The 112,477-nt window shown below is 72.6% G+C and carries 110 protein-coding genes, 4 tRNA genes and 3 pseudogenes (1 of these 117 cut by a window edge); 67 read left to right on the forward strand and 50 right to left on the reverse strand.

What is annotated here, in order from left to right; all coding sequences use genetic code 11:
• Positions 1-295: 295 nt before the first annotated feature.
• Positions 296-502, reverse strand: coding sequence for a hypothetical protein (locus C8054_RS17750; protein ID WP_233219695.1), 207 nt, complete (start codon positions 500-502; stop codon positions 296-298).
• A gap of 485 nt (positions 503-987) precedes the next feature.
• On the opposite strand from C8054_RS17750, the gene C8054_RS17755 reads away from it, so the two are divergent.
• Together C8054_RS17755 and C8054_RS17760 are read left to right on the forward strand one after the other, a co-directional pair.
• Positions 988-1,737 (forward strand): ZIP family metal transporter, encoded by a 750-nt coding sequence (locus tag C8054_RS17755; protein ID WP_107157922.1) that lies wholly within the window; start codon positions 988-990, stop codon positions 1,735-1,737.
• Positions 1,738-1,809: 72 nt separating this feature from the next.
• The gene (locus C8054_RS17760) at positions 1,810-2,988 is read left to right on the forward strand and encodes a hypothetical protein (RefSeq protein WP_233219696.1); all 1,179 of its coding nucleotides are present in this window, start codon (positions 1,810-1,812) and stop codon (positions 2,986-2,988) included.
• Between the two features lie 58 nt (positions 2,989-3,046).
• On the opposite strand, the gene C8054_RS17765 is transcribed toward C8054_RS17760, so the two are convergent.
• From C8054_RS17765 to C8054_RS17795, 7 genes are all read right to left on the reverse strand, one after another.
• The gene (locus tag C8054_RS17765) at positions 3,047-4,129 is read right to left on the reverse strand and encodes an NAD-dependent epimerase/dehydratase family protein (RefSeq protein ID WP_107157923.1); all 1,083 of its coding nucleotides are present in this window, start codon (positions 4,127-4,129) and stop codon (positions 3,047-3,049) included.
• An 89-nt stretch (positions 4,130-4,218) separates the two neighbouring features.
• Positions 4,219-6,252: a hypothetical protein gene (locus C8054_RS17770; RefSeq protein WP_107157924.1), complete on the reverse strand. Its 2,034-nt coding sequence runs from the start codon at positions 6,250-6,252 to the stop codon at positions 4,219-4,221.
• Positions 6,253-6,270: 18 nt separating this feature from the next.
• Positions 6,271-7,341: a glycosidase gene (locus tag C8054_RS17775; protein ID WP_107157925.1), complete on the reverse strand. Its 1,071-nt coding sequence runs from the start codon at positions 7,339-7,341 to the stop codon at positions 6,271-6,273.
• A 1-nt stretch (position 7,342) separates the two neighbouring features.
• Positions 7,343-8,188, reverse strand: a complete 846-nt coding sequence (locus tag C8054_RS17780) for a carbohydrate ABC transporter permease (RefSeq protein WP_199199815.1) — start codon at positions 8,186-8,188, stop codon at positions 7,343-7,345.
• Between the two features lies 1 nt (position 8,189).
• A complete protein-coding gene (locus tag C8054_RS17785; RefSeq protein WP_199199817.1) occupies positions 8,190-9,065 on the reverse strand; it encodes a carbohydrate ABC transporter permease in 876 nt (291 codons plus the stop codon).
• Positions 9,066-9,142: 77 nt separating this feature from the next.
• A complete protein-coding gene (locus tag C8054_RS17790; RefSeq protein ID WP_107157927.1) occupies positions 9,143-10,432 on the reverse strand; it encodes a sugar ABC transporter substrate-binding protein in 1,290 nt (429 codons plus the stop codon).
• Positions 10,429-11,502 (reverse strand): LacI family DNA-binding transcriptional regulator, encoded by a 1,074-nt coding sequence (locus tag C8054_RS17795; protein WP_107158011.1) that lies wholly within the window; start codon positions 11,500-11,502, stop codon positions 10,429-10,431. Before C8054_RS17795 ends, C8054_RS17790 begins: the two co-directional genes overlap by 4 nt.
• Positions 11,503-11,677: 175 nt before the next feature.
• Between C8054_RS17795 and C8054_RS17800 the strand changes: the two genes are divergently transcribed.
• From C8054_RS17800 to C8054_RS17810, 3 genes are all read left to right on the forward strand, one after another.
• A complete protein-coding gene (locus tag C8054_RS17800) occupies positions 11,678-11,956 on the forward strand; it encodes a type II toxin-antitoxin system Phd/YefM family antitoxin (RefSeq protein WP_107157928.1) in 279 nt (92 codons plus the stop codon).
• A complete protein-coding gene (locus tag C8054_RS17805) occupies positions 11,953-12,363 on the forward strand; it encodes a type II toxin-antitoxin system VapC family toxin (RefSeq protein ID WP_107157929.1) in 411 nt (136 codons plus the stop codon). Before C8054_RS17800 ends, C8054_RS17805 begins: the two co-directional genes overlap by 4 nt.
• Before the next feature lie 129 nt (positions 12,364-12,492).
• A tRNA-Lys gene (locus C8054_RS17810) sits at positions 12,493-12,565 on the forward strand.
• Positions 12,566-12,626: 61 nt separating this feature from the next.
• Here C8054_RS17810 and C8054_RS33120 read toward each other — a convergent pair.
• From C8054_RS33120 to C8054_RS17820, 3 genes and pseudogenes are all read right to left on the reverse strand, one after another.
• A complete protein-coding gene (locus tag C8054_RS33120) occupies positions 12,627-12,728 on the reverse strand; it encodes a type II toxin-antitoxin system YoeB family toxin (RefSeq protein WP_255563040.1) in 102 nt (33 codons plus the stop codon).
• A gap of 53 nt (positions 12,729-12,781) precedes the next feature.
• Positions 12,782-12,898: pseudogene (locus C8054_RS33265) on the reverse strand (type II toxin-antitoxin system YoeB family toxin); the annotation flags it as partial.
• Positions 12,895-13,182 carry a type II toxin-antitoxin system Phd/YefM family antitoxin gene (locus C8054_RS17820; protein WP_107157930.1) on the reverse strand — a complete coding sequence of 96 codons (288 nt, stop codon included), beginning with the start codon at positions 13,180-13,182 and terminating at the stop codon, positions 12,895-12,897. The gene C8054_RS17820 and the pseudogene C8054_RS33265, both read right to left, overlap by 4 nt.
• Before the next feature lie 164 nt (positions 13,183-13,346).
• Here C8054_RS17820 and C8054_RS17825 point away from each other — a divergent pair.
• The 4 genes and pseudogenes from C8054_RS17825 to C8054_RS17840 form a co-directional block, all read left to right on the forward strand.
• Positions 13,347-14,024, forward strand: a pseudogene (locus C8054_RS17825) (uridylate kinase); the annotation flags it as partial.
• Positions 14,025-14,040: 16 nt separating this feature from the next.
• A complete protein-coding gene (locus C8054_RS17830) occupies positions 14,041-16,254 on the forward strand; it encodes an ATP-dependent RecD-like DNA helicase (RefSeq protein ID WP_107157931.1) in 2,214 nt (737 codons plus the stop codon).
• A gap of 38 nt (positions 16,255-16,292) precedes the next feature.
• Entirely contained in the window at positions 16,293-16,547 is a 255-nt protein-coding gene (locus C8054_RS17835; protein WP_107157932.1) for a hypothetical protein, read from the forward strand.
• Complete coding sequence (locus tag C8054_RS17840) at positions 16,544-16,993, forward strand: type II toxin-antitoxin system VapC family toxin (RefSeq protein WP_107157933.1); 450 nt, start codon at positions 16,544-16,546, stop codon at positions 16,991-16,993. The genes C8054_RS17835 and C8054_RS17840 overlap by 4 nt, the downstream gene beginning before the upstream one ends.
• A 384-nt stretch (positions 16,994-17,377) precedes the next feature.
• Here the strand turns inward: C8054_RS17840 and C8054_RS17850 are convergent, their stop codons facing one another.
• Positions 17,378-17,779, reverse strand: a complete 402-nt coding sequence (locus C8054_RS17850; protein WP_107157934.1) for a winged helix-turn-helix domain-containing protein — start codon at positions 17,777-17,779, stop codon at positions 17,378-17,380.
• 103 nt (positions 17,780-17,882) lie between these two features.
• Here C8054_RS17850 and C8054_RS32305 point away from each other — a divergent pair, with 103 nt between their 5' ends.
• The 12 genes from C8054_RS32305 to C8054_RS17905 all read left to right on the forward strand — a co-directional run bounded on the left by C8054_RS32305 (position 17,883) and on the right by C8054_RS17905 (position 30,547).
• Positions 17,883-18,047 (forward strand): hypothetical protein, encoded by a 165-nt coding sequence (locus tag C8054_RS32305; RefSeq protein WP_199199819.1) that lies wholly within the window; start codon positions 17,883-17,885, stop codon positions 18,045-18,047.
• Positions 18,037-19,221: a helix-turn-helix domain-containing protein gene (locus C8054_RS17855; RefSeq protein WP_199199821.1), complete on the forward strand. Its 1,185-nt coding sequence runs from the start codon at positions 18,037-18,039 to the stop codon at positions 19,219-19,221. Before C8054_RS32305 ends, C8054_RS17855 begins: the two co-directional genes overlap by 11 nt.
• A 303-nt stretch (positions 19,222-19,524) precedes the next feature.
• Positions 19,525-20,670: an ROK family transcriptional regulator gene (locus tag C8054_RS17860; protein WP_199199823.1), complete on the forward strand. Its 1,146-nt coding sequence runs from the start codon at positions 19,525-19,527 to the stop codon at positions 20,668-20,670.
• Between the two features lie 46 nt (positions 20,671-20,716).
• A complete protein-coding gene (locus C8054_RS17865) occupies positions 20,717-22,243 on the forward strand; it encodes an ABC transporter substrate-binding protein (protein ID WP_107157936.1) in 1,527 nt (508 codons plus the stop codon).
• Between the two features lie 80 nt (positions 22,244-22,323).
• Positions 22,324-23,265, forward strand: a complete 942-nt coding sequence (locus C8054_RS17870; RefSeq protein WP_107157937.1) for an ABC transporter permease — start codon at positions 22,324-22,326, stop codon at positions 23,263-23,265.
• Positions 23,262-25,079, forward strand: coding sequence for a dipeptide/oligopeptide/nickel ABC transporter permease/ATP-binding protein (locus tag C8054_RS17875; RefSeq protein ID WP_107157938.1), 1,818 nt, complete (start codon positions 23,262-23,264; stop codon positions 25,077-25,079). Before C8054_RS17870 ends, C8054_RS17875 begins: the two co-directional genes overlap by 4 nt.
• Positions 25,076-25,912 (forward strand): ATP-binding cassette domain-containing protein, encoded by an 837-nt coding sequence (locus C8054_RS17880; protein ID WP_233219697.1) that lies wholly within the window; start codon positions 25,076-25,078, stop codon positions 25,910-25,912. Before C8054_RS17875 ends, C8054_RS17880 begins: the two co-directional genes overlap by 4 nt.
• A 14-nt stretch (positions 25,913-25,926) precedes the next feature.
• Positions 25,927-26,808 (forward strand): sugar phosphate isomerase/epimerase, encoded by an 882-nt coding sequence (locus C8054_RS17885; protein WP_107157939.1) that lies wholly within the window; start codon positions 25,927-25,929, stop codon positions 26,806-26,808.
• Positions 26,805-27,926 carry a Gfo/Idh/MocA family protein gene (locus C8054_RS17890; protein WP_199199825.1) on the forward strand — a complete coding sequence of 374 codons (1,122 nt, stop codon included), beginning with the start codon at positions 26,805-26,807 and terminating at the stop codon, positions 27,924-27,926. Before C8054_RS17885 ends, C8054_RS17890 begins: the two co-directional genes overlap by 4 nt.
• Before the next feature lies 1 nt (position 27,927).
• A complete protein-coding gene (locus C8054_RS17895; protein ID WP_107157940.1) occupies positions 27,928-29,004 on the forward strand; it encodes a Gfo/Idh/MocA family protein in 1,077 nt (358 codons plus the stop codon).
• Positions 29,005-29,050: 46 nt separating this feature from the next.
• Positions 29,051-30,091, forward strand: coding sequence for an NAD(P)-dependent alcohol dehydrogenase (locus C8054_RS17900; RefSeq protein WP_233219698.1), 1,041 nt, complete (start codon positions 29,051-29,053; stop codon positions 30,089-30,091).
• Between the two features lie 18 nt (positions 30,092-30,109).
• Positions 30,110-30,547 carry a MerR family transcriptional regulator gene (locus C8054_RS17905; protein ID WP_233219699.1) on the forward strand — a complete coding sequence of 146 codons (438 nt, stop codon included), beginning with the start codon at positions 30,110-30,112 and terminating at the stop codon, positions 30,545-30,547.
• 15 nt (positions 30,548-30,562) lie between these two features.
• Here C8054_RS17905 and C8054_RS17910 read toward each other — a convergent pair whose 3' ends face one another.
• The 8 genes from C8054_RS17910 to C8054_RS17945 form a co-directional block, all read right to left on the reverse strand.
• Complete coding sequence (locus C8054_RS17910; protein WP_107157942.1) at positions 30,563-32,035, reverse strand: endo-1,4-beta-xylanase; 1,473 nt, start codon at positions 32,033-32,035, stop codon at positions 30,563-30,565.
• A 307-nt stretch (positions 32,036-32,342) separates the two neighbouring features.
• Positions 32,343-34,235 carry an EAL domain-containing protein gene (locus C8054_RS17915; protein ID WP_107157943.1) on the reverse strand — a complete coding sequence of 631 codons (1,893 nt, stop codon included), beginning with the start codon at positions 34,233-34,235 and terminating at the stop codon, positions 32,343-32,345.
• Positions 34,222-34,842 (reverse strand): RNA polymerase sigma factor, encoded by a 621-nt coding sequence (locus C8054_RS17920; protein ID WP_107157944.1) that lies wholly within the window; start codon positions 34,840-34,842, stop codon positions 34,222-34,224. The genes C8054_RS17915 and C8054_RS17920 overlap by 14 nt, the downstream gene beginning before the upstream one ends.
• On the reverse strand, positions 34,842-35,135 hold the full coding sequence (locus C8054_RS17925; protein ID WP_107157945.1) for a hypothetical protein: 294 nt from the start codon (positions 35,133-35,135) through the stop codon (positions 34,842-34,844). The genes C8054_RS17920 and C8054_RS17925 overlap by 1 nt, the downstream gene beginning before the upstream one ends.
• Positions 35,136-35,347: 212 nt before the next feature.
• Positions 35,348-38,518, reverse strand: a complete 3,171-nt coding sequence (locus tag C8054_RS17930) for a DUF87 domain-containing protein (RefSeq protein WP_107157946.1) — start codon at positions 38,516-38,518, stop codon at positions 35,348-35,350.
• The gene (locus tag C8054_RS17935; RefSeq protein WP_107157947.1) at positions 38,518-39,159 is read right to left on the reverse strand and encodes a hypothetical protein; all 642 of its coding nucleotides are present in this window, start codon (positions 39,157-39,159) and stop codon (positions 38,518-38,520) included. The genes C8054_RS17930 and C8054_RS17935 overlap by 1 nt, the downstream gene beginning before the upstream one ends.
• Positions 39,146-40,057 carry an endonuclease domain-containing protein gene (locus C8054_RS17940; protein WP_107157948.1) on the reverse strand — a complete coding sequence of 304 codons (912 nt, stop codon included), beginning with the start codon at positions 40,055-40,057 and terminating at the stop codon, positions 39,146-39,148. The genes C8054_RS17935 and C8054_RS17940 overlap by 14 nt, the downstream gene beginning before the upstream one ends.
• Before the next feature lie 209 nt (positions 40,058-40,266).
• Positions 40,267-40,461 carry an AlpA family transcriptional regulator gene (locus C8054_RS17945; RefSeq protein ID WP_233219700.1) on the reverse strand — a complete coding sequence of 65 codons (195 nt, stop codon included), beginning with the start codon at positions 40,459-40,461 and terminating at the stop codon, positions 40,267-40,269.
• A gap of 99 nt (positions 40,462-40,560) precedes the next feature.
• Between C8054_RS17945 and C8054_RS17950 the strand changes: the two genes are divergently transcribed.
• Entirely contained in the window at positions 40,561-40,869 is a 309-nt protein-coding gene (locus C8054_RS17950) for a hypothetical protein (RefSeq protein WP_107158016.1), read from the forward strand.
• A 47-nt stretch (positions 40,870-40,916) separates the two neighbouring features.
• Here the strand turns inward: C8054_RS17950 and C8054_RS17955 are convergent, their stop codons facing one another.
• A complete protein-coding gene (locus tag C8054_RS17955; RefSeq protein WP_107158017.1) occupies positions 40,917-41,402 on the reverse strand; it encodes a carboxymuconolactone decarboxylase family protein in 486 nt (161 codons plus the stop codon).
• 167 nt (positions 41,403-41,569) lie between these two features.
• Here C8054_RS17955 and C8054_RS17960 point away from each other — a divergent pair, with 167 nt between their 5' ends.
• Entirely contained in the window at positions 41,570-42,469 is a 900-nt protein-coding gene (locus C8054_RS17960; protein ID WP_107157950.1) for an RNA polymerase sigma-70 factor, read from the forward strand.
• Positions 42,466-42,789: a hypothetical protein gene (locus C8054_RS17965; protein WP_233219701.1), complete on the forward strand. Its 324-nt coding sequence runs from the start codon at positions 42,466-42,468 to the stop codon at positions 42,787-42,789. Before C8054_RS17960 ends, C8054_RS17965 begins: the two co-directional genes overlap by 4 nt.
• Before the next feature lie 3 nt (positions 42,790-42,792).
• On the opposite strand, the gene C8054_RS17970 is transcribed toward C8054_RS17965, so the two are convergent.
• On the reverse strand, positions 42,793-43,977 hold the full coding sequence (locus tag C8054_RS17970; RefSeq protein WP_233219702.1) for an MFS transporter: 1,185 nt from the start codon (positions 43,975-43,977) through the stop codon (positions 42,793-42,795).
• A gap of 177 nt (positions 43,978-44,154) precedes the next feature.
• Positions 44,155-44,931, reverse strand: coding sequence for an SAM-dependent methyltransferase (locus tag C8054_RS17975; RefSeq protein ID WP_107157951.1), 777 nt, complete (start codon positions 44,929-44,931; stop codon positions 44,155-44,157).
• Positions 44,932-44,991: 60 nt separating this feature from the next.
• Between C8054_RS17975 and C8054_RS17980 the strand changes: the two genes are divergently transcribed.
• Positions 44,992-45,480 carry a hypothetical protein gene (locus C8054_RS17980; protein ID WP_107157952.1) on the forward strand — a complete coding sequence of 163 codons (489 nt, stop codon included), beginning with the start codon at positions 44,992-44,994 and terminating at the stop codon, positions 45,478-45,480.
• Positions 45,481-45,560: 80 nt separating this feature from the next.
• Here C8054_RS17980 and C8054_RS17985 read toward each other — a convergent pair whose 3' ends face one another.
• On the reverse strand, positions 45,561-46,343 hold the full coding sequence (locus C8054_RS17985) for a prepilin peptidase (protein WP_107157953.1): 783 nt from the start codon (positions 46,341-46,343) through the stop codon (positions 45,561-45,563).
• Between the two features lie 579 nt (positions 46,344-46,922).
• Here C8054_RS17985 and C8054_RS17990 point away from each other — a divergent pair.
• The 12 genes from C8054_RS17990 to C8054_RS18045 all read left to right on the forward strand — a co-directional run bounded on the left by C8054_RS17990 (position 46,923) and on the right by C8054_RS18045 (position 55,900).
• Positions 46,923-47,489, forward strand: coding sequence for a hypothetical protein (locus C8054_RS17990; RefSeq protein WP_107158020.1), 567 nt, complete (start codon positions 46,923-46,925; stop codon positions 47,487-47,489).
• A gap of 65 nt (positions 47,490-47,554) precedes the next feature.
• On the forward strand, positions 47,555-48,430 hold the full coding sequence (locus C8054_RS17995) for a hypothetical protein (protein WP_233219709.1): 876 nt from the start codon (positions 47,555-47,557) through the stop codon (positions 48,428-48,430).
• Positions 48,427-49,092: an SAF domain-containing protein gene (locus C8054_RS18000; RefSeq protein ID WP_107157955.1), complete on the forward strand. Its 666-nt coding sequence runs from the start codon at positions 48,427-48,429 to the stop codon at positions 49,090-49,092. The genes C8054_RS17995 and C8054_RS18000 overlap by 4 nt, the downstream gene beginning before the upstream one ends.
• On the forward strand, positions 49,092-49,925 hold the full coding sequence (locus tag C8054_RS18005) for a ParA family protein (protein ID WP_107157956.1): 834 nt from the start codon (positions 49,092-49,094) through the stop codon (positions 49,923-49,925). The genes C8054_RS18000 and C8054_RS18005 overlap by 1 nt, the downstream gene beginning before the upstream one ends.
• Positions 49,915-51,459 (forward strand): CpaF family protein, encoded by a 1,545-nt coding sequence (locus tag C8054_RS18010; RefSeq protein ID WP_107157957.1) that lies wholly within the window; start codon positions 49,915-49,917, stop codon positions 51,457-51,459. Before C8054_RS18005 ends, C8054_RS18010 begins: the two co-directional genes overlap by 11 nt.
• On the forward strand, positions 51,456-52,358 hold the full coding sequence (locus C8054_RS18015) for a type II secretion system F family protein (RefSeq protein ID WP_107157958.1): 903 nt from the start codon (positions 51,456-51,458) through the stop codon (positions 52,356-52,358). Before C8054_RS18010 ends, C8054_RS18015 begins: the two co-directional genes overlap by 4 nt.
• Positions 52,358-53,221 (forward strand): type II secretion system F family protein, encoded by an 864-nt coding sequence (locus tag C8054_RS18020; protein WP_107157959.1) that lies wholly within the window; start codon positions 52,358-52,360, stop codon positions 53,219-53,221. The genes C8054_RS18015 and C8054_RS18020 overlap by 1 nt, the downstream gene beginning before the upstream one ends.
• A gap of 27 nt (positions 53,222-53,248) precedes the next feature.
• Positions 53,249-53,464 (forward strand): hypothetical protein, encoded by a 216-nt coding sequence (locus tag C8054_RS18025; protein ID WP_107157960.1) that lies wholly within the window; start codon positions 53,249-53,251, stop codon positions 53,462-53,464.
• A gap of 74 nt (positions 53,465-53,538) precedes the next feature.
• On the forward strand, positions 53,539-53,949 hold the full coding sequence (locus C8054_RS18030; RefSeq protein ID WP_233219710.1) for a TadE/TadG family type IV pilus assembly protein: 411 nt from the start codon (positions 53,539-53,541) through the stop codon (positions 53,947-53,949).
• Positions 53,946-54,416 (forward strand): TadE/TadG family type IV pilus assembly protein, encoded by a 471-nt coding sequence (locus C8054_RS18035; RefSeq protein WP_107157962.1) that lies wholly within the window; start codon positions 53,946-53,948, stop codon positions 54,414-54,416. The genes C8054_RS18030 and C8054_RS18035 overlap by 4 nt, the downstream gene beginning before the upstream one ends.
• Complete coding sequence (locus C8054_RS18040; protein ID WP_107157963.1) at positions 54,413-54,841, forward strand: hypothetical protein; 429 nt, start codon at positions 54,413-54,415, stop codon at positions 54,839-54,841. Before C8054_RS18035 ends, C8054_RS18040 begins: the two co-directional genes overlap by 4 nt.
• Positions 54,842-54,856: 15 nt before the next feature.
• On the forward strand, positions 54,857-55,900 hold the full coding sequence (locus C8054_RS18045) for a LysM peptidoglycan-binding domain-containing protein (protein ID WP_107157964.1): 1,044 nt from the start codon (positions 54,857-54,859) through the stop codon (positions 55,898-55,900).
• Positions 55,901-56,020: 120 nt separating this feature from the next.
• Here C8054_RS18045 and C8054_RS18050 read toward each other — a convergent pair whose 3' ends face one another.
• Positions 56,021-56,872 carry a Rieske (2Fe-2S) protein gene (locus tag C8054_RS18050; RefSeq protein WP_107157965.1) on the reverse strand — a complete coding sequence of 284 codons (852 nt, stop codon included), beginning with the start codon at positions 56,870-56,872 and terminating at the stop codon, positions 56,021-56,023.
• Between the two features lie 168 nt (positions 56,873-57,040).
• Between C8054_RS18050 and C8054_RS18055 the strand changes: the two genes are divergently transcribed.
• Entirely contained in the window at positions 57,041-57,805 is a 765-nt protein-coding gene (locus C8054_RS18055; RefSeq protein ID WP_107158021.1) for a crotonase/enoyl-CoA hydratase family protein, read from the forward strand.
• 4 nt (positions 57,806-57,809) lie between these two features.
• On the opposite strand, the gene C8054_RS18060 is transcribed toward C8054_RS18055, so the two are convergent.
• Complete coding sequence (locus C8054_RS18060) at positions 57,810-59,294, reverse strand: NAD(P)/FAD-dependent oxidoreductase (protein ID WP_107157966.1); 1,485 nt, start codon at positions 59,292-59,294, stop codon at positions 57,810-57,812.
• A 245-nt stretch (positions 59,295-59,539) separates the two neighbouring features.
• Between C8054_RS18060 and C8054_RS18065 the strand changes: the two genes are divergently transcribed.
• Positions 59,540-59,728, forward strand: a complete 189-nt coding sequence (locus C8054_RS18065; protein ID WP_233219703.1) for a hypothetical protein — start codon at positions 59,540-59,542, stop codon at positions 59,726-59,728.
• 275 nt (positions 59,729-60,003) lie between these two features.
• Here the strand turns inward: C8054_RS18065 and C8054_RS18070 are convergent, their stop codons facing one another.
• Both C8054_RS18070 and C8054_RS18075 read right to left on the reverse strand, forming a co-directional pair.
• Entirely contained in the window at positions 60,004-61,326 is a 1,323-nt protein-coding gene (locus C8054_RS18070; RefSeq protein ID WP_107157967.1) for a deoxyribodipyrimidine photo-lyase, read from the reverse strand.
• On the reverse strand, positions 61,323-62,249 hold the full coding sequence (locus C8054_RS18075) for a phytoene/squalene synthase family protein (RefSeq protein WP_107157968.1): 927 nt from the start codon (positions 62,247-62,249) through the stop codon (positions 61,323-61,325). The genes C8054_RS18070 and C8054_RS18075 overlap by 4 nt, the downstream gene beginning before the upstream one ends.
• Before the next feature lie 64 nt (positions 62,250-62,313).
• Between C8054_RS18075 and C8054_RS18080 the strand changes: the two genes are divergently transcribed.
• The 8 genes from C8054_RS18080 (at position 62,314) to C8054_RS18115 (ending at position 67,891) form a co-directional block, all read left to right on the forward strand.
• Positions 62,314-63,468: a polyprenyl synthetase family protein gene (locus tag C8054_RS18080; RefSeq protein WP_107157969.1), complete on the forward strand. Its 1,155-nt coding sequence runs from the start codon at positions 62,314-62,316 to the stop codon at positions 63,466-63,468.
• Between the two features lie 35 nt (positions 63,469-63,503).
• Positions 63,504-64,985 carry a phytoene desaturase family protein gene (crtI, locus tag C8054_RS18085; protein ID WP_107157970.1) on the forward strand — a complete coding sequence of 494 codons (1,482 nt, stop codon included), beginning with the start codon at positions 63,504-63,506 and terminating at the stop codon, positions 64,983-64,985.
• Complete coding sequence (gene idi / locus C8054_RS18090; RefSeq protein ID WP_107157971.1) at positions 64,982-65,602, forward strand: isopentenyl-diphosphate Delta-isomerase; 621 nt, start codon at positions 64,982-64,984, stop codon at positions 65,600-65,602. The genes crtI and idi overlap by 4 nt, the downstream gene beginning before the upstream one ends.
• Positions 65,592-66,539 carry a MerR family transcriptional regulator gene (locus tag C8054_RS18095; protein WP_107157972.1) on the forward strand — a complete coding sequence of 316 codons (948 nt, stop codon included), beginning with the start codon at positions 65,592-65,594 and terminating at the stop codon, positions 66,537-66,539. The genes idi and C8054_RS18095 overlap by 11 nt, the downstream gene beginning before the upstream one ends.
• Positions 66,540-66,616: 77 nt before the next feature.
• The gene (locus C8054_RS18100) at positions 66,617-67,408 is read left to right on the forward strand and encodes a polysaccharide deacetylase family protein (protein WP_107157973.1); all 792 of its coding nucleotides are present in this window, start codon (positions 66,617-66,619) and stop codon (positions 67,406-67,408) included.
• Positions 67,409-67,563: 155 nt separating this feature from the next.
• Positions 67,564-67,636: transfer RNA gene (locus tag C8054_RS18105), tRNA-Glu, on the forward strand.
• Positions 67,637-67,669: 33 nt separating this feature from the next.
• A tRNA-Asp gene (locus C8054_RS18110) sits at positions 67,670-67,743 on the forward strand.
• A gap of 74 nt (positions 67,744-67,817) precedes the next feature.
• A tRNA-Phe gene (locus C8054_RS18115) sits at positions 67,818-67,891 on the forward strand.
• Between the two features lie 209 nt (positions 67,892-68,100).
• Here the strand turns inward: C8054_RS18115 and C8054_RS32820 are convergent.
• Positions 68,101-69,132: a hypothetical protein gene (locus C8054_RS32820; protein WP_233219704.1), complete on the reverse strand. Its 1,032-nt coding sequence runs from the start codon at positions 69,130-69,132 to the stop codon at positions 68,101-68,103.
• 161 nt (positions 69,133-69,293) lie between these two features.
• On the opposite strand from C8054_RS32820, the gene C8054_RS18125 reads away from it, so the two are divergent.
• Positions 69,294-69,809, forward strand: coding sequence for an SRPBCC family protein (locus C8054_RS18125; protein ID WP_199199827.1), 516 nt, complete (start codon positions 69,294-69,296; stop codon positions 69,807-69,809).
• Between the two features lie 25 nt (positions 69,810-69,834).
• On the opposite strand, the gene C8054_RS18130 is transcribed toward C8054_RS18125, so the two are convergent.
• On the reverse strand, positions 69,835-70,545 hold the full coding sequence (locus tag C8054_RS18130; RefSeq protein WP_107157974.1) for a DUF2786 domain-containing protein: 711 nt from the start codon (positions 70,543-70,545) through the stop codon (positions 69,835-69,837).
• 33 nt (positions 70,546-70,578) lie between these two features.
• The gene (locus C8054_RS18135) at positions 70,579-70,968 is read right to left on the reverse strand and encodes a hypothetical protein (RefSeq protein WP_107157975.1); all 390 of its coding nucleotides are present in this window, start codon (positions 70,966-70,968) and stop codon (positions 70,579-70,581) included.
• A 167-nt stretch (positions 70,969-71,135) separates the two neighbouring features.
• On the opposite strand from C8054_RS18135, the gene C8054_RS18140 reads away from it, so the two are divergent.
• The gene (locus tag C8054_RS18140) at positions 71,136-72,473 is read left to right on the forward strand and encodes an ABC transporter substrate-binding protein (RefSeq protein WP_107157976.1); all 1,338 of its coding nucleotides are present in this window, start codon (positions 71,136-71,138) and stop codon (positions 72,471-72,473) included.
• A 61-nt stretch (positions 72,474-72,534) separates the two neighbouring features.
• Here the strand turns inward: C8054_RS18140 and C8054_RS18145 are convergent, their stop codons facing one another.
• Both C8054_RS18145 and C8054_RS18150 read right to left on the reverse strand, forming a co-directional pair.
• Positions 72,535-73,278 (reverse strand): enoyl-CoA hydratase/isomerase family protein, encoded by a 744-nt coding sequence (locus tag C8054_RS18145; protein ID WP_107157977.1) that lies wholly within the window; start codon positions 73,276-73,278, stop codon positions 72,535-72,537.
• The gene (locus C8054_RS18150) at positions 73,275-74,132 is read right to left on the reverse strand and encodes a 3-hydroxyacyl-CoA dehydrogenase family protein (RefSeq protein WP_107157978.1); all 858 of its coding nucleotides are present in this window, start codon (positions 74,130-74,132) and stop codon (positions 73,275-73,277) included. Before C8054_RS18150 ends, C8054_RS18145 begins: the two co-directional genes overlap by 4 nt.
• A 163-nt stretch (positions 74,133-74,295) precedes the next feature.
• Here C8054_RS18150 and C8054_RS18155 point away from each other — a divergent pair, with 163 nt between their 5' ends.
• The gene (locus C8054_RS18155; protein WP_107157979.1) at positions 74,296-74,583 is read left to right on the forward strand and encodes a hypothetical protein; all 288 of its coding nucleotides are present in this window, start codon (positions 74,296-74,298) and stop codon (positions 74,581-74,583) included.
• Between the two features lie 52 nt (positions 74,584-74,635).
• Here the strand turns inward: C8054_RS18155 and C8054_RS18160 are convergent, their stop codons facing one another.
• The gene (locus C8054_RS18160) at positions 74,636-75,415 is read right to left on the reverse strand and encodes a bifunctional 2-polyprenyl-6-hydroxyphenol methylase/3-demethylubiquinol 3-O-methyltransferase UbiG (RefSeq protein ID WP_107157980.1); all 780 of its coding nucleotides are present in this window, start codon (positions 75,413-75,415) and stop codon (positions 74,636-74,638) included.
• A gap of 53 nt (positions 75,416-75,468) precedes the next feature.
• Between C8054_RS18160 and C8054_RS18165 the strand changes: the two genes are divergently transcribed.
• Positions 75,469-75,867, forward strand: a complete 399-nt coding sequence (locus C8054_RS18165; protein WP_107157981.1) for a PPOX class F420-dependent oxidoreductase — start codon at positions 75,469-75,471, stop codon at positions 75,865-75,867.
• 56 nt (positions 75,868-75,923) lie between these two features.
• Here the strand turns inward: C8054_RS18165 and C8054_RS18170 are convergent, their stop codons facing one another.
• Together C8054_RS18170 and C8054_RS18175 are read right to left on the reverse strand one after the other, a co-directional pair.
• Positions 75,924-76,133, reverse strand: a complete 210-nt coding sequence (locus C8054_RS18170) for a BldC family transcriptional regulator (protein WP_007073996.1) — start codon at positions 76,131-76,133, stop codon at positions 75,924-75,926.
• Positions 76,134-76,389: 256 nt separating this feature from the next.
• Positions 76,390-77,229, reverse strand: coding sequence for a hypothetical protein (locus C8054_RS18175; RefSeq protein WP_107157982.1), 840 nt, complete (start codon positions 77,227-77,229; stop codon positions 76,390-76,392).
• Between the two features lie 176 nt (positions 77,230-77,405).
• Between C8054_RS18175 and C8054_RS18180 the strand changes: the two genes are divergently transcribed.
• Together C8054_RS18180 and C8054_RS18185 are read left to right on the forward strand one after the other, a co-directional pair.
• Positions 77,406-78,488, forward strand: a complete 1,083-nt coding sequence (locus C8054_RS18180; protein WP_107157983.1) for a Glu/Leu/Phe/Val dehydrogenase — start codon at positions 77,406-77,408, stop codon at positions 78,486-78,488.
• 301 nt (positions 78,489-78,789) lie between these two features.
• Positions 78,790-79,005 carry a DUF3073 domain-containing protein gene (locus tag C8054_RS18185; protein ID WP_107157984.1) on the forward strand — a complete coding sequence of 72 codons (216 nt, stop codon included), beginning with the start codon at positions 78,790-78,792 and terminating at the stop codon, positions 79,003-79,005.
• Between the two features lie 147 nt (positions 79,006-79,152).
• Here C8054_RS18185 and amcA read toward each other — a convergent pair whose 3' ends face one another.
• The 5 genes from amcA to C8054_RS18210 form a co-directional block, all read right to left on the reverse strand.
• Positions 79,153-79,365 carry a multiple cyclophane-containing RiPP AmcA gene (gene amcA / locus C8054_RS18190; protein ID WP_107157985.1) on the reverse strand — a complete coding sequence of 71 codons (213 nt, stop codon included), beginning with the start codon at positions 79,363-79,365 and terminating at the stop codon, positions 79,153-79,155.
• Positions 79,346-80,437, reverse strand: coding sequence for a cyclophane-forming radical SAM peptide maturase AmcB (gene amcB, locus C8054_RS18195; RefSeq protein ID WP_199199836.1), 1,092 nt, complete (start codon positions 80,435-80,437; stop codon positions 79,346-79,348). The genes amcA and amcB overlap by 20 nt, the downstream gene beginning before the upstream one ends.
• A 135-nt stretch (positions 80,438-80,572) precedes the next feature.
• Positions 80,573-81,727, reverse strand: coding sequence for a phosphoribosylformylglycinamidine cyclo-ligase (gene purM, locus C8054_RS18200; protein WP_107157987.1), 1,155 nt, complete (start codon positions 81,725-81,727; stop codon positions 80,573-80,575).
• A 55-nt stretch (positions 81,728-81,782) separates the two neighbouring features.
• On the reverse strand, positions 81,783-83,300 hold the full coding sequence (gene purF / locus C8054_RS18205) for an amidophosphoribosyltransferase (protein ID WP_107157988.1): 1,518 nt from the start codon (positions 83,298-83,300) through the stop codon (positions 81,783-81,785).
• A gap of 168 nt (positions 83,301-83,468) precedes the next feature.
• On the reverse strand, positions 83,469-83,792 hold the full coding sequence (locus C8054_RS18210; RefSeq protein WP_107157989.1) for a sterol carrier family protein: 324 nt from the start codon (positions 83,790-83,792) through the stop codon (positions 83,469-83,471).
• 190 nt (positions 83,793-83,982) lie between these two features.
• Between C8054_RS18210 and C8054_RS18215 the strand changes: the two genes are divergently transcribed.
• Positions 83,983-86,226 carry a carboxypeptidase-like regulatory domain-containing protein gene (locus C8054_RS18215; RefSeq protein WP_107158023.1) on the forward strand — a complete coding sequence of 748 codons (2,244 nt, stop codon included), beginning with the start codon at positions 83,983-83,985 and terminating at the stop codon, positions 86,224-86,226.
• Positions 86,227-86,388: 162 nt separating this feature from the next.
• Here the strand turns inward: C8054_RS18215 and C8054_RS18220 are convergent, their stop codons facing one another.
• The 4 genes and pseudogenes from C8054_RS18220 to purS form a co-directional block, all read right to left on the reverse strand.
• Entirely contained in the window at positions 86,389-87,138 is a 750-nt protein-coding gene (locus C8054_RS18220; protein WP_107158024.1) for a 2-phosphosulfolactate phosphatase, read from the reverse strand.
• A gap of 532 nt (positions 87,139-87,670) precedes the next feature.
• Positions 87,671-90,052: pseudogene (purL, locus tag C8054_RS18225) on the reverse strand (phosphoribosylformylglycinamidine synthase subunit PurL); the annotation flags it as partial.
• 52 nt (positions 90,053-90,104) lie between these two features.
• A complete protein-coding gene (purQ, locus tag C8054_RS18230) occupies positions 90,105-90,788 on the reverse strand; it encodes a phosphoribosylformylglycinamidine synthase subunit PurQ (protein WP_107157990.1) in 684 nt (227 codons plus the stop codon).
• Positions 90,785-91,048 (reverse strand): phosphoribosylformylglycinamidine synthase subunit PurS, encoded by a 264-nt coding sequence (gene purS / locus C8054_RS18235; RefSeq protein ID WP_107157991.1) that lies wholly within the window; start codon positions 91,046-91,048, stop codon positions 90,785-90,787. The genes purQ and purS overlap by 4 nt, the downstream gene beginning before the upstream one ends.
• A 459-nt stretch (positions 91,049-91,507) precedes the next feature.
• Between purS and C8054_RS18240 the strand changes: the two genes are divergently transcribed.
• Positions 91,508-92,191 (forward strand): DUF1986 domain-containing protein, encoded by a 684-nt coding sequence (locus C8054_RS18240; RefSeq protein ID WP_107157992.1) that lies wholly within the window; start codon positions 91,508-91,510, stop codon positions 92,189-92,191.
• A gap of 23 nt (positions 92,192-92,214) precedes the next feature.
• A complete protein-coding gene (locus tag C8054_RS18245) occupies positions 92,215-92,778 on the forward strand; it encodes a YbjQ family protein (RefSeq protein ID WP_107157993.1) in 564 nt (187 codons plus the stop codon).
• 121 nt (positions 92,779-92,899) lie between these two features.
• Here C8054_RS18245 and purB read toward each other — a convergent pair whose 3' ends face one another.
• Positions 92,900-94,324 carry an adenylosuccinate lyase gene (purB, locus tag C8054_RS18250; protein WP_107158025.1) on the reverse strand — a complete coding sequence of 475 codons (1,425 nt, stop codon included), beginning with the start codon at positions 94,322-94,324 and terminating at the stop codon, positions 92,900-92,902.
• 204 nt (positions 94,325-94,528) lie between these two features.
• Between purB and C8054_RS18255 the strand changes: the two genes are divergently transcribed.
• Complete coding sequence (locus C8054_RS18255) at positions 94,529-94,813, forward strand: hypothetical protein (protein ID WP_107157994.1); 285 nt, start codon at positions 94,529-94,531, stop codon at positions 94,811-94,813.
• A gap of 5 nt (positions 94,814-94,818) precedes the next feature.
• A complete protein-coding gene (locus tag C8054_RS18260) occupies positions 94,819-99,696 on the forward strand; it encodes a caspase family protein (protein ID WP_107157995.1) in 4,878 nt (1,625 codons plus the stop codon).
• On the opposite strand, the gene C8054_RS18265 is transcribed toward C8054_RS18260, so the two are convergent.
• Complete coding sequence (locus C8054_RS18265; RefSeq protein WP_107157996.1) at positions 99,674-99,922, reverse strand: hypothetical protein; 249 nt, start codon at positions 99,920-99,922, stop codon at positions 99,674-99,676. The two genes, C8054_RS18260 and C8054_RS18265, sit on opposite strands and share 23 nt — an antisense overlap.
• Positions 99,923-99,966: 44 nt before the next feature.
• Positions 99,967-100,728 (reverse strand): TNT domain-containing protein, encoded by a 762-nt coding sequence (locus tag C8054_RS18270; protein WP_146179933.1) that lies wholly within the window; start codon positions 100,726-100,728, stop codon positions 99,967-99,969.
• Positions 100,729-100,942: 214 nt separating this feature from the next.
• Here C8054_RS18270 and C8054_RS18275 point away from each other — a divergent pair, with 214 nt between their 5' ends.
• Complete coding sequence (locus C8054_RS18275) at positions 100,943-103,243, forward strand: PKD domain-containing protein (RefSeq protein WP_158273868.1); 2,301 nt, start codon at positions 100,943-100,945, stop codon at positions 103,241-103,243.
• Between the two features lie 54 nt (positions 103,244-103,297).
• Here C8054_RS18275 and C8054_RS18280 read toward each other — a convergent pair whose 3' ends face one another.
• On the reverse strand, positions 103,298-104,590 hold the full coding sequence (locus tag C8054_RS18280; RefSeq protein WP_107157999.1) for an acetyl-CoA C-acetyltransferase: 1,293 nt from the start codon (positions 104,588-104,590) through the stop codon (positions 103,298-103,300).
• A gap of 54 nt (positions 104,591-104,644) precedes the next feature.
• Between C8054_RS18280 and C8054_RS18285 the strand changes: the two genes are divergently transcribed.
• The 7 genes from C8054_RS18285 (at position 104,645) to C8054_RS18315 (ending at position 111,513) form a co-directional block, all read left to right on the forward strand.
• A complete protein-coding gene (locus C8054_RS18285) occupies positions 104,645-106,000 on the forward strand; it encodes a 3-oxoacyl-ACP reductase (protein ID WP_107158000.1) in 1,356 nt (451 codons plus the stop codon).
• Entirely contained in the window at positions 106,000-107,043 is a 1,044-nt protein-coding gene (locus C8054_RS18290; RefSeq protein ID WP_233219711.1) for a MaoC/PaaZ C-terminal domain-containing protein, read from the forward strand. The genes C8054_RS18285 and C8054_RS18290 overlap by 1 nt, the downstream gene beginning before the upstream one ends.
• 83 nt (positions 107,044-107,126) lie before the next feature.
• Positions 107,127-107,879 (forward strand): NUDIX domain-containing protein, encoded by a 753-nt coding sequence (locus tag C8054_RS18295; protein WP_107158027.1) that lies wholly within the window; start codon positions 107,127-107,129, stop codon positions 107,877-107,879.
• A 101-nt stretch (positions 107,880-107,980) separates the two neighbouring features.
• Positions 107,981-108,631: a serine/threonine protein kinase gene (locus C8054_RS18300; protein WP_233219705.1), complete on the forward strand. Its 651-nt coding sequence runs from the start codon at positions 107,981-107,983 to the stop codon at positions 108,629-108,631.
• Positions 108,632-108,641: 10 nt separating this feature from the next.
• Complete coding sequence (locus C8054_RS18305; RefSeq protein WP_107158001.1) at positions 108,642-109,601, forward strand: hypothetical protein; 960 nt, start codon at positions 108,642-108,644, stop codon at positions 109,599-109,601.
• Positions 109,598-110,860, forward strand: coding sequence for an adenylosuccinate synthetase (locus C8054_RS18310; protein ID WP_107158002.1), 1,263 nt, complete (start codon positions 109,598-109,600; stop codon positions 110,858-110,860). The genes C8054_RS18305 and C8054_RS18310 overlap by 4 nt, the downstream gene beginning before the upstream one ends.
• Before the next feature lie 23 nt (positions 110,861-110,883).
• The gene (locus tag C8054_RS18315; protein WP_107158003.1) at positions 110,884-111,513 is read left to right on the forward strand and encodes a DedA family protein; all 630 of its coding nucleotides are present in this window, start codon (positions 110,884-110,886) and stop codon (positions 111,511-111,513) included.
• A 45-nt stretch (positions 111,514-111,558) separates the two neighbouring features.
• On the opposite strand, the gene C8054_RS18320 is transcribed toward C8054_RS18315, so the two are convergent.
• Entirely contained in the window at positions 111,559-112,197 is a 639-nt protein-coding gene (locus tag C8054_RS18320) for a TetR/AcrR family transcriptional regulator (RefSeq protein WP_199199831.1), read from the reverse strand.
• 66 nt (positions 112,198-112,263) lie between these two features.
• On the opposite strand from C8054_RS18320, the gene C8054_RS18325 reads away from it, so the two are divergent.
• Positions 112,264-112,477 carry the start of an SCP2 sterol-binding domain-containing protein gene (locus C8054_RS18325; protein WP_107158005.1) on the forward strand. Its footprint extends 239 nt past the window's final position, so the window shows 214 of its 453 coding nt (coding positions 1-214); its start codon is at positions 112,264-112,266; its stop codon lies beyond the right edge, outside the window.

Below are 112,477 nucleotides of genomic sequence, written 5' to 3' on the forward strand. Positions count from 1 at the left end.
ACCAGCGCCAATCCCGGCCTCCCCGAGTCCCGACGCCCCGCGGAGACGTCGGGCTCAGAGTGCCGAAACGGACCACTGTCGCAGATCACCTGGCGGACGCGTGTCGCACATCAGCCGACGGAGGACAATGGCCGAATGGCTCCATTGCCGATTTCCTCTGTTCTGGATCAAGGCACCGCGCTCCGCGCGCCGCGGGGCGGCAAGCCCGGCCGGCGGCAAGCCGCCCCGGCCGCCTACGGCGCCGGGGCGGTGAGCCACCGACAGCCGCCGGGACACCGCCCCCACGGTCGGGATCTCAGCTCAGCGCAAGTTCGTCCGGGAAGCGCTCGTGAAGCGCGGCAACCGCATGCTTCAGGCAGTAGTCGAGGCTGTGGCCGTCGACCCTGATCGCCGCACCATCGAGCCGCTGACCCGAGATCACCACGGTCCAGGGCTTGCGCTCCCGCTCCCCATCAATCTTGACCAGACCCATCTCCCCCAGGTGCTCCAGCAGCTCCGGCACGCACTCATCCCACCGCATCCACGAATGGGATCACCGAGGCCGCTACGGAAGCCAGCGGGTCGGCCTGATCGTGCGTCAGGGCTTCCGACTGCCGCGCCAGTCCAACCCCGGGACTGGCTTGCCACCGGATCACCGGGTCGCGGCACCAGCTCCACCGCCAGGACGTGCCCGACCTTCCCCCACAGCGGCCGGCCCCGCTCCGGAACCATCAAGCGCCGACCCCTCAGACGGCCGACAGCGGCACAGCGAGCCCGGCCCGAGATAGAGGTCAACTGAGCCGGCACTCAGGGCGTCTCCAGGGCGTCAGGGCGTTGTCAGGGCGTCAAACGCCGCCCAATGTTGACCATGAACGACCATCGACGCCCGGACATAGAACCAGCTCAGAGCCTTGATCGGGTCTCTGAGCTGGTGGGCGACGGACGAGTCGACCTGTACGCCGACTTCTGATCGGGTTGCCGGCATCGACGGGGGGTAGTTTCCTCCGGGTGCCGGAATGGTTGGAAGCGGGATTCTGGGGTCTGCTGGCCGGGTCCGCCCTGTTGATCGGGGCGGCCGTCGGGTTCTTCGCGCGGGTGCCGCGCCGGGCCACCGCGTCGGTGATGGCGTTCGGGGCGGGCGTGCTGCTCTCCGCCGTCTCGTTCGAGCTGATCGAGGAGGCGCACGAGCAGGGCGGCCTGCTGCCGGTGGCGATCGGCGCGGCGGTCGGCGCGCTCACCTACACCGGGGCGAACGTGCTGCTGGCCCGGCACGGGGCGCGGCACCGCAAGCGCTCTGACGACGAGCAGCCCTCCGAGCAGGAGCAGCCCGGTTCGGGTAACGCGATCGCGGTCGGCGCGCTGCTCGACGGCGTACCGGAATCGGTGGTGATCGGCGCGAGCCTGCTGGCCGGCGGCCCGGTCAGCTTCGTCACCGTGATCGCGGTCTTCCTCAGCAACGTGCCGGAGGGGTTGTCCAGCGCTGCCGGCATGCGGCAGGCCGGGCGGTCCCGGCGTTACGTGTTCGGGCTCTGGGCGGCCATCGCGCTGATCTCCGGCGCCGCGTCGCTGGCCGGGTACACGCTGCTCGGCGGCGCCCCGCCGGAGGTGCTGGCCACCATCACCGCGCTCGCCGCCGGCGCGATCCTGGCCATGATCACCGACACCATGGTCCCGGAGGCGTTCGAGGACGCCCACCTGCTGGTCGGCCTGATCACGGTGCTCGGCTTCCTGGTCGCGTTCGCCCTCTCGCACACCTGACCGGGCTTAGCCGCGGGTTAAGGATCGCCGACGGAGTCGTGCCGGGGCGGTCGGTCCACCTAGCATCGGCGGGTGCGCGTGAAGTCCGCTGTCTCCCTCCTCGTCCTCGCCCTGGCCACCGCCACGCTGCCCGGGTGCGGCGGCGAGCCGTCCGACCGGACCGCCCCGGCCGCCACCACCCCGGCCGGCACACCGTCCGGTGCCACCGATGCCACCGCCCCGGCCGCCCCGGCCGCCCCGCCGAGCGCCCGCGCCGGCCTCGGCACCGCCAAGCCGGGCCCCGGCCCGGCCGCTGTGGCGTTCCGTGCCGGCAACCCGGACGGGCGGGCCACCGTGCCGGCCGAGGCGCGGGCCGTGGACACCTCGCGTCCGACCCGTACCGTCGGCAGCGGCACGCCGGCGAGCTGCACCTCGGCGGCGGTGGTGAAGGCGGTGGCGGCCGGCGGCATCATCACGTTCGACTGCGGCCCGGCGCCGGTGACCATCACCATGAAGGCCACCGCCAAGGTGGTGAACGCGCACGGCCCGCGCATCGTGCTGGACGGCGGCGGCAAGGTCACGCTGAGCGGCGGCGGCAGCCGACGGATCCTCTACCTGAACACCTGCGACCCGGCGCAGGGCTTCACCACCTCGCACTGCCAGAACCAGGACCACCCGCAGCTCACCGTGCAGAACCTGACGTTCGCGAACGGCAACTCGACGGGCGAGCGGACCGAGGGCGGCGGGGGCGGCGCGATCTTCGTCCGTGGCGGCCGGGTCAAGGTGGTCAACTCCCGGTTCGTCGACAACCGCTGCGACCGTACCGGCCCGGATCTGGGTGGCGCCGCGCTGCGGGTGCTCAGCCAGTTCGAGAACAAGCCGGTGTACGTGGTGGGCAGCACGTTCACCGGCGGCGTGTGCGCCAACGGCGCGGCGTTGAGCAGCATCGGCGTCTCCTGGACGGTGCTGAACAGCGTCTTCCGCGACAACCAGGCGGTCGGCACCGGCGCGAACCCGGCCCGGGGCGGCACGCCGGGCGGCGGCAGCGGCGGCGCGATCTACTGCGACGGTAACGAGTTCGCGGTGAAGCTCGCCGGCACGGTCGTCGAGGACAACAGCGCCAACGAGGGCGGCGGCGCCATCTTCTTCGTCAGCAACAACCGCACCGGCACCCTGTCGATCACCAGCTCGACCCTGCGCCGCAACCCCAGCCGAGGCTTCGAGACGAAGCCCGGCATCTTCTTCCTCGGCGCCCGCCTCACCCAGGGCTGAAGGCCGGGCCCCCGCTTAACGCCTCCGGTAGAGAAGGGGCACCTTCTCACCCCGCTCATCAGTACGGGTTGGGGTGGCCGGGGAGGTGGCCCCTCGGCACGGCAGCCGCGCGGCCGGGGAGGGTGGGGTCCGTCGACAGGGGTGGGGAGTTCGTTCCCGACCTCGTCGACATGCCGGCGATCAGGTCCTTCAGGGCGGTCACCGTGTCGACCCGGGGCACCCAGCCGAGGTCCGTCTCGGCCCGCTGCGCGGACATCAGCGGGACGTTCAACGCCAGGTCGACCCAGCCGGTGTCGACCGGTTGCAGCCGGGCCCGCCAGGTCACCGCCGCCGCGGCGCGCAGCACCGGCACCGCCACCGGCACGGTCCAGCCGTGGAAGTGCCGCGCCACCAGCGCCGGCGTCAGCACCGGGTCGGTCGCCACGTTGAACGCGCCGCGCGCGTCGCCGAGGACCGCCCGGGCGTACGCGTCGGCCACGTCGTCGGCGTGCACCGCCTGCATCCGGAGCCGTTTGTGCGAGGGCACCAGCGGGATCCGGCCGTAGCGCAGCAGCCGCACCGGCACCAGCGGGCCGAGGAAGTAGCGGCTGATCTCGGTGCCGGCGTCACGCTGGAAGATCAGACCCGGCCGCAGCCGGACCACCCGCAGCTCGGGGTGCTCCCGTTGCACGTCGTCCAGCAGCGCCTCCACCTCGGCCTTGTCCCGGCTGTACGACGACGTCCGCACCCCGGTCGCCGGCCAGTTCTCGCTGACCGGATGGTCCTTCGGGCCGGGCGCGTAGGTGCCGACGGACGAGGCGTACACCAGGGCGGGAACGCCGGCCCGGACGGTGGCCTCGACGACCGCGCGGCTGCCGCCGACGTTGGTCCGGTAGAGCGTGCGCCGGTCGTGGCTGGGCTGGATCTGCCAGGCCAGGTGCACGACCGCCCGGGCCCCGGCGAAGATCCGGACCAGTTCGTCGGCCGCGCGGGGCGCGCCGATGTCGCAGGAGTGCCACTCGACGTCGTCGTACGGCTCACCGGCGTCCGGCCCGGGCAGCCGGCGGGCCACCCCGACCAGTTCCGCCCCCGACTCCTGCCGCAGCCGGCGCAGGACCGCCGTGCCCACGTTTCCGGTCGCCCCCACGATCACGATGCGCATGCCCGGTCCGGTACCCGCTGAACCGGACAGCAACCGCGCGGGAGCGTGACTTCCGGCCCGGGCGGGGTAGACCGCCCGGGCCGCGCCCGTCAGCGCCGGACGAGCGTGAAGCCGCCGGGCAGCACCTCCGCCGGCACCGTGCCACCCCGCACCCGGGTCCGGGAGCGCCGCACCCCCTGCGCGTCGTACGTCTCGACGCACGCCGTCCCCCCGCCCGGCACGGTGACCGGGACGGTCCGGGGCGTGCGGGCGGCACTGCGCAGCAGCGCCGTCGTCGATCCGGTGCCGGCGATCACGTACCGGGAGACGAGCGGTTCGAGCAGGACCGCGTCGACCACGGCGTCCCCGCCGGCCGCGACCGCGACCAGGTCGACGGCGTCGGCCGGCGCCTCCGCCGGGCCGCTCGGCGTCACCGGCAGCAGCGCGCCGGGGGCCGGCGAGGTCCCCTGCGCGCCGACCCGCCCGTGCCGGACGGTGCCCACGGTCCGCGCCCGGCCGTCGGGTGAGGCGGCGGACCACCGGGTGACGGCCCGGCTGCCCGGTCGCAACTCGACCACCGGCAGCACCAGCCGGGGCTGGTCGGCGGCCGGCAACCGCCAGCGGGCGGTCGCGCCGGCCGGCAGCAGGGCGTACGCGCCGCTGAACGCGGACTCGCCGGTCCACGTCGAGTCGGGGGTGACCACGTCCGCGCCGTCGGTCAGCGTGGCCTGTTCGGCCTCCACCACGGTCCCGCCTACCCGCGCCACGATCCGGCCCTGCCGGGCCAGCGCCGCCACCTCGGGGTGGGCGTCAAGCGCCAGCATGCTGAGCAGGCCGTGGATGGTCGACTCGGCGCCGGCGTTGCGGTTGACCGTCCCGTCGCCGGCGATGCCGTCGACGGTGCGCCCGGTAGCCGGGTCGTACCCGGGCACGCCGGCCGCGTTCGCGCCGAAGTACCAGGCGGCCGTCAGGCCGGCGAGCTGCCGGAACCCGTCGCGCCCGGTGGCGTCGGCGACGGCGAGCAGCGACTGCACGCGGGAGTCCACGCCGTAGGCGATCTGCGACCGGTCCGTCGGGGTGGGCTGCCGCCCGTTGTCCGGGCCGCCGGAGGTGAGCAGCCACGGCGTGAAGACGGCCGCGTCGGCCACCGCCGCCGGCAGCAGCCGCCGGTCACCGAGCACCCGCGCGGCGACGGCCAGCGCCGCCGGCATCTGCGAACCCCAGGCGTGCCACACCGAACGGGACAGCGCCCAGGGGCGGACCGCGCCGAACGGCCACTCCCGGACGTCCCCGTCGGCCAGTGCGGCGATGCCCTCGGCGAACCGGCTCAGCGCCCGCCGCGCCCCGGCACCGCCACCGGCCCGCACGTACGCGGCCAGCCCCAGCACGGCCTCCGCGGTGGCGTCCGCGCCGTCCGCGATCAGCCAGCCGGGCGTCCGCTCGCCGTCGACGACCTGCCACGTGCCGTACCGGACGAGCACCTGGCGGTCCAACGCGCCGACCGCGAGGTCGAGCCGCTCGCGCAGGAACGACGCGAACCCGGGGTCGGCGGTACGCCAGGCGGCGTACCCCTCGCCCAGCGCCCAGACGGTACGGGCCAGCCAGTACGACGGACCGCTGTCGGACGGGTCGGGCAGCTCGACCGGTTCGGCGCTCGGGTTCAGCGTGCCGTCGGGCTGCATCCAGAGCACCACGTTCCCGGCGTCCGGCCCGGTGGCGGTCTGGAGATAGGTCAGGCCCCGCAGCAGGGCGTACGAGGCGTCCCGGCTGGTGGTGGCGCCGGTGGACCGCCAGTGTCGCAGGTAGACAACGGCGGCGCGGGCGATGTCGTCGGCGTTGTAGGCGCCCTGCCCCCAGGTGTCCGTCGCCGGGTCGTACGCCCCGCCGCCGACGCGCCGGAACGTGCCGTCCGGGTTCGGTTCGGCGTACGTCCACAGCACCCCGACCGTCGGCGTGTCGGCGAGCCGGTACGTGGTGTGCCCGGCCTGCGCGGGCGGGGTGACCCGGTCGAGCAGGAAATCCAGGTGGGACAGGTTCGTCAACGGGTCGGCGGGAGCGGGGGCGGCCCCGGCGGGGGTGGGCTGCGCCAGCAGCGGTCCGGCCAGCGCGAGGCTGCCGCCCAGCAGGAGGGATCGGCGTTTCATGGGGGTCTCCTCGGGGCGTCAGGGGGTGTGGTCGAGCCGGGCGACGCCGATCTTCGTGTCCGCCATTCCGTAGAACACGAACCGCACGCCGTCGACCTCCTCGATCGCGGTGGGGAAGACGACGTTGGGCACGGTGCCGGCCTTCTCGTCCTCGGTGTCCGGCACGAGGATGGGCTCGGCGGTGCGGGCCAGCACCCGGGCCGGGTCGGCCGGGTCCAGCAGCATCGCCCCGGCGGCGTACTCGACGCGTTGGGTGGTCGGGTCCCAGCCGCTGGGGACGTGGCCGGTCACCCCGTGGTGGAGCAGCAGCCAGCCCTCCGGCACCCGCAGCGGCGGCGGGCCGGCCCCGATCTTCAGCGCCTCGTAGGGGAACTCGGACATGGCCACGCACCGGTGGTGCCGGGGCCGGGCCAGCGCGGTGATGTCGGCGTGCACCTCGTCCGCCGGCACGTACGAGATCCAGATGCCGGGGCGCTCGTCGGTGGTGCCGGCCGGCAGGTGCACGCCCTCGCCGGGGCGGAACCAGCCGAGGTCCCACATCGGCCGGTGCAGCATGGCGTAGCAGGGCCGGCCGTCCGGGCCGGGCACCGGTTCGGGGAAGAACACCGCGTCCTTGTTGGGGAACAGGTTGAGGTCGGTGTCCAGGTCGGGCTGGTAGGCGAACTGCACCGGCCCGAGCCGCCGCCAGGTGCGCAGGTCGGTGGAGACGGCCAACGCGAGGCGGGGGCCGAGCGGCCCGTACGCCACGTACGTCATCAGGTGCTGGCCGAGGTCCGGCACCCAGGTGGTGCGCGGGTCCTCCACCCCGGCGTTGTGCAGGCCGCGTTCCCAGCCCTCGTCCGGGGCCAGCACGACGCCGTGCCGGCGCACGCCGACCGGTACGCCGTCGCGCAGTTCCACCTCGGCGAGCCCGACGCGGGACACGTTGCCGTCGGCGACCAGCCGGGGCAGCAGGTGCAGCCGGCCGTCCGGGGTTCGGCCGCTCGCCGGGTTGAGCACGCCGGCGGCCTCGAACGGTTCGGCCGGGTCGGGCGCCATCAGCACGCCCAGCCGGGTCAGCGTGTACGGGACAGTGGTCGAGACAGGCATGTCAACCTTTCACACCGGAACCGATGTCGGTGGAGATGAAGTGTCGTTGGAAGGCCACGAAGAGGCCGACGGCCGGCGCGGCGAGCACACAGGCGCCGGCCAGCACCGCGCCGTACGGGTTGGCGGCGCGGGCCGCCACGTTGCTGATGTAGTTGGCCAGCGAGACCGCCAGCGGCTGCATGTCCGCCTGCTTGGTGATCAGGAACGGCCAGAGGAACTCGTTCCACGGCCCGATGAAGGTGAGCAGCACCGCGGTCAGCAGCGCGGGGCGGACCAGCGGCAACGCCACCGACCAGAGCACCCGCAGCTCGCCGGCGCCGTCGATGCGGGCGGCGGCGAACAGCTCGTCCGGCAGTTGCAGGAAGAACTGCCGGAAGACGAAGACCGCGGTGGTGTTGATCGCGAACGGCAGGATCATCCCGAGGTAGGAGTCGGCCAGCCCGTACCCGCGCACGATCAGCACGTAGAGCGGGATCAGCAGGAGCTGGAACGGGATCACCTGGACCAGCAGCACCAGCGCGAACAGCGTGCCCCGGCCGCGGAACCGCAGCCGGGCCAGCGCGTAGCCGGCGAGCACCCCGAAGACCACGGTGCCGAGGATGACGCCGCCGGTGAAGACGCCCGAGTTGATCAGCGAGCCGAGCAGGTCGACCCGGGAGTTGATGTCCCGGTAGTTGTCCAGGGTGAGCCCGGAGGTGGGGAACGCCCCGGCGACCGAGGTGTCCGGTTCGGCCTGGAGGCTGCCGATCAGCATGTAGTAGAAGGGGAAGAGGAACAGCAGGGCCCCGGCGAACAGCACCACGTGGCGCAGCAGCCCCGGCCACCGGGCGGTGGAGGTCGGTGTCACGTCAGTCCCTCTCGATCAGCCGGCGGTTGACCAACGAGATGAGCAGCACCCCGATCACCAGCAGCACACCGATGGCGGCGGCCACGTCCGGCTGGCCCTGCTGGATGCCGCGCTGGTACATCACCAGCACCGGCGAGGCGGACGCGCCGTTCGGGCCGCCCCCGCCGGTGAGCAGGTAGGGCTCGGTGAACAGGTTGGCGCCGGTGATGGTGGCCAGGATGACCACCAGGGCGGTCGCCGGGCGGACCGCCGGCACGGTCACCGACCGGAACCGCCGCCACCAGCCCGCGCCGTCGACCGACGCCGACTCGTACAGCTCCTTCGGCACGTTCTGGAGCGCGGCGAGGTAGAGCAGGATGAAGAAGCCGAGCTGCTTCCAGACCACGAACACCGCGATGACCGGCATCGCCAGACCGGCGTTCACCAGCCAGGACGGGTCGGGCGCCAGCGGGCCGAGCACGGAGTTGACCAGGCCGCCGGCGTTGAACAGGAACAACCACACCCCGACCACCGCCACACTGGCGGTCACGTACGGCACGTAGAACGCGACCCGTAGGAACGTCCGGGCGTGCACCACCCGGTTCAGCGCGATCGCCAGCAGCAGCGCCAGCACCGTGGTCAGCGGCACGTTGATGACCAGGAAGATCCCGATGTTGCCGAACGACTGGCGCACCGCGGGGTCGGCGAGCACCGCGCGGTAGTTGTCCAGCCCGACGAAGGGCCGGTCCACCACCGCACCGGGCGCGGCGAAGAAGTAGTCGTGGAAGCTCATCCAGATCGCGAACCCGAGCGGGTAGGCGAACACCACGGCGATGAAGACCGCGTACGGCGCGGCCAGCACCATGCCCACCGGGTGGCGGCCCAGCACGGCCGCCATCCGGCCCCGGCCGGCCGGTCTCGGGCTTCGCGCGGCGGCCCCGGGGGCGGGGGCCGCCGCGGTGTGGGCGGTGGACATCAGGAGCCGGCGGCGAGCTGGTCGACCTTGTCCGCGGCGGCGCCGAGAGCATCGGGCACCGGCTTCTTACCGAAGATCACCGACTCGGAGTACGCGTCGCGGAACGCCTGCCAGACGGCCACCGAGTTCGGCACGTTCGGCACCTCGACCGTTCGGGCCGCCTGGTCGGCGAACGCCTGGTAGGCCGGGTTCTTGGCGAAGTGGTCCGGGTAGGCGGCGGCCAGGTCGGTGCGCAGCGGCATCTGACCGGTCCTGGCCAGCAGCGCGCCGTCCTGCTCCTTGCTGGTGGCGAAGCGCATCACGTCCCAGGCGGTGGCGCGGTTCTTGCAGGCGGAGTACATGGCGACGTTCTTCGCGTCGCTGAACGTGCGGATCTGGTCGGCCGGCTTGCCGGTGGACGTCGGCACCGGCACCGCGCCCCACTTCACCTTGTCGCCGTACACCGAGATCGCCCACGGGCCGACGATGGCCATGGCGGCCTTGCCGTCGGCGAACGAGTCGCCGTTGTACTTCTCCTTCGGCGCGAGGCCCTCGGCGTAGAGCGTCTTCCAGAACTCCGCGACCCGCTGGCCCTCCGGCGAGTCGAACTGGGCCTTGCCCTGGTCGACGAGCTGCTTGCCACCGGTCTCGGCCGCGAACAGCGGGTAGAAGTCGAACCAGGACTGGAAGAACTCACTGGTCGGCGCCGGGTAGATGGCGGCCTGGGCGGCACCCGACGACTTGATCTTCCGGGCGGCGGCGAGGAACTCGTCGTACGTCGCCAGCGAGGGCTTCTCCGGGTCCAGGCCGGCCTTGGCGAAGACCGTCCTGTTGTAGAAGATCATCACCGGGTTGGACTTCCACGGCAGCTGGTAGAACTTGCCGTCCGGCGACTTGTACTGGTCCGCCGTCTGGCCGGTCCGCTCGGCGATGTAGGCGGCGCCACCGTCGAACGAGTCCAGGGCGACCAGGCCGCCCTGCTTCTGGAACTGCGGCACGGCCGCCGGCGCGGTGTTGAAGATCAGGCAGGGCGCGTTGCCGGCGGTGATGGCGGCCCCGATCACCTCCTCCGAGCTGGTGCCCGCCGGGATCTCCTGGGCGGTGATCTTCTGGTCGGCGTGCTCCGCGTTCCACGCCTCGACCATCGCCTTGCCCCAGGCCAGTTCCTCCTGGTTGTTGGAGAGCCAGATGTCGATCGGTCCACGGGCGGCGTTGGCCTCGGCGGCGTCGCCGCCACCGCCGCTGCCGTCGCAGCCCGCGGTGACGGCGAGCGCGGCGGTCAGCAGCAGGGCCGGAAGGGTACGTTTCATGTCTGCTCCGATCGGGACGGTGCGGGGGAACGACGCCGCTTGGCGGGCGGCGCCGGTGGTGGTGCGGTGGAGGCACGGAGAACGAGCTGCGCGGGCGGCGTGGGCACGTCGGCCACCGGCTCGCCGTCGATGAGTTCGAGCAGGACGTGCGCGGCGGCCCGCCCCCACTCGAACGGGTCGGTCCGCACGGTGGTCAGCGGCGGGCTGACGTAGCCGGCCAGCTCCGCGTCGTCGAACCCGGTCACGGAGAGCTGCCCGGGCACGTCGACACCGAGTTCCCGGGCCACCGCGAGCCCGGCGATGGCCATCAGGTCGTTGGCGTACACGATCGCGGTGGGCCGCTCGGCCCGGTCGAGCAGCACGCGGGTGGCCTGTGCGCCGCCGGCCGCCGAGAAGTCCGACGCGACGCAGAGGTCGGCGGGCAGGCCGGCGTCCGCCAGCGCCCGCTCCCAGGCCAGCCGGCGGACCCGGCCGTGCAGGAAGTGGTCCGGCCCGGCGACGTGCCCGATCCGGCGGTGCCCCAGCTCGACCAGGTGGGCGACCGCCGCGGCGATGCCCGGCCGGTCGTCGATCAGCAGCGCCGGCCAGCGGGTCGGCGCCATCGGGCGGGCGATCGTCACCGCCGGCAGGCCGAGCTGTTCCAACAGTGCGAGCCGTGGGTCGTCCACCCGCAGGTCGAGCAGGAAGACGCCGTCCACCCGGCCGTCGGCGGCCAGCTTCCGGTAGCCGGCCTCCTCGGCCGACTCCGGCACCACCTGGAGGACGAGCGCCTGACCCCGGTCGGACAGGGTCCGCTCCACCCCGGCGATGAAGGCGGGGAAGAACGGGTCCGCGCCGAGCAGCTCGGGCGGACGGGCGATCACCAGGCCGACCGCGAACGCCCGCGAGGCGGACAGCGCGCGGGCCCGGTGGCTCGGCTCCCAGCCGAGGGCGCGGGCGGCGGTGAGGATCCGCTCCCGTGTCTCGTCGGCCACGCCGGGGCGGCCGTTGAGCGCGAAGGACACCAGACCCTTCGATACGCCGGCCGCGCGGGCGACGTCGCGGATCGTCGGTCGACCTGGCCGGGTCACCGGCACCTCCTCGCGCTACTAAACCGGTTTAAGCAACGGAGGTTAGACCGGTTCCCGCGACTGCACAACAGGAGGCGGCAGATCGATGCGTGGGGCTCGACGGCAGGTCAGCGCGCTGATCGGCGGGCGGCAACAAAAGCTGGAGCCGTAGAACATCTGGTTCTACACTCGGTCCATGGAACGCATCGGTGTCCGGGAGCTGAACCAGAACACGAGCCAGGTGCTGGCTCGGGTGCGCGGCGGCGAGACCGTCGAGATCACCGACCGCGGGCACCCGATCGCCCGACTGGTTCCAGTAGGCGACGACAGGTCGGTGCTGGCCAAGTTGGTAGCCGCGGGGCGAGCCGTCGCCCCCACCGGCGGTGGCTCGGTGCCACTTCCACCGAAGCTCGGTGACGAGAACGTGGACGTGGCCGCCTCGCTCGCGGCGATGCGCGACGAGGAGCGCTGGTGATCTATCTCGACTCGGCTGCCGTCGTCAAGCTGGTTCGACATGAGGCGTGCAGCGCCGACCTCGTCTCCTGGCTCCACGAGCACGACGACGTGCCGCTGGTCTCCTCCGCCCTGGTCGAGGTGGAAGTGCCGAGAGCGCTGCGCCGATCGGCTCCCCAAGCCTTGATCGGAGTGCCGGCTGCCGTCGGACGGCTGTTCCGACTGGAGATCGACAGCACGATCCGTGCGACCGCAGCCGCGTTCGCCGAACCGACGCTCCGCAGCCTCGACGCCATCCACCTGGCCACCGCCCAAGTGCTGACCAACGAGTCCGGCACGACACTTACCGCCTTCGTCACCTACGATCGGCGGCTGCTCGACTGCGCCAAGGAAGCAGGACTACCGGTAGCAAGCCCCGGCCAAAGCTGACCCCCACATCCACCACCTGGCACCCAGGGTGGGCTTGACGTGGAGATGCTCCGCCTCCGACGCAGCCGTCCTCGCGGCCAAGGAGGACCTCAACCCCAGGGCCGGTGATCCGGTAGCCTGTGGCCCGACGGGCCGTTAGCTCAATTGGCAGAGCTGAGGACTTTTAATCCTTAGGTTCTGGGTTCGAGTCCCAGGCGGCCCACCTTGAGGTTGCATGCGAACCGTCGGGCCCTGACGAGGGGTGGCGGCTCAGTGGGCCGCTTCTACTTGTCGAGGTAGTGGCCGTGGCAGGCGGCGATCTCCAGGTCGCCGCCCCGAACGCGGTAGATGAGCCGATGTTCGTCGTTGATGCGGGGGACGACCATCCAGAGAGCGGGCCTTTCAGCAGTTCGGGCTTGCCGAGACCGGTCCCGTGTGGATCCCGTTGAACGTCGAGGATCAGTTTGCTGACGCGGCGGGCCATCTTCACGTCCCGGCGTAACCAGCCGTCGTAGTCCTCCCATGCGTTGGGGGTGAACACGATGCGCAGGCTCATGCGGCTTCCTTGCCGGGTTTCGGAGAGTGGGACCTCGAGTCGAGCGGATGCTCCTCGAGAAGGCCGGCGTCGGCCTGGGCGATGCTCTCCAGCAGTCGGCGGGCGTTCGAGGCGGAGCCAAGAACATGCAGCGTCTCGTTCATAGCGTTCCACTCGTCGAGCGAAACCATCACTACGGCCTTGCCGCCGCCGCGGGGGATGACACACTCCTCGGCATCATCGATCACCGCATCGACCACGGCGGCGAGGTTCTTGCGAACGTCACTGATCGTCAGCACCTTCATCTTGCCCCCAAGAGCAGAACGTACGACCAAACGTACGTCTCATGGTACGTCAAGGGTGCGACGGCCGAGAGGTCGACCAGGCGCCGGGCGTTGGCTCGGAGCCGCAGAGGCGTACGACGGGATGGTTGATCGTGATGTTCGCAATCTCAGGACGGCGGCAGCACATGGACCACGGCACGCGCGACGAGTTGCTCGACCACCTGGCCGAGGCCGTCGGGTCCGTCACCGGTACCCACCCGACGCGCGTCGCCGTCGACGGGCCGCCGGCCGCCGGCAAGACCACCCTCGCCGACGAGCTGGCCGTCGTCCTGCGCGAGCGGGGCCGCGACGTCATCCGCGCGACCGTCGACGACTTCCTGTTCCCCCGGGCGCTGCGCTATCCGCGCGGTGAGTTCTCGGCCGAGGGCTGCTACGTCGACGCCCACGATCGGGACTCACTGACCCGGGTGCTGCTGGATCCGCTCGGCCCGGGCGGCGACCGGCGCTTCCGCCCCGCCGTCTACGACTCCGCCACGGACACGGTGCTGTCTCCGCCGGTCACGACCGCCCCCGCCGACGCCGTGCTGGTCTTCGACGGCGTCTTCCTGCTGCGCCCGGAACTGCTCGACCGGTGGGACCTGCGCATCTTCGTGTCGACCGCACTCGACCGGACCGTGGAGCGGGCCGTGGTCCGGGCCGTGGTCCGGGATCACCAGGTGTCGTCCCGGGCGGAGGTCGAACGGCGCTGGCGCGAGCGGTATCTCCCCGCCCAGCAGCTCTACTTCGCCACGGCCCGTCCGACCGAGCACGCGGACATCGTCGTGCACAACGACGAACCACGGCAGCCGGTCTGGGAGAGCCGCGTCGGTCAGAGGCAAGATGGTGGCCGTGACCGCCGCACCCCGTCCCCCGCTGGCCACGCTGGAAGCGGTCCTGGAGCGCCTGACCTACGTCAACGAGGAGACCGGCTACACGGTGGCCCGGGTGGCCACCGCGCGGGGCAGTGACCTGCTGACCGTGGTCGGCGCGCTGTTGGGGGCGCAGCCCGGCGAGAGCCTGCGTCTGCACGGACGCTGGTCGTCGCATCCGCGCTACGGCCGGCAGTTCGAGGTCGACTCGTACACCACCGTGCTGCCCGCCACGATCCAGGGCATCCAGCGCTACCTCGGTTCGGGTCTGGTGAAGGGAATCGGGCCGGTGTTCGCCGAGCGGATCGTCGCGCACTTCGGCCTGGACACGTTGCGGGTCATCGAGGACGAGCCGGCCCGACTGGTCGAGGTGCCGGGGCTGGGCCCGAAGCGTACGGCGAAGATCACCGCCGCGTGGGAGGAGCAGAAGGCCATCAAGGAGGTGATGGTCTTCCTCCAGGGCGTCGGCGTGTCGACCTCGCTGGCGGTGCGGATCTACAAGCAGTACGGCGACGCCTCCGTCGACGTGGTCACCAAGGAGCCGTACCGGCTGGCCGCCGACGTGTGGGGCATCGGCTTCAAGACCGCCGACACGATCGCCCGGTCCGTGGGCATCCCGCACGACAGCCCGCAACGCGTGATGGCCGGCCTCCAGTACACGCTCTCCGAGGCCACCGACGACGGGCACTGCTACCTGCCCGAGCCGGTGCTGGTCGCGGACGCGACGAAGATCCTCGACGTGCCCGCCGACCTGGTGGCCCGCTGCCTCGACGACCTGGCGGCCGACGAGGGGGTCGTCCGCGAGGCGCTGCCCGGCGGGGACGGGGAACCGGTGCCGGCGGTCTACCTGGTGCCGTTCCACCGCGCCGAGCAGTCGCTCGCCACCTCGTTGACCCGGCTGCTGCGCGACCGGGCCGACCGGCTGCCCCACTTCCACGACGTCGACTGGGACAAGGCGCAGCGGTGGTTGCGGGCCCGCACCGGCAACGACCTCGCCGAGGAGCAGGAACAGGCCGTCCGGCTCGCGCTGACCTCGAAGGTCGCGGTGCTCACCGGCGGGCCGGGCTGCGGAAAGAGCTTCACCGTACGCTCGATCGTCGAGCTGGCCGCCGCGAAGAAGGCGAAGGTCACGCTCGTCGCGCCGACCGGCCGGGCCGCGAAGCGTCTCGCCGAGCTGACCGGCCATCCGGCCGCCACCGTGCACCGGCTGTTGCAGCTACGCCCCGGCGGTGACGCGTCCTACGACCGTGACAACCCGATCGACGTCGACCTGCTGGTGGTCGACGAGGCCAGCATGCTCGACCTCATTCTCGCCAACAAGCTCGTCAAGGCCGTCCCGCCCGGCGCGCACCTGCTGCTGGTCGGTGACGTCGACCAGCTTCCGTCGGTCGGTGCCGGTGAGGTGCTCCGCGACCTGCTCGCCGCCCCGTCGATTCCCCGGGTGCGGCTGACGCAGGTCTTCCGCCAGGCCGCCGAGTCCGGCGTCGTCACCAACGCGCACCGCATCAACGCCGGCCGCCCGCCCCTCCTCCAGGGGCTGCCGGACTTCTTCCTCTTCGCCTGCGACGACACCGAGGCCGCCGCCGCCCTGACCGTCGACGTCGCCTGCACCCGCGTCCCGGCCAGGTTCGGCCTGGACGCCCGCCGCGACATCCAGGTGCTCGCCCCCATGCACCGCGGCCCGGCCGGCGCCGGCGCGCTGAACACGCTGTTGCAGCAGAAACTCACCCCGTCCCGCGAGGGGCAGCCGGAACGGCGGATGGGTGGGCGGGTGTTCCGGATCGGCGACAAGGTCACTCAGATCCGCAACAACTACGACAAGGGTCAGGCGGGCGTCTTCAACGGCACGCTCGGCATCGTCACCGCTCTCTCCCCGGAGGACCAGACGCTCACCGTCCGCACCGACGAGGACGAGGACATCGCGTACGACTACGACGAGCTTGACGAACTCAGCCACGCGTACGCCATGACCATCCACCGTTCCCAGGGCTCGGAGTATCCGGCCGTGGTGATCCCGTTGACCACCAGCGCCTGGATGATGCTGCAACGCAATCTGCTCTACACCGCCGTCACCCGCGCCAAGCAACTGGTCGTCCTGGTCGGTTCCCGCCGCGCGCTCGCCGCCGCCGTCCGCACCGTCGGCGCCGGACGACGCCACACCGCCCTCAACCACCGCCTCGCATGACAGCCCGAACCGACGCCAACTGCATGCATAATGAATGCATGGTTGCTCTCCAGATTCGGGATGTGCCGGAAGAGGTGCGGGACGCCCTGGCAGCCCAGGCCAAGGCACGCGGGCAGTCACTCCAGGCGTACCTGCTGGAGCTGGTGGAGACGCAGGCCCTACGTCTCCGCAACACGGCGGCCCTTGATCGCTTCGCCGGCCGGTCGGACGGCACCCACTCCCTGCCGGGGGAGAGCGCCGACGAGTTGCACGAACAGCGGGAGCAGCGCGGTCGACGGGGAAGCACCGCGTGATAGTCGTGGATGCGTCGGTCCTGGCCGACGCGCTGGTCGATGACGGGCCGGTGGGTGACGCGGCGCGGGCCGAGCTGACCGGTGATCCGCACTGGGCCGCACCCGGTCACCTACTGGTCGAAGTCGTCTCCGTGATCAGAGGCAAGGTGCTCGGCGGAAAGCTCGGTCTCGCTCGGGCCCAGGAGGCGATCAACACGCTGCCGTCGTTGGTCGTCGACGAGGTGGGCGTCGGGATGCTGCTCGACCGGATGTGGCAGTTGAGGGTCAACGTGACGGCCTACGACGCGGCGTATGTCGCGGCGGCGGAGTTACTGGCCTGCCCCCTGGTCACCGGAGACGGTCGGCTCGCCAAGGCCAGCGGCGTCCGCTGCGAGATCCGGCTGCTCGCGGCGCCCCGACCGGCGTCGTCGGCCGGTGCCCGCTCAGGCCGGCACGTCGGCGAGTGAGTCCCGGCACGGACGTGTCGGGCGTCGTCGGGGCCGTCGCCGAGGACGCGACCGGTTTCGCCGCCGGCGACGAAGTCTTCGGGATGCTCCGCTTTCCCGGCTTCGACGGCAGCGCGTACGCCGGGGGTGTGATCGCGCCTGCGACGGACCTCGCCCGCAGGCCGGTCGATGTCGACCACGTGGCAGTACCTGATCGAGGTCGGACACGACCATCCGTCGCCGTTCCAGCCGTACCGGCATCGTCCGGTCCCCCGCACCCCCACCCCACTACTTCGATCTTGCACTTACTACCCGGTCGAACGGTGCATAAGCCGCGTTCTACAGGCCGAAAGTGCAAGATCGGAGTCCCCTCGGCGGGTGCTCACCCGTTGCCGGGCGTCACCTTTACCTTCCTAGGCGAATGCGATCGGCACCGAACATCTCGCGGGAGCCGTCGGCACGGAAGATCACGATGACCGGGATGCCCTCACCCATCTCCAGCTCGCGCCGCTCGGCAGGGGTCGGCATTCGGGCAGTGGCGGTGTCGCCCTTGCGCAGGGTCACCGTCTCGGTCGGCTCGACGGCGCGGACGAACGTGCCGCGCGGCGGTTCCACGATCACGAGCCCTTCCGACCGGAGCAGCGCTACTGCCTGCCGGACGCTCGTGCGGCTCAACCCATATTCCTGAGCCAACCGAAGTTCACTGGGCAGCGAAGCCCCCGGCGCGAGATCGCCAGACGTGATCCGGTCTCGCAGCAGGTCTGCGAGCTGCCGGAACACGGCACGATCCGCGCTAGGGTCGATCACGAACGTGACGCTACGTGTCCGACAGCTCTACATCTTATTGTATCTACAGTCCTACGTCGTTACAGTGACATGGGTTGCGGCTCGACTATCACCGGAGGTGGGAATGGGCAAGAAGAGCGCCGGCAAGCCCAGCAGGGGCGAGCAGATCGAGGCCGCCGAACGGGAGGCGGCGATACGCCGGCTGGTCGCCCAGGCCGAGGCGGACCGGATACCGGTCGAGGAGACGACCCGGGCCCGACCGGACCGACAGCCGCGTCATGGGCGGTGAGTCGCTGCCGATCGGTCGGCGGGTGGCCTACTGGCGGAGCCGGCGGCGGATGTCGCAGCAGGTGTTCGCCGACCGGCTCGGCAAGTCGAAGAGCTGGGTCGACAAGGTCGAGCGTGGCGCCCGTTCGCTCGACAAGGTGTCCACCATCGCGGACGTCGCCGCCGTCCTGCGGATCGACCGGGCAGTCCTGCTCGGGGCTGGCACCCGTGTCTCCGACGCGCCGACGCGGGCCGATGGCGTGGAGCGGATCCGGGCGGCGCTGTCGACGTACGAGATGGACGCCGGACGACGGGAGGCGCGGCCGGCGGGTCGACTCGCACGCGACGTCGGGTACGCCTGGACGACCTACCAGCACGCGCGCTACGCGAAGGTGGCGGACGCGCTGCCGGACCTGCTGGTCGGGGCGCAGCGCGGTCATGCCCGGGTGCCGGAGGCGGGGCGGGAGCCCCTGGTGGAGGCGTATCGGGTGACCGCGTCGTTGCTGCTGAAGCTGTGCGTGGGCGACCTGGCGTGGCTGGCCGCCGATCGGGCGATGACCGTCGCGGCCGGGGATCCGGTGCTGGTGGCAGCGGCGGCCGTGCAACTGGGGCAGGTGTTGCAGGCCACCGGCCGGGCCGGCTCGGCGGTGCCGGTGATGCGCGCCGCGGCGTACCGGATCGGCCTTGACGGCGACCCATCGGCGCACCTGGCGCTGTGCGGCACGCTGCTCGTGCAGGCCGCGCTGGCGGCGGCCCGCGCCGGTGACGAGCGTGCCGTGGCGGCCCGCTTCGCTGAGGCGGCCGAACTGGCGGAGCGAGTGGGCGACGAGCCTGATCAGTATCGGACGGCATTCGGTGCGGCAGCTGTCGTGTCGGCACGCATGCTGGCGGCGGTGGAGCTGGGCGACGTTGGCGCGGCGGCGGCCTGGCATCGGCGGGCCGTGGACTCCGACGGCTGGCGGTGGCTGCCCGTCGAGCATCGCGCGGCCCACCTGGTGGACGCGGCGCGCGGCCGTCTCCTGGCGGACGATCCGGCCGGGGCCGGCCGGCTGCTGGTGGCGGCCGACCGCATCGCTCCGGGCGAGGTGCGGTGCCGGCCGGTGGCCCGAGATCTGCTCGCCCGGGTGGCCCGGAGCCCGGACGCCCCGGCGACGGTCCTCCCACTGGCCGCCGTGCTCAGCACCCCGGAGGCATGACCGCAGCGCTTGCGTGACCGAGAGTAGACAGACCCCAACGGACCGTACCGGAGGTCTGCTCGCGACACTGCCCCCATCTAGGGTCGCTTTCACCCCTCCTGCTCCCGCGCGCGCGAGCGACAACGGCACTACCAGGTCTTTTGTCGACCTTTTTCGATCTTGACGACGCGACTGAGTCAAGATAACGACTTGGCATCAAGGCGAGCCGCGTTCTTGTCCCGGAGTTTGTTAGCCCCCTGTACTAACCGGGTGACGTGCATTGATACCTCCGGAGCAACGCCGCCCGAGCAGTCGGGACAGGCGGTGGGCACCCTTCGGCGAGACCAGGTGCCGGCCCGGGTCCGGAGCGGCGAGAAGGTGCGCCCGGAGCAGGCACGCGTGCACAACCGGGAACTGCTGCTGCGGATGCTGTACCGGGAAGGACCGCACAGCCGCGCGGATCTGGCGCGGCGTACCGGATTGACGCGGGTCTCCGTCTCGGACGTGGTGAGCGATCTCCTCGCCGACGACCTCGTGGTCGAGGTCGGCACGCGGGCCGGGACCCGGCCGGGCAAGCCGGCCATGATGCTCGAGTTCAACGAGCGCGCCTACCAGACCGTCGCCCTGGACCTGAGCCACTCGACGCTCTACCGGGGAGCCGTGCTCGACCTCGGCGGCACCGTGGTGGCCCGCCAGCAGGTCGAGATCGAGGGCAGCACCGGCGCCGACGCCCTGGCGAAGGTGACCAGTCTGGTCGAGGCGCTGCACCGGCAGGTGACCGCGCCGCTCCTCGGCATCGGCATCGGCACGCCGGGCATCGTGGACCTCGGCGGCGTCGTCCTCAGCGCACCCAACCTGGGCTGGCAGGACATCCACCTCCAGGCGCTGCTCAGTGAGCGTTTGGCCTGCCCGGTGGTGGTGTCCAACGACGCCAACGCCACCGCGCTCGCCGAACGCAGCTACGGCGAGAGCGCCGCGGACACGCTCCTCGTCCGGGTCGGCGTCGGCGTGGGGGCGGGTCTGCTGCTCGGCGGCACCCCGATCCTCGGCAGCCGGTTCGCGGCCGGCGAGATCGGTCACGTGGTCGTGGACGCCGGCAGCGAGCGGCCCTGCGTGTGCGGCAAGACCGGCTGCCTGGAGACCTGGCTGTCGACCCGGCGCATCCAGGAGGACCTGTCCGGGGCCCGCACCGACGCGGAGCGCGCCCGGGTGCTGACCGTCGCGGGCGAGGCGCTCGGCTCCGTGCTGGCGCCGATCGTGGCCGCGCTCAACATCTCCGAGATCGTCCTCAGCGGACCGCACCGGGTGCTGGAGGGGCCGCTGGCCACGGCCGCGATGGAGACCATCCGCCGACGCGCCCTGACCGAGGTCCACGGCGACATCGTCCTCCGGCTCTCCGAGCTGGGCGACGACATAGTTCTGCGCGGCGCGACCGCCATGGTCATGAGCCAACAGCTCGGAATCGCTTGACCCGACGCCGACCGGCGCTGGCTTTGCAGCAACAGAAGGGAACATAGTGCAACTACCCCGCACGCTGACGGCAGCGCTTGCCGCGGTCGCCCTCGCCCTCGCCCTCGCCGGTTGTAGCGGTGGCGGGCAGGCCAACGAGGCCGGCTCCGCCCAACTCGTCCTCGGCAACAACGGCGACGTCCTGACCTGGGACCCGGCGGAGATGAAGGAGGGCGCGGTCATCCACTACGCGGAGGCCGTCTACGACCCGCTGCTCCGCAAGACCGCCGACTCGAAGATCGAAGGCAACCTCGCCTCCGAGTACGCGTACAACGACGACCTCACCGAACTCACGCTGAAGCTGCGCGACGGCGTCACGTTCAGCGACGACACCGCGCTCGACGGCGAGGCGGTGAAGGTCAACATCGAGGCGCGGAAGAAGGGTGCCGGCAGCGCCTCCGAGGCGGCCCGGGCGATCGAACGCGTCGAGGTCGTGGACCCGAAGACCGTCCGCCTGCACCTCAGCGAGCCCAGTCCCGGCCTGCTCGCCGGCCTGGCGACGTACCTCGGTTACATGGTGAGCCCCAAGGCGCTCGCCGCGGGAAGCATCGCCACCACCCCGGTCGGCTCCGGCCCCTACCTGCTCGACGCCGGCGCGTCCGAGAAGGGCGTCAGCTACAAGTTCACGGCGCGTGAGGGCTACTGGAACCGCGAGGCGTTCCCGTTCGAGACCGTGGTGATCCGTCCGTACGAGGAGTTCACCGCCCGCTACAACGCGCTCACGACCGGCCAGATCCAGTTCATGTACGGGACCTCCGACATGGTGCCGAAGGCGAAGACCGACGGGCTCACCGTCAAGACGGTGCCCGGCGAGTGGCAGGGCATCATCCTCCAGGACCGGGCCGGCAAGGCGTCGGCGGCGCTCGGCGACGTGCGGGTGCGGCAGGCGATCAACCACGCGCTCGACCGCAAGGCCATCCTGGAGACCCACTACGGCGGGTTCGGCCAGGTCTCCACGCAGACGTTCAACCCGGCCAGCGAGGCGTGGGTGCCGGAGCTGAACGAGCGCTACCCGTACGACCCGGCGAAGGCGAAGGAACTGCTGGCGGCGGCGGGCTACGGCAACGGCTTCAAGATCAAGATTTCGTTCAGTGAGGGCTTCATGTCCCCGCTGGTGCCGATCGTCGCGCAGTACCTGTCCGACGTGGGCATCACGGTGGAGCAGGTGCCGGTCAACGGCTTCGCCAACGGCGGCCTGGAGACCCTGAAGGGCCAGCCGGCGTTCATGCTCTCCTTCTCCACCAACATCCCGGCCTGGACGGACGTGCTGAACAAGCTCACCCCGACGTCGCTGTGGAACAACTTCAAGTACACCGACGACACCGTCACCCGGCTGCTCAAGGAGATCCCCGCGGCGCAGGGCGACAAGCAGGCGGCGCTCTACAAGGAGCTGAACACCCACCTGGTGGAGCAGGCCTGGTTCGCCCCGATCGTCACGCAGGAGAACGTCTACCTGTTCAAGCCGGACATCGACGTGACCATGCAGCAGGCCCAGCTCATGCCGAGCCTGCGCTTCTTCGCCCCGGCCAGGTAACCGCCCGTCGATCCCCGGGTGGGCCGGTCACCACCGGCCCACCCGGTGGACCACCCCAGGTCAGCTAGGAGGTAGCAGGCATGTTGGGCTTCATCGGCCGGCGACTGGCCACGGGTCTGCTGTTGGCGTTCACGGTGGTGACGGGGATGTTCTTCTTCCTCATGCTCACCGGCTCCGACCCCGCCCGGGGCGCGCTCGGCCTCTACGCCACGGAGGAACAGGTCGCGGTCAAGCGGGCGCAACTCGGCCTCGACCGGCCGGTCGTCCAGCAGTACCTGGACTGGCTGGGCCACGTCGCGCGCGGCGACCTGGGTGTCTCGTCCGCGCAGAACGCCGACGTCATGGACCTCATCGTCTCGCGCCTGCCGGTCACCGTGTCCCTCGCGCTCGGCGCCGTCCTGGTGGCCGCCGTCCTGGGCGTCGTCCTCGGGCTGCTCGCGGCGACCCGGCCCGGGACGTTCGACCGCGCGCTCCAGGTGGTCATGGTGCTCGGCTTCAGCCTGCCGAACTTCTGGGTGGCGATCATCCTGGCGCTGGTCTTCGCCGTGCGGCTGGGCTGGTTCCCGGCCACCGGCTACGTCCACCTGGGCGACTCCCCCAGCGGCTGGCTCTGGTCCATCACGCTGCCGATCATCGCGCTGTCGATCGGGTCGATCGCCGCCATCGCCCAGCAACTGCGCAACTCCGTGATCACCGTCAACGGCCAGGCGTACGTCCGGACGCTCCGCAGCCGGGGCCTGTCGCAACGCCACATCCTGCTGGTGCACGTGCTGCGCAACGCGTCGCCGCCGGCGTTGACCATGCTCTCGTTGCAGTTCATCGCCGCGATGAGCGGCGCCGCCATCATCGAGCGGGTGTTCGGCCTCCAGGGCATCGGCGCGGTCGCCATCAACGCCTCGGGCAACAGCGACATCCCCGTCATCATGGGCGTCCTGCTCTTCACCGTGCTCGTCGTCGTGCTCGTCAACCTGACGGTCGACATCCTCTACGCCGCTTTGAATCCGAAGGTACGCAACGCATGAGCGCCGACACGACGGTCCGTGCGGGCCGTACCTCCAGAAGACTCCGCGCCTTCCTCGGCAACCCGATGGGCGTGGTGGCCGGCGCCGTGCTGCTCGCCATCGTCGCCGCGAGCGTCCTCGCCCCGCTCCTCGCCCCGCAGGATCCCAACCTGGTGGTGCTCTCCGAGGCGCTCCGGCCGCCGAGCGGTGACCACCCGCTGGGCACCGACGGGAACGGCCGGGACATCCTCAGCCGGCTGCTGTGGGGCGGTCGGGTGAGCCTCCAGGCCGGCGCGATCATGGTGACCGTCGCGCTGCTGTGCGGGATTCCCGCCGGCCTGCTCGCCGGCTACCGCGCGAAGTGGTTCGACGGGGTGTCGAGCTGGATCTTCAACATGCTGATGTCCCTGCCCGAGATCCTGATCATCATCGTGGTGATCGCCTCGCTCGGCAGCGGCCTCGCCCCCACGATGATCACGCTCGGGGTGCTCGCCTCACCGGACATCTTCCGGCTGACCCGCAGCGCCGTGATCGGCGTACGCGAGGAGCTGTACTTCGACGCCGCCCGCGTCGCCGGGCTGTCCGACGTCCGGATCATCTTCCGGCACGTGCTCTCCGTCGTGCTGGGTCCGGTGCTCGTGCGGTCCTCGTTCATCTTCGGCATGGCGATCATCGTGCAGTCCGGGCTGGAGTTCCTCGGCTTCGGCGACCCGCAGCGCCCGAGCTGGGGCGGCGAGCTGAGCAACGGCTTCCAGAGCTTCCAGCGCGCGCCCGAGCTGGTCATCGCGCCTGGCGTGGCGATCGGCGTCACGGTCATGGCACTGGTGCTTTTCGGCACCGCGCTCGCCGACTCGCTCGGCATCAGCCTGCGGCGCCGGACCAAGCGCCCGGCGCGCCCCGCCCGCACCGACGACACCCCCGTCGTGGACCGGGCCGAGACCGGCGACGCGCCGGCCGACCGGGCCGCGGTCGGCGACGCGCCGGTGCCCGCCGCACCGCCCGCCGGCGCCCTCCTGCGCGTCGAGGACCTGGCGGTCCGGTACGTGGCGGAGGACGGCACCACCAAGGAGGTGGTACGCGGCGTGTCGCTGCACGTCGCGCGCGGCGAGGTCCTCGGCCTGGTCGGGGAGTCCGGCTCGGGGAAGTCCCAGACGTCGTTCGCGATCCTCGGGCTCCTGCCGCCCGACGCCACCGTCTCCGCCCGGCAGCTCGCGCTGGACGGGCAGTCGCTCGTCGGGTTGCGCGAGAGCGAGCTGCGCAAGCTGCGTGGCACCCGGATGGCGTACGTGCCGCAGGAGCCGATGTCGAACCTCGACCCGTCCTTCACGATCGGCGCCCAGCTCACGAAACCGATGCGGCACCGGCTCGGCCTGTCCCGGAAGGCCGCGACCGCGCGGGCGCTCGACCTGCTGGACCGCGTCGGCATCCCCGACCCCCCGCGTACCCTCGCCGCCCACCCCCACCAGCTCAGCGGCGGCATGGCCCAGCGTGTGCTCATCGCCGGCGCCGTCTCCTGCGACCCGGAGCTGCTCATCGCCGACGAACCGACCACCGCGCTCGACGTCACGGTCCAGGCCGAGGTCCTCGAACTCCTCCGTGGCCTGCAACGCGAGCGCGACATGGGGCTCGTCCTGGTCACCCACAACCTGGGTGTGGTCGCCGACATCTGCGACCGGGTGGCGGTCATGCGCGACGGCCTCATCGTCGAGCAGCAGCCGGTCGCCGGTCTCTTCGCGAACCCGCGACACGAGTACACCCGCATGCTCCTGAACGCGACCCTCGAAGACGCGCCGCCCCGGCGGGAGCGCGGCGACCTCCAGGAGGTGGGGTCGTGAGCGTCCCCGACGACACCGGCACACCCCTGCTCGACATCCGCGACATCGACGTCGTCTACCGCGGCGCCGGCTGGCGGCGCCCGTCGTTCCACGCGCTGCACGCCGTCTCGATGCGGGTCGGCGCGGGCGAGACGGTCGGTCTGGTCGGCGAGTCCGGCTCCGGGAAGACCACGCTGGGCCGTGCCGTGCTGGGCCTCGCCCCGATCACCGGCGGCACTGTCACGTTCGACGGCGTCGACATCACCCACGCGCACCGGCGCGCCCGCCGCGCGTTGAGCCGCGACATCCAGGTCGTCTTCCAGGACCCGTACTCCTCGCTCAACCCGGCCATGACCGTGGAGACCATCCTCGCCGAGCCGTTGCGGGCCCAGGGCGTGGCCCGGGCCGAGGCCACCGCGCGGATCGGTGAGCTGCTGCACCAGATCGGCCTGGAGGCGGACGCCGGCCGCCGGTATCCGCGTGAGTTCTCCGGCGGGCAGCGGCAACGCATCGCCATCGCGCGCGCCTTGGCGCTGAAGCCCCGGCTCATCGTCTGCGACGAGCCGGTGAGCGCGCTCGACCTGTCCACCCAGGCCCGCATCCTCGACCTGCTCATCGACGTGCAGGAGAAGACCGGCGTCGCGTACCTCTTCATCTCCCACGACCTGTCGGTGGTCCGCTACGTCTGCCACCGGGTCGCGGTGATGCTCAAGGGCCGGATCGTCGAGACCGGCGACGGCGACGTGGTCACGTCCCGGCCGGAGCATCCCTACACCAACCGGCTCCTCATGGCGTCCCCCATTCCCGACCCGGTCCGCCAGGCCGAACGACGCCGCCGGTACGCCGCCCTCTAGGAAAAGGAAACATCGTGCAATTCGGCTTCAGCTCCTACTCCTTCTACCAGCACCTGCGCACCGGTCGGATGAGCCTCTTCGAGGTCATCGACTGGATCGCCGCCAGCGACGCCACCCACATGGAGATCGCGACCGTGTCGCTCTCCCCGGAGATCTCCAACGACACCTCCACGCTCGACCAGGACCCCGATCTCGTACGCGAGATCAAGACCCGCGCCGCCGACCAGGGCGTCACGCTGTCCAACCTGGTCGTCCCGGCCGACCTGCTCGGCGAGGACGCCGACCGGCACATGCAGCGGGTCAAGCGGCACCTCGACGTGGCCGCCGAGCTGGGCATCACGCTGTTCCGCCACGACGTCGCCAAGTGGGCGCACCGGGCCAGGGACATCGCCGAGTTCGAGGCGCTGATGCCACGCATGGTCGAGGCGTGCCAGGAGATCGCCCGGTACGCCGCGCAGTACGGCATCACCACCAGCGTGGAGAACCACGGGCTGCTGATGAACGGCGGCGAGCGGGTCCGCCGGCTCATCCACCTGGTCGACGAGCCGAACTTCAAGACCACGCTCGACGTCGGCAACTTCATGTCGGTGGACGACAACCCGGTGGTGGCGGTCGCCGGCAACGCCCCGTACGCCAGCATCGTGCACCTGAAGGACTTCTACGTCCGCTCGCAGTTCCCCGGCGACGGCTGGCACCACACCCCCGGCGGCACCTACCTGCTCGGCTCCATCGTCGGCTACGGCGACCTGGACATGCGCCGGATCGTGCGCGGCATCCTCGACGCCGGCTATGACGGTTTCGTCTCCATCGAGTTCGAGGGCATCGAGGAGTGCCTGATGGCGAACCCGATCGGCCTGGCCAACGCGAAGCGGCTCTTCGCCGAGGCTGCGGCATGAACGAACGCACCGAGCGAAGCGAGGGCCGTGAGGGCATGCCCGGTCGGCACGGCCTCATGAGTCGGCTCGGGGTGGGCGTGATCGGCGTCGGGAGCATCGCGGACATGCACCTGGGCGCGTACGCCGCCAACCCGGACGTCCACCTCGCCGGCGTGTTCGACGTCAACCAGGAGCGGAGCGCGCGGAAGGCGGAGACGTTCGGCGTGACCCGCGTGCACCCCACGCTCGACGACCTGCTCGCCGACCCGGAGATCGACGCGGTGAGCATCTGCACCTGGAACGACACCCACGCCCAGATCGCCACCGCGGCGCTGGACGCCGGCAAGCACGTCCTGGTGGAGAAGCCGTTGAGCCGTACCGCCGGGGAGGCAGAGGCGCTCGTCGACGCGGTCGCGCGCAACGACCGTCACCTCCAGGTCGGTTTCGTCAGGCGGTTCGGCGCGAACGCGCTGGTGCTCAGGTCGTTCGTCGACGCCGGGATGCTGGGCGACGTCTACCACGCGCGGGCGACCAACATCCGACGGCTGGGCAACCCGGGCGGCTGGTTCGCGGACAGCGCACGCTCCGGCGGGGGGCCGCTCATCGACATCGGCGTGCACGTCCTGGACCTCTGCTGGTACTTCATGGGCACCCCGAAGGCGGTCACCGTCAGCGCGGTCACCCACTCGCCGCTCGGCAACCGGGCGAACGTCACCTCGCTGTCGCGTTACAAGGTCGCCGACTACGACCCGACGCGCAGCGACGTGGAGGACTTCGCCGCCGCGCTGATCCGGTTCGACAACGGCGCGTCGTTGATGCTGGAGACCAGCTATTCCCTGCACGCGCTGGAGGACCGCCTCGAAGTGGCGGTCTTCGGCGAGCGTGGCGGCGCGGAACTCGAACCGGCGCTGCGCATCGCCACCGAGATGCAGGACACGGTGCTGAACATGGCACCCCAGATCGACAATCTGTCGTTCGACTTCGCCGAGGGCTTCGCCAACGAGATCGCGCACTTCGTCGCGCTCTGCCTCGGCGAGGCCGAGGAGGTCGCGCCCGTCTCGCACGGCGCGGAGGTGATGCGCATGCTCGACGGGATCTACGAGTCGGCGCGGACCGGTCGAGAGATCAGGCTCTCCTGACATGGCCGATACACGGGGACCGGTCCGGGTCGGCGTGGTGGGGTGTGGCAACGTCAGTTCCCGCTACCTCGCCAACCTGGCCGGTCAACCGGCCGTCACGGTCGCCGCCTGCGCCGACGCCGACCCGGCGCGGGCCCGGGCGCTCGCCGCCGCCCACCGGGTGCCGGCGGTGCTCCCGGTCGACGACCTGCTGGCCGATCCGGGTCTCGACCTGGTGCTCAACCTCACCCCGCCCCGGGCGCACGCCGAGGTGAGCCTGCGCGCGCTGGCGCACGGCAAGCACGTCTACACGGAGAAGCCGCTGGCCACCACCATGGCCGACGGTCGCCGCGTCCTCGACGCCGCGCGGGCCCGGTCGTTGCGGGTCGGCACCGCGCCGGACACGTTCCTGGGCGTCGGGGCGCGGACCTGCGCGGGGCTCGTCGCCCGGGGCGCGATCGGCACGCCGACCTCGGTGGCCGCCGCGATGATGAATCCCGGGCCGGAGCGGTTCCACCCGGAGCCCGAGTTCCTCTACCAGGAGGGCGCCGGCCCGCTGTTCGACATCGGGCCGTACTACCTCACGGTGCTGACCGCGCTGATGGGTCCCGTCGTCCGGGTGGGGGCGCTGGGCGGCACGGCCCGGGCGCAGCGGGAGGTGCTGACCGGGCCCCGTGCCGGCTCGACCTTCCGGGTGGAGACGCTCACCCACATCAACACCGTGCTGGAGTTCGCCGGCGGGGCGCTGGGCACGCTGGTGACCAGCTTCGACGTCGCGGCGACGCGTACGCCGCACCTGGAGATCCACGGCACCGAGGGCACCATCGTCGCCGCGCAGGCCAACTCGTGGGGTGGCCCGGTGCTGCTGAAGGGGCCGGGCACCGACTTCGTCGAGGTGCTCCCCGGCCCGCGCGGGTCCGACGGGTTCATGGGAATGGGGCTGGTGGACATGGCCGAGGCCATCCGGACCGGACGACCGGAGCAGGCGACGGGCAACCGAGGGCTGCACGTGCTGGAGGTGCTCACCGCCATCGCCGACACCGCCCGCGCCGGCGGCGGCTTCGCCACGATCGGTTCGACGCTGGAGACCGCCGGCTGAGCGGAGGCTTGCGCTGGAGCGAACTCCAGCGCCTAGCGTCGCCGCCATGGCACAGACGACAGGCATGGCACTGACGGCTCCCGGCGGAAGCTGGACGCCGTACACGTTCGAACGCCGGGCCCTGCGCCCGGACGACCTCGCGGTACGCGTCACCTGGTGCGGGGTCTGCCACACCGACCTGCACGCGGCCGAGGCACTGACCGCGGACGCCCCGCCGCTGGTGCCGGGGCACGAGTTCGTCGGCGAGGTCACGGCGCTGGGCAGCGAGGTGACCGGCTTCCGGGTGGGCGATCCGGTCGCGGTCGGCAACATCGTCGACTCGTGCGGCACCTGCGGCGCGTGCCGGGCCGGGGAGCAGCAGTTCTGCGTGGACTTCCCCACCCTGACCTACGGCGGTCGGGACCGGGTGGACGGCAGCGTGACGCTCGGCGGCTACGCGCGGGACTACGTTTTGCGGGAGTCGTTCGCGTACCCGCTGCCGGCGGGGTTGGACCCGGCCGGGGCGGCGCCGCTGATGTGCGCCGGGGCGACCGTGTTCGAGCCGCTGCGCCGCTGGGAGGTGGGCGCCGGGGACCGGGTCGGTGTGGTGGGGCTGGGCGGCCTCGGGCACCTGGCGGTCAAGTTCGCCAGGGCGCTGGGCGCGCGGGTGTCGGTGTTCACCACCTCGCCGGGCAAGGAGGCCGGGGCGCGTGAGCTGGGCGCCGACGAGGTGATCGTCTCCGGCGACGCGGCGGCGATGGCGGCGCAGGCCGGCCGGTTCGACTTCATCCTCGACACCGCGTCGGCCAAGCACGACCCGTCGCCCTACCTGCGGGCGCTGCGGATGGACGGCACGCTCTGCATGCTGGGCATCCCGGACCGGTACGAGCCGGAGGCGCTGGCGCTGCTGCTCGGCTACAAGCGGCTGGCGGCGTCCGGCAGCGCGGGCCGTCCGCGTACCCGGGAGATGCTGGAGTTCGCGGCCCGGCACGGCATCGTCGCTGACGTCGAGAAGGTGCCGGCGCGGGAGGTGGGTCGCGCGCTCGACCGGCTGGCCCGCAACGACGTGCGCTGGCGGTTCGTGCTGGACCTCTCCGACCTCGGGTGACCGACGTACGGTTGGCGGGTGAACGCTACCGCGACCGCTCTCGGCATCCGTGAGGTGTCGGAGCTGACCGGCATGAGTCTCGACACCCTGCGCTGGTACGAGCGTGAGGGCCTGATCCCGCTGGTGAAGCGCACCTCGGACGGCCGCCGCCGGTACGGGCCGGCGGCCGTCCGCTTCGTGCGACTGGTGCAGGCGCTGCGCCGCACCGGCATGCCGATCGCGGAGATCCGCCAGTTCGTGGCGCTCGGCCCCGGCACCCCGGAGCATTCCGCGCAGCGGCTGCGGATCCTTCAGGAGCAGGAGGAACGGCTGCACCGCCGCCGCGCGGAGCTGGACGAGGACCTGCGGGTGATGCGGCACAAGATGGCGGACTTCCGCGACCTGATGGCGCACGGGCGCACCTGCGAGGACGACGACCTGCCCGACGACTGCGGTGGCCCACCGTCGCCACGGTGAGCCACCGCCTGTCGGTCAGTTCGCGACGAGCCGGAACTGCTGGTTGGCCTGGCCGTTGCAGTCGTAGAGCTGGACCTGCTGGCCGTTGGCGGTGCCCCAGACGTCGAGGCAGCGGCCGGACTGCACGCCGCTGATGGTGCCGTTGGAGTTGACGTTCCACTGCTGGTTGGTCTGCCCGTTGCAGGCGTAGATCTGGACCGCCGCGCCGTTGCCGGAGCCGGCCGCGTCCAGACAGCGGCTGCCGCCGTAGATGGTCAGCTGCTTGCTGCCGGTGTACGTCCACTGCTGGTTGGTCTGACCGTGGCAGTCGTAGAGCTGCACCCGGGTGCCGTTTGTCTGCGACGAGTTGGGCACGTCGACGCACCGGCCGGACTGGCTGCCGACGATCCGGCTGGCGCCGCCGGACGGCGGCGGGGTGGTCGGCCCGGAGGTCGGCGTCGCGGTCGGCGAGGTCGTCGGCGAGGTCGTCGGCCCGGGGCCGGCGGCGTTGAGCGCGTTGAGGACCGAGGTGTACGCGGCCTTCTTGTTGCCGCCGCCGTCGAACAGCAGCGGGTTCTCGTTGGAGCGCCACGAGTCGCTGTCGCGCACGCCCCACACGGTGATGCCGATGCAGCGCGGCACGTTCAGGCACGCCTGGGTCAGACCCTGGTACTGCGAGGTCGACGAGTTGGTGACGTCGACCTCGGTGAGCGCCACGTCCACGCCGAGCGCGGCGAAGCTGGACAGCGTGGTCTGGAAGTTGCTCGGCAGCGAGCTGCCGCCGGTGAAGTGGGTCTGCAGACCGACGCAGTCGATCGGCACGCCCCGGGACTTGAAGTCCTGGATCATCCGGTAGACACCCTGCGTCTTTCCGTACGACCAGTTCTCGATGTTGTAGTCGTTGTAGCAGAGCTTGACCGACGGGTCGGCCGCCCGCGCGGTGCGGAACGCCACCTCGATCCAGTCGTTACCGGTGCCCTGCAGGTTCGAGTTGCGGCGGCTGCCGTCCTCGTTGAACGCCTCGTTCACCACGTCCCACGCGGCGAGCTTGCCCTTGTAGTGGGCCATCACCCCGTTGATGTGGTTGATCATCGCGTTGCGCAGCGTGCTGCCCTGCATGTTCTGCATCCAGCCGGGCTGCTGGGCGTGCCACGCCAGGGTGTGACCGCGCACCTTCAGGCCGCGCTGGGTGGCCCAGTTGTAGATCTGGTCACCGGAGTTGAAGTTGAACTGGTTCTGGTTCGGCTCCGTCGCGTCCGGCTTCATCTCGTTCTCGGCCGTGATCATGTTGAACTCACGCGCCGCGATGGCGCTGTACGTCGAGTCGTTCAGCCGGCTCGCCGCGATGGCGGTGCCGAAGTAGCGGCCCGACTGCGCGGCGGCGGCGCCGAGCGTGCTGGCGGCCTGGGCCGGGCCGGGCACCACGAGCGCGGCCCCGGCCAGGGCCAGCGAGCCGGCGGTGGCGGCCAGCAGCAGGCGGTAGGGGCCACGCCTCAGTAGACGTTTCATGACACTCCTCTACATATCGGGTGAGGATGCGCAAGGCTGTGTGCACGGACCGCGCACCTGGCGGGGACACCACCGGGACGGTGGTGCGCGGTCCGGGTCACCGACCCCGAAACTTCCGGAAGGCTACCGGTAACTTCACCGCAACATACTCGCGACATGTTGATCGGTCAACGTCAATGAGCGCAGAATCCAGCCCGGCGCAGTCGCCGAAACTTCCAGTCCCGGGCACCATGCCGTCAGGCGATGCGGGACCGGCCGAGATCCGTCAACTCGTCTGGATCACGGCTCGCACCGCGCCCGACGACGATCAGCCGAGCGCGGTGTACTGCGGCGGGAACCGCAGTTCCAGCTCGACCGTCTGCGCCTCTGCCCGGCTGACAGTTATCGGCTCGGGTCGTCCGGTCCGGTAACCCTGGGCAAAATCGACCCCGAGGTTCCGCAGCAGCTCGATGGTCTGCTCGTCCTGGACGTACTCGGCGGCGACTCGGATGCCGAGCGCCGCACAGAGCTTGACCAGCATGGACACCAGGGCCTGACTTGCCGGCGACCGGCAGAGGTCGACGATGAACGTCCCGTCGATCTTGACGAGGTCTACCGGAAGTTGTTTCAGATGGGTGAGCGTGCTGTAGCCGGTGCCGAAGTCGTCAAGTGCCAGGTGGCAGCCGACCTCTCTGATCCCCGTCGCGAAGGCCAGCGCCTCGTTCCGGTTCTCGATGAGGGCGGTCTCGGTGATTTCGAACGTCAGACACTCCGGCTTGACGCCGTGCCGGTCGATCGCCTCGGTCACGAAGGCGAGCAGCCCCGGGTCGGCGAGCGACCTGCCGGAGAGGTTGACCTGGTAGTGGGAGGTCTGGGCACCCCGGCCGATCAACTCAAGAGCGTGGTCGACGACCCACTTGTCCACCGTGAGGATCTCCCCGACCCGCTCGGCCATGTCGAGGAAGGCCCAGGGTGCGACCGGCTCACCGGTGTCACTCCGCACCCGCAGCAGGATCTCGTGGCGGGTGACCTGGTTGAGCTGGAGATCGACGATGGGCTGCGCGTAGAGGGCGAATCTGTTCGCCGAGACCGCGTGCCGCACCCGGGAACGACACCGGTCCGCCCGCTCGCCGTCGGCGACCGGCTGGTCGAGCACGGCGATGGAGGCTGCGTTGCGGCGGGCGTCGCGGGCCGCGTGCTCGCCGTCGACGAGCAGGTCGAATCCGCTCGCACTGATCCCGCCGCCGAAATGCACCACGCCCGCCGAGGTGTTGAGTCGCACCGTCTTCTGTCGGACGTTGAACAGATGGTTCCGGAACCGCTCGACGATCCGAGCCGCCAGGCGCTCGGCGTCGTCCCCGGCCGGCGCGAGGAGCACTCCCCACAGGCCGGAGCCGACCAGGCCCCCCGTCAGCTCGCTCCCGACGACCGTACGCAGGAGACCGGCGACCGCCGCGGTCAACTGGTCGCGGTCCTCGTCGGTGAGCGCCTCCGGCAGCCGGGTGGCGGGTTCGGTCGCCACGACGACGACGGCGCCACCGGTGGTGCGGCGGGCCCGATCGACCTTGTCGATGACGTAGCCGCGGGTCGCCAGCCCGGTGAGGGCGTCCCGCGCGGCCGGGTCGGCGCAGAGCATGCGGCTGCGGACGGCGAGCCGGCGGCGTTCCCGCCGGGCGAGTTCGAGCGTGGTGACGTCCTCACCGGTGGCGATGATTCCGGACGGCTCGCCCTGGCTGGTCGTGATCTCCAGGTGGCAGTGCACGTGGCGGATGCTGCCGCCGGGGCGGATCACCCGGAAGCCGACCTCGCCGGGACGCTTCCGCTCCCATACCGCCCGGACCGCCGCACGGACCCGCCCCGCGTCCCCGGGATGCACGAGGCCGAGAAGCGTGTCGGGGGTGAGCCGGAACGTTCCCGGCGCGTGCCCGAAGATCCGCGCCATCTCGTCCGACCAGAAGATCCGCCCCACGCCCTCGGTCCCACCGGCTGTCCAGGTGACGGTGCCCAACTTCGACAGTTGGGCGACGCGCGCGACCCGGGCCGCCTCGTCTGCGTCGCAGGTCAACGGGTCGACGAGGTCGGCGTCGACCAGGATCTTGTAGCCCTCGGCGAGGGAGACGTCGTACTGGCCTTGCGCGGCGCGCGCTACCCGCCGCGCCCGAGCGAGTTCCAGCGGGCTGGGCGTGGTCTCGGCCAGTGCCAGGATGTCATCGAGATCCACGGCTCACCCCCTGCCGCCGGTGGCCGTCCGGGCCGGTGTAGCCGGCCTCCTCGGCCAACTCGCGCAGCCCTCGCCGGGCGGCCACCTTGTAGGAGCGGACGCTGTTCTCGGTCAGCCCGAGGATGCGGGCGATCTCCTGGTTGGAGAATCCCTCCTGCGCCATCTGGAACACCTCGGCGTGCCGCGTCGGGAGCTGGTGCAACCAGCCTCGCAGCGTCTCCTGCGCCTCCCACACGTCGGCGATGTTCGAGCGCGGTACCGGCGGCAGGTCCTCCGGGGCCATGGCGGCCTCCCGCTGACACCGCTGGCGATCCTTCATGATCTTGAATCGGGCGGTCACCACGATCCAGCCGATCGGCCGGTCGTGGGCCCGCAGCTCGGACCACTTGACCCGCCCATGCAGGTACGCCTCGTTGAGCGCGTCCTCGACCACCTCGCGGTCCCGGCACGCCGACCTGAGGATCCGCTCCACCTGGTGGTAGGAGGCCTCGGCGAACGCGGCGAACTCCTGGTCGTGCGCGGCCTTCACGCGAGCGGCCTCAGCCTTCCGCGCCGTCTCGCGGTCGACCTGGTCCGTCGTCAGGGCGGCGGTGCCCTCGAACTCCATCACGCCGCCTCCTCGACGGCCTCAGCCTTCGCCACGCCGCGGCCACCCAGCTCCACCTCGCGGTGCCCGTCGCGGTCGCGCTCCACGATCCGCACCATGTCGTGGTCGGCCTCCGCGAGCCTGATCAACCAGGTGACCCGGGCTGTGGTACGTGTCGTCGCCTCGCGTTCCTCCTGCATGCGTGCCCGGTACGCGACCCACGCGCGCACCAGTCCGGCCACCGCCCCCGCGACGGCCACAGCCACGGCCATCACCTGATAGCCGGTGAGTGGTTCCGCCAGTGCTTCGTTCATCGTTCCCCTGCCCCCTTCGGTCGCCAATTACTATCCGTGGCGGACAGCGGATGTAGACGCGCAGGCGTCCACAATGTTCTCGAAGATCGATGATCAATGGTTCTGGCAGCGCATACAGCACAAAGTCATCTCGTCGAAACGCTACGCGAAGTGGTCATGACAATCCCATGGGGGCAATTTGCGCGTCGCTCTCCGTTACTCATGGCTACCGGTCAACCACCACGACGGCCCATCCCGCGCGCCCGGTCCAGCACCTCTTCGACAGTGAGCGGGCTGCGCGGGTGGTGGCTCAACGACAGCGGCGTGCGGATCTTCCGCGGCGCGGCGCCCTCGGCGGCGAGATAGAACTCGCCCACCGTCAGCCGGGAGATGTCCGGCACGTCGCCGCCCTTGGCCCGGGCCATCTCGCGAGCCGCCTCGATCTGGATGGGGCTGTTCATCAGGCCGTACACCTGGGTCGCCGCGTTGCCGGGGATGCGGTTGTGCAGACCCTTCGGCGCCTGCGTGGCGAAGATCAGTCCGAGCCCGTACTTGCGGGCCTGGGCGGCCAGCGCCAGCGTGCTCTGGGTGCAGGCGGTCATCGCCCCGGACGGGGCGAACGTCTGCGCCTCGTCCATCACGAGCAGCCCCAGCAGCGGCCGGTCACCGGCCGGGTGCTTCTTGATCCAGGCGAACAACGCCATCTGGAGCTGGTTGACGAAACTCTGGCGGACGTCGTCGGACGGCAACCCCACCAGGCTGACGACCGAGACCCGGGCCCGCTTGCCGGCGGCGGGGGTGAGCAGCACCCCGGGGTCCATCGGCGTGCCCTCGCCCCCGAAGAGCGGGTCGTTCACCATGGCGGCGGTGAGCGTCTGGGCGAGACCGAGACCGATCTTCTCGGCGTCCTCCAGGTCGATGATCCCGTCCGGCAGGTCGGCGAGCGTGTCGACGAGGCCCTTCAACCGGGAACCGCCACGCCGGCCGTAGTGCTCGACGGCCTTGCGCAACACCGCCAGCCCCAGGTGCGCCCGGGTGGCCCGGCCGGTGACCATGGCCCGGGGCGCGAGCGCCGCCACGGCCGCCTCGACGGCTTCGCCGAACTCGTCCGGGTCGTCGCGCACGCCGGTGAAATCGGGCAGCGGCTGGAAGCTCAACGGCCGGCCCGAGCTGCGGCGCGGCGTCCAGACCACCACGTCGGTGTGGGCCAGGTAGTCCGCCGCCCGGTCCGCGTCACCCGGCCGCCACTGCGGCGGCGGGTCGGGCCACGCCTCCCCGAGCCGGGCGAGGTCGTTGTTGGGGTCGAGCACGATGGCGGAGACACCCGCGAGGGCACACTCCTCGACGATGCGGCGGATGAGCACGGTCTTGCCCGACCCCGAGCCGGCGAAGATCGTGGCGTGTTTCCGGAGCGCTTCCAGGGCCAGCGGGACCGGCGCGTCGTCGTCGTACCCGCGGCCCACCACGAACGCCGGCCCGCTCGTGGCCGAGGGCGGCGTGGGCCGGGCCGCGGGCCGGGTCGGTGCGGGCACCGGTGGCGGGCCGTCGGCCGGCGTCCACCGGTCGACGTCCACCAGCGCGTGCCGCAGGAACGTCAGGTTCCGGGTCGGACGCCGATCGGCCAGCCAGCTTCGCAGGTCCATGGTGGTCTCGGCGAGCATCACCCGCAGCGCGGAGAGGGTCCGCAGGTCCTCGTCGTCCAGGCCGATCGTCCGGCCGCCCGCCGCGTGGAACGCGTCGACCGACTTCCGGGTGGCCGCGCTCGTCGACCATCCCCCGTTGCGCAGCAGGAACAGCTTGCGTTTCGCCAGGCCGGTGTCGAGAGCCGACGCCGTGCACGCCTTGCGGAGCCGGGCCAGCGCGGCGTTGCCGTGGTGGTTGTCGCTGATCGCCCGGAAACACCAGTGCACCTGGTCCTCGGTGTGCTCGTCGAGCGTCAGGCGCAGCCGGGCGTGCAGCGGCGGATCCGTGCTCGGCGGCGGATCGACGCTGAACGCCGCCCCGGCGTCCCCGCGTTCCAGGATCCAGGCGGTGAGCCCGGCGGTCAGCAGTGCCGGCATCTCCCGGTCCTCCGACGTCCGCGCGCGCGGCGCGACGAGATCGGCGGCCGCCCGCAGCTCGGCGAAGCGGGCGTCGTAACGGGCCGTCTCCTCGGTGGTGGTGGTCGCCGGGTCGGTCCCGGGCCCCCGGGATTCCGTGGCGGACGGCCCGCCGAGGTCGGTCATCTCCCGGACCTCGTCCTCGGCGAGGCAGGCCCGGATGTGCCCGTCGATCTCGATCAGCAACTGGCGCGGGGTGAACGAACCGGCGTCGGCGAAGGCACGCGGGGACACCGGCCACGAGGGGTACGGCGGGGCGAACCCGACCCCCCGGTAGCGCAGCGTGAACCGCTTCTCGATGATCGCCTGGGCCAGGCCGGCGTCGTCGATGCGGCGCAGCATCGGCGTCTCCCGGAACCGGTCGGCAACCGTGTCCGCGGCGGTGGACCGGATGATGGTCCACGAGTTCGGGATGCAGGCGAGCACGGTCAGTGTGCGCCGCGTCGTCTGGCGCAGCGACATCAGGCCGTCCGCCATCCGGGCCAGCGTCAGCGCCTGCTCCGAGCTCATCGCGGCGGCGCCCACCAGCGCCGGGTCGCTCTGGATCGCCAACTGGGCGATCAGCGTGTCGATCTGGTCGATCGCGACGACGGACGGGCCGGTGAGCGCCAGCAGCCAGGACAGGTCCTGCACGATCTGCTGGGCCGGGCGCGGTACCCGGCGCATGCCCCAGGCCGCGCGTTCGCCGGGCGCCATCTCCTCGCCGGAGAGGAAGTAGTTCTCCGCCACGTCGCGGTGGGTGATGTCCTCGGAGGCGCTCAACGCGAGCGCCCGCGCCGTCTCCTGGCAGGTACGGGCCGCGTGCCGGTCGAAGTCACCCAGCCCTTCCAGGAACGCGTCGAGTGCGACCCGGGTGAGTTCGGTGTCGCCCATCACCGCCCGGCGAGCCGTCCGCGGCGCGCCCACCAACGCCGACAGCCGCCGCAGCAGCAGCTTGAGCTGCGTCTCCGGGCTGCCGGGCACCGGCCGGGCCAGGCCGTCCAGCACCGCGGCGAGCACACCGTCCCAGAAACTCTCGGCATCGAGCAGGCCGACCAGGAAGAAGTAGCCGCCCCGCTGCTGCACCCGCTCGCGGATCACGCCCAGCAGGTGGGTCTTGCCGGCCCCCCGCTGGCCCTGGACGACCAGGCCGAGCGGGCTGCCGTGCGGATTCGACGCGGCCTCGTCCACGCCGGCGAGGACATCCTTGACGACCGGGAGGTGCAGGCCGTCGACGTGGAAGGGCAGCGGTCGCCACACGTCGTCGGGCACCGGCGCCCAGTCGAACCGCAGCGCTGCCAGCGCGGCCCGTTCCGCCTCGTCCATCACACGCCGATCGCCAGCAGGTGGTTCTCCTGGCCGCCGAGTCGCAGCGCCGCCGCGTGGTCCGCCTCGGTGAGCGTCTTCTGGTTCGACTCCGGTGCGAGGCTCACGCCGTCGCTCCGACTGAGCCCGCGCAGCGCCTCGTCCAGGTGCTCCCGGGACACGTCGGCGAAGAACGGACGCAGCCGGCGCAGGCTCACCCAGGCCCCCGGCACGTCGGCGAGCGCCCGGTAGGCGCTGACCACGCGCGCCTCCATCGACCCGGTCGGCCCGGCCGCCGGAGCGCGCACGTCGGTCAGCGCGAACAGCTCGGCCAGCGTGGCGCAACCGCTCCGCGCCAGGACGCGTTCACGCAGGTTGGTCTGGAGGGCGGCCAACGCGGCACCGAGCGCGGACGCGCCGCGCAGCGTGAAGGTGAGGTCGGTCTGCATGCGTACCCAGCCCTTGTCGTCGAGCTGGAGGGCGTACGTCGACCCGCTCCGACGGCTGGCGACGTACTGCAGGCGGGTGAGCTTGTCCCGCTGCGGCTTGCGTACGTCGAGCTGGTAACGGTCGCGGAGTTCGGTGTTCAACACCTCCCGTGCCTCGGCCATCAGCACGACGAGAATCGCGCTCTCGGATGCGGTCAGCTCATCGCCGGCCATGCTGCCGTCCTTCCGCCATGTCCCGGCGACGGGCCCGCAGATACGTACCGATCTGCTGGACCACGGCGCCGACGTCGTGGATCACCCGGGCGTTCGTGAAGCGCAGGACGGCGTAGCCGTCCAGTTGGAGCTGGACGTCGCGCTGCCGGTCGGCCTCGTAGTGGACCGGACGGCAGTGCTCCGGCCCGTCGATCTCCACCACGCACCGTTCGTCCGGCCACAGTAGATCGAGTCGCACCGGCGTGGCCAAGCCGTGCGACTGAAAGCTCTGGTTCCACCGTCGTCCGGCCGCCCAGCTCTCGGCGGCGAGTGCCGCCTCCAGCCGTTTCTCGACGTCGCTGCCCGGATGCGGCTTCCCCACCACCGTCCCGGTCCAGGCGGGCAGGGCGGGCGGCGGCCCGATGCGGAACTCCGGCAGCCCTTCCCCGCCGACCCCCACCAGCCAGACGGCCGGGCCGCCGTGCTGCCCGAGCCAGGTGGCCCCGGCCGCGACCACCGCGCCGTCGGCGGCCGCCGGTTCGACGAGCAACACCACCCGCCGCCGCCCGAACGCGCCGGCGACGAGGCGGGCCAGCGCCGCCGCCCGGGTACGCACCGGAAGCGGCGTGGTGGTGGCCCGCCGGCCGGTCACCGCGTAGCGGGCCAGGTCGGGCAGGAACGTGCCGGGATACCGCTCGCGGCGGGCCCGCGCGGTGGCCGCGGCCCGGACCGCCGCCAGCCCGACCGTGTCCGGGCGGACCCCCTCGGCGATCTCGGGCAGCCAGGCCGGCAACAACTCGACGGCGACCCGTTCGAGCCGGTCCAGTGTGGCGTGCACGACGTCTGCCGGCATGACGGGTCGAGTGGCCGGGCGGTGCACCACGGCGGCCAGGTCCGGGTGGTCGCGGGCGATCAGCATGGCCAGCGCGTCGGTGTCCGCGTCGGGCAGGGCGACGACGCGATCGGTCGGGACGTCGGCGAGGCTCCGGTTCGACAGCAGCGCCAGCCCCTCCCCACCGTCGACCGAGACGTCCCGGATCAGGGTACGAATCCGCTTCGGAGCACGCCAGGCTGTCGCTCTGACCGCAACCCGACAGTGCCCCGAACCTCACTGGGGTTCGGGGCTTCTTACTCCTGCTCGTCGAGATGAGGCCGGTACTCGCGGATCCAGGATTCGATGTCCTCGGTACGCCACACGCGCCCCGTCGCGAGCGTCTCGTACGGCTCCGGCCAGTCCGGGCGCTTCATCAACTGCTCCACGCGCTGACGGCTGACGCCCAGCCGGGTACGGATCTCGTACGCACCCATCAGACGGCGTCCCATGCTCGGGACGCTAGACACTCCCTCACTAGGGCATACCCTAGTTGGGCGAGGCCCCACTAGGGCCTTGACTAGAGGGTAGGGTTCGCACACCTAGGGGTGATGACCGGTCAATACACCGCTCCCGGGCAGGACCGCAGCCGCCGGGCAGTCCGTCCGCACGGGCCCATGCGACCCCTCTGGCGATGCCGGGTGTGCGCAGCACCGTGGCCGTGCCAGCCGGCCCGCCTCCTGCTGCTGATGGAATACCGGCGCGACCGGGTGGCCTTGTCGATGTACATGGCCGGCTGCCTGTTCGATGCCACTGCCGACCTGATGAAACTCAATGACAACCCGGGGCCGTCGCCGGTCGAGTTGTTCGAGCGGTTCCTCGCCTGGACGGCTCGCCGCACCCCGGGCAGCGACCGGTAGCGGCCCGGCCCGGAGACGATCCCCGGACCGGGCCGATCCCCCGTTCTTCAGCCGAGCGCGGCGGCGAACATGCCGGCCTCGTACGAGCCGCCCCGCTGGTGCACGATCACCGCGAACCGGTTCGCCGCGTTGATCAACCCGACCAGGCAGATCAGCGCCGCGACCTGGTCGTCGTCGTAGTGCTCACGCACCCGGGCCCAGGTCTCGTCGGACACCCCCTGGTGGGCGTCGGCGAGCCGGGTGCCCTCCTCGGCGAACGCCAGCGCGGCACGCTCCGCCTCGGTGAAGACCGTCGACTCGCGCCAGGCGGCGACCAGGTGCAGCCGGACCGCGCTCTCCCCGGCGGCGGTGGCCTCCTTGGTGTGCATGTCGATGCACCAGCCGCAGCCGTTGATCTGGCTGGCCCGCAGCGACACCAACTCCTGGGTGGAGTGCGGCAGCGGCGACTGCTGGATCGCCAGGCCCGCGTTGGCGAACCGCTTGAAGAAGTTGGCGGAGATCGGGTTGTCGAACAGGTTGAATCGGGTCTCCATGGTGTCGCCCTCTCCGGTGGCATGGCGTTCGGTCGGACACGAGATGCCGGCGGCGGGGGCGGCGTGACACCGTGGCCCGGTGACGACCGCCACAGCGGCACGGTGTCACATCGGGCCGGTGGCCGGCGTCTGGTGGGGAACGCAGTCGAGCAGCGGAGGAGCCAGCCATGGCGGACCCGGCCACCGAGGAGTTCCTCGCCCACCGGAACCTGCTCTTCACGGTCGCGTACGAGATGCTCGGCTCGGCCGCCGACGCCGAGGACGTGCTCCAGGAGACCTGGCTGCGGTGGGCCGGCGTCAACCTCGACGAGATCCGGGACCGACGCGCCTACCTGATCCGGATCACCACCCGCCAGGCACTGTCCCGGCTGCGCGCGCTCGGCCGGCGCAAGGAGTCGTACGTCGGGTCGTGGCTGCCCGAGCCGCTGCTGACCACCCCCGACGTGGCCGACGACGTGGCGCTGGCCGACAGCGTCTCGATGGCGATGCTGCTGGTGCTGGAGACGCTCGCGCCGACCGAGCGGGCCGTGTTCGTGCTGCGTGAGGTGTTCGACGTCGGGTACGACGAGATCGCCGAGACGGTCGACCGGACGCCGGCCACGGTGCGGCAGATCGCGCACCGGGCACGCGCCCACGTGGCGGCGCGCCGGCCGCGCCGTACCGTCTCCGCGGCCGAGACCCGGGACGCGCTCGACGCGTTCCGGCGGGCGGTCGAGACCGGCGACCTCCGGTCGTTGCTCGCGGTGCTCGCCGAGGACGTCGTGCTGGTTGGCGACGGCGGCGGGATCAGGCAGGCGATCCCGCGCCCGGTCGCCGGCGCCGACAAGGTGGCCCGCCTGCTGGCCGGCGGCTGGCGTCGGGTCGCCGAGGTGGCGTCGATGGTGCCGGCGCAGGTCAACGGCTACCCGGCGCTGCTCGTGCGGCTCGACGGCGAGCTGGACACGGTCGTGGCGGTACGCTTCGACGACGGCCTGATCACCGGGCTCTACGCGGTGCGCAACCCGGAGAAGCTGTCCCGGATGACCCGGGAGACGACGCTGAGCCGCCGTGCGACGATGCCCGGATGAGCAGCGACGCCTCCACCCGAGCCCGGATGAGCAGCGACGCCCCGCCCGACGTCACCGCCCTCGCCATCAACGTGGCCGTTCCGGAGGCGCTGCGCTGGACCGACACCCGGCGCGGCGAGGAGTTCACGCTGACCACTCTCAACATCCGGCTGCTGCCGGACGGCCGGCTCGCCGCCAAGGCGTACGGCCGACCCACGGCGGGTGGGCGCGGCGCGTACGTGTCGTTCCGGGTGCCGGACCGGCCGGAGCTGGCCGCGCTGGTGGCGGCGGCGGCCGACCGGGCGGCCGCGCTCTGGGCCGCCCACCGCGGCCTCGACTGAGCGTCACGCCGGGCGGTTCCGCTCCGCCCGGCGCACCACCTCCGGCGTCACCAGTCCCACCACCAGGAACACGCCGCCGAGCAGCAGCCAGCCGGGCGCGCCCCAGGTGATGCAGCACAACGCCAGCACGGTCGGCGCCACCACGTTCGCCAGGCCGGCGCCGAACCCGAACAGGCCCATGTACTGCCCCTGCGCATGTGCCGGGGCCAGGCTGAAGCGCAGCTCCATCGAGCCGGCGGTGTGCCACAGTTCGCCGACGGTGTGCACGCAGACGCCGAGCCCGATGCCGGCGACGGCGAGCCAGGTGGGCAGTGTGGCGGTCGCGGCGACGACCGCCATCCCGGCGAGGAAGGCGACCCCGGCCCGGCGTACGGCCCGACCGGCCGCGTCGCTGCTGTCCACGCCCCGGCTCGCCCGGACCTGGAGCAGCACCACGAGTGCGGTGTTGGCCAGGGCCGTCGCGCCGACCAGCCAGCGGGGCGCGTCGGTGTGCCCGACGATCCACAGCGGCAACGCGAAGAGCAGCACCTGGTGGTGGATCGACATCACGCCGTCCAGCACGGTGACGGCCACGTACCCCCGGTCGCGCAGGACCGCCCAGCGGTTGGTGCGGGGCGGCGCGGAAACCGGTGGCAGCGCCGGCAGGGCGGCGACCACGCTCGCGGCGGCGACGAAGCTGAGCGCGTTCGCCAGCACCAGCGCCAGGTAGGCCGGGCGGCTGTCGAACTGCACGGCGAACCCGGTCGCGATCGCGGCGCAACTGCCGGCCAGATTGGCGACCGAGCGCAGGTACGCGCGATATCTCGGCAGGTCGTCGCCGCCGATTCCGCGAACGAGTGGTCCCCGCGCGGCGCCCCCGGCGGAACGGGCCAGTTCACCGACGCAGAGCGCCACCAGGACCAGCCAGAAATTGCGGACGACAAGCAGCGCGCCCATCGCCGCGCCCTGGATCACGAGCATGCCCAGGTAGACCTCCCGGGGCCCGCGCCGGTCGGCGAGATGCCCCACCGGTACGCCCGCGAGCAGGCCGGCGCCGGCGGCGACGCCCATGCCGAGGCCGACCTGGGCCAGCGGCAGACCGACCACGCGGGTGAAGAACAGCGCGGCGGTGACCATGAAGACACCGCTGCCGATCATGTTGACGAACGTGGCCAGCGCGAGAATGCGCTGCGGTCGCGTTTGCGGCACGAGTCCTCGCCGGACCAGCGGCGGAACTCGCTTTTCGATTGTGGGCACAGTGGACACCGGTGACCTCCCCGTCAGATCAGCTCGGCGAATCTAACGAGAATTTCCGCCCGATCTGATCGGTTCGTCGGCCGATACCGCAGATGCCCGATGCTTGCTAACTTGGATGTCGTCGGGAGGTCAGCGACGCACGCCCACCCCGCCGTAGCCGTGCGACACCGCGGCCTGCGGCTCGCCGTCCGGCCGCCAGTCGGCCAGCCGGACCAGACCGGGCTCGACCAGGTCGTACCCGTCGAGGAAGCGGGCCACGTCGGCGTGGGTGCGGGGCACCAGCGGCGCGCTGCTGCGCCGGTAGACCTCGGTGCCGGCCCGCGCGGGCAGCGGCGGCGCGCCGTCCAGCGTCAGGTGCGACAACGCGAGCAGGCTGCCGGGCGCGGTGGCGTCGCGCAGCCGGGCCACGGCCGTCCACGGGTCGTCCGCGTCGGGCACGAAGTGCAGCACCGCGACCAGCAGCAGCGCCACCGGCTCACGGAGGTCGAGCGTCGCGCGCAGCGTCGGGTCGGCCAGCAGCTCGTCGGGCCGCCGCAGGTCACCGCGGACCACCACGGTGCGCCCGCCGTCGGTGGGCAGCAACCGCCTGGCGTACGCGACGGCCACCTCGTCGGTGTCCACGTAGACCACCCGGGCGTCCGGGTTCACCGCGCGGACCACCTCGTGCACGTTGCCCTGGGTGGGCAGCCCGGCGCCGACGTCGAGGAACTGGCGTACGCCCCGCTCGGCCGCCCACCGCACGGCCCGGCGCAGGAAGGCGCGGTTCGTCTGGGCCGCCACGCCGGTGTCCGGAAAGATCTTCAGGATCTCCTCCGCGGCGGCCCGGTCGGCCGCGAAATTGTGGCATCCGCCCAGGTAGTAGTCGTACATCCGGGCCACGTTGGGTCGCGTTTCAGCAGCCGTCACGCCCTGATGTGTAGCACCCTGGGCGACGAACCGCTGACCCGTTGTTCCCAGGAGGTACCGATGACCGATCGGCGGCAGACCGTGGAGGTCGACCCGGTGCTGTTCCGCGCCGTCTACGACTCACCCGCCTCACTCCCCGGGCGGCACCGGTGGACCACCCCCGAGTCGGACGTACGCCGGATGGAGCGGCTGCTGAACATCCCGGCGCACAGCATCGGCGCACCGCTGTGGGTCAGCGGCGACGAGCCGGACTGCCCGAAGTGCGGACGCCGGGTGACCTGGTACGACATCGTCTCGTCCGCGCTGCACGGGGTGCACGACACGGCGATGATCGCGCGGGTGGTGCTCGGCGAGCGGAAGTACGTCAACACCGAGGTGCCGGACGCGGTGCCCGGCGTCCACTGTGCCGACTGTCGCACCCCGATCACCGGGCTGCGCAGCTTCAAGTGCCACAACTGGGCGTACGCGTTCGAGGCGCTGGAGAAGATCGTCGAGCGGATGTCCGGCGTACCGGCCCAGCCGCCGGGTGACCGGGGCACGGGGTGTTAAGCGGGGCCCCTTCCTATACCGAAGGCGTTAACAAGGGGCCCCGCCTTACCTGCGGGCGCGCGCACGCCGAGCGTGGCCGATCACACGCCGCCGGTGGTGAGCACCAGCGTGGCGGCGGTGCCGAGGATGAGGAACGGCCCGAACGGCAGGTGACTGCGCCAGCGGACCCGCCGGGCGGCGAGCAGCACCAGCCCGGCCAGCGCGGCCAGGGTGACCGCGAGCACCAGCCCGGCCACCAGGACCGGCCAGCCGTACCAGCCGAGCAGCGCACCCGCGCCCAGGGCCAGCTTGGCGTCGCCGAGGCCGAAACCGCGCCGGCCGAACAGCACGGTGGTGGCCGCGAAGCCGGCGCCGAGCGCCAGCCCGGCCGCGACGGCCCGTACCCAGGGTGCCGGGCCGGGCCCGGCCAGCGCGGTCGCCCCGAGCAGCGCCGCGGTGCCGCCGGCGGCCGGCCAGGTCAGCCGGTCGGGCAGCCGGTGCGCCGCGGCGTCCACCAGCGCCATCGGCACCGCCCAGGCGAGCCACCAGGCCAGCGCCAGGCGCGCGCCGGGCAGCCCGCCGGCCAACGCCAGCACCGCGACGGCGACCGCGAGCGCCACCTCCGCCACGGCCGGTGGCACGCCGATCCGCGCCCGGCAGCCGGGGCAGCGGGCCGCCGGCCCGAGCGCCGGCCACGGCCGGTCCAGCCCGATCGGCGTGCCGCAGGCGTCGCACGCCGTCCGGTCCGGGCAGTCCGGCGGTACGGCGTAGCGGGCCACCGCCAGCCGGACCGGCGGCCCGACCGCGAGGGTGGCCAGCAGCCGGACGAGCGGGCGGCGGGTGACGGCCGGCGGGTCGGGGTGGCGGAGCCGTTCGGTGGTCATGCCGGCTCCCCCGTCCGGTCGCCGGTGGTTCCGCTGCGGAGCACGCAGAGTGACGGCACGTTGATCGTCGTGTGGCGGATGGCGCGGAAAATGGCGTCCGGCGGGGCCCCGGAGCGGCCGGTGCCGACGACGGGTGTCGGGCGTGGCCGACCGGCGGGACGGATCGGACGAGCGGGGTGCACCCCGCCCATACCGGTGGCGTGGCGGGCGGCCGGCGCGGGCGGGTGGACGGGTGCGGGTGAGCGCACACCGACTGTCGGGGAGGCCGGGGAGGACCCGCTCGTCACCGTCCGGAACGCCACCGGCCGCCACCACCCGTCTTCACTCAACGTGTTCACGTGAATTGCCTCTGTTGCATCGGCGGACGTCAGCCTATGCTCGCCCCTTGGGTACGACGCAACCCCCGCTCAATGGCGTCGGAGGCGGACCGGAGACAGCACTTCCACATTCCACGAAGATCAGCACAGGTAAATGCACACGGTGGCGGTCGAGGTCCGGTCCGACAGATCCGGGCGTGCTTCCGCATGCCCGGAGCGCTCCGCGCGACCGCACCGGGCCGGCACCGAGGAGGGCTCGGCGTTGCGCACATGGCAATCCCGCCGATGGGAAGGCGGCCTGCTCAGCCTCGTGCTGGCGGTCGGTGCCGCCGGCTGCGGCACCGGGCCCGAGGCGACCACCGGCCCGCTGACCGGCCGCGCCGCAGCGCCCGCCGCGCATTCCACCGCCGAGGAGAAAGCGGCCGAAAAAGCGGCACTCACCGCCTATTCCGGCTATCTCGCCGCGTCCCGGGCGGCGAGCGCCCGCAGCGATCCCGGCCATCCCGCCCTCGGCCGTTTTCTGGCCGACCCGCTGCTGACCCAGGTTCGGTTGGCAATTCGTGACGCGAAGGAGCACGGCGCGATGCGTACCGGAAAACTGGTTTCCACCCCCACGGTGGTCTCGGTCGACCTGGCCGCCGAAACGCCCACCGTCGAGATCCAGGACTGCCTGGACGCGACCGGCTACCGGCTGGTCTACGTCAAGAGCCGCAAGCCCGTGCCCGGCACCGACGGCGGCCGGTACCTGGCCACCGCGACCGCGGCCCGCTATCCCGACGGTCGCTGGCTGGTCAACGCCGGCGCCGCGCACCGGGACCAGCCGTGCTGACCTGGGGAGGAGGGAGCGTCCCGGCCGACCGGGTCGGGACGCCCCGCCGGTGGTTCGTCACCGGCCTGGTGGCGGTGCTGACGCTGGCCGGCTCCCCCGCCCGCGCCGCCGACCCGGGCGGCTCGTGCCCACCCGACCAGAACAACTGTGACGTCTGGGACGACGACCCGGGCGTCCCGGGCGGCGGCGGCGGGCCGGGCGGCGGCGGCAACGACGGCGGCGGCAGCGGCAGCGGCGGAGGCACCGCGAAGTGCCAGTGGAACGGCCGGGTCGTCGCCTGCTACGACGACGTGGCGGGCTGGTTCAACAACAGCGACGGCTGCTATTACAGGCTGAACGAGCCGCAACTGCCCGCGCCGGACGGCAAGCAGTGGTACACCGCCAGTTGCCAAGAAGGTGCCACCGGCCAGCAGGGCACCGTGCTGCTCGACGCGCCGCCGGGCGGCTACGGCACCCCGCCCGACCCGGAGGAGCTGGCCCGTCGCGCGCTGGCCTCGATCTCGCTGCTGCCGCCCCGGGCGGCGGTCGCGCCCCGGCGCAGCAAGGGGCCGGGGCTGGTTGGGCTGCCGGTCTGGATGTGGGCCAGCCCCGGCAACTCCTACTTCGGACCGCTGAGCGCCTCCGCCTCGGAGCGGGGCCTCACCGTCTCGATCACCGCGAAGGTGGGCAAGATCGTCTGGCACATGGGCGACGGCCTCGACGTCGAGTGCCGCGGGCCGGGCACGCCCTACAGCTCCAGCGGGCCGCACGCCGGCGCCCCCTCGCCCGACTGCGGCCTGGATGCCGGCTACCCGAAGGCCGGCACGTACCGGGTCTACGCCACCACGTTCTGGACCGTCGAGTGGTCGTCCAGCGGCGGGGAGAGCGGCGTGATCGACCAGAGCCGGGTCAGCGGTGTCGTCCCGGTGCAGATCAACGAACTCCAGGTGGTGACGCGATGAGTGTGGTGGCGGCCCGGAACGGGACCCCGGTGGAGGCGCCGGTGGCACCGCCCAAGGTGGTCCGGCAACGGCGCATCCGGCCCGGCCTGCTCGGCCTGGCCATCCTGCTGATCGCGCTCGGCGGGCTGGGCGCGGCGTTCGCGGTCACCTCGGTCCGGTCCACCGGCAGCTACCTGGCGGTCGCCCGACCGGTCGAGGTGGGCCAGCAGCTCACCGCCGACGACCTGGTGCCGGTCCGCGTCTCCGGCGGACGCGAGCTGCGGCCGGTGCCGGCCGACCGGATGAAGGAACTGCTCGGCCTGCGGGCCGCCGTGCGGCTCACCCCCGGCACGCTGCTCACCCCGGCCCAACTCACCGACGCCCCGCTGCTCGGCCCCGGCCAGCAGCAGATCGCGCTGGGACTGGCGGCCGACCAGGTGCCCGCCCGCGAACTGCACCCCGGCGACAAGGTGCTGCTGGTCAGCACGCCGACCGCCGGCACCAGCGGCTCCGACGCGGCCCGGGGCGGCGGCACCCGGTTCGCGGCCACCGTGATCGACACCGCCACGCCGGAGAGCGGTGACGTGGTGGTCTACCTGGCGCTGGCCGTCCGGGACGTGCCGGCGGTGGTGGTGCTGGCCGCGGACGACCGGATCGCGCTCGTGCTCACCGAGGCGGCCTGATGGCGATCATCGCCCTGGTGTCGGCGAAGGGTTCGCCCGGCGTCACCACCACCACCCTGGCCGCCGCGCTGAGCTGGCACCGCCGGCTCGTGCTGGCCGAGTGCGACCCGTCGGGTGGCTCCATCCTCGCCGGCTACCTGGGCGGCGCGCTCGACGGCCCGCGCGGCATCGGCGAGCTGGCCGTCGGTGAACTGCGCGACGGCAGCCTGGAGAGCACGTTCTGGTCCCAGCTCGTCGACCTGGACGCGCCCCGCCGCGAGCGGCTGCTGCTGCCCGGCGTGGTCGACCCGGCCCAGGCCGGCAGCGTGGTCCCGCTCTGGCAGCGCTTCGCCGACTACTTCACCGGGCTGGAACGCGGCGTGCCCCCCTACGACGTGCTGGTCGACTGCGGTCGGCTGGCGGTCGCCGGTCCACCCTGGCCGCTGCTGCGGGCCGCCGCGGTGGTGCTGCTGGTCACCCGCGCGCACCTGCCCGACCTCTCCGCCACCCGGGCCACGGTCCGGGCGATCGAACGGGACCTCACCGAGCACCGCGTCCCCCCGGGCAACCTGCGCCTACTGGTGGTCGGCGACGGGCACGGCACCAGCGAGATCAGCAAGGCGCTGCGACTGCCGGTGATCGCCCGCCTGCCGCACGACCCGCGTACCGCCGAGGTGCTCGGCCGCGGCGGCACCGTACGCGCCAACCGGCCGCTCATGCGCGCGGCCGGCGCGTTGGAGGTGCCGGTCCGGGCGCTGCTCGACCGGCGTCGGGCCCGGCTGTCCTGGCCCGGCGTGACCGCCGCCGCAGCGGTCAGCGCGCCGACCGCGCCGGGGGTGCCCGGTGCGGTTTGAGCCGGTCTCGCACGACCCGCGCGGGCAGCAACCCGGCGTCGTCTCCACGGTCCCGCCGCTGGCGCCGCCGAACGGACGGCACCACGTGGCCGGCCCGGCGCTCCCCGCCGCACCGGCCGCCCCGCCGCCCCGCCCCCGGGTCGACTTCGCGGTCGTCCGCGAGCTGCGCCGGGAACTGAGTGAACGACTCACCCACTGGCAGCGCGGCCGGGAGTTCGACGCCGACGCCGAGGAGGTCGAGCGGGCCCGACTGGCCGTCGCGGTGGTCTCCGCGTACGCCGACTCGGTGCGCCGGGCCGGCACACCGATGCCCGCCGACGCGGAACGGCTGCTGCTCGACCAGGTGACCGCCGAACTGGTCGGGCTGGGCCGGCTCCAGACGCTGCTCGTCGACGACACCATCGAGGAGGTGCACATCCTCGGCTGCGACCAGGTGCGCATCACCCGGCACGGCGGTGGCGTCGACTGGGCCGAGCCGATCGCCGAGACGGACGACGAACTGGTGGAGATCCTCCAGGCGGCGGCCCGCCGGGCCGGGGCCACCGAGCGGTCGCTCTCCACCTCCAAGCCCACGCTCGACCTGCAACTGCCCGACGGCAGCCGGCTCGCCGCGGTCTTCCTGGTCAGCCACCGCCCGTACGCGGTGATCCGCAAGCACAACACGCTGGACGTGAGCCTGGAGGACATCGCCGGCGGCCGTCCCGACCTGGACGAGATGATCGATCCGCTGCTGCGCGACTTCCTCCGCGCGTCCATGCGCGCCGGGTTGAACATCATGGTCGCCGGGCTGGCCGGGGCCGGCAAGACCACTGTCATCCGGGCGCTGATGGACGACATCCCGGCCGACGAACCGTACGTGCTGCTGGAGGAGAGCCGGGAACTGCTCCCGGCCCGGCGCGGACACAAGCACCGGGCGGTGATGAGCTTCGAGTCCCGGGAGGGGCACGGCGAACGCGGCGCGGACGGGCGACCGGCCGGTGAGGTGAGCATCGCCGACCTGATCCCGGTGTCGCTGCGGATGGGCGTGCTGCGGATCATCGTCGGCGAGGTGCGGTCCCGGGAGATCGTGCCGATGCTCCAGGCGATGACCACCAGTCGCGGGTCGATGTGCACCATCCACGCCCGTACCCCGGCCGGGGTGAGCGAGCGGATCATCGAGCTGGCGCTCTCCCACGGCCGGGAGATGACAGTCGACCAGGCCCGGCGGATGGCCGGCAACGCGCTCGACCTGATCGTCTACGTCACGGTCGAGGACGAGACCGCGATCGGTGGCCGCAAGCACCGCTTCGTCTCGCACGTCGAGGAGGTCATCGGCGTCGGCGAGGGCAACAGGATCACCACCACCACGGTCTTCGGTCCCGGGCCGGACGGCCGGGCGGTCCCCCGCCACCTGCCGGAGCGGATCCGCGACCAACTGCTGCGCGTCGGCTACGACTCGCGCCTGCTCACCCGGTTCGTGGAGGCCGGCGTCGGCGCCTGGCGTCGGCCCCGGCACACCCGCCTCGGGCGGCGGCCGAACGGAGGGCCGGCGTGACGCAGATCGAGCTGATCGCGCTGGTCTCCGGCGCGGCCTGCGTGGCCGGGCTGGTGCTGGCCGTGGTCGCGCTGGTCGGCACCCGCCGGCCACCGGGGTCGACGCCGGGCAGCGCCGGGCCGGGTCTGAGCCGGCTCTGGACCGGCGCCGGGGCCGGTCGTGCCGACCAGCGACGCCACCAGCTCCTGCTGGGCGGCGCGGTGGCCGCCGGCGCGTTGGCGTTCCTGCTCACCGGGCTGCCGGTGGTGGGCCTGCTGGTGGCGCTCGCGGTGCCCGGGGTGCCGTGGCTGTTCGCGGTCGGCCGGGCCGAGCAACGGGCCATCGCCCGGGTCGAGGCGGTCGGCGAGTGGACCCGGCGGCTCAAGGACATCTCGGCCACCGGGCAGGGGCTCCAGCAGGCCATCGTCGGCACCATCACCACCGCGCCGGAGGAGATCCAGGAGGAGGTACGCACGCTGGCCGCCCGCCTCCAGGCCGGCTGGCTGGCCAAGTCCGCGTTGCTGGCGTTCGCCGACGAGATCGCCGACCCGGTCGCCGACCAGGTGGTGGCCGCGCTGATCCTGCACCTCACCGACCGGGGCGAGCGCCTCGGCGACGTGCTCCGCTCGATCGCCGGCGCCGCGTCCGCCGAGGTGGCCACCCGGCGCGAGGTCGAGGCGAAGCGGACCCAGCCCCGGTTCGCGGTCCGCTTCCTGACCGGCATGACGCTCGCCACGCTGGCGTACGGGCTGGTGAACAGCGACTACATCCGCCCCTACGGCACGTTCACCGGGCAGCTCGTGATGGCGGTGCTCGGCGCGGCCTTCATCGGCCTGCTGGTCTGGGTCCGGTCGATGAGCCAGCCGCCCCGCCCGGCGCGTTTCCTGCCGGCGCCCGACCCGGAGGAGGCGATCGCGTAGTGGTCCTCAACTGGCAGCTCGCGGCGGCGGTGCTGGGCGGATCGGCGGTCGGCCTTGGCCTCTTCCTCGTGGTCCGCGAGGCGCTACCGGCCACCCCGGCGCTCGGCCCGGCGCTGCGCCGGCTGCACCAGCCGCCCGGTCAGGCCCCGACGGCCGGTGCGGGGCCGGACTGGCTCGGCGGCTTCGCCCGTTGGCTGCGCCCGCCGACCCGGCAGCTCGCCCTGCTCGACCAGACCCCCGAGCAGTACGCCCTGTCGGTGCTGCTCTCCGCGCTGATCGGGTTTGTCACGCCGGCGGTCCTCTCCGCCGTGCTCTTCCTGGGCGGGGTGTCCCTGCCGGTGGCCGTGCCGGTGCTGGCCAGCCTCGGGATGGCGCTGCTCGCCGGCCTGGTCGCGCACCGCTCGGTGCTGACCAGGGCGGACGCCGCCCGGGACGAGTTCCGCCAGGCGGTCTGCACCTACCTCGACCTGGTGGCGTTGCAACTCTCCGCCGCGCACGGCCCGGTGCAGTCGCTGGAACGCGCGGCGGCGGTCTGCGACGGCTGGGTGTTCGACCGGATCCGGGAGGCGTTGCGGCTCGCCCAGCTCCAGATGCACTCGCCGTGGGACGAGTTGCAGGAGCTGGCGGACCGGATCGGCATTCCGGAGCTGGGTGACGTGGGCGCCATCATGCGTTCCTCCGGCAGTGAGGGCGCCCAGGTGCACGAGACGTTGCGCTCCCGCGCCGACTCGCTGCGCGACCAGATCCGTACCGACAACCTGACCCGCGCCGAGGGGGTGACCAGCAAGTTGGACATTCCCGGCTCGCTGCTGGTCTTCGTCCTGCTCGGCTTCGCCGTCTATCCGTTCCTCGCCCGCCTGTGAACCCCACCCCCGAGAAGGAGCAAGGTCATGCAACTCCTCAGCACGTACGTCTACGCGGCGGTCCGGAGTCGCCTCGCCGAGCTGCGCCACCAGGCCGAGCGCGGCGACAGCCCGGTGCCGACCGCGGTGATCATCTTCGGTCTCGTCGCGGTGGCCGTCGTGGTCACCGGCCTCGCCCTGACCAAGGCGCGGGACTGGATGACCAGCATCCCGGACCACAAGGACCCGGTGGTGACGAAGTGACCTCCCGCCCCGCCCGTACGGCCCGGAGCCGACCGGCACCCGCCGGTCGGCCCGGTCCGCGCGGTCCGGGGCGGATCGCCGCCACGCTGCGCGCCCGCCTCGACGCGGGCGGGCGCGAGCGGGGCGCCAACCCGGTCGAGCTGGCCGTGATGATGCCGGCCATCCTGGTGCTGCTCTTCGGCTCGATCCAGGTCGGCGTCTGGTTCGTCGCCCGGTCCACCGCGCTCAACGCGGCGCAGACCGCTGTGAACGCGCAACGCACGTTCGACGCCGGGCCGGACGCCGGCCGGGCGCAGGCGATCACGTTCCTGCGCCGCTCCGGCGACTGGCTGGTCGGCTGGGACAGGAACGGCCCGACCTGCGTGGAGACCGCCGTCGACGTCACCTGCACGGTGCGCGGGCGTTCCCTGTCGGTCGTCCCGGGCGTCGACTTCGAGGTCACGCAGACCGCGCACGGCCCCGTCGAACGCTGGACCACGGGATGAGGCCGGCACCGCGGGACCGCGGTTCCGTCTCGATCGAGGTGGCGGTGCTCGCCCCCGCCTTCATCGGGCTGATGGTGCTCGCCGGGGTGGCCGGCCGGACCGCCGTCGCCGACGAGGCGGTGGAGTCCGCCGCGCACGACGCCGCCCGGGCCGCCTCCCTGGCGCGCGACGCCCGCGCCGGCGAGAAGGCCGCCGAGCAGGCGGCCCGCGACCAGCTCAACTGGTCCGGCCTGCGATGCACCGCCCCGCCGAGGCTGGACCTGAGCGGCTCGGTGGCCGGGCAGCAGACCACCTTCGCCACCGCGTACCGGAGCGCGGCCGGCGTGCCGGCGACCGTCACGGTGACGGTCACCTGCACCGTCTCCTTCGACGACCTGCGGGCGCCCGGCCTGCCCGGGGTGCCGGGCGGCAAGACGGTCGTGGCGCGCTTCACCTCGCCGCTGGACACCTACCGGAGCCGCGGATGACCGGCCGGCGCGGGGCGGAGAGCGGCCGGGTGAGCCTGTTCCTGGCCGTGGCGATGACCGGAGTGCTGGCCGTCGTCAGCCTCGCCTACGACGGCGCCGGGCAGCTCCGGACGCTGCAACGCGCCGACAACCTGGCCGCCGAGGCGGCTCGCAGCGGCGGTCAGATGATCGACCGCGCGAGCGCCATCGAGGGCGGTCCGAAGCGGATCGACCAGGTCGCCGCCCGCGCGGCCGTCGCCGACTACCTCAGCGCCGCGGGTGGGGTCGGTGGCCACGACGTCGACTTCCCCGTGGTCGGCCTCGAGACCCAGATCCGGGTACGCGTCCGGATCACCTACCGCCGGGACCTGATCGGGCTCTTCGGCGTGCAGAAGACCGCCACCGTCACCGGTGAGGCCACCGCTCGGGCGCTCACCGGACCGTAGGAAGGGAAGGCCGCCATGGGTGCACCCCGACGCTCCGCCGTCCACCGCGCCGGCCAGGTTCTCACCGGGCTCGGCGCTCTCGTCGTGCTCGTGGGGCTGCTGGCCGGCGGACCGGTCGCCCTGCTGGCCTTCGCCGGCAACCCGCTGCCCGACCACCTGCCCACCCTGGCCGAGGTGGGTACGGCGTTGACCAGCCGAGACGACGGGCAGCTCTTCCTGCGGGCGCTGGCCGTGGTGGGCTGGTTCGGCTGGGCCACGTTCGCGTTCTCGGTCGTGGTGGAACTGCTCGCGTCGGCGTTGCGCCGACCCGCGCCGAAGCTGCCCGGCATGCACCGCCAGCAGCGGGCCGCCGCCGCGCTGGTCGGCTCCGTGGCGCTGATCCTGGCGGCGAGCCCGGCCGCGGCCAGCGCCGCGACGCTGGCCGCGCCGCAACCGGTGGTCGCCGCGCCGGCCGTCACCACGGCGTACACCGCACCGCAGGTCGCGACGCCGACGCCTGCCGCACCGGACGCGACCGGCCCGGCGGTGTACCGGGTGGCGAAGGGCGACTACCTGGGCGAGGTGGCCGACCGTTACCTGGACGACTTCGACCGCTACCGGGAGCTGGCCCGGTTGAACCGGCTCGCCGACCCGGACCGGATCCGCCCCGGCCAGCTGCTCGAACTGCCCGGCGGCGCGGTGGACGAGGGGGCCCGCCGGCACGCCGCCGGCCGGCTGGTGGTGACGCCGGCGAAGCCCGCCCCGGCGAAGCCGGACGGGGGCGGTACGTCCGCGATGGCGCCGAAACCGAAGCCGAAGCCCGCGCCGCACACGCCGGCGCGGGACACCACGCCCACGGTGGAGGCGCCGGAGGGGCAGCCGCCGGCCATGGCGGCGGGCGCGTCCCGGGCCACGGCCGAGGAGGGCATCAACCGCCCGTTGGCCATCTCGGCGGTGCTGGCGGTGGCGAGCATCGTGGGTGCCCAGATCGGCGCCGTCCTCGGGCTGCGCCGCCGGCCGGTACCGGCCCGGGCGCTGGGCAGCCGCGCGCTGGGCAACGGCCGGCACCGCCGCGACTGACGCCCGTGCGTCACCGGCGCGACTGAGGCCGGTGCGCCGCAGGTCACCGGTTGCCGGATGCGCGGCCGGCGGCCGAACGGTGGGCACGCAGCCGGATGCGTTGCGGGTACGGCGGCCGGATCAGGGCAGCCGGGCCTCGACCCGGCCGGAGACCACGCGGGTGGGCAGCACGACCTGGTCGTTGGCGGCCGGGCCGTGCACCACCTCGCCGCCGTTGAGGCGGAACGCGCTGCCGTGCCACGGGCACACCACGCAGGCATGGCCGTCGATCTGCCGCACCTCGCCCTCACCGAGCGGGCCGCTCTGGTGCGGGCAGCGCTCCAGCATCACGGTGACGTCGTCACCGTGCCGGTAGAGGATCACCGAGACGTCGTCGATCTCCCTTGTGACCAGTTCGCGCTGCGGCAGGCTGTTCAGGTCGCCCACCGGGTGCCAGCCGTCGCCGATCAGGTGCAGGTCGGAGACGCTCTGGCTGACCTGGGCCCCCTGCTTGTAGGCGAGGTGCCCACCCAGGTACGCGCCGCCGCCGGCCGCGGACAGCCCCAGGTAGGCCAGCGCCCGGCCGAGGCCGTGCCGCCCGTTCAGCCGGGCCGCCAGCGAGCCGGCGTAGAGCGTGAGGCCGACGATGTTGGCCCCGGCGTGCACCAGCCCGATCCGCCGCTGGTCCCGGGAGAGCGCCGCCCAGTCGTTCCACCCGGCCACCGCCGCCGGCAACGCGCTGACCGTGCCGAGCCCGACCAACGCGGTGGCGGCCCGGCGCTGGCCGGGCAGCAGGTCCACCACGGCGGCGGAGATCCACGCGCCGACCGGGACCTGCACCATGGCGGGGTGCAGCGGATGGCCCAGCCAGACGCCGTGCAGCGCGTCCCGGACGCGTTGCGAGCGCAGCGTGCCCTGCACGACGCGCTGGACCCGGTCGCCGACCCGGTCGAGCCCTGCGGCCTGTTCAAGCTTCGTCAGTAGTTGGCGCACCTGTTCCGACTTCCCGGCAGCAGAGCCCCCAAACCGGACGCCGGCACTCCTCGCCTGCGAATTCGCGGAAAGAGTGCCCATCGCGCCTCGGATGGGCACTCTTTCCGCGAATTTGTGTGCCCGGTCGTCTGGTGGCGTGCCCGGCACCGTCGCGGGCATGCTGGGGTGGTGGGGGTACGCGTCGAGCACGCCGACGGCGTGACCACGGTGATTCTGGACCGGCCGGAGGCCCGTAACGCGGTGGACGGGCCGACCGCCCGGGCGCTTGCCGACGTGTTCCGCGCGTTCGACGCCGACCCGGACGCGGCGGTCGCCGTGCTCTGGGGCGCGGGCGGCACGTTCTGCTCGGGTGCCGACCTCAAGGCGATCGGCACGGCGCGCGGCAACCGGGTCGAGGCCGAGGGCGACGGTCCGATGGGTCCGACCCGGCTGCGCCTGTCCAAGCCGGTCGTCGCCGCGATCTCCGGGTACGCGGTGGCTGGCGGCCTGGAGCTGGCGCTCTGGTGCGACCTGCGGGTCGCCGAGTCGGACGCGACGCTCGGGGTGTTCTGCCGGCGGTGGGGGGTGCCGTTGATCGACGGCGGGACGGTCCGGCTGCCCCGGCTGATCGGGGAGAGCCGGGCGATGGACCTGATCCTCACCGGGCGGCCGGTGCCGGCCGACGAGGCGTACGCGATGGGGTTGGTGAACCGGTTGGTCCCGCCCGGTGCGGCCCGGGCGGAGGCCGAGCGGCTGGCCGGCGAGATCGCCCGGCACCCGCAGACCTGCCTGCGCAACGACCGGGCGGCGCTGCTCGACGGCGCCGGCCGGCCGGAGCCGGAGGCGCTCGCCGTGGAGTTGGCCTACGGCACGGAGTCGCTGGCGGTCGACGGGGTGCGTGGCGCCGGCCGGTTCGCCGCCGGTGCCGGCCGGCACGGTGCGCCGGCCGGCTGAGGCGTCACTTCAGGTTTCGCAACGCGTCCTCGATGGCCCGGTGGAACGTCGGATACGTGTAGATCATGTGCCGGAGCTGGCTGATCGGCACCGCCGCGTGCACGGCCACCAGCAGCGCGGAGAGCACCTCGCCGCCGGCCGGGCCGGCCGAGGTGGCACCGACCAGCACGCCCTGGTCCGCGTCGGCGATCAGCTTGATGAAGCCGGCGTTGCCGGTCTTGTGGATCCAGCCCCGGGTCGACGAGGTCAGGTCGGTGTAGCCGATCTGGACGTTGATGCCCCGGTCGCGGGCCTGCTGCTCGGTCAGGCCGACGGCGCCCACCTCGGGGTCGGTGAACGTGACCCGGGGCAGGGCCCGGTAGTCGGCCACCGGGACGCTGCCCGGCGCGACAGTGGACCCGCCCGCGCTCATCGCGCCGCCGACGGCGCTGACCACGCCGGCCGCGCCGCCGACCACGCTGGCGGTGCCGCTGGCGTCCGGCCCGCCCTTGGTGTGGCGCATGTGGTCGAGCACGTCGGCGACCACGATGCCGGCCTGGTACATGGCGATGTGGGTGAACGCGCCCTCGCCGGTGAGGTCGCCGACCGCCCAGATGCCCTCGGTGACGTGCATCCGGTCGTTGACCGGCAGGTAGCGCTGCGTGGCGTCGACGCCGACCGTGTCCAGCCCCAGCTCCTCCAGGTGCGCCCGGCGGCCGGTCACCACCAGCAGCTTCTCGCCGCGGAACGCCGCGCCGTCGGCGTGGACGGTGAACTCGTCGCCGTCGTGGCTGACCCGACCGGCCTTGACCCCGGTGCGGATCTCCACCCCGTCGGCACGCAGCGCGTCGGCGGCGAGCGCGGACGCCTCCGGTTCCTCGACGGCGAGCACCCGGTCGCCGGCCTCGACGACGGTGACCCGCACGCCGAACCGGGCGAACACCTGGGCCAGTTCCAGCCCGATCGCGCCGCCGCCGAGCACCAGCATCGTGCCCGGCAGCTCCTCGACCTCGATGGCCTGGTGGTTGGTCCAGTACGGCGTGTCGGCCAGCCCGTCGATCGGCGGGATCGAGGGCCGGGTGCCGGTGCCGAGCACCACCCCGTAGCGGGCCTCGAAGACCTGGTCGCCGACGCGTACCCGGTTCGGGCCGTCGAGCCGGCCGCTGCCGCGTACGAACCGGCCCCCCTTGCCGGTGAAGCGGTCCACCGCCGCCTTGTCGTCCCAGGTGTCGGTGGCCTCCTCCCGGATCCGCTTCGCCACCGGCGCCCAGTCGGGGCGCACCTGCGCGGACCCGGCCAGCTCGTTCACCCGGTGCGCCTCGGCCAACGCGTTGGCCGCCCGGATCATCATCTTGCTCGGCACGCACCCCCAGTAGGGGCACTCGCCACCGACCAGGTCCCGTTCGATGCCGACCACGTCGAGGCCGGCCTCGGCGAGCCGCTCGGCCACCTCCTCGCCGCCGACGCCGAGCCCGACCACGATCACGTCCACCAGTTCCGGCTCTGCCATCCCGTCAGCATTCCGCACCGCCGGGGTCGCCGACCACCGGACCCGACCGGAATTCCTCCGCCGGTAATGAGTGCGACGGCCTACCGTGGCCGGATGCACGCGCGTTTCGCCCCGGTCCGGGACTGCTTCCACGACCTCTTCGCCGCCTCTGCGCCGACCTGGCCGCGGCCGGGCTGGCCCGGTGCTACGCGGGTCTGCTCGCCGGCGGCGTCCTCGACGGGATCCGGCTGTTCGGTGCGGACCTGGTGGCCGAGGCGACCCGGGTGCAGTACGCCGGCCCGGATCTGGTGCTGGACCGGACCGCGCACTGGACGCTCGGCATGCAGTGGGAACCGGACGGCAGTTGGGGCATGGGCGGCATCGGCGGCAGCAGCGCCTGGGCCGATACCGCACGGGTGGACGAGCTGGCCGAGGCACTGAACACCTGCCTCTGACTGACTGCCACCGAGCGTGACGGTGGAGTGCTTTCACGCAGGGTGATACCCGGCGCGGGAGGACTCGTACCCCGGTTTTCGCCTTTGCTCTGCAGCCAATGGCGCAGCACCGCCTTGAACAGGAAGTTCAGCCGCCGCGCCGAAGCGGCGTGGCCGGGCGGACAGCGACGTTCCGTAACCGATGCGGATATGGCTGCAGAGCAAAGGGAACCGCGGCAGCGTCCGGTTGGACCGTTTGAGTCACGGTAGGTGACCGAGTCGTGCGCCGGGTCGGCTCAGCGCATCCAAACCGGGTCGCTGCCGGGGACGTCCAGCGGCGGCGGGTAGTCGAGGCCCCGACGGGTCTCGTCGGGCAGCCGCCACGGCTGGTGCACCGCCTTGCCCGCCACCGACTCCAGTTCCGGCACCCAGCGCCGCACGTACGCGCCGTCCGGGTCGTAGCGCTCGGCCTGCCGCACCGGGTTGAAGCCCCGATACGGCCGGGAGTCGTTGCCGGTGCCGGCCACCCACTGCCAGTTGCCGGAGTTGTTGACCCGGTCGCCGTCGAGCAGCCAGCGGAAGTAGACGTCCAGGCCCGGCCGCCAGTCCAGCCCGAGATGCTTGGTCAGGTAGCCGGCCGTGATCAGCCGGGCCCGGTTGTGCATCCAGCCCTGGGCGCGCATCTGCCGCATGCCGGCGTCCACGATCGGCATCCCGGTGCGCCCCTCGGTCCAGGCCGCCAGCGCGTGGCTGTCGTCCCGCCAGTCCTCCCGGGCGCCCCGCCGGTAGGCGGTGGTGGACAGGTCCGGGAAACCGGCGACGACCTGGTGGTAGAAGTCGCGCCAGCAGAGCTGCCGGACGAACGGCCCGTCGCGGTCGCCGGCCCGGTTCGCCACCGCCAGCGGGGAGACGCAACCCCATCGGAGGTACGGGCTGAGCCGGGAGGTGTCGTCGCCGGCCATGTCGTCGTGGATGTCGTCGTACCGGTCGAGGGTGGGCAGCCAGGCGGTGAGGCGGCGCCGGGCGACGCTCTCCCCGCCCTCGGCGGCGTCCGGGCTGTCGCCCTTCGGCGGTTCCGGCAGCCGGCCCGGGTCGACGCCGTCGGGCAGCCGGACCCGCTTCGGCGCGGCCAGTTCCTCCCGCGGTTTCACCCCCTGCCAGGCGCGGAAGTAAGGGCTGAACACCCGGTAGTGGTCGCCGCCGGTCGGCCGCAGCGCGCCCGGCTCGACGATGGTCAGCCCGGGGAAGAGCCGGAGGAACATCCGGTGCCGCTCGCACTCGGCACGCAGGCGGCGTTCCCGGCGGTGGGCGTACCGGGTCACGTCGGCGGAGAGCCCGATACCCTCGGCGCCGACCTGGCGCGCCAGCTTGACCGTCTCGGCTACCGGGTCGCCGCGTCGGACGACCAGGTCGCCGCCGCGTTTGCGCAGCGACTCGCGCAGCTCGGCCAGGCTCTGGTGGAGGAAGCGGGTGCGGTTCGGGGAGAGCTTCGCAAGCGTCGGGTCGAGCACGTAGAGCGGCACCACCCGGTCGAACGCCGAGACGGCCGCCGCGAGCGCCGGGTGGTCGTGCACCCGCAGGTCGCGGGTGAACAGCACGACGGCCGTACGCTCGGTCATCCGGCCAGGGCCGGGGTGAGCGCCGGGCCGGGCACCCGCACCGGCGTGCCGGTCGGGGTGAGCAGTGACCGGGCGGCCACCGCCATCCGCCGCCGCTGCGGCACCAGGGCCCGGCGGACGAAGACGTCGAAGTCCTGGGCGGCGACCTCGTCGAGGATGCCGCCGTAGAGCGCGTACGCGGTGCGCATGCACGCCTGCGAGGCGGGGTTGAGCAGCGGGATGCCGGGCGCGGCGGCGAGGTAGTGGGCCTGAGCGCGGGTCACCTCGTACTCGATCAGCTCGCGGATCGCCGGCGTGGTCCGCCGGGCGGCCTTCGCGGCGAGCAGGTCGTCGCGGGTGACGTCGAACTTGGCCAGGTCCTCGTCGGGCAGGTAGGTCCGGCCGCGGTCGAGGTCCTCGGCGACGTCCCGGATGAAGTTGGTGAGCTGGAACGCGAAGCCGAGCTGGCGGGCCGGTTCCCGGGCGGCGGCCGGATCGGAGCTGCCCAGGATCGGCAGCATCATGGTGCCGATGACGGCGGCCGAGCCCTCCATGTAGTCGAGCAGGTCGTCGTAGGTCGGGTACGACATCACCGTCAGGTCCATCGCCATGCTGCGCAGGAACGACGCGAAGTCGGCGCGGTCCAGGTCGAACACGGCGATGGTGTGCAGCACGGCGGGGAGCAGCGGGTCGTCGACCGACGCACCGTGCAGGCCGGCGACGAACCGGTCCGACCATTCGCGCAGCCTGGCGGCCCGCTCGGCGGGCGGCAGGTCCTCGGTGCGGTCGACGATCTCGTCGGCGTAGCGGGTGAAGCCGTACAGGGCGTGCACATGCCGCCGTTTCCAAGCGGGGAGCAGCCGGGTGGCGAGATAGTAGGTACGGCCGTGACGCCGGTGCAGCTCGCGGCAACGGTCATAGGCAGCGGTGAGATCCGTGTCCACCGGCCCTCCTCGGTTTCGACGCAGCAATCGACGCAACTCGTAACCCTAGGGTACGCTCCCTCACATGGCCAACGACGCAGTTGCGGGTAATGCGCTCCGCGTCGCGCCGGCACAGCCGGAAGCGACGGACGATCCGGTCCGCGGCGTACTGGCCGCGTTCACGAAAGACCTGGTCAGGGGCGTTGACGACACGTTGACGGCATTCCTGGCCGCCGAAGTCGACGCACTGACCGAGATCGACGCAGCCATGGGTGGTTTCGCCGCGACCGCACGCGACTGCGTGCTGGCCGGCGGCAAGCGGGTGCGTCCCACGTTCGCGTACTGGGGCTGGCGCGGGGTGGTCGGCGGCGACGCGCCGCTCGGCACGGTGCTGCCCGCCCTGTCCGCGCTGGAGCTGCTGCACGCGTTCGCGCTGGTGCACGACGACGTGATGGACGCCTCCGACACCCGGCGCGGCCGGCCCACCGCACACCGCGCCGCCGCCGCGCGGCACCGGGCCGCCGGACACACCGGTGATCCCGACCGGTACGGCGAGGCGGTGGCCGTGCTCATCGGCGACCTCTGCATGGTCTGGGCCGACCGGCTGATGGCACACACCACCGTGCCTGCGGACCGGCTGCTCGACGTGCGCCGCTGCTACGACCAGATGCGGGTGGAGACGGTCGCCGGGCAGTTCCTCGACGTGCTCGGCGAGAACGACGCGGCGAGCTGGTCGGTCGATCGGGCGCTGCGGGTGGCCCGCTACAAGACCGCCAGCTACACCGTCCAGCGACCGCTGCTCTTCGGCGCCTGCCTGGGCGGCGCAGACGCGGACGGTCCGCTGATCGCCGCGTACACCCGCTACGGGCTGGCCGTCGGCGAGGCGTTCCAGCTCCGCGACGACCTGCTCGGCGTCTACGGCGACCCGGCGACCACCGGCAAGCCGGCCGGGGACGACCTGCGCACCGGCAAGCCGACCGCGCTGCTGATGCTGGCCCGGCAGCTCGCCGACCCGGCGCAACGTCGCACGCTGGACCGGGCCGGCACGGTCGCCGACGCGTCCGAGGTGGCCCACCTGGCCGACCTGGTCCGGGACACCGGAGCTACGGCCCGGGTGGAGCTGATGATCGCCGAACGGGTGACCGAGGCGCTGGCCGCGCTCGACACCGCACCTATCGACGAGACCGCGCGCACCGCGCTGACCGGCCTCGCCACCGCCGCCACCGCGCGGCGGTCCTGATGGACACCTTCATGAGCACGAGCAAGGGAGCCGGAATGCGCACCGTGAACGGACGGACCGACCGGGTGGTCGTGGTCGGCGCCGGGCTGGGTGGGCTGGCCTGCGCGCTGCACCTGGCCGGCAGCGGCCGTCAGGTGACCGTGCTGGAACGCGAGCCGGTGCCCGGCGGACGCGCCGGCCGGCTCAGCGTCGACGGGTACGAGTTCGACACCGGGCCGACCGTGCTCACCATGCCCGACCTGATCGCCGAGGCGCTGGGCGCGGTGGGCGAGGAACTGGGCGACTGGCTCGACCTGACCCCGCTCGACCCGGCCTACCGGGCCTACTACCCGGACGGGTCGACGCTCGACGTCATCACCGACACCACCCGGATGGCCGCCGAGATCGCCAAGGTCTGCGGGCCCCGGGAGGCGGACGGCTACCTGCGCTTCGTCGACTACGCGCGCAACCTGTGGAAGTGGGAGCGGGCCGACTTCATCGAGCGCAACCTCGACGCGCCGACCGACCTGCTCACCGGCAACCTGCTGAAGCTGTTCGCCAACGGCGCGTTCCGGCGACTCCAAACGAAGATCAACCAGTTCTTCCGCGACCCGCGTACCCAGCGGATCTTCTCCTTCCAGGCGATGTACGCCGGCCTGTCGCCGCACGACGCGCTGGCGATCTACACGGTCATCGCGTACCTCGACTCGGTGGCCGGGGTCAGCTTCCCGCGCGGCGGCATCCACGCGGTCTCCCGCGGCATGGCCGGCGCGGCCGAGAAGCACGGCGTGCAGATCCGGTACGGCACCACGGTGACCCGGGTCGAGACCGCCCACGGCCGGGCCACCGGCGTGATCACCTCGGACGGTGAGTTCGTCCCGGCCGACGTGGTGGTGCTCAACCCGGACCTGCCCGTCGCCTACCAGGAACTGCTGCCGGAGAGCCGGCAGCGCAAGCTCACCTACTCGCCGTCCTGTGTGGTCCTGCACGTCGGTTCGACGCAGGGCTATGGCAAGATCGCCCACCACAACATCCACTTCGGACGCGCCTGGAAGGGCACGTTCGACGAGGTGATCCGGCGAGGCGAGCTGATGACCGACCCGTCGCTGCTGGTGACGAACCCGAGCCGCACCGACCCGTCGGTGGCCCCGGCCGGCCGGCACACCTACTACGTGCTGGCCCCGGTGCCGAACCTCGACCGGGCGCCGTTCGACTGGGCCGGCGACCTCACCGGGCGCTACGCCGACCAGCTCGTGGCCACGCTGGAGGAGCGCGGCTACGTCGGGTTCGGCGACGGCATCGAGGTGCTGCGTACCGTCACACCGGCCGACTGGGCCGCGCAGGGCATGGCCGCCGGCACCCCGTTCGCCGCCGCGCACAGCCTCTTCCAGACCGGTCCGTTCCGGCCGTCCAACCTGCACCGCACGCTGGGCAACGTGGTCTTCGTCGGCTCCGGGACCCAGCCCGGCGTGGGGGTGCCGATGGTGCTGATCAGCGGCAAGCTGGCCGCCTCCCGGATCACCGGGCACACCTCATGACCGGGCGGGAGAAGCACCTGGTCGAGCTGGTCGACGACGGTGGCCGGGTGATCGGCGAGACCACCGTCGCCACCGCCCACCAGCCGCCCGGCCGGCTGCACCGGGCCTTCTCGGTGCTGCTCGTCGACCCCGCCGGGCGGGTCCTGCTCCAGCGACGGTCCGCGGTCAAGACCCGGTTCCCGCTGCGTTGGGCGAACTCCTGCTGCGGGCACCCGCTGCCCGGCCAGTCGCTGGCCGACGCCGCCAACCGCCGGCTCGGTGAGGAGTTGGGCGTCGATCCGGTCGGCCTGACCGAGGTGGGGACGTACCTCTACTACGCCGAGGATCCGGCCACCGGCCGGGTCGAGTTCGAGTACGACCACGTGCTGCGCGCCGACGTGCCCGCCGACCTGCCCACCCGGCCCGACCCGGACGAGGTGGCCGAGTTGCGGTGGATGGATCCGGTCGCGGTGATCGCCGACCTCGACGCCGACCCGCGGGCGTACGCGCCCTGGCTCGGCGGCGTGGTGAACCGGCTCCTGCACCCGGCCGACCCGGCCCGGTCGGGCGGGCCCGCCGAATCGTCCCGGTCGGGCGTGCCCGCCGCCGAGGCACCGGAGCGGTCGGGTGGCCGATGAGGCGCTGAGCGCGGGGGCCGTCGCGCGCCGGTTGGGCGTGGCGGTCACCACGCTGCGCACCTGGCATCAGCGGTACGGCCTCGGCCCCAGTGAGCACGTGCCCGGTCACCACCGGCGCTACACGCCCGCCGACCTCGCCCGGCTGGAGATCATGCGGCGGCTCACCGTGGAGGGGGTGTCGCCCGCCGAGGCGGCCCGCTGGGCCCGGCAGTCGCCGGCCGTGCCGCCGCCGGAACGGCTCGGCCTGAAGGCCGGCGTCAGCACCGCCCGGGACGGCGGCGGGGCCACCATCCCGGTCGGGCGGGCCGGACCGGTCGCCCGTGGCCTGGCCCGGGCCGCCATGCGGCTGGATTCGGTGGCGATCGGACGCACCATCGCGGACTCGCTCGCGGCGGACGGCGTGGTGGCGACCTGGGAAGGGCTGCTCCGGCCGGTGCTCGCCGGCATCGGGGAGCGGCACGCCGCCACCTCCGGGCTGATCGAGGTGGAGCACCTGATGTCCCGGTGCGTCTCGGAGGCGTTCGCCTCGGTGGCGCGTGCGCACCCGGCCGTCGGACCGCCCCGGATCCTGCTCTCCTGCGCGGACGAGGAGCAGCACTCGCTCCCCCTGGAGGCGCTGGCCGCCGCGCTGGCCGAGATCGGTGTGAGCTATCGCATGCTCGGGGCCCGGGTACCGGCGCCCGCCCTGGTCGAGGCCGTCAACCGGACCGGGCCGGCGGCCGTGGTGGTCTGGTCGCACATCCGCGCCACCGCCGATCCGCACCAGCTCACCGCGCTGCTGGCCGCCCCGCGCCGGCCGCTGCTGGTGCTGGCCGCCGGGCCGGGCTGGCGGGCCGACTCGCTACCGGCGGGAGTGGTCCGCCCGGTCGACCTGGCCGAGGCGCTCTCGCTGGCCGTGGCCGTACGGGATTCGCTGGATCAGTCGACGGCGGGCTGAGGCCCCACTCCCGTTCCGGGGTGGCGTCCACTACGGTCGGAAAGTCCGTCTGACCCGACCCCCTCCGGGAGCGACAGATGCGTCCACGCACCCTGTTGGCGTTCGTCCTCGGCCTGGTGCTCCTCGTCACCGGCTGCGGCGGCCCGGGCAGGACCCCGCAACGGGTCACCGCCCAGCCGTCCGTGTCGGCCGCGCCGACGCCGACACCCAGTCCGAAGCCCCAGCCGAGCCGCACCACCCCGAAACCGAAGCCGACGCTGCGTCCACTGCCCAAGAAGCTCCCGACCGGGCTGCACCGACGCAGCGGGAGCCCGGGGGTGGCGCTCACCTTCGACGACGGGCCGGACCCCCGCTACACACCGCAGATCCTGGCCCAGCTCCGGGCGGCCCACGTCACCGCCACGTTCTGCCTGGTCGGCAAGCAGGCCAAGCGCTACCCGAACCTGGTGGCCCAGATCGTCCGCGAGGGTCACCAGCTCTGCAACCACAGTTGGCGGCACGACGTGGACCTCGGTCGGCGGCCGGCAGCCGAGATCCGGGCCGACCTGGAACGGACGAACCGGGCGATCCGCGCGGCCGTGCCCGAGGCGCCGATCACCTGGTTCCGCCAGCCGGGCGGCCGGTGGACCGCCGAGGAGCTGACCGTCGCCCGGAAACTGGGTCTGCGTCCGCTGCACTGGAGCGTCGACCCGCAGGACTGGGACCACCCGCCGGCGAAGAAGATCATCGCGCGGGTGGAGTCGGCCGCCCATCACGGTTCGGTCGTGCTGATGCACGACGCGGGCGGCGACCGAACCCAGACCATGGCCGCGTGCCGGCGTCTGATCCCCGATCTCAAGCGGCGGTACGGCATCGTCCGGCTCCGGTGACACCGCTGCTGAGCTGCGGCTTCGCTCGACGGTGTGCGGGCGGCCATACCGGTTTGGTCGTCCGAGGAGGGATGGCATATGCTTCTCCTGCCTCCGGCGGGGCCGGATGGGAGCAAGTCCGCTTGAAGTTGCGAGTGTGCAATGATGGCGGGGCCGCCCTCATCGTCTAGCGGCCCAGGACGCCGCCCTTTCAAGGCGGTAGCACGGGTTCGAATCCCGTTGGGGGCACGGTCCGGCTCGCGCCGGAGGCAACACCAGCAAGGTCCTGTGGAGCAGTTGGAGTGCTCGCCGCCCTGTCAAGGCGGAGGTCGCGGGTTCAAGTCCCGTCAGGACCGCAAGCGCTGACGCCGCGCACCTCATGCGCGGCGTTCTGCGTATCGGCTGTGCGATAGCATGTGCCGAGCACCACGGCCAGGTAGCTCAGTTGGTACGAGCGTCCGACTGAAAATCGGAAGGTCGGCGGTTCGACCCCGCCCCTGGCCACATAGCCTTTCGCCGGGCTACAGGAGCGCCGACCAGCGGAAACGCCGGTCGGCGTTTCGCTGTAAACACACCGATCCCGTCGCACGACTCGCGGATCTCCGTAGGAGATCTTGGAAGCTCCGGGCCCCTCCGAGGGCCATTTCCTTCCAAGATCTAGCGCAGCCCGCGCCGCAGGCGGTGCTTCGGGGACGGCCGGGCTGAGCGCGCGTTCACCGTCTCGGGCGATGCTGACCCATGCCGCCCTGGATCGCCTCCCAGACACTCCGGCCGGCCTGCCGCAACGTCTGCCCGGCCTGCCCGGCCAACTGGGCTGCCCCGGCACCGGGCGGTTGGCCCGCCGCGCCCGACCCGCCCGACCCGCCCGACCCGCCGGGCCCGGCCTCGCCGCCCGCCCCGCTCGACCCGCTCGACCCGCTCGACCCGCTCGACCCAGCTTCGCCGCCCGAACCACCCGAACCGCCCGACTTGCTCGGCCCGCCCGGACCGGCCTGCCCGCCCGATCTGGTCTCGCCGTCGGCCGGCGAGGCACGGGCGGCGGATGGCGGTCCGGTCCCCGGCCCGGCGTCACCTCCGGACCCGCCGTCATGCGCGGAGGCGACGCCTGCTTCGGCCCCCGAGAGGGCGGCCTCACCTTCCGCCTTCGACGTGGGCTCGCGCACCGATCCGGTCTCGGCCGGCCGAGCATTGCCGGCCGGCCATTCCGCTGCCGGGGCTGAGGATCCCGCCTCCGGCCCGCCCCCGGACGGTACCCGCGCACCCGGCCCGGAGGGGGTCCTCCGCTCGATCTGGCCGGCCTGGTCGAGCACCGCGCCGGTCTCGACCACCTCCTCCACGACCGGCCCGGCGACCCGGCCGGCGGCCCGGTGCACGTCGTCGACCGTCACTCCGACGGAACGGGCCAGCGCGTCGATCAGCTGCGGGTTGCGGTCGATCGTCGTCAGCGCCCGGTCCAGGATCTGCACCAGCTTCTCCAGCCGTACCTTGAGCAGGGCCTCGGCCCGGACGCCGGTGATGTCCAACTCGACGCCCTCCAGGTGCACCCGCACGCCCGCGTCGAGTTGGAGCAGGTTGGCCAGCCGGGCCCGCAGCGACAAATCCGCGTCGAGCCCGTCGACAGTGAGCCGGATCTCGTCGACCGACAACTCCGGCACGTCGAGCAGGACATCCGGCTCCGGCTCGGCCGCAGCCCGGGAGGCGGTCGGCTCCTCCCGGGGCCGTTCGGTGGCTCCGCTCTCGCTCATGCTCCGCTCCCCCATCGGCCGGTCCGGGCCAGCGGCGGTTACCCGGTTTCGGATCCGACATCCGCCGGTCGGTTCACGGTCGGGAACCGGCGTTCCCGCTGTCCGGAAGCAGCCGAAAGCAAAGCTGCACAGCGAGACATCAGCCGGTATGGTCCGGGCTTATGGGACAGGAGATGGCCGATCCGGATGAGGTCCGGCAGGAATCCGACCGTTTCTCCCTCCGCAGCAGCATCCTCGTCCCGGCATCCGGCGAGCGGGCGTACGCCGTCTTCACCGGCGCGCTGGCCGACTGGTGGGTGCGCGAATACACCTGGTCCGGACCGGAGGCGCTGGCCGGGCTCGGGGTCGAGCCGAGGGCCGGCGGCATGCTCTACGAGATCGGCCCGTACGGCTTCCGCAACGACTGGGGCCGCGTGCTGACCTGGGATCCGCCCCGCCGACTGGTCTTCACCTGGCAGATCGGGCCGGACCGGGTGCCGGTGCCGGACCCGGCCCGGGCCAGCGAGGTGGAGGTGCTCTTCCACCCGGAGGGCCCCGACTCGACCCGGGTGGACGTCGAGCACCGTTACTTCGACCGGCACGGCTCGGCCGCCGAGGGCTACCGCGAGGCGCTCACCGCCGGCTGGCACGAGCTGCTCTGCCGCTACCTGGCGACGGTCACCCGGGCCACCGACTGACCGACCCGCCGGGCGACCACGTGGCTCAGCCGGCGATGCCCCGGCTCGCGCCGCTGCCGGTCAGTCCGGTGTCGCCCAGGTCGGCCCGACGGCCCGCGGCGGCGCCCGAGCCGAACCCACCCCCGGCGAGCCGGCGGCGCGGGGCGGTACGCAGTCGCGGGTACGTCTCGGCGAGCCGGCGCTGGACGCGGTCGGAACGGTCGGCGAGCACCAGCGCCACCGACGGCACGCCGGCCTCGGCCTCGGCGGCGGCGCCGGCCTCGGTCGCGCGGAGCCGCTCGGCGACCACCTGGGCGAAGCCGGCCAGCCAGGTGCGTCGGAACGCGGCCGGGTGCTCCCCGACCGGCACAGCGGCCCCGGCCAGCCCGTGCGCCGCCTGGACCAGCAGCGAGGTGAAAAGCAGCTCGACCCGTTCCAGGTCGCTGGCGAAGCCGAACAGGTGCATGGCGAAGCCGTTGCCGTGGCGGCGGCGGACGCAGCGGCAGCGCAGCGGCTCGGCGACGGCGGCGAGCAGGCCGGCCTTGTCCCGGGCGTACGGGGCGACCACCTCGACCGTCCGGTCACCGACCGGGTCGACGGTCGGATCCCGGGCGGCGAGCAGCGCCCGGTCGACGCCGTACCGGGCGATCAACTCGGTGGCCTTGGCCATGAACGTGGCCGCCTCGGCGGGCGTGCAGGCCGGGTCCTCGGCCTGGGCGAGCAGCTTGCGGACCTTGCTGAGCATCGCCTCGGACATCAGTCAGGGTTACCACACCGAGGCGACGGCTGGTCAGTCCTCCCGGCTGCGCAGCGTGGCGATGGTCGAGCCGGCGAGCGTCAGCAGGCAGTCGGGCAGCAGGCCGTCGGCGGCTGCCGCACCGAACAGCGCCTCGCCGGTGTCGGCGTCGTCGTTGGCGTACGCGCTGACGAAGCGGGCCACCCAGCGGGTGTCGTAATCGGCCTGGTCGATGTCGGGGAAGTCGAGCGCGGCGGCGCCCGCCGGGGCGTCGTCGCCGAGCATGGTGGCGGCCAGGCACCAGGCCACCCCGTACGCACCGGCCAGCCCGGAACGGTCCACCACCGCGTCGAAGGCGCCGACCACACCGGCGCCGTCACCGGCCAGCGCCGAACGGAGCACGGCGGTCGCGTCGTCCAGCGTCTGCTGTGCGTCATCGGTCACCTGCGGAACAGTAACGCCGGGGGTCAAGCGGTGACGGGGAACCAGCATGTCGATCACCGAGAGTGATGCCCCCCAGTCGGGGTGCCGACGGAGCCCGGTCCACAGTCCCACGTGCCGCACCGGCACGCTAATGTGCGCAGCGGACCTTCGCCGGAGGAAGGACGACCATGCTTGGAAATCGCACGTCGCGCGCGGCCCTGTCCATGGCCTGCGCGGCGCTCCTGCTCGCTACCAGCGCCTGCGGGAGTGACGAGCCGAAGGACGCGGGCACCACCCAGGTCCGCCTCTACGGCACCGACGGCAACATGCAGAACTCCTTCGCCGCGGAACTCAAGGACCGGGCGAATCTCCTCAACGGCATGAAGGGCACCACCCCGCTCACGCCGCTGCCGGAGAGCTTCAAGGAGCGGCTTCGCAACGTCAACCCGAAGCTGACGGACTATCTCTACTCCGCCGAGTCGTACGACGCCGTGGTGATCAGCGCGCTGGCGGCCCAGCTCGCCGGCACCACCGCGCCGGCCGAGATCGCCAAGCAGATCGTCGGCGTGACCACCGGCGGCCAGCGCTGCGACGAGGTGGCCGTCTGCCTCCAGCTCGCCCGTGCCGGCCAGGACCTGGAGTACCGGGGGGTGTCGCTGACCCGGGCCGGTTTCACCGACAACGGAGAGCCGGCCACCGCGAGCTACGGCACGCTGCACTTCGACAACCAGCAGCTCGACGACGCGAAGACCGAGTTCGTCGGCGCCGGCGAGGAGTCCGGGGCGAGCACCAAGACCCCGCCGCGCGGCCGTAAGCCCCGCGCCGGCAAGGCGAAGGACGCGCCGCTGGTGCTCGGCGGCCTGCTGCCGAAGACCGGTGACCTGGCGTTGGCGTACCCGCCGATGGCCGCCGCGGTCACGCTCGCGGTCAACGAGATCAACGCCGGCGGCGGGGTGCTCGGCGAGCCGGTGAAGTTCGTCGAGGGCGACGACGGCACCAACCCGGCGGTGGCGAAGGCGACCGTGGCCACGCACGTCGCCCAGGGCATCCCGGTCATCATCGGCGCCGGCGCGTCCGGCATCTCCCGGGCGGTGCTGCCGGACGTGGTGGCCGCCGGGCGGATCCTCTTCTCGCCGTCGAACACGGACGCGGGGCTGAGCACCGTGGACGACAAGGGGCTCTACTTCCGCACCGCCCCGCCGGACAGCCTCCAGGGCCGCGCGCTGGCCGATGTGATGCTGCGGGACGGCCCCCGCAAGATCGTGCTGCTGGCCCGTAAGGACTCCTACGGCGAGGGCCTCCAGGAGAACGTGCGGGCCGAGCTGGAGAAGGCCGGGGTCGGGGCGGACCGGGTCAAGCTGCTGACCTACGTGCCACCGGACGACCCGAAGACGCCCGTCGACTTCACCGGCATCGCCGGGGACATCAAGAGCTTCGGCCCGGAGGCCGTGCTGGTGATCGGATTCGGCGAGTCGGCGACCGCGATCACCGCGCTGGCCGACGCCGGGGTGCAGATCCGGAACTGAGCCCGACGATCATCGAGGGCCGCGCCGGGACTTTCCGGTGCGGCCCTCGGCGTTCGCGGGTTCAGCGCGCCCGGCGTCGCTCCAGGAACTCGGTCATCCGCCGGTGCTTCTCCTCGTCCTCGAAGAGCACCGCCTGGCTCAGCAGGTCGAGCTGCGGGTGCGCGGCCGGCGGCGCGTCCACCGCCAGCTTGGTCAGCCGCAGCGCCAGCGCGGAGCCCTTGGCCATCTCGTCGAGCAGGCCGTGGGCGGTGGGCAGCAGCTCCGCCGGGTCGTCCACCACCCGGTTCACCAGGCCGATCCGCAGCGCCTCGTCGGCGTCCACCCGCCGGCCGGTGAAGAGCAGCTCCTTGGCCCGGGCCTCGCCGATCAACGCCGGCAGCCGGTAGGTCGCGCCGGCGCCGGCCAGAATGCCCAGCCGCACCTCGGGCTGACCGAAGACCGCCCGGCCCGTGCACACCCGAAGATCGCAGGCGTACGCCAGCTCGGCGCCGCCGCCCAGCGCCGGGCCGTCGACGGCCGCCACGGTGGGCATCGGCAGTGCCCGGATGCGCGCGAAGACGCCCTGGTTGATGGCGGCCAGCGCGTCCAGCCGGCCGCGTTCGCGGAGCTGCCCGATGTCGGCGCCGCCGGCGAAGATGCCCGCCGCCCCGCCGGTGAGCAGCATCAGCCGGGGATGCGCCTCCAACCCGGCGCAGACCGCGTGCAGCTCGCCGACCAGGTCGGCGTCGATCGCGTTGCGTTTCTCCGGCCGGTCCAGCGTGACGACGAGCCGGTCCGGCAGTTCCTCGATCCGCAGCCCGCTCATTGTTTGACGCCGCCTTCCCAGGTGTAGAAGCCCTGACCGGACTTCTTGCCCAGCCTGCCGGCGGCGACCATCTCCACCAGCAGCGGCGGCGGCGCGAAGCGGTCGCCGTACGCGGCCTGGAGCGTCCGCGCGATGTCGAGTCGGACGTCCAGCCCGACCAGGTCGGTCAGCTCCAGCGGGCCCACCGGGTGCCGGTAGCCGAGCACCATCGCCTTGTCGATGTCGGCCGGGGCGGCCACCCCGTCGGCCACCATCCGGATCGCCTCCAGGCCGAGCGTGACGCCGAGCCGGGAGGTGGCGAAGCCGGGCATGTCGCGTACCACGACGGGGTCCTTGCCCAGCCGGGCGGCGAGCGCGACGGCCGCTTCGGTGGTCTGCGGCGCGGTGGCCGCGCCGACCACGACCTCCAGCAGGGCCATCGCCCAGACCGGGTTGAAGAAGTGCAGCCCGAGGAAGTCCGCCGGGCGGTCCAGCCCGTCGGCCAGCTCGGCGATCGGGATGCTGGAGGTGTTGCTGCCGAGCAGCGCCGGCCGGCGGCCCTCGGCCTGGCGGAGCACGGCCCGCTTGAGGTCGAGGCGCTCCGGGACCGCCTCCACGATCACGTCCGGTCCCTCGGCCACCTCGGCCAGCCCGGCCCGCAGGGTCACCCGGACCCGGTTGGCGGTGGCCGCCTCGGCGGTCAGCTTGCCCCGCTGCACGGCGCGGTCCCACAGCTCGCCGAGCCGCCGGACCGCGTCGGCCCCCCGGTCGGGGTCCACCTCGACCAGTTCGACCGCGTACCCGGCGCCGGCCGCCACGTACGCGATGCCGAGACCCATGGTGCCGGCCCCGACGACCACAAAACGACCACTCATCGTCTCCCCTCGCCGCGGCGGTGGCGCGCGGGGTCTCCGCCGCGCCGGGCCGGCCGCTCGCTCGTCCCTGGATGCGACCCTATGCAGGGCGGACCCGCCGGGCATGCGTGGGGGCCGGCCGGATGGGGTAAAGACCGGCGTCAACGCCGAAGGAAGGAACGAGATGAGCCAGGCACCGGAGAGCGCGGAGCGCACCGAGACGGTCGAGACGCGCGGTGACGAGCGGGTGGACCTGCTTCGTGCGGACACCAACAACGACGGCAAGACCGACGTGTGGGTGGTGGACACCGACGGCGACGGCAAGGCCGACCTGTTCCAGTTCGACACCGACGGCGACGGCAAGGTGGACATCACCATGGTCGACATCGACGAGGACGGCACGCCGGACGAGGTGGTCGACGGCGACGGCGGCCTCCCCCCGGAGGAGACCACCCCCACCGTCCAGGTCTGAGATACAAGGAGGGGGCCCCTGTTAACGCCTGAGCGATAGCAGGGGCCCCCTCTTAACGTCTGAGCGCGAGTGTGGCGAGGTAGTACGGACGGTCGGTGTCGTCCACGTCGGTCAGTCGCCACGGGGAGCCGTGGACCAGCTCGGCGAACTCGTCGGGCGAGCACACCAGGTAGTCGAACCATTCGGTGCCGAGCAGCCGGTAGCGCAGCCGCAGCCGGAGCTGCCCGCCGAGCCGGCCGCGCCGCCGGTTCGCCTCGTGGTAGCCGGTGTGCACCGGATCGGTGGTGCCGTACGGGTCGGTGCCGTGCGCGATCACCCGCGCGCCGGGGCGGGCCAGCGCGGCGAGCGCGGCCAGCAGCGCGGGTGCGCGCTCGCGCCCCTCGAACAGGCCGAGGTTGTTGCCGAGCAGCAGGAACGTGTCGTAGCGCCGGCCGTCCGCGACGTGTTCGTCGACGGTGCCGTGTACCAGCTCGCGGACGCCCCGGTGGCGGCTGACGCGCAACGCGCCGAGCGAGGTGTCCAGCCCGGTGACCGACACGCCGCGCTCCTGGAGGTGCAGCGCGATCCGGCCGGCGCCGACGCCGACGTCGAGCACGTGCCCGTGCACCCGGTCGACCGCCCGGTGGTCGTGCGGCTGCCACTGCTGCGGCGGGTCCAGGTAGTGCCCGGCGGGCGCGCCGTTGACCAGCCCGTCGTCCCGTTCGATGATCTCGATGACCGGGCGTGGCAGCCGTCCACCGGCCATCGGCCGGGGGCCGACGCCGGTGGCCACCGCGTACGCGTCGCGGATCATCTCGCCGAACACGTCGCCGATCGTGGGCTCCCCGGTCATGGGTGCACGCTATCCGGGCTCGGTTCCGCCGTCGCAGCCGTATCCTGGGCGGCGTGACCGACCTGGACCGCCTGGCGGCGGAGAAGTACGTCCTGCTCACCACGTTCCGCAAGGACGGCCGGGCGGTGCCGACGCCGGTGTGGGCCGTGCGCGACGGCGACGCGTTGGCGGTGTGGACGGTGTCCGACTCCGGCAAGGTGAAACGGATCCGGCGGGACGGCCGGGTCACGGTGGCGCCGTGCGACGTGCGGGGCCGGCCGCACGGCGAGGCGGTGCCGGGGCACGCGACGATCGACGACCCGGAGAGCACGCGCCGGGTCCGTGGGCTGCTCAAGCGGAAGTACCGGCTGATCGGCCGGTTGAGCCTGCTGGGCAGCCGGTTGCGGCGGGGCGAGGGCGGCACGGTGGGGCTGCGGATCGTGCTGGACCCGACTGTCCCCGGACACGATTAAGGGCGGTGGCCCGTCGGCCGCCCGCCCCTGATCGGAAAGCTGTAAAACTCCGGTCGTCAGTCCCCCTGACGCTGCTGGGGGATCTGCCCCTGCAGCAAGGCCCGCACCTCCGACTCGCGGTAACGGCGGTGGCCGCCCAGGGTCCGGATGGCGCTGAGCTTGCCAGCCTTGGCCCACCGGGTCACCGTCTTCGGGTCGACACGGAACATCGACGCCACCTCGGCCGGTGTGAGTAGCGGCTCGGGTTCGTGCGTTCGCGATGCCATCGGGGTCACTCCTCCACATGTATAGACATCGGCCGGGGTCCCGCCGGCCGACGCGTCTCCCATGGTCCGGCTAGTCCCCGATGTCCGACATGGGCCGAACGGCTGAAGGTCCCTAGACGGACGGATGAACCATGCCCGATTTTTACGACTTTTACACTGCAGAAAGTACCTTAATAGGACTCATGATCACGGTTCGTGATGCGTCAATTACGAGACACTCTCGTAGTGCCCACCCGCGAAGGGGGCAAACCGGGTGTCAGTTGCAGCGTTCCAGGAGCTGCACCGCGCGCCAGCGGGCGACCAGCTTGTCGTACGCCGCCGAGGCCTCCTCGGCCTCGCCCCGGGACAACCCGGCGAGGCCCGCCGCGACCAGCTCGGTGGAGTCGTCGGCCGCCAGCGTCTCGTCCGGCAACAACTGCACCAGGCCGCCGTAGTCCAGCTCCACCACCGAACGCGGATGGAACTCCTCCAGCCAGCGGGCGGCCTCCTCGACCGCCTCGGTGATCGGCGCCTCACCGACCGACTTGCGCAGCACGGACAGCGCCCGGGACGAGCGGCGGCGGGCCTTGGAGATCTCCGTGCGGTAGCGCAGCGCGCGTCGTTCCGGCTCGGTGACCAGGTGCCGCTCACCGGCCTCGAACAGCACGAACCAGCGCAGCGGCACGCCCCACGTGGCGACCTGCTCGTGGACCCGGGGCACCCCGTGCTCCAGCACGCGCGCCCCGCTGCGCCAGTCCTCCACCACCGCCTTGGCCTGACCGGCCAGGACCGGCGGCACGAACGCGTCGGCGAGCACCGACGGCACCCCGTCGCGGGCGCTCAACGCCGCCTCGGCGACCCGGATCCGCAGGTTCCAGGGGCAGACCAGCAACGCGTCGTCGGATTCCAGCACGTACGCCTCGTCGGGCAGGTCGGGCAGCCGGGTCCAGCCCGCGCCGAGCGCCTCGATCACCGAGGTGCGCTGCCGGCCCGGTCCGTCCAGCGGGGCGATCGCCCGGCCCTCGCTGACGTATCGGCGCCAGTACGACTGCCGATCCCGGTCGAAGGCGGTCAGCGGCTCGTACACGCGCAGGTATGAAGCGAAGAGCGACGGCACGGCGCGATCCTCCCACGAGACGGGACCGTCCGTCGCCGTCGTCACACCGGCGGCGTGACGTGCGCGACAGTACGGTTCCGGCCGATATTAGGCTCAACGGCACCGGCACCATCCCGCCGGCGTGCCACCTCAGGTTCCGCGCCCCACAAGGGCGCACACCGACACAGGAGTCAGCCATGGGCGTATTCGCCAGCACCGACGACCCGTCATCCTCGGGTCACGAGCAGGTCGTGTTCTGCCAGGACAAGCAGTCCGGCCTGAAGGCGATCATCGGGATCTACTCCACCGCGCTGGGCCCCGCCCTCGGTGGCACCCGGTTCTACCCGTACGCCAGTGAGGCCGACGCCCTCGCCGACGTGCTCGACCTGTCGCGGGGCATGGCGTACAAGAGCGCCCTGGCGAACCTGGACCTGGGCGGCGGCAAGGCGGTCATCTGGGGCGACCCGGAGCAGCTCAAGAGCGAGGCGCTGCTGCGCGCGTACGGCCGCTTCGTGGAGTCGCTCAACGGCCGGTACTACACCGCGTGCGACGTCGGCACCGACGTCGGCGACATGGACACGATCGCCCGGGAGACCCGCTACGTCACCGGTCGCAGCGTGGCGCACGGCGGCGCGGGGGACTCCTCGGTCCTCACCGCCTGGGGCGTCTACCAGGGCATGCGGGCCGCCGCCGAGCACGTCTGGGGCAGCCCGACGCTGGCCGGCCGCCGGGTCGGCGTGGCCGGCCTGGGCAAGGTCGGCAAGTACCTGACCGCGCACCTGCTGTCCGACGGCGCGGAGGTCGTGGCGACCGACGTCAACCCGCGCGCCCAGGAGTGGGTACGCACCACCCACCCGCAGGTCACCCTGGTCGACGACACCGCCGCGCTGGTCGCGTCCGACATCGACGTGTACGCCCCGTGCGCGCTGGGCGGCGCGCTGAACGACGAGACCGTGCCGGTGCTACGGGCCAAGGTGGTCAGCGGCGCGGCGAACAACCAGCTCGCCCACCCGGGCATCGAGAAGGTGCTCGCCGACCGGGGCATCCTCTACACGCCGGACTACGTGGTCAACGCCGGCGGCGTGATCCAGGTCGCCGACGAGATCGAGGGCTTCAACTTCGAGCGGGCCAAGCAGCGTGCCACCCGGATCTTCGACACCACCCGGGAGATCCTGCGGCTCGCCGACGACGAGGGCGTTCCGCCGGCGGTGGCCGCGGACCGGCTCGCCGAGCGGCGGATGGCCGAGGTCGGCCGCCTGCGCACCATCCACCTGAGGTGAACCGGTGCCCGGGGGACGGGCGTCGGCCCACCCCCGGGCCGCACCCGGGTCCGACTTGGGCGTTAAGCTGATTTCGGTGTTTACGGAGCAGTTCGCCTGCTGTCACGGCCGGTCCCGGCATCCACTCCTTACCGGGTACACTGTGTGACGGCCGGAACACTGCGACGCGCAGGGCCGGTCGACGGTGACCCGAGGTGCCGAACGGTGGCATCCCCATGTACCGTAAGAGCCACGAGAGATGCCTGACGTCATCGGGGCCCGCCTTCGGGCTGCCCCGCATTCTGTGCGAGGGGGTCGAGCCATGGGGCGCGGCCGTGCTAAGGCCAAGCAGACGAAGGTGGCCCGGGAGTTGAAGTACCACTCCCCGAACACCGACCTAACCGCCTTGCAGCGTGAACTGGCGGGTAGTGGTAAGTCTGAGCACAACTTCGACGACGACTACAAAGAGTATGTCGACGACGATGACGAGGACCACGCGGACGACGATCCGGACCCCTGGGCCCGTCCGACCCGCTGACCTCCGGTCACATCTGAGCACGCGGTAGCCCCCGCGTGCTCACGTATGTGCTCAGCCGGAGCCGACGGAGCACCGACGATCAGGGACCTGCCGCACCGGGACGCCTCCCCGGCTGCGCCGGCAGGTCCTTGATCGCGGACCCGGCACTCAGCGCGGGCGGTTGTTCCAGTTGTAGAACGTCGGAATGTTCTCGAAGTGGTTCCACGCGCACACCGCGGTGCCGCCGTCCCCGCCCGGCGCCTCCGCCCGCAGCAGGCGTGCCGCCTCCGCCTCGTGGAGCAGCGCGGTCAGCCCCGCGGCAGCGTCCCGCACCCGGCCGGCGACCGTTTCCCGGTCGGTGTCACTGGTGATCTCGGGCATGCTCCAACACTCCCTCCAGTAGGCGGATCTTGCTGTTGCGGCAGTGCTCGGTCTCCGTACCGTCGAACCGCCCCTGCTCGAAGTAGCGGTTGGCGGCGTGGCCCCCGCCACAGAAACCGAAGTACGGACAGGACGCCCGGCACGCCTCCACGCCGGTGAGGAACTCGTCGACCCAGGGCGTCCGCCCGGCGCCGGCGAGGATCTCGCCCAGCGGGGTGACCAGCACGTTCCCGCTGCCGAAGTCGCCGTACCGGGGATCGGTGAAGCCGGCCAGCTCCGGCGAGAGCACCACCACCGAGCCGTCGTGGCCGACCGTCGGGATCGGGTCGAGCCGACGGGGCAGCAGCTCGTCCGCGGCACCGGCCAGCACCGCGCCGGCGTACCGCAGCGACCACTCCACCTCGCGCAGGTGGATCCGGGGATCCCGACGCCAGGCGGCGACCAGCTCGGCCCAGAACCCGGTCACCGCGACCGCGTCCCGCGCGTTCGTGCGGGTGTTGACCCCCTCGGTCTCCTCGATGTTCACGCCCAGCACCTCGCAGCCCAGGTCGAGGAAGTAGGCGTACAGCTCGGCCGCCAGGCCCGGCTCCGGCCGGGAGACCACCGCCAGGGCCGAGAACGGCAGCCCGTGCCGGCGCAACGCCGCCACCCCGGCCACGATCCGGTCGTACGCCGGCCGGCCGCCCCGGGTCACCCGCTCGGCGTTGCGCGCCCGCGGGCCGTCCACGCTCACGCTCACCCGCACCCGGTGCTCGGCGAAGAACGCGCACCAGGCGTCGTCGATCAGCGTGGCGTTTGTCTGCACGTGGTGCTCGACCTCCGCCCCGAACGGGGCCAGCAGCGCGGCCAGGTGCTCCCGGCCGGCCGCGAGCGGCTCCCCGCCGTGCCAGACCACCGAGCACCGCCCCCGGGCCGCCCACCGGTTCACCGACGCCGCCACCGCCTCGGCCACCGCCACCGACATCCGCCGGTCCGCCGCGCGCAGCGGCAGGTAGCAGTAGGCGCAGTCGAGGTTGCACAACGTGGTCGGCTGCATCACCACGTACGAGGGGACGGCGGCGATGCCGCGCATCCCTCCGGGCGTGCGTGCAGCCATCGAACCTCCCCCGCGCGCCGGAAAACCGAACCTTCAGGCTAGGCGGAGGCGGCCACTCGGGTGAACCCCCGATCAGGTGCCCGGCTGATCAGCGCAGGGTGACCAGCGCGATCAGCCCCGGGTGTGCTGCCCGACCATCTGCACGTTGCCGGAGCCCTCGATGATCTCGCCGGCCTGCCACGCGTCGACACCGCGACCGGTCAGGGTGGCCAGCGCCCGGTCGGCGTCCTCGGCGGCGACGATGGCGAACATGCCGACGCCCATGTTGAACGTCGACTCCATCTCCGGGTCCTCGATCCGGCCCTTGGACTGGATCAGGTCGAAGATCGGCTGCGGCTTCCAGGTCGACCGGTTGACCACCGCGTCGACGTGCTCCGGCAGCACCCGGACCAGGTTGCCCGGGATACCGCCGCCGGTCACGTGGGCCAGCGCCCGCACCTCGGCCTCGGCGATCAGCTTGAGGCAGTCCTGCGCGTAGATCTTGGTCGGGGTGAGCAGCTCCTCGCCAAGCGTGCGCTGGCGGCCGAAGTCCTCGATCACCACGTCCAGCCGCATCCGGCCGGCGCCCAGCAGCACGTGCCGGACCAGCGAGTAGCCGTTGGAGTGCAGGCCGGAGGAACGCATGGCGATCACCACGTCGCCCACCTCGACCCGCTCCGGGCGGAGGATCTCGCTCTCCTCCACCACGCCGACGCCGGTGGCCGAGATGTCGTACTCGTCCGGGCGCAGCACGCCGGGGTGCTCGGCGGTCTCGCCGCCCAGCAGCGCGCAGCCGGCGTACCGGCAGCCGTCGGCGATGCCGGCGCCGATCTCGGCGACCCGGTCCGGGACGACCTCGCCGGTGGCGATGTAGTCGAGCAGGAACAGCGGCTCGGCGCCGCAGGCGACCAGGTCGTCGACGACCATGGCGACCAGGTCGATGCCGACCGTGTCGTGGATGTCGAGCTGCTGGGCGATCACCAGCTTGGTGCCCACCCCGTCGGTGGAGGAGGCCAGGATCGGGCTCTTGTACTTCTTCGTGTCCAGCCGGAACAGGCCGGCGAAGCCGCCCAGGTCACCCATGACCTCCGGGCGCCGGGTCTGGCGGACCTTGGACTTGAGCAGCTCGACCGCGCGGTCCCCCGCCTCGATCGACACCCCGGCGTCGGCGTACGAGACCGAGCGTTTGCGCTGCGTGCGGCCGGACCCCGCCGACCAGGGCTGGCGGTCGCCGCCGGCGCCCGTCGGGCTGGATCCTGCGCCGCTGCGCTCGGACACGTGCGTCACGGTTCTCCCCTTTGTGGTTCCGCGGGGCCGGAACGCCGGACCCGCGTCGGTGGTGCTACGGGTGATGGGTCGGTGTGGCGACGAGCGGGCCGGTGGGCTCGGCCGCCTCGGCGACGACCCGGCGGCCCACTCCCTCGAGCACGTGCTTGCCGATCAGGTTCCCGGCCGGCAGTTCGATCGGGTACTCCCCATCGAAGCACGCCCGGCAGAGTCGGGTCTTCGGCTGCTCGGTCGCCGCGATGAGACCGGGCAGCGAGACGTAGCCCAGCGTGTCGGCGCCGATCGACCGCCGGATGCCGTCGTTGTCCAACCCGTTGGCCAGCAGCTCGGCCCGGGTGGCGAAGTCGATGCCGTAGAAGCAGGGCCAGCTGACCGGCGGCGAGGAGATCCGTACGTGCACCTCCAGCGCGCCCGCCTCGCGCAACAGCCGGACGATGGCCCGCTGGGTGGTGCCCCGGACGATCGAGTCGTCCACCACCACCAGCCGCTTGCCGCGGACGTTCTGCCGCAGCGGGTTCAGCTTGAGCCGGACGCCGAGCGCGCGCAGCGTCTGCGAGGGCTGGATGAACGTGCGCCCGACGTACGTGTTCTTCATCAGGCCCTGGCCGTAGGTGATGCCGGACTCCTCGGCGTAGCCGATGGCCGCCGGGGTGCCGGACTCCGGCACCGGGATCACCAGATCCGCCTCGACCGGGTGCTCCTTGGCGAGCTGGCGGCCGATCTGCACCCGCGCCGCGTGCACGTTCCGGCCGGCGATGGTGGCGTCCGGCCGGGCGATGTAGACGTACTCGAAGAGGCAGCCCTTGGGCTCCGGCGCGGCGAACCGGCTGGAGCGCAGCCCGTCCTCGTCGACGGCGATCAGCTCGCCCGGCTCCACCTCGCGGACCACGCTCGCGCCGACGATGTCCAGCGCGGCGGTCTCGCTCGCCACCACCCAGCCGCGCTCCAGCCGGCCGAGCACCAGCGGGCGCACGCCGTGCGGGTCACGCGCCGCGTAGAGCGTCGACTCGTCCATGAAGACGAAGCTGAACGCGCCGCGCAACTGCGGCAGCACCTCCAGCGCGGCCGCCTCGACCGAGAGGTCGGGCCGGCTGGCCAGCAGCATGGTGACCAGCGACGTGTCGTTGCTCGACCCGTCGGAGTCCAGGCCGCGGGCGGACACCTCGCGCTGCAACTCGGCGGTGTTGACCAGGTTGCCGTTGTGGGCCAGCGCGATCGTGGTGCCGGCGCTGGTGGCCCGGATCGTCGGCTGGGCGTTCTCCCAGGTGGAGCCGCCCGTGGTCGAGTAGCGCGCGTGCCCGATCGCGACGTGCCCGCGCAGGCTGGCCAGCGTCGGCTCGTCGAACACCTGGGCGACCAGGCCGAGATCCTTGTAGACCACCACACCGGAGCCGTCGCTGACCGCGATGCCCGCGGCCTCCTGGCCGCGGTGCTGGAGGGCGTAGAGCCCGAAATAGGTAAGGTTCGCGACTTCCTCGCCGGGCGCCCAGACACCGAAGACGCCGCACGCGTCCTGGGGGCCGGGTCGCTGGGGGTCAAGGTCGTGGCTCAGCCGGCCATCGCCTCGGGGCACCTGCCGCTCCCTCGTGCTGGGGGGTCTGGACTGGCCTGGCGGAGTCGGGGGGCAGCTCCGCACCGTGGGCCGGGACCGTCGTCGGCCACCAGTGTACGCGAACCCGCGTCGCCACCGACAGTCACGAGGTGCCCGCTGAGCGTGGCTCGGAACGCCGGTGCCGGACGGTTAAATCGGGAGGTACGCGGAGAGGTCGGCGCGGTTGCCGGAGACCCGGACGCGACCCTCGGTGACCGCCTCCGCCCAGCCGAGCCGGCCGGTGGCGATCGACAGCCAGGTGCCCGGGTCCATCTCCACCACGTTCGGCGGGGTGCCGCGGGTGTGTCGTGGCCCGGCCACGCACTGCACCGCACCGTAGGGTGGGACGCGCACCTCCACCGATCGGCCGGGCGCGCGCTCCGCGAGGGCGACCAAGAGCATCCGGACCGCCTCCCGGAGCACCGGCCGTTCGGGCGTACGCCCCTCGTCCAGTGCCGCCAGAGCGGTGAGCACCGAGTCGGAATAAGCGTGCGGAGAGGACACGACGGGACGATACGACCCGGCAGAAGGCGGCCCGACGCCGGCCCTGGGTAGAGATGATCCGGTCAGACAAGGCATAGTTGCCGACGGCGTAATTCGTACCGTGAGTGATCAACCCGGCCGGACCGGCCGGCGGGAAGATCAGACCCGGAAGGCGGTGGACGTGTCCACACACCGACGTGCCTGGAAGCATCGGGCCGGTGTGGTCGTAGCGCTGATCTTCGGCGCCCTGCTCACCGTCCCCGCCACACCCGCCCTCGCGGCCGACGTCAGCGTCTCGCCGGGCTCGGTCACGGTCAACGCCGGCAGCGACACCACAGTGACCGTCCGGGTCACCCCCGGCGAGGGTGACCAGAACGCGCAGATCGGCATCACCGGCCTGCCCTCCGGTGTCAGTTGCGTCTCCGGCTGCGGCCAGGTCAACTTCGCGCCGGGCAACCCGATGCCCAAGACGCAGCTGCTCACCATCCGCGCGAACGACAACGCCGGGGACGCCAACGGCTCGGTGACCGTGCAGGTGCAGCCGGACAAGTCCGACGCGGCGACCGGCAACTTCAACCTCACCGTCAAGGGCAAGGCCGCGCCGCCGCCGTCGCAGCAGCCGCAGACCGTCAAGACGGTTTCCGGCAAGGTGGTCGACTCCAACGGTGAGCCGATCTCCGGCGCGCTCGTCATGCTGCGCGACAGCGCCGGCAAGGAGCGCCGGACGAACACGAACGGCAGTGGCAACTTCAGTTTCGGCGGCTCCGCCGACAACCCGATCGCGCCGGGCCGCATCGACCTGGGCGCCTCCGCGGACGGTGCGACCCCGAGCGCCAAGTCGATCAACGCCAACGCCGGCCAGTCCGTGACCGGGCTGCGGATCAGCGTGGCGGTCAAGGCGTCGGCGAGTCCGAGCGCGACGCCCTCGGCCAGCGAGTCCGCCCCGCCGTCCGAGGAGGTCACCGATGAGGAGACCACCGACGGCCCGGCCACCGAGGCCCCGGCCGCCCAGCAGCCGACCGCCGGCGAGGACTCCGGCGGCTTCGGCAACTGGCTGCTGATTCTGCTCGGCGGCCTCTTCGTCGCCGTCGGCGTGGGCACCATCGTGCTGCTCTACATGCGGCGCAAGAACGACGAGGGCGACGGCGACGGTCCCGACGGGCCGGGCGCTCCGGGTGGCCCCGGCGGCGGTGCGGCGGGCGCGGTCCCCGCGGCCCACGGTGCCTACCGGGGCGTGGACGACCAGACCCGGGTGGTCAACGGCATGGGCGCCGGGCCGGCTCCGACCATGGTCGGGGGTGCCGCGATGAGCGAGGCGCCGACCATGCTCCAGCGACCGGTGGTGGACGACGTCCCGCCGGACCCGTACGGTGCGCCCCCCGGGCCCGCGTACGGCGTCGGGGCGGGACAGGCCGGCTACGGCTACGGCGACGACGCCCCCGGTCAGGGCGGCTACGGCTACGGCAACGCGCCCTCGTCGGGCGGCGGTTACGGCAACGGCCCGTCCTCCGGTGCCGGCTACGGCAGCCCCGACTACGCGGCCGGTGCTGCCGGGGCAGCCGGCTACGCCGCGGCCCAGGGCGGCGGCGGGTACGCAGGCGAACGTTTCGACGAGCCCACCGGCCGCTACACCGGCGACAGCACCCAGTACGCGCCGGCGGCCGACCCGTACCCGACCAGCACCTACCAGCCGGAGCAGGGTCGGGGCTACGACCAGCCCGGCCCGGGTCAGTACGGCCGGGGCGCGGAGCAGGCCGACGGCTACGGCGCCGGCGGTGGCTACGGGGCCGCGTCCGGCGGCTACGACGGCAACCCCGCCGGTGGATACGACGGCGGCCGGCAGCAGAACGGCTACGGCGACGCCCCGGGATACGGCGACAGCCGGCCGGGTGGCGGGTACGGTGACGCGCCCACCGGCGGCTACGGCGGTGCGCCGACGGGGGGTGGCTACGACAACGCCCCCGCCGGCGGCTACGGCGACGCCCCGGGCTCGGGCTACGGCGACAGCCGCCCGGGTGGCGGCTACGGCGACGCGCCCACCGGCGGCTACGACGGCGGCCGGCAGCAGCAGGGCGGCTACGGCGACGCCCCGGCCGGCGGCTACGGCAGCCACCAGGGTGGCGGCTACGACGGCCGGCAGCCGGGTGGCTACGACGGCGGCACGGCCGGCGCGGCCTACGGCAACGCCCCCGGTGGTTACGACGGCGGTCACCAGCAGGGCGGCTACGACCAGCAGGGCGGCTACGACCAGCGCGGCGGGTACGGCCAGCAGGGCGGATACGGTCAGGAGCCGCCGCAGCAGCGCGGTCCCGGCTACGACAGCAACCAGGCCGGCTACCCCGACGATCCGGCGCAGGCCGGTCGGGGCCGTGCGGACGGTACGTCGGATCGGGGCGGGCGACGCCTCGACTGGCTGGACGACTGACCCACTTTCTCCGCGCCACCGTGGCCGTCCGGCACTCGCCGGGCGGCCACGCTCGTCAGGTCACCGGAGCGTCGGTCCATCAGCCCAAGATCTTGGTACGGCACGGCCCCTCCGGGGCGCGGTCTCGTACCAAGATCTTCAGTCGCCGAAGGCGAGGAACTGTCAGGCGGGGGCGAAGTAGCCCTGGCGCAGCACCGGCACCACGTCGGAGACACCGATCTCGGCGGCGACCTCGACATCCTCGGCGAACCCGCCCTCGGCCAGCTCCCGGCCGGAGACGCAACCCCGCACCGCCGCCGGCACGTCGGGCGTGCTGGCGAGTGCCGCCAGCGCCATGGCCGCCTCCACCGAGAGGCCACCCGGCACGCCGGCCAGGGCGTCCAGCACGCAGGCGGCCCCGAGTTGGTCCTCCACGCTGGGACGCAGTGACCCGTCCGGCCAACGCTCACCGGCGGCCACCACGCCCACGGCGGCGTCGTTCGTGCCGTACCCCTGGTGGCGGAGCCATCGCCCGACGGCGCGTGCGTTACGCAGGCACGCCGCCACCACCGGCATGCCGGTGGCGCTCGCCGCGGCGCTGATCGCCGAGCCGTTGGGCGACGGCAGCACCAGGTCGGCGACCACGGGTGCGGTCCGCAGCGCCGCCGGGGAGAGCGACCACTGATGCTCCGGGGTCGTCTGCCGGCGGCCCACCGCGGCGACGGCGCCGATCCGGCGGGCGTACTCGGCCGCCTGCTCGCCCCACGGGAACGGGTGCACCCGGGAGCCCCGGCTCACCGCCACCTCCACGGCGGTGGTGAACGACAGAACGTCCACCACCACCAGGACGGCACAGACCCGGCCGAGTTCCGCCGCTCCGGTCAGACCCCAGTCGAATCGGGCGCCGGCACCGGGCTGCGTGAAGACGCCCACGTTCGTGACCTCAGCGCTGGCCCGGCTCACCGGAAGCCGGGCGGGCATCGCCCGGGGTGGGGTCGGACGGCGGCCCGGCGACCTCCGCCGGGGACGCCTCGGCCCGCGCCGTGGCCGGCCCGGCCGGCTCGTCGTCGGCGCGCGCCGGAGCGGACCCGCCGGACTGCGCCCCGGCCCGCGCCGGAACCGACCCGGAGGACCCGGTGTCGCCCCGCGACGGGTCGGCGGAGTCGGTGCCGGCCGCCGTCGCGGTCGGACCGGTCGGCGCGTCCCCGGCTTCGGGCGAGCGGGTCCCAGCTTCGGGCGAGCGGGCTCCGGCCTCGGGCGAGACCTCCCGGGCCGGGGCAGAGCCGGTGCCCGCGTCCGCCCGCGTCGGGCCGTCCGACGGTGCCGGCGCTTCCGCGTCCGGGGCCGTGCGGGCGATGGGCTCCGCGTCGCCCCGGGCCGGATCCACCCCCACCGGCTGCTCGGCGGTGGCCGGCAGCACGGTGGTGGTGCCGGTACGGGTCGCCGCAACTTCCACCCGCGGCGCCTCGGCGTCGCCGAACAGGCGCGGCAGCGTCGCGCCGTGCGCCTCACGCAGTTCGTCCAGGCCGATCCGGAACTGGCCGCGCACCTCCAGCGCGCCACCGGCCGGGTCGGTCACGCCGATGTACTCCCACGGCACCCCACGCTCGGCGCAGAGGGCGGTGAACGCCTTCTCGTGCCCGCGCGGCACCGACACCAGCACCCGGCCGGCGGACTCGCTGAACAGGAACACGAACGGCATCGAGCCGTCGGCGAAGTGCTCCGGCAGGGTGATCCGGGCGCCGACGCCGCGACGCAGGCTGGACTCGACCAGGCTCTGCGCCAGGCCACCGTCGGAGAGGTCGTGCGCCGAGCTGACGTGCCCCACCCGGGCCGCCTCGGCCAGCAGCTCGCCGAGCTGCCGCTCGCGGGCCAGGTCCACCTGCGGCGGAATCCCGCCCAGGTGCTCGTGGGTCACCCAGGCCCACTCCGAGCCGGACAGCTCGACGTGCGTCTCGCCCAGCAGGAAGAGCTGGTCGTGGTCGCCCGCCGGGCGCGGCACGAAGCCCATCGGCACCCGCGCGGCGACGTCGTCGAGGATGCCCAGCACGCCGACCACCGGGGTCGGGTGGATGGCCGCCGCGCCGGTCTGGTTGTAGAAGCTGACGTTGCCGCCGGTCACCGGGATGCCCAGCTCCAGGCAGCCGTCCGCCAGGCCGCGTACGGCCTCGGCGAACTGCCACATCACGCCCGGGTCCTCCGGCGAGCCGAAGTTGAGGCAGTTGGTCACCGCGATCGGCTTCGCGCCGGTCACCGCCACGTTCCGGTACGCCTCGGCCAGCGCCAGCTTCGTCCCGTGGTACGGGTCGAGGCGCGCGTACCGGCCGTTGCCGTCGACGGAGAGCGCGACACCGAGGCCGCTGCGCTCGTCGATCCGGATCACGCCGGAGTCCTCCGGCTGGGCGAGCACGGTGTTACCGAGCACGTACCTGTCGTACTGCTCGGTCACCCAGGTCTTGTCGGCCAGGTTGGGCGACGCGATCATGCGCAGCACGGTCTCCCGGAGCGCGTCCGGGGTGCTCGGCCGGGGCAGCGTCTCGGCCCGGTCGGCCTGGAGCAGGATCAGGTCGGCCGGCTCCCGCATCGGGCGGGCGTAGACCGGCCCGTCGTCGACGAGCGAGCCCGGCGGCACGTCCACCACGAGCTGGTCGCGCCAGGTGATGACCAGCCGGCCCGGCCGGCCGTCCGGCGACGGCGCGGTGACCTCGCCGATGGCGGTGGCCCAGACGCCCCACTTCTCGGCGGTCTTGAGCACCGCCTCCAGCTTCTCCGGCGTGACGACCAGCAGCATCCGCTCCTGGGACTCGCTGGCCAGGATCTCGTGCGGCTCCATCGAGGGCTCGCGCAGCGGCACCCGCTCCAGCCACACCCGCATGCCGGTGCCGGCGGAGGCGGCGGTCTCGGTCAGCGCACAGGTCAGGCCGGCGCCGCCGAGGTCCTGGATGCCGACGACCAGCTCGGCGTCGTACAGCTCCAGGCACGCCTCGATGAGCAGCTTCTCCATGAACGGGTCGCCCACCTGCACGGACGGGCGGCGCTGCTCGCTGCCCTCGTCGAAGGTGGCGCTGGCCAGCACCGACACGCCGCCGATGCCGTCGCGGCCGGTCCGGGCGCCCATCAGCACCACCACGTTGCCGGGGCCGGTGGCGTCCTTCTTCTGGAGCCGGTCGACCGGCAGCACGCCCAGGCAGAGCGCGTTGACCAGGGGGTTGCCCTGGTAGCAGGGGTCGAAGACCACCTCGCCGCCGATGTTGGGCAGGCCGAGGCAGTTGCCGTAGCCGCCGACGCCGGCCACCACGCCGGGCAGCACGCGGGCGGTGTCCGGGTGGTCGGCCGCGCCGAAGCGCAGCGGGTCCATCACGGCCACCGGGCGGGCGCCCATGGCGAGGATGTCGCGGACGATGCCGCCGACGCCGGTCGCCGCGCCCTGGTAGGGCTCGACGAAGCTCGGGTGGTTGTGCGACTCGACCTTGAAGGTCACCGCCAGCTCGTCGGAGACCCGGACCACGCCGGCGTTCTCCCCGATGCCGGCGAGCAGCCGGTCGCTCGGCGGCGCCTTCTCCCCGAACTGACGCAGGTGCACCTTGCTCGACTTGTAGGAGCAGTGCTCGCTCCACATGATCGAGTACATGGCCAGCTCGGCCTGGGTCGGCCGGCGGCCGAGGATCTGCCGGATCCGGTCGTACTCGTCGTCACGCAGGCCGAGTTCGGCGTACGGCTGAAGCTCCTCCGGCGTGCCGGCGGCCTGCGGCACGGTGTCCACGCCCGGCGCCCAGTCGTCGGTCGGGCCGACCTGCGGCGACACGCCCTGCGGCGCCCGCAGGCCCGGATCCGGATGGGTGGTCATGACGTCTCCTTGCTGCGCTCGCCGTCGGGACGGCGGGTGAGCCGACCGATGGTCACGCCGGGGCTCCCACCAGGTGCTTGAGCACCGAGGTGAAGAAGCCGAGGCCGTCCAGGGAGGGGCCGGTGAGCGCCTCCACCGCGTGCTCGGGGTGCGGCATGATGCCGACGACGTTGCCGGCCTCGTTGGTGATCGCGGCGATGTCGCGCTGTGATCCGTTGGGGTTGCCACCGACGTACCGGGCCACGACGCGACCCTCGGCCTCGAGCCGGTCCAGCGTGGCGGCGTCGGCGACGTAGCAGCCCTCGCCGTTCTTGACCGGGATGAGCACCTCCTGGCCCGGCTGGAACGTGTTGGTCCAGGCGGTGCCGGTGGCCTCGATCCGGAGGATCTGGTCCCGGTTGCGGAAGTGCAGGTGCTGGTTGCGGGTGAGCGCCCCGGGCAACAGATGCGCCTCGCAGAGGATCTGGAAGCCGTTGCAGATGCCCAGCACCGGCAGGCCGCCACGGGCGGCGTCCACGATCGTCTCCATCACCGGTGCGAACCGGGCGATGGCGCCACAGCGCAGGTAGTCGCCGTAGGAGAAGCCACCGGGCAGGACGACGGCGTCCACGCCGTGCAGGTCCGGGTCGCCGTGCCAGAGACGGACCGGCTCGGCGCCGGCGATCCGGACGGCCCGGGCCGCGTCCCCGTCGTCGAGCGAGCCGGGGAAGGTCACCACACCGACCCGGGCGGTCACGAGTGCGCGCCCGCGGTCTCGTCGGCCTCGACCACGCGGACCGTGAAGTCCTCGATGACCGGGTTGGCGAGCAGCTTGTCGGCGATCTCGCGGGCCCGGTCCAGGTCCGGTTCGCCGGTGAACTCGATCTCGATCCGCCTGCCGATCCGGACCGAGGCGACGTCACTGACGCCGAGCCGGGGCAGTGCGTTTGCGACGGCCTGGCCCTGCGGATCGAGGATCTCGGGCTTGAGCATGACGTCGACGACGACGCGAGGCACTGGGCACTCCTGACTGTGTACGCAGTTGGGTGCCGGCCCACAAACGGCCGAGCGCAGCCAGCCTACCTGGCAGATGCCGCCCGACCCGCACCGGCCGGGGCCAGTTCGAACGGTGGACGGCGGGACCCGGGAGACCGTTGCGCGTTCGTTGCGGCGTCGATACGTATTCGTTGCCCGCCGCGTCCGCCCGGAGCTGGGCGCAGCGGCTCCCACCAGGCATTTCACGTCTCACCGCCTGGTGGACCGGGCCGGCTTCCGACAGCCGGCCGCCTCGCCCACCGGCACGGCCCACCACATCGATCCAACTCTATTGGCATCTTGTGACGGGACTCGCCCCGGCCGTAGCATGCATCGTCAGATGTCGATGTTAGTGATCGATGTCTCCCGCCGGCCCACCCCGCCCGGCGGGCACCGATCCGCACCCGGGGATCCCGGGTGTCGCGCAGAAGGAGCCCCGACATGCGCCTCCGTCCCCTGCTCGCGGTGCTGACCACCGCGCTCGCCGGCGTGCTGGCCACCGCATCCGGCGCCGGTGCCGCACCAGCCGGTCCGCAGCCGATCATCGGCGGCAGCACCGTCTCGTCCGCGCCGTGGGCCGCGGCCGTCTTCAGCAACGGCTCGTTCACCTGCTCCGGCAGCGTCATCGCGTCCCAGTGGGTGCTCACCGCCCGGCACTGCGTCAGCGGCACCATGTCGGTACGGGTCGGCAGCGTCTACTACGCCTCGGGCGGCGTCACCCGCAGCGTGAGCGCCTCCTACACCCGCTACGACCTGGCGCTGCTCCGGCTCTCCAGCACGGTCGGCACCTCCGCCGTGTCGCTGGCCAGCAGCAACCCGCCGGTCGGCTCCACCAACTCGATCTACGGCTGGGGCATGACCTGCTACAGCGGCTGCGGCGCGTCGCCCCAGCTCAAGACCGCCAACGTCCAGGTGACCAGCACCAACGTCACCGACGCGTACGGCGGCCAGGCGATCCGGAGCACCCGGATCAACGGCAACGCGTGGCGGGGCGACTCGGGCGGCCCGCAGTTCTACAACGGCCGGCAGGTGGGCGTGGCCTCCACCGCCGACGGCTCCAGCATCCAGAACTACGGCAGCGTCGCGTACAACCGGTCCTGGATCACCTCCGTGGCCGGTGTCTGACGGTTGGCGTCGAAGCGGCGCGGATGGCCGGGACCCGCCCGACCGTCCGCGCCGCGCCGTTTTGCAGCATCCGATCGGGTGCCCACGGCACCCGAACGCCTCCGCCGGTGGCTGACAGCATCGAAACCGTGCTGGTCGTGACGACGGATCAACTGCCCGGCTACGAGATCCGCCAGATCCTCGGCGAAGTGGTCTCCTCGATGGCGAGGACCCGCAACCCGTACCGCGAGGGGGTCAAGAATCTACGCGGTGGCGCCTACGACCCGATGGCCCCGGACAACCTCACCCGGTGGCGGACCGACTCGGTGGCCCGACTGGGTGAGGAGGCCCAGCGGCTCGGCGCGAACGCGGTGATCGGGATGCGGTTCGACAGCCGCGACTGCGGCGAGATGTGGATGGAGATCTGCGCCTACGGCACCGCGGTGATCGTCGCGCCGAAGATGCCCGACGTCATGCCCCCCGACCAGCCGATGATCGCGGCCGAAACGGCCCACGACCCGGAGATCGCCAGCGCCCCCGGCGGCATCGCCGAGCCGGCCAGCGCCCCCAACCTCTCCACCGCCGCCGAAACCCCCACCGGCCCCTGACCCCGCGTCTCCCCGCCGTGCGTCTCGCCGCCGTCTTGTCGCTGCTGATTCACGGGAAGTGCGGCCATCGAGCGCGAGACAGCCACTCTTTCCGTGAATCAGCGGGCACCGGAGAAGGGGATCAGAGGATGGGGGGTGGGGAGTAGGCGGCAGCGTCGGGGTGGGACTGGACGATCTTGGTGACGCGGGCGATCACGTGGGACACCTGGGTCTCGGCGGCGCCGGTGAAGGTGTTGCGGTCGGCGACCAGGGCGTCGATGTCCGCGCGGGTCAGGTTCAGGCGGCCGTCGGCGGCCAGGCGGTCGAACAGGTCGTTCCCGGCCGCGCCCTGCTCCCGCATGGCCAGCGCCACGGCCACCGCGTGCTCCTTGATCACCTCGTGTGCGACCTCCCGGCCGACGCCTCGACGCACGGCGGCGACCAGGATCTTCGTGGTGGCCAGGAACGGCAGGAAGCGCTCCAGCTCCCGGTTGATCACCGCCGGGTACGGGCCGAACTCGTCCAGCACGGTCAGGAACGTCTGGAACAGGCCGTCGGCGGCGAAGAACGCGTCCGGCAGCGCCACCCGCCGCACCACGGAACAGGAGACGTCCCCCTCGTTCCACTGGTCACCGGCCAGCTCGCCGACCATCGACAGGTAACCCCGGATGATCACGGCGAAGCCGTTCACCCGCTCCGAGGAGCGGGTGTTCATCTTGTGCGGCATCGCGCTGGAGCCGACCTGCCCCGGCTTGAAGCCCTCGGTGACCAGCTCCTGCCCCACCATCAGCCGGATCGTGGTGGCCAGCGACGACGGCGCGGCGGCCACCTGCGCCAGCGCGGAGAGCACGTCGAAGTCCAGCGAACGCGGGTAGACCTGCCCGACGCTGTCCAGCACCCGGGCGAACCCCAGGTGCCCGGCCACCCGGCGCTCCAGCTCGGCCACCTTGTCGGCGTCGCCGTCGAAGAGGTCGAGCTGGTCGGCGGCGGTGCCCACCGGCCCCTTGATCCCGCGCAGCGGGTAGCGGTCGATCAGGTCCGTCAGCCGCTCGTACGCGATCAGCAACTCCTCCGCGGCGGACGCGAAGCGCTTGCCCAGCGTGGTGGCCTGCGCGGCGACATTGTGCGACCGGCCGGTCAGCACCAGGCCCGAGTATTCACCCGCGTGCCAGGCCAGTCGCGTCAGCGTGGCGACCACCCGGTCCCGGATCAGCTCCAGCGACGCCCGGATCTGGAGCTGCTCGACGTTCTCGGTGAGATCCCGGGAGGTCATCCCCTTGTGCACGTGCTCGTGCCCGGCGAGCGCGCTGAACTCCTCGATCCGGGCCTTCACGTCGTGCCGGGTGACCCGCTCGCGAGCGGCGATCGAGGCCAGGTCGACGTCGTCGACCACCCGCTCGTACGCCTCGACCACCCCGTCCGGCACCGGCACGCCGAGGTCCCGCTGGGCCCGGAGCACCGCCAGCCAGAGCCGGCGCTCCATCCGGACCTTCTCCTCCGGCGACCAGAGCGCGACCAGCTCGGGCGAGGCGTAACGGTTCGCGAGCACGTTCGGGATCGTCGTCACGTACCGCATTCTTTCGTACGCCCCGGAAGGCCGGCCACCAGGCCGGTCCCGGCGGCCGTTCCGGCGGGATGTCGACGATGCGACAGTCACGCTCCGGCGCGAATTCCACGGATATGCTGTCCGCCCTCCGTCAATGATCCTCGATCCGGGAAGGCGTCCCCGATGTCCCAACCCGTTACCGATGTCGACACTCTGCCCTTTCTGGTGTCCGTGGACGTGTCGGACGACCCGGACACCATGGGGTTGTTCCGAAGGGGCGAACGGGAGGTGGCGGTCCGGCACATCCCGATCGCCGTGCTCCGGGAGAGCGTCCGGCACACGGTGGCCGCGCTGCGCACGGTCTTCGACGAGGTGACCGAGGAGACCGGGCGGCTCCGGCTCGCCGAGGCGCAGTTCAGCTTCGAGGTGTCGGCCAAGGGCGGTCTCAACCTGGTCGGTACCACCGAGATCGGCTCCAAGGGCACGGTCACGCTGACGTTCCGGGAGTAGCCGTCGTGGCCGCCTTCCGCGCCCTCCTGCTCGGCGTCGCGGAGTACGACGACCCGCAGATCGTGCCGCTGCCCTTCGTCCCGAACGACATCGGTGCGCTGAGCGTGGCCCTGGAGGAGACCGGATACCGCGTCCGAACGCTCGACGGTGGTCGGCTCAGCCGGCCGAAGATCTATGCTGAGGTGGGCCAGTTCCTCGGCGACGCCCGCCCGAGCGACAACCTGCTCGTCTACCTCAGCGGGCACGGGGCCCACACCGAGGGCGTCGACTACCTGGTGCCGTCCGAGGCGGACCTGCGGATCCCGCTGCGGGAGTCGATGGTCCCGCTCAACTACTGGGCGGGTGCCCTCGAACGGAGCCGGGCCGGGCAGGTCGTCTTCGTGGTGGACGCCTGCCGGGAGGGGTTCGACCAGCAGTCCATGGCGCCGGAGGTGCAGCGGTGGAGCACCGGGCGGATCAACCACGTGGGGCAGCAGCGGATCGCCTTCCTGTTCGCCTGCGGGCCGGGGGAGAAGGCCCAGTTCGTGTCCGGCGCCACCGATTCCTTCAGCTTCTTCTCCCGGGCGTTGCAGCAGGTCCTCGCCGGCGGTGACACCGGCCGCACGCTCGACGACCTCGTCGTCGCGATCAACGCGCAGGTGCGGGACCTGACCGAGGCCCACGGCCGGCAGGTGCAGACCGCGCGTGTCAACCCCGCCGGCTCCGGCCTGTCGCCCTTCCCGCCGGCGGCCCGACGCGCGGCGCAGCGCTCGTTCGACTGGGTGGGCCAGGCACGGTCGCACCGCGCCTGGAGCCTCGTCTCACCTTCGCTCGGCGGCGAGGAGCTCCGGTCCGCGACCATCACCCTGGTCGAACATTTGCTCCGGCTCAGACGTGACGCGAGCCGGGAACTCACCCGGGACCCCTGGCATGAGCCCGGTCTCGCCACTCGCATGACCAGCCGGGTCGAGTTCCTGACCGGCCTCCTCGCGTCTCCCGCCGCCGCCCCGGCCGGCGAGCTGTGCCTCTCCGGCGCAGAAGCCGCACTGCTGGTCGCCGGCCCCTACCTGTACGACACGTTCTGGACGCTCCGCGCGGCCCGGACGGCAGGTGTCGATCCGGGCAACTGGGCGACGCCGGACCGCCCGGACGCCGACAGCGACTCCTATCGACGCTTCGCGCAGGGCTTCCCCCGGTTGTGGCGGCGCCTCAACGGCCAGGTGCGGGACGGTGAGACCGCCGCGGAGATCGGGTGGTGGTTGTTCCACAGGTGGATCGCCCGACGGTCGCTGACCAACTCCGACAGCGACGTCGCCGAGCTGCTTCCGCTCGGTCTGACCGCCCAGCACCTGCCTGCTGGAGTCTTCGAGCAGGCCCGGGTGGCCGAGCTGATCCGGAGCCTGCGCGGCGACCCGGGTTTTCTCGCACGGGTCGACCGGCCCGGGCGACTGGTGAGCCACCGTACGGTCTGCGCCGGTACCGCCGAAGAGCAACCGCTGCGGGAGCGTCTGGTCGCCTATCTCCTCTCCGCCGGCCGGGCCATGGCCGTCGAGGCCACCGCCCTTTCCGAGGTGGTGGTCGAGCACATGGGCATCAGCGACCCGGTATCGCCGGAAGAGCTGCGCTCCTCGATCGAGTCGGTGGAGTGGGAGTCGCGCGGTCCGGTACGGGTGCTCCGGACCACCTGCCCCCACCCGGCGATCGAGATCGCGTTGCGGGCTCACGTGGACTTCTTCGACGCACTGCTGGTCGAGATCCAGGACGCCGCCGCCGGGGACACCCACCTTCAACCGCTCTCCACCCTGCCGGCGCACGCATCGGCGGATCAGGTCCGGCCGAGTGAAGGGCCGGACGGACGGGCTTACCAGTCCGCCGGCGTGCGATTCCACCTCGCCGAGGACCGCATTCAGGAGCTCCTCATGGGCGAGCAGCTCTACGGCGACCCGCTCCTGGCGATCCGGGAGCTCTACCAGAATGCCCTGGACGCCTGCCGCCACCGCGCCGCCCGGACCGAGTACCTCCACCGCACCGGACGGTCGACGCCGGCGTGGGAGGGCCGGATCGAGTTCGTCCAGGGCCGGGACGAGCGGGGGCGCCCCTACCTGGAATGCACGGACAACGGCGTGGGCATGGGGGTACGCGAGCTGACCGGGGTGTTCTCGCAGGCCGGGACACGGTTCGTCGAGACCTCCGAGTTCGTGGAGGAGCAGTCCCGGTGGTCCCGTCTGGACCCACCGATCGACTTCTTCCCGAACAGCCGCTTCGGAGTCGGTGTGCTCAGCTACTTCATGCTGGCCGACGAAATCACGGTCGACACCTGCCGGTTCGACCAGGAGGGTCGCCCCGGAAACCGGCTCCGGGTGTCCATCGCCGGTCCGGGTAACCTCTTCCGGATCCGGGAGACCGGTCCGGGCCGGAGCGCGGGCACGACCGTCCGGCTGCATCTCCGCCGGGACACCGAGAGGCTTTCCTGCCTGGACTTCCTGCGCCAGGTCCTCTGGGTGGCCGAGTTCCGGACCACCGTGACGCAGGATGCCGAGATCGAGGTGTGGCTGCCGGGCCACCTGTCGATGCTCGATGTGCCAGGAGTCGGGGATCCGATGGAGACGGCGCCTCCGTCCGGACGAGGGCTGTCCACGGGGCCGACCCTGGTCAAGTCGGAGCCGCACCCGGTCTGGTGGTGCGACCGACAGGGTGCCGTGCTGGTGGATGGCATCTTCATCAGTCGATTCGATTTTGGTGCCGTGGTCAATCTGCACGGGCGGCGCGCACCGCGTCTCTCGGTGAACCGGAGGCAGATCCTGGACGACGTGTCGGAGGAGATGCGGAGTCTGCTGCGACAGGCCGCAGGCGTCGTCAGTACCCCCGGCAGCCCCTTGTTCACCCATGATTGGGTGTCGGGGTTGACCTATCACCAGCCGCTGGTGGCGGATGCGGTGGTCGAGCTGGCGATCGCGGCCGGCCGGACGAGCTGGCCCGGGAGCGGGCGCTCCGACGAGTTGGTCTACACCGGGTGCTATCCACCGGACGCCACGCTGAACGTCCTGCCGCCCGGTCGGGAACCAGGGCCCGTGCCACGTCCCGGGCCGGCATGGGGTCAGCCAATGGACACGATCGCCGCGTCGGTGGAAACCTGGCGACTGGTCGCCTGGATCGCCGCCGGCCTGCACGAGGGCGAGCTGGAGGTGACCCAGGGGCGAGTGATCCGCGCGCGGCCGAGCGACTCGCTGATCAGCGCCGACGGCCGCGGCGTTCCACCGCTCTCCCCGCGCCTGCCGATTCCCGTCAGTCACCTCATCACCGCTGCCGACAGCAGCGGTCTGTCCTGTCGGAGCGTGGCCGCACGACTTGTCGAACTCGGTTACCCGGCGCCGGCACACGATCTGCCGGACGCGACCAGCCCGACCGACCGGGCCATCCTGAGTGGGAACGCCGACGGCAGGCAACCCTGGCTGTACCCGGGCGAGCATGTGCCGGCGGGGCACCTGGCGACCGCGGCCGGCCGGGCGGGCATCACGGCCCGTGCCGCGGCCGCCCGGCTGCGCACGCTCGGCTTCGTCGTCCAGGAAGCGTCGCACGCCCTGGATCAGATCGATCTCACGATCACGAGCGCGAACCTGAACGAGGGCTGGCCCTGGCTGCGTCCGGAGAAAACCGTCTCCGCCGGCCGCGTCCACTTCACCGCCGCCATGGTCGGCATCTCGCCCGGCGAGGTGGTCAGCCGGCTACGACGGATCGGATACCGGGTCGAGGATGTTCCTCCCGGCGGTCCGCCCACCGAGGGGGACATCTGGTTGCTCTGGATCCGCGACGATCCGACTGGTTACGGCCCATACACGCCGCCCTCGCCACCACTCCCCGTTGGCGCACGCAACACGGCTCTGCCCTTGCGCGTCGCCGTCCATTCCCCCATCAGCCTGCTGGAGGCGGCCCTCCCCCTCCGCCCCGACGAGGTGCTCGCGGCGGCCGCCCGAAGTGGGTTGACCCCGCGCCAGGCCGCCGACCGGCTCCGGCAACTCGGTTACCGGCTCACCAGCGAGGACTTTCCGGATGCGGTGGATGTCGACGACCTCCGGCTTCTCAGCCGAGGTCTCGACGGGCGAAGGCCGTGGTTGGATTCGCAACAGGTCCCGCTGAACCATCTCTTCCGCGCGGCAGAGAGACTCCGGCTGACGCCTGCGGCGGTAGCGGCCCGGCTGGCGCGGTTCGGCTACGAGATCCCGGCGGTGTCGCTGCCGCAGACCCTCACGCTCACGGATCTGGCACTGTTCGGTGGTCGACCCAGCAGGCGCACGCCGTGGCCGGAGGAGCCGCTGGAGGAGCACACGATCGTCCCGCCGGGACACATCCTGCTCGCCGCCCAGCGCACCGGGCTCTCGCCGGCCCAGGTCACCGCGCGATATCGCCAGTTCGGCCTCACCGTCGGGTCCGGAATGCCGAACGACGGCACCAGTGCAACGGATCTGATCATCTTGAGCGCCGATCTGAACGGCGAGGATCCCTGGCTCGCCGTCGAGGCACCGGTGCCGGTCGGCCACGTCGTCACGGCGGCGCATCGCACCGGCCTGCGGCCGCGCCAGGTGGCCATACGGCTCGGGGAACTGGGCCACACCACATCGGAGCACTCCCTGCCCGACTACGTCTCGGCCGAGGACACCACGCTCGTCAGCCGCGATCTGAACGGTGAGCGGCCATGGGCAGATCCGGTCGAGCCGCTCTCCCTGGGACGCCTCGTGATGGCCACCGATGTCACAGGCCTCAGCCCGACCCGGGTGTCGCAGCGACTCGTCGAACTCGGCTTCCGGGGCTTCGACGAGTGGCACACGGACGCCACGATCGGCCTTCCCGAGGGTGCTACCGTCCGGCTCGTCCCGGTGCCGGTCACGGCGCGGGACGGCCGGTGAGCGCGCGCCAGAGCCCGTCGCCCGCCTCCTCCTCGGTGTCGAAGCGCTGCCGGACGTCGTACGTCCCGCGCTCGTAGGCGCCGATCTCCCAGCCGCCGGCGCGGGCGCGGCGCAGGAACCAGAAGTCGGGCGGGACCGGCACGTGTTCGTGCACGTCCTCCAGCGCGAACGCGTCCGGGGACAGCCCGGCCGCCAGCAGCGCGGCGCGTACCTGGTGCCGGTCCACGCCCGACCTCCCGTCTCGTGTCAGGATCTGGCCGTGGCCTGCGCTCACGCCCCGGCGGTCAGATCCTCTTCCACCAGGAAACCGTTGTCGAGCAGCCACTGCACGGTCAGCGTGGCCCCGGCCTGCGGCAGGTACGCGGGGTTGAGCTGGAACTGGGTGCCCATGCCCGGCTGGGCGAACCACGACGCGATCGGGCCGGAGTCGACAGTGAACGGCTTGACCACGCAGTAGACGTGGTAGTTGGCCAGCGGCGCGTTCACCGGGGTGTTCAGGCTCTGCGGGGTCAGCGCGCGCGAGCTGAACGGCGTGCCGAGCGGGGCGAGGAACGCGCCACCGGTGAAGCCGAAGCGGTCGAGCCGGTAGCCGGCCAGCAGCGTCTGGGCCTGCTTGATCGGGCGGCCGTCGGGGGCGATGACGAACCCGTTGGCCGGCGGGAAGACGTACGCCGCCGGGGTCCCGGTGGTGTACTGCGCCAGGAACTCGCTCTCGGTCAGCGCCCCGAACCGCTGGTAGCCGGCGAGCAGCGGCCCGACCGGCGAGGCGGTGGGCAGCGTGGCCGGGCCGAGCATCGGGTTGTTGTCGTAGAACTCGGTGGTCGGCGGCGCGGTGGGCGGGGTGCCCGGCCGGCAGAGGCTCTGCGTGGGCGGGGGTTGCGGTCGTTCGGACGTGTCGCCGGCCGGGGCGAGGGCGACCGTCCGGGCGGCGAGCGTGGTGGTGGCGACCGCACCGACCGGTTGGGCGGCGCCGGGTACGAGAACGAATGCCGCCCCGGAGATGAGCGCGAGCAACCAATGACGTCTTTTCACCGAAAACCTCCAGTTTGAGATGGATCAGCGCGACCCATCCTGAAGGTTTCTCGGTATCAACGTGAGGTTTTGTCCGGTTGGCTACCTGATCGGGCTATCGCCCGCCTTCCGTACTCCTCGATCGTTACGTCCGCCGGGACCCATGGGGCGGGCACCTCCGGCGAGGATCATTGCGGCCCGGTCCGGGCCGCTCACTCCTCGACGGGGATTCCAGATGCGCAGACCCTCCCTCGCCGGGCTCGCCGCGGCCACGCTCGCCGGCGGCTCCCTGCTGGCGCTCACCACGCCCGCCCAGGCGGCGGACACCACCCGCTACGTCCGTCAGACCTCGACCGCCTGTTCCGACACCGGTCCCGGCACCCTGGCCGAGCCGTTCTGCTCGATCGGTCCCGCGGTGGCGGGAGTGGAGGCCGGGCAGACCGTCGACATCGGCGCGGGCACCTACGACGAGCGGGTCACCGTCGCCCGCTCCGGCACGCCCGACCAGCCGATCACCATCGTCGCCAGCGGCGTCGTCACGCTCAGCGGCCCGACCGCCGGCGTGACCGTCGACGGCCAGCACGATGTCGTGGTGCAGAACATCCGGGTGACCAAGGCGACCGACCTGCCCGCCCTCGATCTCCGCAATGCCTCGGGGATCACGGTCAACGGCGGCAGCCTCGTCATGGCGGACACCGCCACGGTGCCGATCGTCCGGCTCTCGGGCGTGAGCCGGACCGCCCTCACCCAGATCAAGGCCAACGGCAAGAAGCCCGACACCGGCGTGAGCATGGACGCGGCGACCACGGGCGTCGTCGTCCGCTCCGTCACGCTGGCCGGCTGGTCGACCTACGACGTCGCCGACCAGACCGTCGGCATCCGGATCGACGGGCCCGGGAACACGGTTCTGAACAGCACCGTCGGCGGGTTCACCGGAGCGGGGATCGCGATCGGTCCGGCGGCGGCGGACACCGTCGTCGCCAACACCCAGGTTCAGGGCGGCTCAGGACTGGGCATCCACGTCCGCGGCGCGGCCCGGACGGCAATCACCAACAACCACGTCCGCGACCACTGCCGCGACGGCATCCGGGTGGACGGAGACGCCACCGGCGTCTCCGTGCAGAACAACCTCATGTCCTCCAACGGAGTCACCAGCCGGGCCTACTGCGACCCGGCCGACCCGATGGGTGTGGAGATCGGCGTCTTCGACGCCGCCGCCGGCCGCACCGTGGTGGACTACAACAACACCTACCACTACGGCTCGCCCTCCGCCACGGCCTACTCCTGGAACGGCACCCGGATGGGCGTGCAGGCGTTCCGAACCGTGTCCGGTCAGGCAGTCCACGACCTGGACACGCCGAACACCTACGAGGCGGAGGACTCCGCGAACTCCGCGGCGCCCGGCTTCCAGGCCACCGACCGCGCCGGCAACCCCCGTGCCGACAATCCGGGCCGGCCCAACACCGGCGCCGGGCCGACGCCGTGGGCCGACCGTGGGGTGACCGAGTTCCTCGGCAGTCCGCTCGCGTTGGTCGACGCGAAGCTGGATCTCGGCACCCGCACCGTCACGGTCGACGCCTCCCTGTCGCGCCCCGGATACCAGCCGATCTCCACGTACGTCTTCGACTTCGGCGACGGCACGGTGGTCACCTCGGACCGCCCGGTCGCCTCGCACGCCTACGCGGCCACCGGCGACTACACGGTCACGGTGACGGTCTCCGGCGCCGACAGGCAGAGCAACAGCGCCGCGCAGAACATCAGTGTGCTGCGGCGGACCGGCACGATCGGTCTGCTCGCCCTGGTCAACCTGCGCTACGCGTCGGCCACTCCCGGGCGGGTCCTGACGGCCGACAAGGCCGTGCTGGCCGCCGACGAGCAGTTCGACGTGGCCGACGCGGGCAACGGGCGGGTCGCCGTGCTGTCCCGGGCGGTCGGGCGGTACCTGGTCAACAGCGGCGCCGTCCTGCCCAACAGCACGGCGGTCACCGACGAGCAGACCTTCGACCTGGTCACCAACGCCGACGGCACGATCAGCCTGCGCTGGGCCGGCCGGGCGTACGTGAGCGTCGACGGGAGCGGCCAACTGATCGCCAACGCCACCGCGATCGCCACCCGGGAGAAGTTCTACCGGGTCAACGTCGCCGACGCGAACCGCACGCTGAAGGCCGCCGTCAACGGCCGGTACGTCAGTGCGGAGAGCGCCGGCGCGAAACCGCTGATCGCCAACCGCACCACCGCCGGGCCGTGGGAGACGTTCGACCTGGCCGACCTCGGATCGGGTCAGGTCGGCGTCTTCGCGCACGCCAACAACCGCTTCGTCTGCGCGGACAACGTCGGCCTCAACCCGCTGATCGCCAACCGCACCAGCGCGGGCGCCTGGGAGAAGTTCACAGTGGCCCGCAACGCGGACGGCACCACCAGCCTCAAGGCGACGATCAACAGCCGCTGGGTCAGCGCCGACAACGTCGGTACCAATCCGCTCGTCGCGAACCGCGCCACCATCGGTCTCTGGGAGAAGTTCACCGTCGGCGGCTGACCCGTCCCCGACCCACGACGCCCGCCCGGCTCACGCCGGGTGGGCGTCGCCCGTTCAGCGCTCCAGGATCGCGGTCACGCCCTGCCCACCGGCCGCGCAGATGGAGATCAAGCCGCGTCCGCTCCCCTTCCGGTCGAGCAGCTTGGCCAGCGACGCGACGATCCGGCCACCGGTGGCGGCGAACGGGTGCCCGGCGGCCAGAGAGGAGCCGTTGACGTTCAACCTGGCCCGGTCGATCGGGCCGAGCGGCGCGTCCAGGCCGAGGCGTTCCTTGCAGAACTCCGGCGACTCCCAGGCGGCCAGGGTGGCCAGCACCTGCGAGGCGAACGCCTCGTGGATCTCGTAGAAGTCGAAGTCCTGGAGCGTGAGGCCGGCGCGCGACAGCATTCGGGGCACCGCGTACGCGGGGGCCATCAGCAGCCCCTCGTCGCCGTGCACGAAGTCGACCGCGGCCGTCTCGGACCAGGCGAACCAGGCGAGCACCGGCAGGTTGTGCGCCCGCGCCCACTCCTCCGAGGCCAGCAGCACTGTCGACGCGCCGTCGGTGAGCGGCGAGGAGTTGCCGGCGGTCATGGTCGCCCGGTCGGCGTCCGGGCCGGTGGTGCCGAAGATCGGCTTGAGCGAGCCGAGTTTCTCCAGGGAGGTGTCCGGGCGGAGGTTCTGGTCTCGGGTCAACCCCAGGTAGGGGGTGATCAGGTCGTCGAAGAACCCGTCCTCGTACGCGGCGGCGAGCCGCTGGTGCGAGCGGAGCGCCAACTCGTCCTGGGCGGCTCGGTCGATGTTCCAGCGCAGCGCGCTCCGGGCGGCGTGCTCGCCCATGGACAGTCCGGTACGCGGCTCGGCGTTGCGCGGGATCTCCGGCTTGAACGGCTGGAGCGGGCGCAGCTTCGTGGCCAGCCTGAGCCGCTCGCCGAGGGTCCGGGCGGAGTTGAGCTGGATCAGCGTGCGGCGCAGGTCCTCGTTGACCGCCAGCGGCGCGTCCGAGGTGGTGTCCACGCCCCCGGCGATGCCGGCGTCGATCTGCCCGAGGGCGATCTTGTTGGCGACGCCGATGGCGGCCTCCAGCCCGGTGCCGCACGCCTGCTGGACGTCGTACGCCGGGGTGCGCGGGTCGAGTCGGGAGCCGAGCACCACCTCGCGGGTGAGGTTGAAGTCCCGGGAGTGCTTCAGCACCGCGCCGGCCGCCACCTCGCCGAGCCGCTCGCCGGCCAGCCCGAACCGGGCGACCAGCCCGTCGAGCGCCGCGCCGAGCATGTCGGCGTTGGACGCGTGCGCGTAACGCGAGTTGGAGCGGGCGAAGGGGATGCGGTTGCCGCCGACCACCGCGACCCGCCGGACACTCTGCACGATCGGCCTCCTCGAAGGTGTTGCCCGTACCCTACTCACCAGTAGGCTACGCCCATGACCGACAGGTACGCGAGCTTCGTCCAGACGGGGGCCGGTCGCGCGCTGGTCAAGCGCCTCGGGCTGCCCGACCCGCCCCGACTGCGCCGGCACACGCCGGGCGACCCGCTCGTCCCCGGGCCGGTCCTGCTCGGCTCCTCGACCGGCGGCCAGCTCACCGAGCCGGTCCGGCAACGCCTGACCGCCGCCGGGGTCGAGCTGGCCGACCCGGCCGCCACCGCCGCCGACAGCCGCTTCGCCGCCCTGGTGTACGACGCCAGCGGCATCACCGACTCCACCGAGCTGCGCCAGCTCTACGACTTCTTCCACCCGCAGGCCCGGTCGCTGCTGCCCAGCGGTCGGGTGATCGTGCTGGGCACGCCGCCGGCCGAGTGCGACTCGCCCCGGGAGGCGACCGCCCAGCGCGCGTTGGAGGGGCTGACCCGCAGCGTCGGCAAGGAGTTCGGCCGGGGCGTCACCGCCCAACTCGTGTACGTCACCCGGCACCGCGACCCCAGCACCCCGGTGAGCCTGGAGTCCACGCTGCGCTTCCTGCTCTCCGGTCGCTCCGCGTACGTCTCGGGTCAGGTCGTCCGGGTCGGCGTCGGCACCGCCGTCGCGCCGGCCGACTGGGACCGGCCGCTGGACGGGCAGGTGGTGCTGGTCACCGGCGCGGCCCGGGGCATCGGCGCGGCGCTGGCGAAGGTGCTGGCCCGCGACGGCGCCCGGGTGGTGGCGCTGGACGTCCCGTCAGCCGGCGACGAGTTGGCCGCGGTGGCCAACGACGTCGGCGGCAGCGCCGTGCAGCTCGACCTGACCGCGCCGGACGCGCCGGCCCGACTGGCCGAGCACCTGGCGTCCCGGCACGGTCGGGTCGACGTGGTGGTGCACAACGCGGGCATCACCCGGGACAGGACGCTCGGCCGGATGGACGCCGACCGCTGGGACTCGGTGATCGACGTGAACCTGTCCAGCCAGGAACGGATCAACGACGTGCTGCTGGAACGCGACCTGATCCCGACCGGCGGGCGGATCGTCGCGGTCTCCTCGATCGCCGGGATCGCCGGCAACCGGGGGCAGACCAACTACGCGACCAGCAAGGCCGGCGTGATCGGCCTGGTCGACTCGCTCTCCCCGGTGCTGCGCGAGCGCGGGATCAGCCTGAACGCGGTCGCGCCCGGGTTCATCGAGACCCGGTTGACCGCGCGCATCCCGCTGACCATCCGGGAGGCGGGTCGCCGGATGAACAGCATGGCCCAGGGCGGCCTGCCGGTGGACGTGGCCGAGACGATCGGCTGGCTCTCCTGGCCGGCTACCGGCGCGGTCAGCGGCAACGTGGTCCGGGTCTGCGGCCAGAGCCTGCTGGGGGCGTGATGGCACCCCACCACCACGACCGCGAGGACCTGACCCTCCCCGACCTGATCGAGGGCCCCACCCGGGACCTCACCTCGGCCCGCGCCGCCGCGCTGGCCCGCTCCGGCGATCATGAGGTTGACGGCACTTCCGGAGATCCACGAGGCCGCCAACCTCATGATCAACGCGGCGGGGGGTCGGGTGGACGGCGGCGTGTCGAGCTGGGGCGGCTGCCGGCGGCCGGTGGGCTGTACCGGCGGGCGCTGCTGGGGGCGGTGCCCGGTCTGGGCCGGGGGCGGGGGCGGGAGCTGCCGGCCGTCGAGCTGACCGTCGCCGGGGTGCCGGTGGATCCGGCGCACCTGGCCGCCTACGACCGGGTCTGCGGGTTCCGGCTGACCGACCGGCTGCCGGCCACGTACCTGCACGTGCTCGGGTTCCCGCTGTCGCTGCGGCTGATGACCGCCGCCGACTTCCCGATCCCGCTCACCGGTGTGGTGCACGTGGCCAACCGGATCACCGTGCACCGACCGGTCCGGGTCGGCGAGACCGTCGACTTCCACACGTACGCGGAGAATCTGCGTCCGCACGAGCGGGGCCGGCAGCTCGACGTGGTGCTGGTCGGCTCGATCGACGGCACGGAGGTGTGGCGCGGCGTGTCGACGTACCTCGGGAAGGAGCGTGCGGCCGGCGGTGGCCCGCGGCGCGACCGGGGTGACCGCCCGACGCCGCCGGCCTCGTCGGCGCAGTGGCGGGTGACGCCGCGGGTGGGCACGGACTACGCGCGGGTCTCCGGCGACCACAACCCGATCCACACCTCGAAGCTGGGCGCGCGGCTGTTCGGCTTCCCGCGCCCGATCGCGCACGGCATGTGGAGCAAGGCACGCTGCCTGGCCGCGTTGGACGCCCGGCTGCCGGACGCGTACTCAGTGGACGTGGCGTTCAAGCTGCCGGTGCCGCTGCCGTCCACGGTGGCGTTCCGGGCCGCCGCCGACGGCGCGGGTTGGGACTTCGGGCTGCACGGCGCACGGGACGGGCGACCGCACCTGGTCGGCACCGTCCGCTGAGGAGAGGGGGCTTGCCGGCCCCCTCTCTCGTGCGTTAAGTTGTTCTCAGATTGAGTTGTTCTCAACCTGAGAGAGTGAGCGCCGTGAACGAGCAGGACTTCCTCGCCGGATACGACCCCCGCGACTACCCGGCGGTCGCGGTCACCGTCGACGTGGTGGCGCTGACCATCCGCGAGGACGCGCTCCACCTGCTGCTGATCCGCCGGGGCGCGCCGCCGTACGAGGGGCACTGGGCGCTGCCCGGCGGCTTCGTCCACCCCGACGAGGACCTGGCCGCCGGCGCGCGACGCGAACTGGCCGAGGAGACCGGGCTCGGCGGCGAACGGCTGCGCCGGGTGCACCTGGAGCAGCTCGGCAGCTACGGCGCACCCGACCGGGACCCGCGCATGCGGGTGGTCTCCGTCGCCCACCTGGCGTTCGCGCCCGACCTGCCCGACCCGGTCGCCGACAGCGACGCCGACGAGGCGATCTGGCTGCCGGTCACGGCGCTGACCAGCCGGCAGCTCGCCTTCGACCACGGCCGGATCATCGACGACGGGTTGGAGCGGGCCCGGTCCAAGCTGGAGTACACGCCGCTGGCCACCCGGTTCCTCGCGCCCGAGTTCACCGTCACCGAGCTGCGTGCGGTCTACGAGACGGTCTGGGGCCACCCGCTGCACGCCGGCAACTTCCACCGCAAGGTGCTCTCCGTGCCGGGCTTCGTGGAGAGCACCGGCGCCAGCACCGAACGCGGCGGCGCACGCGGCGGCCCCCGCGCCAAGCTCTACCGCCCCGGCGACGCCCGCCTCCTGCACCCCGCCCTGCTGCGCCCCGCCCGCGAGGAATCCATCCGATGAGGTGCAAGGAAGGGGCCCCGCTTAACGCCTCCGGTAGAGGCGGGGCCCCTGCTTATCACCGGCAGCTCAAGGCGCCGCAGCACCCGAGCGACAACGACCTGATGGCCCGCGAGGCACGCGCGCTGCGACGGATCGCCGCGCGGGGCGACGCCCGCCACCTGGCGTACGTGCCCCGGCTGGTCGACTCCTACCCGGTGCGTGACCCGTCGACCGGCGCGGAACTGCTGGTCAATGAGTTGGAGACGGTCCCCGGGCTGCACAGCCTGGAGGACGTGCGGCGGGCGTACCCCGATGGGGTCGACCCCCGCGACGCGGCCTGGATGTGGCGACGGCTGCTGGTCGCGCTCGGCCTGGCCCACTCCGCCGGCGTGGTGCACGGCGCGGTGCTCCCCCGGAACGTGCTGATCGAGCCGGACGCGCACGGCCTGGTGCTCGTCGACTGGTGCTTCTCCACCGAGCCCGGCGGGCTGGTGCCGGCCCTGGTCACCGGCATGGCCGACTGGTACCCGCCGGAGGTCACCGGGAAGCGGCCCTGCGGCCCCGGCACCGACATCGCGCTGGCGGCCCGCTGCCTGGACTGGCTGATGGCCGACCGCGCGCCACGCGAGCTGCGCGCGTTCGCGGCCGGCTGCCGGCAACCCGCGCTGACCGCCCGGCCGGACGACGCCTGGCGGCTGCTCCGCGAACTCGACGAGGTGTTGGAGCGGCTTTACGGGCCGCGCACCTTCCGACCCTTCACCCTCAACCCCTAGGGAGGCTGCCATGGGCAGCGGAATCTGGTCCACCGACGTGTACGACGCCGCCGACCGTTACCGGCGCCGGACCGGCAAGAGCGCGTTCTCCTACAGCGACAGCGGGGCCCGGCAGGTGCACCCCGCACTCGACCCGCGCGACGCGACGCGGGAGAGCCGCGACTCCGCCGAGCACCCGCAGTCGACGCCGATCGCGGTGCTCTTCGACGTCACCGGCTCGATGGGACACGTGCCCCGGGTGCTCCAACGCAAGCTGCCGCAACTGCTCGGCCTGCTGACCCGCCAGGGGTACGCCCGCGACCCGCAGGTCCTGTTCGGCGCGATCGGCGACGCCACCTGCGACCGGGTGCCGCTCCAGATCGGGCAGTTCGAGTCCGACAACCGGATGGACGACGACCTCGGCCGGATCGTGCTGGAAGGCGGCGGGGGCGGCCAGATGATGGAGTCGTACGAGCTGGCGCTGCACTTCATGGCCCGGCACACGGCCACCGACAGCTGGGAGAAGCGGGGCCGACGCGGCTACCTGTTCATCATCGGCGACGAGCTGGCGTACCCCCGGGTGAAGGCGCGTGAGGTGGCCCGGCTGATCGGCGGTGGCCTGGCCGAGGACCTGCCGATCCGGCAGGTGGTGGACGAGGTGACCGCGCGGTGGGACACCTACTACCTGCTCCCGGCCGGCAGCCACTACGCCGGAAACCGCAAGGTGCTCGACTTCTGGCGCGGCCTGCTCGGGCAGAACGCGGTCGAACTGGACGACCTGGACGCGGTCTGCGAGACCATCGCGCTCACCGTCGGCCTCGGCGAACAGGCCATCGACCTGGACGCCGGGCTGAGCGACCTGGACCGGCACGGTTCGACCGCCACCCGGACCGTCTCCCGGGCGCTCGCCGGGCTCGGCGGCGGCCGGCGCGCGGTCGCGGCGCTGCCGTTCGCCCCGACCGACGGCGGGAACGGGGTCACCCGGCTGTGAACCACGTGCTGGTGGTCGACCTCGGCTACGGCGACGCCGGGAAGGGCACCGTCGTCGACGCGCTCTGCGCGACCCGGCCGGTGCACACCGTGGTCCGCTTCAACGGCGGCGCGCAGGCGGCGCACAACGTGGTGCTGCGCGACGGGCGGGCGCACACGTTCGCGCAGTTCGGCGCCGGCACGTTCCGTCCCGGGGTGCGGACGCACCTGGCGCGGCACGTGGTGGTCGATCCGCTGGCACTGGCCGCCGAGGCCGACCACCTGGCGTCGGTCGGCGTGCCCGACGCGTTCGACCGGCTGACCGTCGACGGGGAGGCGTTGCTGGCCACCCCGTACCACCGGGCCGCCAACCGGGCCCGGGAGATCGCCCGGGGAGCCGACCGGCACGGCTCCTGCGGGCTCGGGGTGGGCGAGGCGGTCGCGTACGGCCTCGCCCACCCCGACGAGGCGCCCCGGGTCGCGGACTGCGGCCGGCCGGCGGTGCTGCGCCGCCGGCTCACCGCGCTGCGCGACCGGCTCACCGCCGAGCTGGGGGCGCTGGACGCGCCGCCGGTCGACGACTGCCTGCCCGCGTACGCGGCGTTCGCCGACCGGGTGGCGATCGTCGACCGGAGTTGGCTCGCCGGGGCGCTGCGCGCCGGCACCTGCGTGTTCGAGGGCGCGCAGGGCGTGCTGCTGGACGAGTGGCACGGCTTCCACCCGTACACGACGTGGAGCACCACGACGTTCGCCAACGCCGAGACGCTGCTCGCCGAGGCCGGGATGGCCGGGACCGCGCAGCGGCTCGGGGTGCTGCGGGTGACCACCACCCGGCACGGCCCCGGCCCACTCGTCACCGAGGACCCGGCGCTGCCGTTCACCGACCCGCGCAACCCGACGAACGAATGGCAGGGCCGGTTCCGGTTCGGGCACTTCGACGCCGTCGCCCACCGGTACGCCCTCGACGTGGCGGGCGGCGTGGACGGGCTGGCGCTCACCCACCTCGACCTGGCCGGCCCTCGCCTGCGCATGTGCCGGCGGTACGCGGACGGGCTCGACCGGCTCGTGCCCGGCCCACCCGGCGACCTGGACCGGCAGGCGGCGTTGACCACCCGGCTGATGCGGGCCCGGCCGGTGCTGGACGAGGCGCCGGCCGACTGGCCGGCGACGGTGTCGGAGGCGCTCCGCGCCCCCGTGCTGCTGACGTCGCACGGCCCCACCGCCGAGGAGAAGGAGGGGCCCCTTGTTAACGCATTTTGTATAGGAAGGGCCCCCGCTTAACGCCCAGCGTCGAGCATGGGGGCATGGGGGACGTGCTCGACCTGCTGCACCAGACGGTGACCTCGCCGTGGGTGTACCTGGTGATCGTCGCGGTCACCGCAGTCGACGCGTTCTTCCCGGCGGTGCCGGGCGAGACGGTGGTGATCACCGCCGGCGTGTTCGCGGCGAGCGGCGAGCCGAACCTGGTGGCGGTGATCGTGACCGCCGCGCTCGGCGCGCTGGTCGGCGACCACGTCTCGTACGCCATCGGGCGCGGCGGGGGCGCGCACCGGCTGGCCCGGTTGCCCGCCGACAGCCGGCGGCGGGCGAGTTCCGAGTGGGCCCGCCGGGCGGTCGACAGGCGTGGCGGGATGATCCTGACCACCGCGCGCTACGTGCCCGGCGGCCGCACCGCGGTCACGCTCACCATGGGCGCGGTCCGCTATCCGCTGCGCTCGTTCCTGCTCTACGACGCGCTGGCGTGCGGCACCTGGGGGATCTACTGCGGGCTGCTCGGCTACTTCGGCGGGCTGGCGTTCGAGCACAACCCGGTCACCGGGCTGCTCGCCGGCATCGGCATCTCGGTGGCGGTCACCGGCCTGTTCGAGGCCGCCCGCTGGGCCCGTCGCCGGGCGCGCGCCCGGGCCGCGGCGCGACGCGGCGCGGGTTGTTAAGCGGGGGCCCCGCCTATACCGGAAGCGTTAACCGGGGCCCCCTCCTTACACCCCACCCGGGCGCCAGGTGATGCCGCGTAGGAGTTGGTCGGCGCCCAGCCAGGCGACGTTCATCATGCGGGTGGCGGTCTTCTCGGCGTCGGCCTCGGGGTGGTCGGCCAGCCAGTCGGCGAGCGACTCGGACGCGCCCACCAGCGCGTACGCCACCACCTCCAGGTCGGTGGCGCCGACCTCACGGCCGGAGGCGCGCAGCGCGTGGTCGAGCATGCCGGCGACCACGTCGACCAGTCGGCCGCGCATGGTGGCCAGCTCGGCGGCGAACGGCTGGGAGCCCCGGGCCTGCCGGTAGAGCACCGCCCAGCCGTCCCGGTGCGCGCCGACGAAGCCGAAGAACGCGCGCAGCCCGCGCCAGAGCCGCTCGTCGGCCGGCAGGTCGGGGGCGGCGGCGCCGGCGATGGCCTCCATCATCCGGGTGCCCTCGCGGTGCAGGCAGGCGACGAAGAGTTCCTCCTTGGTGCCGAGGTAGGCGTAGACCATCGGCTTGGAGATGCCGGCGTCGTCGGCGATCTCGTCCATGCTGGCGGCGTGGAAGCCGCGTCGGGAGAAGACCTTGACCGCCGCGTCGAGCATCTGCTGCTCGCGTACGGCGCGGGGAAGGCGCTTGAACGTCGGTGTGCTGGACACCCTTGCGAGCATACCTACTCGTGCGTAGGGTTACGCGGGAGTAGCCAAAGTCGAGAGGTGCGTCCCATGAGTGACTTCGACCCGGCCAACTTCGCGAACGTCGGCCCGAAGGAGTTCGCGCAGCTGGTCAAGTCCACGCCGGACGACAAGATCGCCGAGATCATGTCCGGTGACGCGCGCGGCAAGATCCTCAGCGAGGTCTTCAACCGGATGCCCACGCTGTTCCGGGCCGACCGCGCCGGCTCCACCAACGCGGTCATCCACTGGAACATCACCGGTC

It is taken from the genome of Micromonospora sp. RP3T, assembly GCF_003027925.1.
Taxonomy (GTDB): Bacteria; Actinomycetota; Actinomycetes; order Mycobacteriales; family Micromonosporaceae; genus Micromonospora.

Coding starts and splice junctions, on each gene's coding strand:
- C8054_RS17765 (WP_107157923.1), bottom strand. CDS start 4,129: ATGCGCATCGTGATCGTGGGGGCGACCGGAAACGTGGGCACGGCGGTC.
- C8054_RS17770 (WP_107157924.1), bottom strand. CDS start 6,252: ATGAAACGCCGATCCCTCCTGCTGGGCGGCAGCCTCGCGCTGGCCGGA.
- C8054_RS17775 (WP_107157925.1), bottom strand. CDS start 7,341: ATGCCTGTCTCGACCACTGTCCCGTACACGCTGACCCGGCTGGGCGTG.
- C8054_RS17785 (WP_199199817.1), bottom strand. CDS start 9,065: ATGGCGGCCGTGCTGGGCCGCCACCCGGTGGGCATGGTGCTGGCCGCG.
- C8054_RS17790 (WP_107157927.1), bottom strand. CDS start 10,432: ATGAAACGTACCCTTCCGGCCCTGCTGCTGACCGCCGCGCTCGCCGTC.
- C8054_RS17800 (WP_107157928.1), top strand. CDS start 11,678: ATGGAACGCATCGGTGTCCGGGAGCTGAACCAGAACACGAGCCAGGTG.
- C8054_RS33120 (WP_255563040.1), bottom strand. CDS start 12,728: ATGGTCGTCCCCCGCATCAACGACGAACATCGGCTCATCTACCGCGTT.
- C8054_RS17820 (WP_107157930.1), bottom strand. CDS start 13,182: ATGAAGGTGCTGACGATCAGTGACGTTCGCAAGAACCTCGCCGCCGTG.
- C8054_RS17830 (WP_107157931.1), top strand. CDS start 14,041: ATGGTGGCCGTGACCGCCGCACCCCGTCCCCCGCTGGCCACGCTGGAA.
- C8054_RS17835 (WP_107157932.1), top strand. CDS start 16,293: ATGGTTGCTCTCCAGATTCGGGATGTGCCGGAAGAGGTGCGGGACGCC.
- C8054_RS32305 (WP_199199819.1), top strand. CDS start 17,883: ATGGGCAAGAAGAGCGCCGGCAAGCCCAGCAGGGGCGAGCAGATCGAG.
- C8054_RS17855 (WP_199199821.1), top strand. CDS start 18,037: ATGGGCGGTGAGTCGCTGCCGATCGGTCGGCGGGTGGCCTACTGGCGG.
- C8054_RS17870 (WP_107157937.1), top strand. CDS start 22,324: ATGTTGGGCTTCATCGGCCGGCGACTGGCCACGGGTCTGCTGTTGGCG.
- C8054_RS17875 (WP_107157938.1), top strand. CDS start 23,262: ATGAGCGCCGACACGACGGTCCGTGCGGGCCGTACCTCCAGAAGACTC.
- C8054_RS17890 (WP_199199825.1), top strand. CDS start 26,805: ATGAACGAACGCACCGAGCGAAGCGAGGGCCGTGAGGGCATGCCCGGT.
- C8054_RS17895 (WP_107157940.1), top strand. CDS start 27,928: ATGGCCGATACACGGGGACCGGTCCGGGTCGGCGTGGTGGGGTGTGGC.
- C8054_RS17900 (WP_233219698.1), top strand. CDS start 29,051: ATGGCACAGACGACAGGCATGGCACTGACGGCTCCCGGCGGAAGCTGG.
- C8054_RS17910 (WP_107157942.1), bottom strand. CDS start 32,035: ATGAAACGTCTACTGAGGCGTGGCCCCTACCGCCTGCTGCTGGCCGCC.
- C8054_RS17920 (WP_107157944.1), bottom strand. CDS start 34,842: ATGGAGTTCGAGGGCACCGCCGCCCTGACGACGGACCAGGTCGACCGC.
- C8054_RS17925 (WP_107157945.1), bottom strand. CDS start 35,135: ATGAACGAAGCACTGGCGGAACCACTCACCGGCTATCAGGTGATGGCC.
- C8054_RS17930 (WP_107157946.1), bottom strand. CDS start 38,518: ATGGACGAGGCGGAACGGGCCGCGCTGGCAGCGCTGCGGTTCGACTGG.
- C8054_RS17935 (WP_107157947.1), bottom strand. CDS start 39,159: ATGGCCGGCGATGAGCTGACCGCATCCGAGAGCGCGATTCTCGTCGTG.
- C8054_RS17940 (WP_107157948.1), bottom strand. CDS start 40,057: ATGCTGATCGCCCGCGACCACCCGGACCTGGCCGCCGTGGTGCACCGC.
- C8054_RS17945 (WP_233219700.1), bottom strand. CDS start 40,461: ATGGGACGCCGTCTGATGGGTGCGTACGAGATCCGTACCCGGCTGGGC.
- C8054_RS17950 (WP_107158016.1), top strand. CDS start 40,561: ATGACCGGTCAATACACCGCTCCCGGGCAGGACCGCAGCCGCCGGGCA.
- C8054_RS17955 (WP_107158017.1), bottom strand. CDS start 41,402: ATGGAGACCCGATTCAACCTGTTCGACAACCCGATCTCCGCCAACTTC.
- C8054_RS17960 (WP_107157950.1), top strand. CDS start 41,570: ATGGCGGACCCGGCCACCGAGGAGTTCCTCGCCCACCGGAACCTGCTC.
- C8054_RS17965 (WP_233219701.1), top strand. CDS start 42,466: ATGAGCAGCGACGCCTCCACCCGAGCCCGGATGAGCAGCGACGCCCCG.
- C8054_RS17980 (WP_107157952.1), top strand. CDS start 44,992: ATGACCGATCGGCGGCAGACCGTGGAGGTCGACCCGGTGCTGTTCCGC.
- C8054_RS17985 (WP_107157953.1), bottom strand. CDS start 46,343: ATGACCACCGAACGGCTCCGCCACCCCGACCCGCCGGCCGTCACCCGC.
- C8054_RS18000 (WP_107157955.1), top strand. CDS start 48,427: ATGAGTGTGGTGGCGGCCCGGAACGGGACCCCGGTGGAGGCGCCGGTG.
- C8054_RS18005 (WP_107157956.1), top strand. CDS start 49,092: ATGGCGATCATCGCCCTGGTGTCGGCGAAGGGTTCGCCCGGCGTCACC.
- C8054_RS18025 (WP_107157960.1), top strand. CDS start 53,249: ATGCAACTCCTCAGCACGTACGTCTACGCGGCGGTCCGGAGTCGCCTC.
- C8054_RS18035 (WP_107157962.1), top strand. CDS start 53,946: ATGAGGCCGGCACCGCGGGACCGCGGTTCCGTCTCGATCGAGGTGGCG.
- C8054_RS18040 (WP_107157963.1), top strand. CDS start 54,413: ATGACCGGCCGGCGCGGGGCGGAGAGCGGCCGGGTGAGCCTGTTCCTG.
- C8054_RS18045 (WP_107157964.1), top strand. CDS start 54,857: ATGGGTGCACCCCGACGCTCCGCCGTCCACCGCGCCGGCCAGGTTCTC.
- C8054_RS18060 (WP_107157966.1), bottom strand. CDS start 59,294: ATGGCAGAGCCGGAACTGGTGGACGTGATCGTGGTCGGGCTCGGCGTC.
- C8054_RS18070 (WP_107157967.1), bottom strand. CDS start 61,326: ATGACCGAGCGTACGGCCGTCGTGCTGTTCACCCGCGACCTGCGGGTG.
- C8054_RS18080 (WP_107157969.1), top strand. CDS start 62,314: ATGGCCAACGACGCAGTTGCGGGTAATGCGCTCCGCGTCGCGCCGGCA.
- crtI (WP_107157970.1), top strand. CDS start 63,504: ATGCGCACCGTGAACGGACGGACCGACCGGGTGGTCGTGGTCGGCGCC.
- idi (WP_107157971.1), top strand. CDS start 64,982: ATGACCGGGCGGGAGAAGCACCTGGTCGAGCTGGTCGACGACGGTGGC.
- C8054_RS18100 (WP_107157973.1), top strand. CDS start 66,617: ATGCGTCCACGCACCCTGTTGGCGTTCGTCCTCGGCCTGGTGCTCCTC.
- C8054_RS32820 (WP_233219704.1), bottom strand. CDS start 69,132: ATGAGCGAGAGCGGAGCCACCGAACGGCCCCGGGAGGAGCCGACCGCC.
- C8054_RS18125 (WP_199199827.1), top strand. CDS start 69,294: ATGGGACAGGAGATGGCCGATCCGGATGAGGTCCGGCAGGAATCCGAC.
- C8054_RS18130 (WP_107157974.1), bottom strand. CDS start 70,545: ATGTCCGAGGCGATGCTCAGCAAGGTCCGCAAGCTGCTCGCCCAGGCC.
- C8054_RS18140 (WP_107157976.1), top strand. CDS start 71,136: ATGCTTGGAAATCGCACGTCGCGCGCGGCCCTGTCCATGGCCTGCGCG.
- C8054_RS18145 (WP_107157977.1), bottom strand. CDS start 73,278: ATGAGCGGGCTGCGGATCGAGGAACTGCCGGACCGGCTCGTCGTCACG.
- C8054_RS18150 (WP_107157978.1), bottom strand. CDS start 74,132: ATGAGTGGTCGTTTTGTGGTCGTCGGGGCCGGCACCATGGGTCTCGGC.
- C8054_RS18155 (WP_107157979.1), top strand. CDS start 74,296: ATGAGCCAGGCACCGGAGAGCGCGGAGCGCACCGAGACGGTCGAGACG.
- C8054_RS18160 (WP_107157980.1), bottom strand. CDS start 75,415: ATGACCGGGGAGCCCACGATCGGCGACGTGTTCGGCGAGATGATCCGC.
- C8054_RS18170 (WP_007073996.1), bottom strand. CDS start 76,133: ATGGCATCGCGAACGCACGAACCCGAGCCGCTACTCACACCGGCCGAG.
- C8054_RS18180 (WP_107157983.1), top strand. CDS start 77,406: ATGGGCGTATTCGCCAGCACCGACGACCCGTCATCCTCGGGTCACGAG.
- C8054_RS18185 (WP_107157984.1), top strand. CDS start 78,790: ATGGGGCGCGGCCGTGCTAAGGCCAAGCAGACGAAGGTGGCCCGGGAG.
- amcA (WP_107157985.1), bottom strand. CDS start 79,365: ATGCCCGAGATCACCAGTGACACCGACCGGGAAACGGTCGCCGGCCGG.
- amcB (WP_199199836.1), bottom strand. CDS start 80,437: ATGCGCGGCATCGCCGCCGTCCCCTCGTACGTGGTGATGCAGCCGACC.
- C8054_RS18240 (WP_107157992.1), top strand. CDS start 91,508: ATGCGCCTCCGTCCCCTGCTCGCGGTGCTGACCACCGCGCTCGCCGGC.
- C8054_RS18245 (WP_107157993.1), top strand. CDS start 92,215: ATGGCCGGGACCCGCCCGACCGTCCGCGCCGCGCCGTTTTGCAGCATC.
- C8054_RS18275 (WP_158273868.1), top strand. CDS start 100,943: ATGCGCAGACCCTCCCTCGCCGGGCTCGCCGCGGCCACGCTCGCCGGC.
- C8054_RS18285 (WP_107158000.1), top strand. CDS start 104,645: ATGACCGACAGGTACGCGAGCTTCGTCCAGACGGGGGCCGGTCGCGCG.
- C8054_RS18290 (WP_233219711.1), top strand. CDS start 106,000: ATGGCACCCCACCACCACGACCGCGAGGACCTGACCCTCCCCGACCTG.
- C8054_RS18300 (WP_233219705.1), top strand. CDS start 107,981: ATGGCCCGCGAGGCACGCGCGCTGCGACGGATCGCCGCGCGGGGCGAC.
- C8054_RS18305 (WP_107158001.1), top strand. CDS start 108,642: ATGGGCAGCGGAATCTGGTCCACCGACGTGTACGACGCCGCCGACCGT.
- C8054_RS18315 (WP_107158003.1), top strand. CDS start 110,884: ATGGGGGACGTGCTCGACCTGCTGCACCAGACGGTGACCTCGCCGTGG.